Source organism: Lagierella sp. ICN-221743, from assembly GCF_037890055.1.
In the GTDB taxonomy this organism is placed as follows: domain Bacteria; phylum Bacillota; class Clostridia; order Tissierellales; family Peptoniphilaceae; genus Mediannikoviicoccus.
This window is the reverse complement of record NZ_JBBKBD010000004.1, coordinates 1-113934: the sequence shown is the minus strand read 5'-3', so window position 1 is coordinate 113934 and position 113934 is coordinate 1. Positions and strand designations below refer to the sequence as shown.

Annotated in this window: 128 protein-coding genes, 1 riboswitch and 3 other annotated features (1 of these 132 only partly in view); of the genes, 22 read left to right on the top strand and 106 right to left on the bottom strand. The window is 35.3% G+C overall.

What is annotated here, in order from left to right:
• From WKS98_RS03410 to WKS98_RS03230, 37 genes are all read right to left on the bottom strand, one after another.
• Nucleotides 1-244 carry the 5' portion of a hypothetical protein gene (locus tag WKS98_RS03410; protein WP_498916926.1) on the bottom strand. 92 nt of this gene lie to the left of the window's left edge, so 244 of the gene's 336 nt are visible here — the first part of the coding sequence; its start codon is at nt 242-244; its stop codon lies beyond the left edge, outside the window.
• The gene (locus WKS98_RS03405) at nt 241-477 is read right to left on the bottom strand and encodes a hypothetical protein (RefSeq protein ID WP_498916924.1); all 237 of its coding nucleotides are present in this window, start codon (nt 475-477) and stop codon (nt 241-243) included. Before WKS98_RS03405 ends, WKS98_RS03410 begins: the two co-directional genes overlap by 4 nt.
• Complete coding sequence (locus tag WKS98_RS03400) at nt 470-808, bottom strand: hypothetical protein (RefSeq protein ID WP_498916922.1); 339 nt, start codon at nt 806-808, stop codon at nt 470-472. The genes WKS98_RS03405 and WKS98_RS03400 overlap by 8 nt, the downstream gene beginning before the upstream one ends.
• Nucleotides 768-1184: a phage Gp19/Gp15/Gp42 family protein gene (locus tag WKS98_RS03395; RefSeq protein ID WP_498916921.1), complete on the bottom strand. Its 417-nt coding sequence runs from the start codon at nt 1182-1184 to the stop codon at nt 768-770. The genes WKS98_RS03400 and WKS98_RS03395 overlap by 41 nt, the downstream gene beginning before the upstream one ends.
• Before the next feature lies 1 nt (nt 1185).
• The gene (locus WKS98_RS03390) at nt 1186-1434 is read right to left on the bottom strand and encodes a hypothetical protein (RefSeq protein ID WP_498916919.1); all 249 of its coding nucleotides are present in this window, start codon (nt 1432-1434) and stop codon (nt 1186-1188) included.
• A 1-nt stretch (nt 1435) separates the two neighbouring features.
• Nucleotides 1436-2317 (bottom strand): phage major capsid family protein, encoded by an 882-nt coding sequence (locus tag WKS98_RS03385; RefSeq protein ID WP_498916917.1) that lies wholly within the window; start codon nt 2315-2317, stop codon nt 1436-1438.
• A gap of 10 nt (nt 2318-2327) precedes the next feature.
• Nucleotides 2328-2786, bottom strand: coding sequence for a capsid assembly scaffolding protein Gp46 family protein (locus WKS98_RS03380; protein WP_498916915.1), 459 nt, complete (start codon nt 2784-2786; stop codon nt 2328-2330).
• A gap of 80 nt (nt 2787-2866) precedes the next feature.
• Nucleotides 2867-4267 (bottom strand): terminase large subunit domain-containing protein, encoded by a 1401-nt coding sequence (locus WKS98_RS03375; protein WP_498916913.1) that lies wholly within the window; start codon nt 4265-4267, stop codon nt 2867-2869.
• Between the two features lie 49 nt (nt 4268-4316).
• Entirely contained in the window at nt 4317-4634 is a 318-nt protein-coding gene (locus WKS98_RS03370; protein WP_498916911.1) for a hypothetical protein, read from the bottom strand.
• 49 nt (nt 4635-4683) lie between these two features.
• Nucleotides 4684-4890, bottom strand: a complete 207-nt coding sequence (locus tag WKS98_RS03365) for a hypothetical protein (RefSeq protein WP_498916910.1) — start codon at nt 4888-4890, stop codon at nt 4684-4686.
• A complete protein-coding gene (locus tag WKS98_RS03360) occupies nt 4883-6022 on the bottom strand; it encodes a polymorphic toxin type 50 domain-containing protein (protein ID WP_498916908.1) in 1140 nt (379 codons plus the stop codon). The genes WKS98_RS03365 and WKS98_RS03360 overlap by 8 nt, the downstream gene beginning before the upstream one ends.
• 1 nt (nt 6023) lies before the next feature.
• Entirely contained in the window at nt 6024-6410 is a 387-nt protein-coding gene (locus WKS98_RS03355; protein WP_498916907.1) for a hypothetical protein, read from the bottom strand.
• On the bottom strand, nt 6403-7611 hold the full coding sequence (locus tag WKS98_RS03350) for a hypothetical protein (RefSeq protein WP_498916905.1): 1209 nt from the start codon (nt 7609-7611) through the stop codon (nt 6403-6405). Before WKS98_RS03350 ends, WKS98_RS03355 begins: the two co-directional genes overlap by 8 nt.
• Before the next feature lie 101 nt (nt 7612-7712).
• On the bottom strand, nt 7713-8063 hold the full coding sequence (locus WKS98_RS03345) for an HNH endonuclease (protein WP_498916904.1): 351 nt from the start codon (nt 8061-8063) through the stop codon (nt 7713-7715).
• A gap of 213 nt (nt 8064-8276) precedes the next feature.
• Complete coding sequence (locus WKS98_RS03340) at nt 8277-8675, bottom strand: sigma factor-like helix-turn-helix DNA-binding protein (protein WP_498916902.1); 399 nt, start codon at nt 8673-8675, stop codon at nt 8277-8279.
• Nucleotides 8675-8920, bottom strand: coding sequence for a hypothetical protein (locus WKS98_RS03335; protein WP_498916900.1), 246 nt, complete (start codon nt 8918-8920; stop codon nt 8675-8677). Before WKS98_RS03335 ends, WKS98_RS03340 begins: the two co-directional genes overlap by 1 nt.
• Nucleotides 8904-9047: a hypothetical protein gene (locus WKS98_RS03330; RefSeq protein WP_498916898.1), complete on the bottom strand. Its 144-nt coding sequence runs from the start codon at nt 9045-9047 to the stop codon at nt 8904-8906. The genes WKS98_RS03335 and WKS98_RS03330 overlap by 17 nt, the downstream gene beginning before the upstream one ends.
• Nucleotides 9044-9523 (bottom strand): MazG-like family protein, encoded by a 480-nt coding sequence (locus WKS98_RS03325; protein WP_498916897.1) that lies wholly within the window; start codon nt 9521-9523, stop codon nt 9044-9046. The genes WKS98_RS03330 and WKS98_RS03325 overlap by 4 nt, the downstream gene beginning before the upstream one ends.
• Nucleotides 9511-9681 (bottom strand): hypothetical protein, encoded by a 171-nt coding sequence (locus tag WKS98_RS03320; protein ID WP_498916895.1) that lies wholly within the window; start codon nt 9679-9681, stop codon nt 9511-9513. The genes WKS98_RS03325 and WKS98_RS03320 overlap by 13 nt, the downstream gene beginning before the upstream one ends.
• A gap of 3 nt (nt 9682-9684) precedes the next feature.
• Complete coding sequence (locus tag WKS98_RS03315; protein WP_498916893.1) at nt 9685-9882, bottom strand: hypothetical protein; 198 nt, start codon at nt 9880-9882, stop codon at nt 9685-9687.
• 2 nt (nt 9883-9884) lie between these two features.
• A complete protein-coding gene (locus WKS98_RS03310) occupies nt 9885-10082 on the bottom strand; it encodes a hypothetical protein (RefSeq protein ID WP_498916891.1) in 198 nt (65 codons plus the stop codon).
• Nucleotides 10083-10295 (bottom strand): crAss001_48 related protein, encoded by a 213-nt coding sequence (locus WKS98_RS03305; RefSeq protein WP_498916889.1) that lies wholly within the window; start codon nt 10293-10295, stop codon nt 10083-10085.
• A gap of 146 nt (nt 10296-10441) precedes the next feature.
• Nucleotides 10442-10597: a hypothetical protein gene (locus WKS98_RS03300; protein ID WP_498916887.1), complete on the bottom strand. Its 156-nt coding sequence runs from the start codon at nt 10595-10597 to the stop codon at nt 10442-10444.
• 2 nt (nt 10598-10599) lie between these two features.
• On the bottom strand, nt 10600-10824 hold the full coding sequence (locus WKS98_RS03295; protein WP_498916886.1) for a hypothetical protein: 225 nt from the start codon (nt 10822-10824) through the stop codon (nt 10600-10602).
• Between the two features lie 3 nt (nt 10825-10827).
• Nucleotides 10828-11256 carry a DUF3310 domain-containing protein gene (locus WKS98_RS03290; RefSeq protein WP_498916884.1) on the bottom strand — a complete coding sequence of 143 codons (429 nt, stop codon included), beginning with the start codon at nt 11254-11256 and terminating at the stop codon, nt 10828-10830.
• On the bottom strand, nt 11249-11773 hold the full coding sequence (locus WKS98_RS03285; protein ID WP_498916882.1) for a hypothetical protein: 525 nt from the start codon (nt 11771-11773) through the stop codon (nt 11249-11251). The genes WKS98_RS03290 and WKS98_RS03285 overlap by 8 nt, the downstream gene beginning before the upstream one ends.
• Nucleotides 11763-12074, bottom strand: coding sequence for a VRR-NUC domain-containing protein (locus tag WKS98_RS03280; RefSeq protein ID WP_498916880.1), 312 nt, complete (start codon nt 12072-12074; stop codon nt 11763-11765). The genes WKS98_RS03285 and WKS98_RS03280 overlap by 11 nt, the downstream gene beginning before the upstream one ends.
• A gap of 197 nt (nt 12075-12271) precedes the next feature.
• Nucleotides 12272-14500 (bottom strand): phage/plasmid primase, P4 family, encoded by a 2229-nt coding sequence (locus WKS98_RS03275; RefSeq protein WP_498916878.1) that lies wholly within the window; start codon nt 14498-14500, stop codon nt 12272-12274.
• Complete coding sequence (locus WKS98_RS03270) at nt 14500-14982, bottom strand: DUF669 domain-containing protein (protein WP_498916876.1); 483 nt, start codon at nt 14980-14982, stop codon at nt 14500-14502. Before WKS98_RS03270 ends, WKS98_RS03275 begins: the two co-directional genes overlap by 1 nt.
• An 11-nt stretch (nt 14983-14993) precedes the next feature.
• Nucleotides 14994-16358: a DEAD/DEAH box helicase gene (locus tag WKS98_RS03265; protein WP_498916874.1), complete on the bottom strand. Its 1365-nt coding sequence runs from the start codon at nt 16356-16358 to the stop codon at nt 14994-14996.
• The gene (locus WKS98_RS03260) at nt 16273-16968 is read right to left on the bottom strand and encodes an AAA family ATPase (protein ID WP_498916872.1); all 696 of its coding nucleotides are present in this window, start codon (nt 16966-16968) and stop codon (nt 16273-16275) included. The genes WKS98_RS03265 and WKS98_RS03260 overlap by 86 nt, the downstream gene beginning before the upstream one ends.
• Nucleotides 16968-17429: a siphovirus Gp157 family protein gene (locus WKS98_RS03255; RefSeq protein ID WP_498916871.1), complete on the bottom strand. Its 462-nt coding sequence runs from the start codon at nt 17427-17429 to the stop codon at nt 16968-16970. The genes WKS98_RS03260 and WKS98_RS03255 overlap by 1 nt, the downstream gene beginning before the upstream one ends.
• 10 nt (nt 17430-17439) lie before the next feature.
• A complete protein-coding gene (locus tag WKS98_RS03250) occupies nt 17440-17673 on the bottom strand; it encodes a hypothetical protein (RefSeq protein WP_498916869.1) in 234 nt (77 codons plus the stop codon).
• Complete coding sequence (locus WKS98_RS03245; RefSeq protein ID WP_498916868.1) at nt 17663-17902, bottom strand: hypothetical protein; 240 nt, start codon at nt 17900-17902, stop codon at nt 17663-17665. The genes WKS98_RS03250 and WKS98_RS03245 overlap by 11 nt, the downstream gene beginning before the upstream one ends.
• A complete protein-coding gene (locus tag WKS98_RS03240) occupies nt 17895-18059 on the bottom strand; it encodes a hypothetical protein (protein ID WP_498916866.1) in 165 nt (54 codons plus the stop codon). The genes WKS98_RS03245 and WKS98_RS03240 overlap by 8 nt, the downstream gene beginning before the upstream one ends.
• Nucleotides 18053-18346 carry a hypothetical protein gene (locus WKS98_RS03235; protein WP_498916865.1) on the bottom strand — a complete coding sequence of 98 codons (294 nt, stop codon included), beginning with the start codon at nt 18344-18346 and terminating at the stop codon, nt 18053-18055. The genes WKS98_RS03240 and WKS98_RS03235 overlap by 7 nt, the downstream gene beginning before the upstream one ends.
• Before the next feature lie 53 nt (nt 18347-18399).
• Nucleotides 18400-18600, bottom strand: coding sequence for a helix-turn-helix domain-containing protein (locus tag WKS98_RS03230; RefSeq protein WP_498916863.1), 201 nt, complete (start codon nt 18598-18600; stop codon nt 18400-18402).
• A gap of 156 nt (nt 18601-18756) precedes the next feature.
• Between WKS98_RS03230 and WKS98_RS03225 the strand changes: the two genes are divergently transcribed.
• The 3 genes from WKS98_RS03225 to WKS98_RS03215 all read left to right on the top strand — a co-directional run bounded on the left by WKS98_RS03225 (nt 18757) and on the right by WKS98_RS03215 (nt 21194).
• Complete coding sequence (locus tag WKS98_RS03225; protein WP_498916861.1) at nt 18757-19419, top strand: LexA family protein; 663 nt, start codon at nt 18757-18759, stop codon at nt 19417-19419.
• A gap of 49 nt (nt 19420-19468) precedes the next feature.
• Entirely contained in the window at nt 19469-20005 is a 537-nt protein-coding gene (locus tag WKS98_RS03220; RefSeq protein ID WP_498916860.1) for a DUF5067 domain-containing protein, read from the top strand.
• A gap of 148 nt (nt 20006-20153) precedes the next feature.
• Complete coding sequence (locus tag WKS98_RS03215) at nt 20154-21194, top strand: tyrosine-type recombinase/integrase (protein ID WP_498916858.1); 1041 nt, start codon at nt 20154-20156, stop codon at nt 21192-21194.
• A 155-nt stretch (nt 21195-21349) separates the two neighbouring features.
• Here the strand turns inward: WKS98_RS03215 and WKS98_RS03210 are convergent, their stop codons facing one another.
• On the bottom strand, nt 21350-21730 hold the full coding sequence (locus WKS98_RS03210; protein ID WP_498916856.1) for an ATP-binding protein: 381 nt from the start codon (nt 21728-21730) through the stop codon (nt 21350-21352).
• A gap of 176 nt (nt 21731-21906) precedes the next feature.
• Here WKS98_RS03210 and rd point away from each other — a divergent pair, with 176 nt between their 5' ends.
• On the top strand, nt 21907-22068 hold the full coding sequence (rd, locus tag WKS98_RS03205; protein WP_237036881.1) for a rubredoxin: 162 nt from the start codon (nt 21907-21909) through the stop codon (nt 22066-22068).
• Nucleotides 22069-23683: 1615 nt separating this feature from the next.
• Here rd and yihA read toward each other — a convergent pair.
• The 8 genes from yihA to gltX all read right to left on the bottom strand — a co-directional run bounded on the left by yihA (nt 23684) and on the right by gltX (nt 30174).
• A complete protein-coding gene (yihA, locus tag WKS98_RS03200) occupies nt 23684-24289 on the bottom strand; it encodes a ribosome biogenesis GTP-binding protein YihA/YsxC (protein ID WP_498916854.1) in 606 nt (201 codons plus the stop codon).
• Nucleotides 24290-24295: 6 nt separating this feature from the next.
• Entirely contained in the window at nt 24296-24799 is a 504-nt protein-coding gene (locus WKS98_RS03195; protein WP_498916852.1) for a ferritin, read from the bottom strand.
• Nucleotides 24800-24952: 153 nt separating this feature from the next.
• Complete coding sequence (locus WKS98_RS03190) at nt 24953-25219, bottom strand: PspC domain-containing protein (RefSeq protein WP_498916850.1); 267 nt, start codon at nt 25217-25219, stop codon at nt 24953-24955.
• A 1-nt stretch (nt 25220) separates the two neighbouring features.
• Complete coding sequence (locus tag WKS98_RS03185) at nt 25221-25730, bottom strand: dihydrofolate reductase (protein WP_498916848.1); 510 nt, start codon at nt 25728-25730, stop codon at nt 25221-25223.
• A 10-nt stretch (nt 25731-25740) separates the two neighbouring features.
• On the bottom strand, nt 25741-26571 hold the full coding sequence (gene thyA / locus WKS98_RS03180; RefSeq protein WP_498916846.1) for a thymidylate synthase: 831 nt from the start codon (nt 26569-26571) through the stop codon (nt 25741-25743).
• A 9-nt stretch (nt 26572-26580) separates the two neighbouring features.
• Nucleotides 26581-27981: a cysteine--tRNA ligase gene (cysS, locus tag WKS98_RS03175; protein ID WP_498916844.1), complete on the bottom strand. Its 1401-nt coding sequence runs from the start codon at nt 27979-27981 to the stop codon at nt 26581-26583.
• A gap of 32 nt (nt 27982-28013) precedes the next feature.
• Nucleotides 28014-28198 (bottom strand) — a binding site (T-box leader).
• The gene (locus tag WKS98_RS03170) at nt 28173-28694 is read right to left on the bottom strand and encodes a hypothetical protein (protein ID WP_498916843.1); all 522 of its coding nucleotides are present in this window, start codon (nt 28692-28694) and stop codon (nt 28173-28175) included. It overlaps the preceding feature by 26 nt.
• Before the next feature lies 1 nt (nt 28695).
• A complete protein-coding gene (gene gltX, locus WKS98_RS03165) occupies nt 28696-30174 on the bottom strand; it encodes a glutamate--tRNA ligase (RefSeq protein WP_498916841.1) in 1479 nt (492 codons plus the stop codon).
• Between the two features lie 180 nt (nt 30175-30354).
• Here gltX and WKS98_RS03160 point away from each other — a divergent pair, with 180 nt between their 5' ends.
• Nucleotides 30355-32376, top strand: coding sequence for a cell wall-binding repeat-containing protein (locus WKS98_RS03160; RefSeq protein WP_498916839.1), 2022 nt, complete (start codon nt 30355-30357; stop codon nt 32374-32376).
• 77 nt (nt 32377-32453) lie between these two features.
• Nucleotides 32454-32594 (top strand): hypothetical protein, encoded by a 141-nt coding sequence (locus tag WKS98_RS03155; protein WP_498916838.1) that lies wholly within the window; start codon nt 32454-32456, stop codon nt 32592-32594.
• Between the two features lie 31 nt (nt 32595-32625).
• On the opposite strand, the gene WKS98_RS03150 is transcribed toward WKS98_RS03155, so the two are convergent.
• The 24 genes from WKS98_RS03150 to WKS98_RS03035 form a co-directional block, all read right to left on the bottom strand.
• Entirely contained in the window at nt 32626-33936 is a 1311-nt protein-coding gene (locus tag WKS98_RS03150; protein ID WP_498916836.1) for an MFS transporter, read from the bottom strand.
• A 9-nt stretch (nt 33937-33945) separates the two neighbouring features.
• The gene (locus WKS98_RS03145) at nt 33946-34308 is read right to left on the bottom strand and encodes a hypothetical protein (protein ID WP_498916835.1); all 363 of its coding nucleotides are present in this window, start codon (nt 34306-34308) and stop codon (nt 33946-33948) included.
• Nucleotides 34298-35941: a rhodanese-like domain-containing protein gene (locus WKS98_RS03140; RefSeq protein WP_498916834.1), complete on the bottom strand. Its 1644-nt coding sequence runs from the start codon at nt 35939-35941 to the stop codon at nt 34298-34300. Before WKS98_RS03140 ends, WKS98_RS03145 begins: the two co-directional genes overlap by 11 nt.
• A gap of 190 nt (nt 35942-36131) precedes the next feature.
• Nucleotides 36132-37646: a bifunctional phosphoribosylaminoimidazolecarboxamide formyltransferase/IMP cyclohydrolase gene (gene purH, locus WKS98_RS03135; RefSeq protein WP_498916832.1), complete on the bottom strand. Its 1515-nt coding sequence runs from the start codon at nt 37644-37646 to the stop codon at nt 36132-36134.
• The gene (purN, locus tag WKS98_RS03130) at nt 37634-38248 is read right to left on the bottom strand and encodes a phosphoribosylglycinamide formyltransferase (RefSeq protein WP_498916831.1); all 615 of its coding nucleotides are present in this window, start codon (nt 38246-38248) and stop codon (nt 37634-37636) included. Before purN ends, purH begins: the two co-directional genes overlap by 13 nt.
• Complete coding sequence (purM, locus tag WKS98_RS03125; RefSeq protein WP_498916830.1) at nt 38238-39260, bottom strand: phosphoribosylformylglycinamidine cyclo-ligase; 1023 nt, start codon at nt 39258-39260, stop codon at nt 38238-38240. The genes purN and purM overlap by 11 nt, the downstream gene beginning before the upstream one ends.
• 8 nt (nt 39261-39268) lie before the next feature.
• Nucleotides 39269-40546: an amidophosphoribosyltransferase gene (locus tag WKS98_RS03120; RefSeq protein WP_498916828.1), complete on the bottom strand. Its 1278-nt coding sequence runs from the start codon at nt 40544-40546 to the stop codon at nt 39269-39271.
• A gap of 1 nt (nt 40547) precedes the next feature.
• Nucleotides 40548-41024 (bottom strand): 5-(carboxyamino)imidazole ribonucleotide mutase, encoded by a 477-nt coding sequence (gene purE / locus WKS98_RS03115; RefSeq protein WP_498916827.1) that lies wholly within the window; start codon nt 41022-41024, stop codon nt 40548-40550.
• A gap of 148 nt (nt 41025-41172) precedes the next feature.
• Nucleotides 41173-41859: a phosphoribosylaminoimidazolesuccinocarboxamide synthase gene (locus WKS98_RS03110; protein WP_498916825.1), complete on the bottom strand. Its 687-nt coding sequence runs from the start codon at nt 41857-41859 to the stop codon at nt 41173-41175.
• Nucleotides 41860-42168: 309 nt separating this feature from the next.
• Nucleotides 42169-43629 carry an IMP dehydrogenase gene (gene guaB / locus WKS98_RS03105; protein WP_498916824.1) on the bottom strand — a complete coding sequence of 487 codons (1461 nt, stop codon included), beginning with the start codon at nt 43627-43629 and terminating at the stop codon, nt 42169-42171.
• A gap of 75 nt (nt 43630-43704) precedes the next feature.
• Complete coding sequence (locus WKS98_RS03100) at nt 43705-44325, bottom strand: GntR family transcriptional regulator (RefSeq protein WP_498916822.1); 621 nt, start codon at nt 44323-44325, stop codon at nt 43705-43707.
• Nucleotides 44326-44393: 68 nt separating this feature from the next.
• On the bottom strand, nt 44394-45668 hold the full coding sequence (locus WKS98_RS03095; protein ID WP_498916820.1) for an L-cysteine desulfidase family protein: 1275 nt from the start codon (nt 45666-45668) through the stop codon (nt 44394-44396).
• 162 nt (nt 45669-45830) lie between these two features.
• Nucleotides 45831-47408, bottom strand: coding sequence for a cell wall-binding repeat-containing protein (locus WKS98_RS03090; RefSeq protein ID WP_498916818.1), 1578 nt, complete (start codon nt 47406-47408; stop codon nt 45831-45833).
• Nucleotides 47409-47535: 127 nt separating this feature from the next.
• Complete coding sequence (locus WKS98_RS03085) at nt 47536-48087, bottom strand: C39 family peptidase (protein ID WP_498916816.1); 552 nt, start codon at nt 48085-48087, stop codon at nt 47536-47538.
• Nucleotides 48088-48345, bottom strand: a complete 258-nt coding sequence (locus WKS98_RS03080) for a helix-turn-helix transcriptional regulator (RefSeq protein WP_498916814.1) — start codon at nt 48343-48345, stop codon at nt 48088-48090.
• A gap of 144 nt (nt 48346-48489) precedes the next feature.
• Entirely contained in the window at nt 48490-50232 is a 1743-nt protein-coding gene (locus WKS98_RS03075) for a proline--tRNA ligase (RefSeq protein ID WP_498916812.1), read from the bottom strand.
• A gap of 44 nt (nt 50233-50276) precedes the next feature.
• Nucleotides 50277-50469, bottom strand: a binding site (T-box leader).
• Nucleotides 50470-50501: 32 nt separating this feature from the next.
• Nucleotides 50502-51389 carry a zinc ribbon domain-containing protein gene (locus WKS98_RS03070; RefSeq protein WP_498916810.1) on the bottom strand — a complete coding sequence of 296 codons (888 nt, stop codon included), beginning with the start codon at nt 51387-51389 and terminating at the stop codon, nt 50502-50504.
• 99 nt (nt 51390-51488) lie between these two features.
• Entirely contained in the window at nt 51489-52505 is a 1017-nt protein-coding gene (locus tag WKS98_RS03065; RefSeq protein WP_498916808.1) for a sensor histidine kinase, read from the bottom strand.
• A gap of 1 nt (nt 52506) precedes the next feature.
• Nucleotides 52507-53193 (bottom strand): response regulator transcription factor, encoded by a 687-nt coding sequence (locus WKS98_RS03060; protein WP_498916806.1) that lies wholly within the window; start codon nt 53191-53193, stop codon nt 52507-52509.
• 2 nt (nt 53194-53195) lie between these two features.
• Nucleotides 53196-53873, bottom strand: coding sequence for a phosphate signaling complex protein PhoU (gene phoU / locus WKS98_RS03055; protein ID WP_498916805.1), 678 nt, complete (start codon nt 53871-53873; stop codon nt 53196-53198).
• An 8-nt stretch (nt 53874-53881) separates the two neighbouring features.
• A complete protein-coding gene (gene pstB / locus WKS98_RS03050; protein ID WP_498916803.1) occupies nt 53882-54637 on the bottom strand; it encodes a phosphate ABC transporter ATP-binding protein PstB in 756 nt (251 codons plus the stop codon).
• Entirely contained in the window at nt 54638-55465 is an 828-nt protein-coding gene (gene pstA, locus WKS98_RS03045; protein ID WP_498916801.1) for a phosphate ABC transporter permease PstA, read from the bottom strand.
• Nucleotides 55458-56342 carry a phosphate ABC transporter permease subunit PstC gene (gene pstC, locus WKS98_RS03040; RefSeq protein WP_498916799.1) on the bottom strand — a complete coding sequence of 295 codons (885 nt, stop codon included), beginning with the start codon at nt 56340-56342 and terminating at the stop codon, nt 55458-55460. The genes pstA and pstC overlap by 8 nt, the downstream gene beginning before the upstream one ends.
• 9 nt (nt 56343-56351) lie before the next feature.
• The gene (locus WKS98_RS03035; protein WP_498916797.1) at nt 56352-57272 is read right to left on the bottom strand and encodes a substrate-binding domain-containing protein; all 921 of its coding nucleotides are present in this window, start codon (nt 57270-57272) and stop codon (nt 56352-56354) included.
• Nucleotides 57273-57432: 160 nt separating this feature from the next.
• Between WKS98_RS03035 and WKS98_RS03030 the strand changes: the two genes are divergently transcribed.
• Genes WKS98_RS03030 through WKS98_RS03020 form a run of 3 tightly spaced genes read left to right on the top strand, consistent with a single transcriptional unit; the run spans nt 57433 to nt 59968 of the window.
• Nucleotides 57433-58086 (top strand): response regulator transcription factor, encoded by a 654-nt coding sequence (locus WKS98_RS03030; protein WP_498916795.1) that lies wholly within the window; start codon nt 57433-57435, stop codon nt 58084-58086.
• Entirely contained in the window at nt 58083-59393 is a 1311-nt protein-coding gene (locus tag WKS98_RS03025; protein ID WP_498916793.1) for a sensor histidine kinase, read from the top strand. Before WKS98_RS03030 ends, WKS98_RS03025 begins: the two co-directional genes overlap by 4 nt.
• Nucleotides 59394-59407: 14 nt before the next feature.
• Complete coding sequence (locus tag WKS98_RS03020) at nt 59408-59968, top strand: hypothetical protein (RefSeq protein WP_498916791.1); 561 nt, start codon at nt 59408-59410, stop codon at nt 59966-59968.
• A gap of 25 nt (nt 59969-59993) precedes the next feature.
• On the opposite strand, the gene WKS98_RS03015 is transcribed toward WKS98_RS03020, so the two are convergent.
• The 6 genes from WKS98_RS03015 to WKS98_RS02990 are packed head-to-tail and all read right to left on the bottom strand — an operon-like array spanning nt 59994 to nt 65493.
• Nucleotides 59994-61370 (bottom strand): ABC transporter permease, encoded by a 1377-nt coding sequence (locus tag WKS98_RS03015; protein WP_498916789.1) that lies wholly within the window; start codon nt 61368-61370, stop codon nt 59994-59996.
• 11 nt (nt 61371-61381) lie between these two features.
• Nucleotides 61382-62023 carry an ABC transporter ATP-binding protein gene (locus WKS98_RS03010; protein ID WP_237036919.1) on the bottom strand — a complete coding sequence of 214 codons (642 nt, stop codon included), beginning with the start codon at nt 62021-62023 and terminating at the stop codon, nt 61382-61384.
• 9 nt (nt 62024-62032) lie between these two features.
• Nucleotides 62033-63310 (bottom strand): ABC transporter permease, encoded by a 1278-nt coding sequence (locus tag WKS98_RS03005; RefSeq protein ID WP_498916787.1) that lies wholly within the window; start codon nt 63308-63310, stop codon nt 62033-62035.
• Between the two features lie 11 nt (nt 63311-63321).
• On the bottom strand, nt 63322-64197 hold the full coding sequence (locus WKS98_RS03000) for a 4Fe-4S binding protein (RefSeq protein WP_498916785.1): 876 nt from the start codon (nt 64195-64197) through the stop codon (nt 63322-63324).
• Entirely contained in the window at nt 64190-64342 is a 153-nt protein-coding gene (locus WKS98_RS02995) for a CD1871A family CXXC motif-containing protein (RefSeq protein WP_498916784.1), read from the bottom strand. Before WKS98_RS02995 ends, WKS98_RS03000 begins: the two co-directional genes overlap by 8 nt.
• A 2-nt stretch (nt 64343-64344) precedes the next feature.
• The gene (locus WKS98_RS02990; RefSeq protein ID WP_498916782.1) at nt 64345-65493 is read right to left on the bottom strand and encodes a TlpA disulfide reductase family protein; all 1149 of its coding nucleotides are present in this window, start codon (nt 65491-65493) and stop codon (nt 64345-64347) included.
• A gap of 160 nt (nt 65494-65653) precedes the next feature.
• Nucleotides 65654-65889: a binding site (T-box leader), on the top strand.
• 77 nt (nt 65890-65966) lie between these two features.
• On the opposite strand from WKS98_RS02990, the gene WKS98_RS02985 reads away from it, so the two are divergent.
• Nucleotides 65967-67115, top strand: a complete 1149-nt coding sequence (locus WKS98_RS02985) for a cobalamin-independent methionine synthase II family protein (RefSeq protein ID WP_498916780.1) — start codon at nt 65967-65969, stop codon at nt 67113-67115.
• A 59-nt stretch (nt 67116-67174) separates the two neighbouring features.
• Here WKS98_RS02985 and WKS98_RS02980 read toward each other — a convergent pair whose 3' ends face one another.
• The 5 genes from WKS98_RS02980 to WKS98_RS02960 all read right to left on the bottom strand — a co-directional run bounded on the left by WKS98_RS02980 (nt 67175) and on the right by WKS98_RS02960 (nt 73122).
• Nucleotides 67175-68005, bottom strand: a complete 831-nt coding sequence (locus tag WKS98_RS02980) for an SH3 domain-containing protein (protein ID WP_498916778.1) — start codon at nt 68003-68005, stop codon at nt 67175-67177.
• Nucleotides 68006-68065: 60 nt separating this feature from the next.
• Entirely contained in the window at nt 68066-68977 is a 912-nt protein-coding gene (locus WKS98_RS02975) for a 1-phosphofructokinase family hexose kinase (protein ID WP_498916777.1), read from the bottom strand.
• An 8-nt stretch (nt 68978-68985) separates the two neighbouring features.
• Complete coding sequence (locus WKS98_RS02970) at nt 68986-70113, bottom strand: zinc ribbon domain-containing protein (protein ID WP_498916775.1); 1128 nt, start codon at nt 70111-70113, stop codon at nt 68986-68988.
• Between the two features lie 69 nt (nt 70114-70182).
• A complete protein-coding gene (locus WKS98_RS02965; protein ID WP_498916774.1) occupies nt 70183-70749 on the bottom strand; it encodes a hypothetical protein in 567 nt (188 codons plus the stop codon).
• 12 nt (nt 70750-70761) lie between these two features.
• Entirely contained in the window at nt 70762-73122 is a 2361-nt protein-coding gene (locus WKS98_RS02960) for a glycogen/starch/alpha-glucan phosphorylase (protein WP_498916772.1), read from the bottom strand.
• A 123-nt stretch (nt 73123-73245) separates the two neighbouring features.
• Here WKS98_RS02960 and WKS98_RS02955 point away from each other — a divergent pair, with 123 nt between their 5' ends.
• From WKS98_RS02955 to WKS98_RS02945, 3 genes are read left to right on the top strand one after another with little or no spacing between them, the layout of a single operon-like run.
• Nucleotides 73246-74316 (top strand): D-alanine--D-alanine ligase family protein, encoded by a 1071-nt coding sequence (locus WKS98_RS02955; RefSeq protein ID WP_498916770.1) that lies wholly within the window; start codon nt 73246-73248, stop codon nt 74314-74316.
• On the top strand, nt 74316-75698 hold the full coding sequence (locus tag WKS98_RS02950) for a UDP-N-acetylmuramoyl-tripeptide--D-alanyl-D-alanine ligase (protein WP_498916768.1): 1383 nt from the start codon (nt 74316-74318) through the stop codon (nt 75696-75698). Before WKS98_RS02955 ends, WKS98_RS02950 begins: the two co-directional genes overlap by 1 nt.
• Nucleotides 75698-76135 (top strand): DUF188 domain-containing protein, encoded by a 438-nt coding sequence (locus WKS98_RS02945; RefSeq protein ID WP_498916766.1) that lies wholly within the window; start codon nt 75698-75700, stop codon nt 76133-76135. The genes WKS98_RS02950 and WKS98_RS02945 overlap by 1 nt, the downstream gene beginning before the upstream one ends.
• 16 nt (nt 76136-76151) lie before the next feature.
• Here WKS98_RS02945 and WKS98_RS02940 read toward each other — a convergent pair whose 3' ends face one another.
• Together WKS98_RS02940 and WKS98_RS02935 are read right to left on the bottom strand one after the other, a co-directional pair.
• Nucleotides 76152-78239, bottom strand: coding sequence for a heavy metal translocating P-type ATPase (locus tag WKS98_RS02940; protein ID WP_498916764.1), 2088 nt, complete (start codon nt 78237-78239; stop codon nt 76152-76154).
• 2 nt (nt 78240-78241) lie between these two features.
• A complete protein-coding gene (locus WKS98_RS02935) occupies nt 78242-78565 on the bottom strand; it encodes an ArsR/SmtB family transcription factor (RefSeq protein WP_498916762.1) in 324 nt (107 codons plus the stop codon).
• A gap of 127 nt (nt 78566-78692) precedes the next feature.
• Here WKS98_RS02935 and WKS98_RS02930 point away from each other — a divergent pair, with 127 nt between their 5' ends.
• A complete protein-coding gene (locus tag WKS98_RS02930) occupies nt 78693-80171 on the top strand; it encodes a cell wall-binding repeat-containing protein (RefSeq protein ID WP_498916760.1) in 1479 nt (492 codons plus the stop codon).
• Nucleotides 80172-80204: 33 nt separating this feature from the next.
• Here WKS98_RS02930 and WKS98_RS02925 read toward each other — a convergent pair whose 3' ends face one another.
• From WKS98_RS02925 to WKS98_RS02865, 13 genes are all read right to left on the bottom strand, one after another.
• Nucleotides 80205-80456, bottom strand: a complete 252-nt coding sequence (locus tag WKS98_RS02925; RefSeq protein ID WP_498916759.1) for a glycine zipper domain-containing protein — start codon at nt 80454-80456, stop codon at nt 80205-80207.
• Nucleotides 80457-80488: 32 nt separating this feature from the next.
• Nucleotides 80489-80926, bottom strand: a complete 438-nt coding sequence (locus tag WKS98_RS02920) for a C-GCAxxG-C-C family protein (protein WP_498916757.1) — start codon at nt 80924-80926, stop codon at nt 80489-80491.
• Nucleotides 80927-81111: 185 nt separating this feature from the next.
• Entirely contained in the window at nt 81112-81612 is a 501-nt protein-coding gene (gene tpx, locus WKS98_RS02915; protein ID WP_498916755.1) for a thiol peroxidase, read from the bottom strand.
• Between the two features lie 132 nt (nt 81613-81744).
• Entirely contained in the window at nt 81745-82266 is a 522-nt protein-coding gene (locus tag WKS98_RS02910) for a hypothetical protein (RefSeq protein ID WP_498916753.1), read from the bottom strand.
• A gap of 124 nt (nt 82267-82390) precedes the next feature.
• On the bottom strand, nt 82391-82669 hold the full coding sequence (locus WKS98_RS02905) for an HU family DNA-binding protein (RefSeq protein WP_237036953.1): 279 nt from the start codon (nt 82667-82669) through the stop codon (nt 82391-82393).
• A gap of 132 nt (nt 82670-82801) precedes the next feature.
• A complete protein-coding gene (locus WKS98_RS02900) occupies nt 82802-83998 on the bottom strand; it encodes a peptidylprolyl isomerase (RefSeq protein ID WP_498916751.1) in 1197 nt (398 codons plus the stop codon).
• Complete coding sequence (gene mfd, locus WKS98_RS02895) at nt 83998-87525, bottom strand: transcription-repair coupling factor (protein WP_498916749.1); 3528 nt, start codon at nt 87523-87525, stop codon at nt 83998-84000. The genes WKS98_RS02900 and mfd overlap by 1 nt, the downstream gene beginning before the upstream one ends.
• Before the next feature lie 15 nt (nt 87526-87540).
• Nucleotides 87541-88116 (bottom strand): aminoacyl-tRNA hydrolase, encoded by a 576-nt coding sequence (pth, locus tag WKS98_RS02890; RefSeq protein WP_498916747.1) that lies wholly within the window; start codon nt 88114-88116, stop codon nt 87541-87543.
• The gene (glmU, locus tag WKS98_RS02885; RefSeq protein WP_498916745.1) at nt 88117-89505 is read right to left on the bottom strand and encodes a bifunctional UDP-N-acetylglucosamine diphosphorylase/glucosamine-1-phosphate N-acetyltransferase GlmU; all 1389 of its coding nucleotides are present in this window, start codon (nt 89503-89505) and stop codon (nt 88117-88119) included. It abuts the gene before it with no gap.
• A gap of 142 nt (nt 89506-89647) precedes the next feature.
• Nucleotides 89648-90487 carry a class C sortase gene (locus WKS98_RS02880; protein WP_498916743.1) on the bottom strand — a complete coding sequence of 280 codons (840 nt, stop codon included), beginning with the start codon at nt 90485-90487 and terminating at the stop codon, nt 89648-89650.
• Nucleotides 90474-91337 (bottom strand): class C sortase, encoded by an 864-nt coding sequence (locus WKS98_RS02875; RefSeq protein WP_498916742.1) that lies wholly within the window; start codon nt 91335-91337, stop codon nt 90474-90476. Before WKS98_RS02875 ends, WKS98_RS02880 begins: the two co-directional genes overlap by 14 nt.
• Nucleotides 91337-92224, bottom strand: coding sequence for a class C sortase (locus WKS98_RS02870; protein WP_498916740.1), 888 nt, complete (start codon nt 92222-92224; stop codon nt 91337-91339). The genes WKS98_RS02875 and WKS98_RS02870 overlap by 1 nt, the downstream gene beginning before the upstream one ends.
• 54 nt (nt 92225-92278) lie before the next feature.
• Nucleotides 92279-93199 (bottom strand): MSCRAMM family protein, encoded by a 921-nt coding sequence (locus WKS98_RS02865; RefSeq protein ID WP_498916738.1) that lies wholly within the window; start codon nt 93197-93199, stop codon nt 92279-92281.
• A gap of 248 nt (nt 93200-93447) precedes the next feature.
• On the opposite strand from WKS98_RS02865, the gene murC reads away from it, so the two are divergent.
• Together murC and WKS98_RS02855 are read left to right on the top strand one after the other, a co-directional pair.
• A complete protein-coding gene (gene murC / locus WKS98_RS02860) occupies nt 93448-94836 on the top strand; it encodes a UDP-N-acetylmuramate--L-alanine ligase (protein WP_498916736.1) in 1389 nt (462 codons plus the stop codon).
• Between the two features lie 9 nt (nt 94837-94845).
• Entirely contained in the window at nt 94846-95874 is a 1029-nt protein-coding gene (locus tag WKS98_RS02855) for a threonine aldolase family protein (RefSeq protein WP_498916734.1), read from the top strand.
• 110 nt (nt 95875-95984) lie between these two features.
• Here WKS98_RS02855 and tnpA read toward each other — a convergent pair whose 3' ends face one another.
• Nucleotides 95985-96443 carry an IS200/IS605 family transposase gene (gene tnpA, locus WKS98_RS02850; RefSeq protein ID WP_498916732.1) on the bottom strand — a complete coding sequence of 153 codons (459 nt, stop codon included), beginning with the start codon at nt 96441-96443 and terminating at the stop codon, nt 95985-95987.
• A 163-nt stretch (nt 96444-96606) separates the two neighbouring features.
• Nucleotides 96607-97032 carry a deoxycytidylate deaminase gene (locus tag WKS98_RS02845; protein ID WP_498916730.1) on the bottom strand — a complete coding sequence of 142 codons (426 nt, stop codon included), beginning with the start codon at nt 97030-97032 and terminating at the stop codon, nt 96607-96609.
• A gap of 116 nt (nt 97033-97148) precedes the next feature.
• Here WKS98_RS02845 and WKS98_RS02840 point away from each other — a divergent pair, with 116 nt between their 5' ends.
• Nucleotides 97149-97580, top strand: coding sequence for a hypothetical protein (locus tag WKS98_RS02840; protein ID WP_498916728.1), 432 nt, complete (start codon nt 97149-97151; stop codon nt 97578-97580).
• A gap of 30 nt (nt 97581-97610) precedes the next feature.
• Here WKS98_RS02840 and WKS98_RS02835 read toward each other — a convergent pair whose 3' ends face one another.
• Genes WKS98_RS02835 through WKS98_RS02825 form a run of 3 tightly spaced genes read right to left on the bottom strand, consistent with a single transcriptional unit; the run spans nt 97611 to nt 100380 of the window.
• Nucleotides 97611-98369: a heparan-alpha-glucosaminide N-acetyltransferase gene (locus WKS98_RS02835; protein WP_498916727.1), complete on the bottom strand. Its 759-nt coding sequence runs from the start codon at nt 98367-98369 to the stop codon at nt 97611-97613.
• 8 nt (nt 98370-98377) lie between these two features.
• Nucleotides 98378-99913 (bottom strand): cardiolipin synthase, encoded by a 1536-nt coding sequence (cls, locus tag WKS98_RS02830; protein WP_498916725.1) that lies wholly within the window; start codon nt 99911-99913, stop codon nt 98378-98380.
• Nucleotides 99910-100380 (bottom strand): pyridoxamine 5'-phosphate oxidase family protein, encoded by a 471-nt coding sequence (locus WKS98_RS02825; protein WP_498916723.1) that lies wholly within the window; start codon nt 100378-100380, stop codon nt 99910-99912. Before WKS98_RS02825 ends, cls begins: the two co-directional genes overlap by 4 nt.
• Nucleotides 100381-100519: 139 nt before the next feature.
• Here WKS98_RS02825 and WKS98_RS02820 point away from each other — a divergent pair, with 139 nt between their 5' ends.
• Nucleotides 100520-100813, top strand: a complete 294-nt coding sequence (locus WKS98_RS02820; protein ID WP_498916722.1) for a hypothetical protein — start codon at nt 100520-100522, stop codon at nt 100811-100813.
• 151 nt (nt 100814-100964) lie between these two features.
• Here the strand turns inward: WKS98_RS02820 and WKS98_RS02815 are convergent, their stop codons facing one another.
• The 3 genes from WKS98_RS02815 to WKS98_RS02805 all read right to left on the bottom strand — a co-directional run bounded on the left by WKS98_RS02815 (nt 100965) and on the right by WKS98_RS02805 (nt 104339).
• Nucleotides 100965-101459 carry a hypothetical protein gene (locus WKS98_RS02815; protein ID WP_498916720.1) on the bottom strand — a complete coding sequence of 165 codons (495 nt, stop codon included), beginning with the start codon at nt 101457-101459 and terminating at the stop codon, nt 100965-100967.
• 94 nt (nt 101460-101553) lie between these two features.
• Nucleotides 101554-103125: an NAD(P)/FAD-dependent oxidoreductase gene (locus tag WKS98_RS02810; protein WP_498916718.1), complete on the bottom strand. Its 1572-nt coding sequence runs from the start codon at nt 103123-103125 to the stop codon at nt 101554-101556.
• The gene (locus WKS98_RS02805) at nt 103122-104339 is read right to left on the bottom strand and encodes a CapA family protein (protein ID WP_498916717.1); all 1218 of its coding nucleotides are present in this window, start codon (nt 104337-104339) and stop codon (nt 103122-103124) included. The genes WKS98_RS02810 and WKS98_RS02805 overlap by 4 nt, the downstream gene beginning before the upstream one ends.
• A gap of 96 nt (nt 104340-104435) precedes the next feature.
• On the opposite strand from WKS98_RS02805, the gene WKS98_RS02800 reads away from it, so the two are divergent.
• Nucleotides 104436-107864 carry a pyruvate carboxylase gene (locus tag WKS98_RS02800; protein ID WP_498916715.1) on the top strand — a complete coding sequence of 1143 codons (3429 nt, stop codon included), beginning with the start codon at nt 104436-104438 and terminating at the stop codon, nt 107862-107864.
• A 50-nt stretch (nt 107865-107914) separates the two neighbouring features.
• On the opposite strand, the gene brnQ is transcribed toward WKS98_RS02800, so the two are convergent.
• A complete protein-coding gene (gene brnQ, locus WKS98_RS02795) occupies nt 107915-109201 on the bottom strand; it encodes a branched-chain amino acid transport system II carrier protein (protein ID WP_498916713.1) in 1287 nt (428 codons plus the stop codon).
• Nucleotides 109202-109431: 230 nt separating this feature from the next.
• Between brnQ and WKS98_RS02790 the strand changes: the two genes are divergently transcribed.
• On the top strand, nt 109432-110667 hold the full coding sequence (locus WKS98_RS02790; protein ID WP_498916711.1) for a cell wall-binding repeat-containing protein: 1236 nt from the start codon (nt 109432-109434) through the stop codon (nt 110665-110667).
• 34 nt (nt 110668-110701) lie between these two features.
• Here WKS98_RS02790 and WKS98_RS02785 read toward each other — a convergent pair whose 3' ends face one another.
• Nucleotides 110702-110872, bottom strand: coding sequence for a hypothetical protein (locus WKS98_RS02785; RefSeq protein ID WP_498916709.1), 171 nt, complete (start codon nt 110870-110872; stop codon nt 110702-110704).
• 120 nt (nt 110873-110992) lie between these two features.
• Nucleotides 110993-111147, top strand: a riboswitch (M-box (ykoK) riboswitch).
• Between the two features lie 54 nt (nt 111148-111201).
• On the opposite strand from WKS98_RS02785, the gene mgtE reads away from it, so the two are divergent.
• Together mgtE and fumC are read left to right on the top strand one after the other, a co-directional pair.
• A complete protein-coding gene (gene mgtE, locus WKS98_RS02780; protein WP_498916707.1) occupies nt 111202-112557 on the top strand; it encodes a magnesium transporter in 1356 nt (451 codons plus the stop codon).
• Between the two features lie 12 nt (nt 112558-112569).
• Entirely contained in the window at nt 112570-113934 is a 1365-nt protein-coding gene (gene fumC, locus WKS98_RS02775) for a class II fumarate hydratase (RefSeq protein ID WP_498916705.1), read from the top strand.

Below are 113934 nucleotides of genomic sequence, written 5' to 3'. Positions count from 1 at the left end.
CCATTTCTGGTAGTTCTAACATTTTTAGCACTACCTCTTTTAATTCTTCATTTAATTTTGCTGCGCCGTATAAATTTAAAGCATAGGATTGAAAAGCAAAGGTTGAAGAATTAAGATAATTCTTCCTACTTGACCCCGTCTTTTCAAAGACTATAAATTTACTCGGCATTTTTTCTGGGACTTCTAAAAAGATTGGTACTTTTAGATTTTTTTCAAGGTATTTTTTGATTGTAATTTCTATCATCTTATCGCCTTTAAAAGTGTGTTATTTTTCTTATTGTCTTTTCTTGCTTTTCTGCTGGATGCCCACACCATAGCGTTAGACCTGTTCACTCCGTCATATTGGTCAACTTTGTATCCGTCACCAAGGCTTGAATATATTCTTTGAGCGTGGGAATTTATCACATTTTTAATTCCATCACTTTTTAGAAGTTCTTTTACTCCAGAAGAATTTAATTCAAATTTAAAGTTACTCATAGGCTTCCACCATCACTTTCTTATTCCAATCTAAAGGAATTAAATCTTCTATACCTTGAATTTCTTTACCGAAGACTTTCCATCTTTGATTAAAAAATCTTACCTCTTTATTTTCCCAGTTATGATTATCTCCTTTTGGTATTCCCAAAGTGTAGACAGCTTTTTTGCCAGTCAAATTTAATTGATTGGTCACGTCGTCCGTTGAGGTAGGAGCGACCAAGACGTTTTCAACTGGTATTTCTTTGTCTTCATAAATAGGTTGCCCAAAAGGATCTTTATCTATTTCTACTTTATCGATTAAAGTAACTGTTATTCCCTTGATTTTCGTCATAAAAATCAATCACTCCGTATCTTTGCCTTTTTAGTCCCAACTTTGCAAGCTCTGACCTTTTTATAAAAAGTCCACCGCCTGGTACAAGGAAAGTTCCCGACCATGAGTAGCCCAAGGCGGACTCTGAAGACTGTGTCATAGGTTCTTGATTTGTAGAAGTCATCAAAGTTCTTCCGACGATATCCACAACCACTGACTTAAAGACGTTTTTAAAGTCTTCATCTTCAAGCATTTTGTTTAAGTTTTTGCCTACATTATCAGCTTCAAGTTTTATAGAAGACTCAATAACTGGTATCAGTCCCTCTGCTTTGTCAACCTCTTCTTTTGTAAGTTGTCTAAAAAGTTGTATTACATCATCTACTGTTGTGTAAGTCATACTACTCACCCATCATCAACTTGATTAAATCTTCCTTTTTTGCTTTTTTGCTATATTCAATTCCAAGTGCGTCAAGTTCGTTGATAACTTCTTCTTTTGTTAAATCTGTTGAAGGTTCTTCAACTGTCTTTTTAACTTCTTCTATGACTTCTTTTTTAGGTTTTTGTTTTCCGTACTCAACCCAATCTCCGCCTGAAATTAAACAAGGACTATCAATGATAGCCCCTGTTTTTGTATTTATATACTTCATACTAAGCTTCCTTTACGATTGCAAAAGATTCTGGCATAAGGATTCCCCAGCCTAAGTATGCTTCACATCTTAAGTAAACTTGGTTATAGTTTTTAAGGTCTTTACCTGTTCCGTCTGGATCCCCGTATTGGATAACTTCAAGTGGAATTTGTTTTGCATATCCCCACTTAAAAGCACCAGCAAAGTCACCAACTATAGCTTTGTTTTTTCCACCATTTGCGATTGTTGGGTTTACGTCACATCTTAAACCATTAACTGAATCTGGGCTTGAACCCCAAGCAAATTCAGGGAATTGTTTAACACCATTAACTTTAAGTTTTGCAAGTGCAGTTGCAAAAGCAGGTGCCATTGCAAGTCCGTTAACTTCTCCTTCAGAACCTTGTACTAGTCCTACAGCTGCTTCAATGTTTGTGTCTGGGTCTGCTTCAGTATAAGCTACCGATTGAGTAACTTTTTTTTCAAAGCAGTTAGTACCAATAAGTTCTGAGGCTGCTTTTGAACGTGGATTAATTCCGTGAATTGCCATAAGGTCTAGACCTTTAGCAAGCTTTCTTGCAAAGCCTTCATTGAAAGCTTTTAGCATATTGATTTTAGCTTCATCTGATGCATACACGAATTCATCTGATATTCTTGCACCATACTCTACCTTCAAAGGTACAATTGTAACTGGTTCTAGTGTAACTCCACCGTGAGACTTCTTGCCATTTTCAGCTACAATGTCAATTTCAGAATCCATTGAAAATACAAATTGTTCTGTGCCATTAAATGGTATTGCTTCTTGCCCTGAAAGTACTGCAAGTGATGATTTTCCTTTTACTTTGTTAAATAAATCATTTACTAATTGTGCGTTAAATAAATTTCCTTTTGATAATACTTCTGCCATATTTTCACTCCTAATCTTCAAGGTTTAAACCTTGTAATAATTCTTTATATGCTCCACTTTGTCCTTTGTTAATTTCAGGGTTCTTAAGTGGTGGCACTACTTCTTCTTTTTCAAAATATCTTGAAAGACTTTTAGCATCTTCAAGCATTTCTTCTTCAGTTTCTCCCTGGATTCTTCCAGCTAGGTTGTAAGGAATTTTATTTTCAAGTGCAATTTTTCTTTTAAGTTCGGACTTTTCATATCCTTTAATTTGCCCTTTAAGTTTTTCAATTTCAGTATCCTTTTCTCCAAGCTTTTCAAGGTTTGCTTTTACTTCAGCATTTTCTGATTTAAGTTGTTGAATTTCGGTTTGAAAAGATTTCTCTTTTTCTTTAAATTCTTCTTCAACTTTGCTTCTCTCTCTTTTAAGTCTTTCTGATATTATCTTGTCTAATTCTTCTTGAGTTTCGATTACTTTAAATTCACTCATTTTTTTCCTCCCGTTTGCCCACGTCTGGTAATTTTTTATATTAAAAAAGTGGTTATTTCCATTTTGGAAACTACCACCAATTAATAACTAACTTTTTGTTTTATTTGTTCTTTTTGTTCTTTGCAAGCCCAGTGAGCAAGTAAAGCACTATCCATAAGGACTATATCCATATCTTCAAATTGACTTCGATATCCAAAACCACCGCTTGTGCCGATAGGTCTTTTATCGCAGTTTGTAACTACTTGACTAAGTGAGGGTTGGTCCATATGACACAAAGTTTTTGAAAAGACTGCTTCTTCCCACATTGAGTTTGCAATTATAATTTCTTTTACTGTTGGTAAAATTACATTGTTAAGTCCTTCATCTTTTAATTCTTTTGACAAGATATCTTGTCTTGAGGCTCCGTCAATAATGATTTTTTCAACATCAATATTTTTTAAAAATTTGATTATCCAGGCGTTGCCATTTCTGATATTTTGACAGTCTATCGACTCAATAAAAATCCTATTTGAAAGAGTTTTGACTGCGATTGATAAGGCTACGTTAGTTCCATCCTTGCCATATTTTATTCCAGCATATAATTTTCCTTTTAGTGTAGGCAGCTTCTTAACTTTTAAAGCTTCCCATTCAAATTCAGATATTGCCGACTTTTGATTGTATCTTAACCACAATCCCAACCTTTGAATATTAAAATCGGTCTCATCTGGACCAACTTCTTCTTCAATTGCTCTTTCTGTAAGCTTGTGACCCATTGATGGATTAGTAAGATACCATAAAGATTTGTCGTTTATATCTGACATATCGTCCACAGACCATTCAGCCCAGCCGTTGTGTTTTCTTCCACCTGAAAGAATTGACTCACGATATTTTGTAAAGACTGTCCCACCTGATACCAAAGTTGGTGGAGTTCCACACATTATCGTCATAGGATTGTCTGAGTCTGTGACTGTATATTTCAGTGCAGACTCTTGGTCATCTGTATACTCTTGAGCCTCGTCTATGATGAGCATATCAAAACCTTCACCAAGACCACCTGTGGCAGTCCTTGTTCTAAACTGGATTACTCCTCCGTGTTCGGTTAACTCAATTCTTTCTTGTCCCTTTGCTTTGATAGATGAAAAGTCTTCTCTATCCTCAAGTTCCATATCTTCAAGATACTTTTTTAATTTTTCAAAAGAAGAGTGAGAGGTTGAAATTCTATGTGCTGTGTGTAGGATATTTAGTCCATTAAAGAGTCCCCAAAGTTCAGCCATGTAGACTACTTCAGTTTTACCATTTCTTCTTGGAACTGCGTAACCAAACTTAGAGTGAGTCCAGAGGTCCTCGTCATTCATGGCAAATAAATCATTTACCATCTTCTCTTGCCAAGGATAGGGACTTCTTCCAGTTTTTTCATAAAGCTCTATAGCCTCATGACCTAGAGTTTTATCATAATCTAAAATTACCGACTTAGTGGGAGTTTGATTTCCATATTTTTTCATATTTCAAACTCCTTTGTAAAGCTTAATCGTGCTAATTTACGTGTGATTTTTACACAATTAACTCACGATTATCTTTAGTTAGCTGAATGCTATTATCTTTAAGCACGATGTATAATGCTTCTCCTAACCTTGAAACTATATCTTCGGAAAGTTCTAAATTATACATATCTGAAATTCCGTGTAATATTTCATGTATTAAAGTTGCTTTGTTTTGTTCTTCATCATTTAGCAATTCATTAAGATAAATTTCACGCTTATCATAGTCTATTTCACCATAACAATCATTTCCGTTATTTATTAAATTATGGTTCGGATTTGTTTTTATAATTTTATAATTTTTCCAACCTATTTTTATTTCATCTAACATTTTTCCTCCAATAAAAAAGCACCTCTAACATTTAATTGTTAGTGTGCTTTTATAAATAAACTATATCCTTTATACTCTTAATATCTAAAGCAATATTTTTTTTACCATTTATAACAAAAAAAGTATCATACTGTTCTTCAGGTTCATCAAAATCTTCTGCTAAAGATATTCCATTTCCTCTACATACAATGTTATCACCATTAGTAAATATTATTTTTATTTTATCTGCCCATTGAGCTTTTTCCCAATCAATCAAAATTATCACCTTTTATTGGAACTATATGTGTTCCCTTTCTTCCATAATGTATTCTACCCTTAGTTGTTGGATACTCTTTACCTTCATAAATATAATATCCAATAATCATTCTAAAATTTACATCTTCCTGTTTTCTTGGTTTTCCAGACTTTGTACTTTGAACAATTCCCCTACCATAAAACTCATTAATTAATCTTTGCGTTTCCTCGTAAGATATAGTAAGTATACTCTGTTTTCCATAACCTCTTTTTATTCTATTTTCTAAATGTTGATTAAACTGATTAGTTCCTAACAAATGTTTTTCATAATGTTCTTTATTGCTCGTTAAATCAATTTCACCAGAACGAACTTTCTTCACTATATTAATCGATGAAGAGTGTTCGACTAATGCGATTCTCCTCCTTGAATTAATTTTATCACTTTTATCAACATCGGTCCATTGTTTAGACCATACATCTTGCTTTCTTCCGTCACCTGGTAAGTAGTCAACGGTGCATCTGCAAAATCTATGTCGTCTCCACACATCTTTAGGTACATCTGGGTATTCATATACTCCAACTACTTCCTTACACCACTTACAACAATTACCAGCTTCTTTTCTAATTATTTTTGGTTTTAATCCAGCTTTATGTTGGAAGTCTGCATTTGTTTTTATAGTGTCGTCCACAATTGATTGAGTGAAATTCTTTACTGGTTCGTCTAATAGCCATTTTCCATCTTCAAAGTCATTATAATCACTTATTTTATTAATTATACCATCAACTCTATCTTGGTTAATTTCAGGTTTAATAGCTTTTATAGAGATATTAGATTGTCTGTTTAAGACCTCTTGAACATCCTTTGAAAAGTCGCTAACAAGTTCATAATTCTTTATCAAGTTAGGTTCAATCAATCTCTTTGCAATATTGTAGTACATTCTATTATCTGGCAAAATGTCTCCAGTGATTTCATCTTTAAATACTTCTGCTAAAATCTTACCAATTTCTATCGCAAATTCATTTGAGTCTTTGTGTGTTACTTTCTTGTTTTTTAAAGCAAGAATTTTCTTTTTTAAAATATCACTTTTTGAAGTTTTATTTTTAAATTCATTTTCAATCTTTTCTAAGATTTCAGGTACTATATCTTTTGTCATGTCATATAATCTCCCATCTGATATTGGCTCTTTGATACTTTCTTAAATACTCTTTATTTGCGTCAAACACTCTTTTTAAATTCTCCATATCACGTGGACGTGACCGTGTAAGAATATTTGTTTTAGCTTGGTTTAAATTGGGATTAATAAGCAAGTATCTTATGTTGTAACCTTCAAAGCTTTTTATTTCTTCAAGTTTTGGATAGCAGGTTATATGACAAACTTCATCATGATTTTTTAAAAGCCTTTTTGTCCACTCTACTTGATTTATTTTTGTTGAGTGTGGAGGCAGGTAATCTAAATCAGTAAAGATTTTAAAATTGTTTCTAGCAAAAGTAGTTTTCCCTGAACCTATAAGTCCACATAAGAAAATTACTGTTTTATTCATGATTAATACCTGTCAATTCTGAAAGACTGTCTTTATCGAAGTATTCAGGGATAGCTTGATTAATTTTAATTGCAGCGTCTCCTATGCCTGATAGAGTAGCTACGTCAGGTTCAAATACTGGATACCATTTAGGTTTAGTTAAATAGAATTGATTTCTTACATATGGCATCTCATCTTCTATGCATCTGGCAACATATCCTACATTTAAAAAGCCACTACCAAAGCACCTTTGTGCTTTTCTTGCAGCAATTCTTAAAGTTTCATGACTTGCTTTTATTGCTTCAGCAGATGATGGGTTGTCAGTTACAAAACCTAAATCATCAAGTGTAAGTCCAGTTTCTCCAGCAAAACCACTTGCCAAAGTTCTAAGTTGTTCAGTGAAAGGACTCATTGATGGTTGTGTGAATTGTCCTAGCTTCGGACTGTCTCCGTCACTGTCTTTTGTAAATTGCAAGAAACTTGATATTGTTGCTTTCCACTTTTCCATTGGTTCGGCTTCTTGTGAAAGCCCTACTATATACTTTTGAGGGAAAGAATAAAATTCTGCTGTGACGTCGGCTCTTTCAAGTGTCCTTTTTGCGTGTTGTTGAAAGTATATTGCATGTCTTGTAATTCTACTTCTACCAAAAGGTCTTACTGCGTCTGGCCTGTGGATAATTGGCACAAGCGCAGGGACATTTGCAGGGTTGTTAATTCTACTTACGATTTTGTCATCAGCATAGATTAAAGTTCTATCTGGTAAGAAGTAGGCTTCTAAGATTGGTTTGCCATTTTTATCTCGGTCAAGTACTGCATAGCCTTCTTTGAGTAAACCAGTGATTGGATCAATTTCTCCAGTTGCGTTAGAGCCTTCAATTATTTGTAATCTAGCCCTGTCATTTTCTTTTGAAATATAGACAAAACAGCAAGAACCTATAAGTGCAGAGAGGATTGCTGAGTCGAAGAAAACGTCAGGGTTGTTTAAGTTAAAGATTTCGTTTAGATGAAAGTTGTCATTTTGAAATTCTTTAAAGACAAGTCTATCAGCTAGTGAGTCTACAGCTTTTGAACACCAACCTAAGACTGCTCTATATCTTTGCCTTATTTGTGCAGGTATTGTAATTCCAATATCTTGGTCTTGATATTTTGAGTCATAAAGTCGGTACTTTATATCGACTCTTTTTTTATGATCTTCTAATTTTTTTCGCATATCATCAATCATATACATTGCTCCTTTTCGGTTATTTTTAGGGTTTAAGCGTGTTTCACGAGAAAATACGTACAGTGACGGCCCGAACAACGGCCAAGCCCTCTGAGGGGGAGTTATGCCCCCTTATAACTGAACCAGTCTCTCGATAGAGGTAGGTTTCGATTACTTATAGTTTGTGTTTTAAAAACTTGTGTCTCTTTTACCAGCTTGTCCGACTTCTGCCTATTACAACACATATGTGCAAGTTGTAAGTTACTTATATCACTTGGGTGTCCTCCCTTACTCACTGGCACAATGTGATCTATACAAGGACTCATTGGGTGCGGTGTTTTTAAACTCTTATCCACAGGTTGACCGCAGATACCACACACAGTTTGAGTCTTGAATATCTTCTTTCTGTTACTTTCATATACTTGTCTATGACCTCCAAGTCTGTCAGGTCTTTGAATTTTATTAATACTCATTGCTCCCACCCCTGCCTATATATCTTGAGTATATGTTCCCACATAATCCTTAGTTATGTATGGTCAAGTCCTTTAATTTCTTTGCTGCCAGTCTGACCAATCCTGAGCCGTCGCTTATTCGCCGCATGAAAGGAGGTGCATTTATGCACATGAAAAAAGAAAGTCACCTCTTAGGCAACTTCCTACACTACTATAATATCACATACTCAACTATCATTTACTATCATTTACTCTCATCTTTTTAAGAGCTTGACCATGAAGTTTATATACATGCTGCTCACTATAACAAAGCTCCCTACTAATATCTTTCCACTCAAGGCCTTCAAGGTATCTTAATTCAAGTACTGCCCTCTCTCTATTATCCAGCACCTTAAAATCTTCCTTAGCTTTTAAACTAAGTCCTATCAAGTAATTAATCTCTTTAATCAAAACTCTCTTCAACTCTATACTTTTGATTGCACTATCTTCTACACTAGAACCTTTCTTATGAGAAGTTTGAACCCTCTCTCCATACTCAAATGACTTCAAAGTATCAAGTCTTTCAAGTTGTCGTTCATAACTTCTAATCAAATTGTGACAACCAAATAGTTTATAGAGTTCTGCTTTCTTCATCAGGCATTCCTCCTCCACGTGCTAAGTACTTCATCAACATTGATGTAGACAACATTACCTATCCAGCCGTACTTTAAAAACTCCTCAGTACTTTTAATAATATACTCACACCTCTTCACTTCTTCTCTCTTCTTCCTACCACGTCTTTTGTATAAGTATCTATAAGCTTCTAAGTAGTCTTCCCTTGTCACATCAATCACAGCTTCAGCAAGTAGTAAATAATTCTTCTCATTTCCATTGCTCATACCAAACCTCCAGCCTAAATTTACTTTTTGCCACTTCTTGATAATCTTCTCTGTACTCTTCGACTTCTTCAAGTATCTCTCCAAGAAGAGATATTACAGTTTCTATCTTGTCTTCAGTGGTTATCATAGGTCAGACTCTTTTATAAATTGCCCGTCAATTGTCTTTCCTTTTCTGTCTTTGATTTCATCATAAGCACTTTGTACACAGTCAGTAAAATCTAAATTGTAAAACTTACACACCATCTTTAACTTTCTAATGGTCCCCAATATAACCCTACTGTCATAACTCATTCCTATAGTGCTCATAAGGCTTGTACTTATCAAAGATATCAGTCCGCTTTTTTCTCCCTCATATTCTATGTTCTTAGTCCTAGATAATATCTTTTGTAAATCGTGCTTTTCATCAATCATATTCCCAATAACAAGCGTTACAAAAACATCTCCAACACTGTCTTTTATAAGGTCAACATTATCCTTTGATATCCCAATAATTAACTCTGCCATTTCCTCTGCTGTTTTTATTGATTGGGCTTCTACAGTAGCTTTCTTGTCCAGTTCTCTGTCTATTGCCCATTGTTCGATTTTAGTTATTAATTCTTGCATTCTTCCACCTCAACTATTCCTCTATACTCGTATGTTGTTAAATATCTTGGGTTAGTATCTTTTTCTTTAATAAATTCTTCTGCTTCTTCTTTACTATCAAAATAAAATTTATTTTCAGGATATGCGTCAAAATATTTGATAACTAAATGTTTTTCCATTTTTTAGTCCTCCAACTCTTTTTCCATTTCTTTAAGTACTTCCGTTGAAAATTTTAAAGTTATTTCTTTGCCATAAACATCTTCATAGGTTTCGCTATTAACAGCTATAACTTTTTCATCTGTACACTTTGCAATTCTAACGATTGCTTTTTGTAAGTTGTGTAGTTGTTTAAGTTTTCTATCTACGTCTTTTAAATCCATCCTTATTCCTCCAGTTTATAATCAAAATCTACAATTCCACCTGCTTCTGTTCTACCGTCATTTGATAAGAAAAACTTGTTAATTTCATTTGATAAATAAGGTACAAGATTATCTTTGTTTAAATTTTTATTTGTTAAAATAGTTTCTCCGTCTCTGACTTCAACTTCACATTGGTATTTAAATTCAATTTTTAATCTCATTTAGTAAACTCCTTGACAAATTCTTCGTTCTAATTCTGTTGCATATTTCAGCATGTGACCTAATTGTGAGTTCAGTAATTCATCTACTTCATTTCCATTTTCTTTTTCAGTGTTGATATAAAAAGACAATTTGCCTATCTTCTCATATAAATCCGATAATTCTTTTAATCTATCTTGTAGTCTTTTGTATTTTTCTTTTTGTTCATTTGTCATTTTTAACCTCCTAGTTTTACCTTTAATGCTGATATCATAGCTATTGTAAACACTATTAACGCTATACTTATACTTACGCTAATTAATATTAGTATTCTAATTAACCAATCAAACCAATACACGGTTGTTATTCCTGCTTGTTTTCCTTAATCTCTCTCTATTTCAAAACTGCGACACTCCATAAACTCTTTAGCGTTTGCCACTAAAGCATCTATGCTATATGCGTATTCATAATGATTTATTGCGTCTATGACAACTTCTATTGCATCTTCTAATCTTAATACTGTTAATTTTTCTGCCATTTTTAATCCTCATCATCTTCAAAAAGCAAATATTTTTCCTTTTCTACCCCGTGCATATGTTGTAATCCAAATAAATATCCTTTTAAGCCTTCATCGTTTATGTCTTCAAAATGTACTCCAAGTACTTCTTCAATGATTTTTAATTCTTCTCCATCTCTGTTAACATATCCATCGCAATCAATGCAATTTTCAACTGCTTCAATAAACTGTTTATAAGTTATTTTCATTTTCTACTCCTCCAAAATCCAATCCAAGTAAACCTTACATTTCCTATAATCTTCCAATCCATTCTTCTTTTCCGCCCTTATCAAATATTTCAAACAATTTCCAATACAAAAACTCTTAAATCCGTCTTTGCCTAAAACTGCTTTTATTACGTCTATACTTTCTACGTTTAAGCCATCTAACTTATAGTGACTAGGTTGTTTAATATTGTCTTGACAGTGACAATCAGTACAGTTTTCACAACCTTTACATTCTTCATCTTCTAAATCCTCTATAATTTCATCTAAAATTCCCATTATAAAATTTGTAAAAGGGTCAATCGAACGTTTTTCGTATCCCATATTAAACCACTCCTTTACATATTTTCTGTCTAGTTCTAAACCTTTTTGTCTTCCTTTTTCGATTATAGTTTCCTCAAGTTTTTCCTTATTCATCTAACACCTCTATCTTGTCAAACATTTCTAAGTCTATATCATATTTTTCTACAATTGCACCTATTTCTTCATCTGTGAATTTAGTTTTATAATGCTCTGTTTCTTCTTTGTTTCCTAAACATATATCTATAAAAGTTTCTCTAACCGTTCTGAAATTAAAATAGGTCTTTTCTTCATAAAACTTATCCGCTATCCACCAATACTTTTCTTTTAACCTATATTGATATCTCTTTTCTTCTTCCCTCTCACCTTCAGGTGTTCTTGCAAACTCTACTAAAATATCAAAAAGTTCTTCTTTTAGTGGCCCAGGTAGTTTATAAAACGATATTCCAATCACGCTAAATCCATATCGTATTTCTAAGTCTATTGTTGCAATCTTATAATTATCACTTGAGCAACCCTCGCAAATTTTTATATACGATTGACCATTAGGATATTTATTCTTTTCAACAATAAAGTTTTTATCATATTTTTGTCCAAGTTTGTCGATTTTGTCTCTTAGTTCGTTAATTCTCATTAATTATCCTCCTTGCCTCTTCCACCGACCTTGCAATGCCCCAGTTAGCACCTGCATTTTTTAAAACTTCTCCCATTTTGAGTTGTTTTTTAGATGGCTTGCCCTTTTCGTTTTTAACTTCTATAAAAACTGCTTTCCCGTCACTTTTTCTTACTCCAAATAAATCAGGAAATCCAGCAGGAAGACCAGTTGTAATAAATCTTCCATCTTCCGTCTTAAATCCACCAACATTCGCCCTAAAAATTAAAGCTATATCTGCTACTCCAATTCTTATAGAATTTTGCACATCAATTTCTTTCATAGTCACCTCTAAAAAAATAAGTGTGTATAGTTGTGTATGGTTTTCGCCCTTTTCTATATACTTATATATATTTATATTTTTATCCTAAAAGTCTTAAAGAAGTATACAAACCATACACAACTATACACAGACCAGTAATATCAACGGTTTCATTTTTCCAAACTATACACAAACTATACACAAACCCTACACAATAGTTAATATGATTTATATATATTATATGGTTCGCTATCAAAATTTAATTTCAAACCTTTATATATATTTCCTTGTCTGCCTCTTTCTTTTCGATACTTCATTCCGATTTCCCTACCAAACTTGGTGTTACTCATTAAAAATTGTTCATTTTCAATGGCCCACCTCTTATAAGCTTGGTATAAATCTTTAGCTTTTACACTCTCTTCTGCACTTACAATGCAACACTCATCAATAAAAGCTGTAATTACATCCATTTCAGACTTATATTCTTCAGTAGCAACCTTTATTGACTGAGGCATACTTAGTCCCTCTCTCTGCCACTTGAGACATCCTTCAACTGCCCAGTTGAGTATCCCTCTTAGTTCTTTTTTTAATTTATACTTTAAGTCCTTATCAACCTTTTCATCAGGAATTTGTACAGTGAAAGGTATCATAATCATACGTCGCCATATACCGTCGTCTCTTCCTCTGATGATAGGTTTATGATTAGCAGCAATCCATATTTTAAATTCAGGATTAAAATCAAACTCGTTTTCGTATAAAAACCTTGCAGTTACCTTGTCGCCACCAGTAAGCTGTTTAATTAAACCTTCATCAAACCTCATACCTTCATTAGGTTCTGTGGTAGTTACAAATCTAGCACCTTTAAGCCTTGCAACATCACTATTTGCAGCACCTTGAAACCCAGTTTTTACCATAATAGTTTGAGGTTGAATATTCGTCGCATAGTCTCCCATAATTTCATTTATTAGATCTAAAAAAACTGACTTCCCATTTCTTCCATATCCGTGCAAAATAAACATGCATTGTTCTCTTGTGGATCCAGTCAAACTATAACCTACAGCCTTTTGAATATAATCAATTACTTCTTTGTCCCCTGCGAAGATTTCATGTAAGAAATTTTCCCAAAGCGGACAATCAATCTTATTAGTAAATTCTACATAACTTTGCTTACTGAATAACTTCTCCCTATCATGTGGATAAAGTTGTCCAGTTTTTAAATTTAAAAAACCGTTATTTACATTAAAAAGCCTTATATCCTTGTCAAAGTCTCCAGGCTTTACAGGAAGTAAATGCTCAGCTTCCTTTAACATATTATTCTTCCCTCTACTTTGCCTTGTAGACTTTAAATGCTTTTGAAAGGCTTTCTCCATCTCCTCACTTTCCAAGAGAGGAAATTCATTTTTCATTTCTTTTATAGTATTGTCAGCAAGTCTTTTAACATTTCCACTATCGTCAAGTTGCCACTTCTTGCCATTGTAAAGGTACCAATTTTTAGCCACATAAGAAAATCTCGCTATGTCTTTATTGAGATTAAAAAATCTTACTCCATTTCCAGTATCGTCAAAGGCTTCAATCTTTTTAGTGTCCTTTAAAAAAATCTTGTATTCTTCCCCAGGCACATAAAAGGTCTTACAATTCCTTATAGCCTTAGCTAACAAATTATTTCCGTAAGTGCTTCCTGCTGTCTTTCTATCCCACTTAGGACGAAATAAGGCGGACTTTCTAAATATCATGTCCATCCTGTTTATATCTCCGCCAGTCCAAAAAGCTAGCATATTAGCAAAAGCTAAATCCGCCTCACTTTGTGAAGTATAAAAGCCCTCCCACTTTCCAGCATAAAGCCTCTGAAAAGCTTCTCCCTGCTTAGAGCTAAAAATTTTATTAAAAAGTTCATCATCATTGATACTTGCTACATCCCTTACAGGCTCCTGAATTACATCTTGCAAGTGCTTAGAGTGTAGATATTTAATCTCTTCAGTCCTCTCTTCAACTTCCCCACTATCCGTCAAAGCATTACCAGTCATAATAAAATATCTTCCATTTTGGTACATTTCAACATTGCCTTTTCTTCTAGCACCTTCAGGAAGTTCACCCTTACAAATTATGTGAATTCCATTCCCCGATTGAGAAATTTCCGTGTAACTCTTTAGGCTTTCCACAAATTCAGTGATAATGTTGCTTTCTCCCTCTTTATAGCCTTCAATTTCCTTACTAACATTATCAATATCCACACCAAAATATGGAGGTTTAAAAAAATATCCGATACCATCACAATTGTGCACTTTGACACCAGTTTTAGCTGCTTCAAAACTTGACCAAGTATTTTCATCATTACTTTTAGCATTATTGCCAGTGCGGGCATTGATGGGAATTTTTCTCCCGTCAATTATCCGATAACAGCACCAGCAATTATTCTCTTTCAATTCCTTTGGTATCTTTTCATACATTAAAATGGCACATCCTCATTGTTTGAATTGTTATTATTAATCATAGTTGCGCCCTCTACCATAGTCCCAGGTGCGATTTGAGGGAAGTCACTTTCTTTAAATCCCTTATACACATTATTAGTGTACTGTCTTCCATTAAATTCATTAGTTTCTAAGGTTATCTTTGCCTTAAAAGGCTTATACATCAAAGCTTTTAAAACGTCGTCTTCTGACTTAAATTCAGTCCCATTCGCAAGTTTAACAGCCCTTGCAATTTGTGCCACAAAACCCATATTTAGTTCTCCAGTATCCTTTGAACACCATAGGTTGTACAACACCTTTCTTCCTTGATTACTTTGGTTTACATCTTTTCTTATAACTCCGTGTAGCAAAAAGAACCTTGTTCCACTATTCGCAACTCTTTGTTCGTAGTCCTCGAAGTACATTTCATAAACTCCACCCTCAACATAATTTTGCGCTAAATCATAATCAATTTTAAACATTCTCTTTCCTCCTAGATATATCCTAATATTTTCCCTTGGTAGTAAGCCCAACCAGGCTTATAACCTCTATTTTTAGCTAAATCATACAATTCACCCATAGACTTACAGTCTTCAGGCTCCCTATAGTCAACGACAAATTCAGTCTTGACTTCTTCCAACTCTACATCCTTGATTTCTTCTAACTCTTTTTCTTCAGTTTTTAACTCAGCTCCACACTGTAGACAAAGGCTACACTTAGACGGATTGGCACTGAAACACTCAGGACAAATTTTAATACTAACTTCGCCTTTTTCTCTGTCCCTCTTTGCCACCTTCTCCCCCTCCAAGCTCCACTCGTGAGGAGTATCAGGCAGGTTGTGTCTTTCAACATTTCCTACATGGTCAATAATCGTCGCAACCTTGCCTTTTTTGTATCTCATACACCTCATAGCCTGCTGTATATATAGACTTAGAGAGGCAGTAGGTCTTAGTAAAATCACACAGGAGCAGTCAGGCACGTTGAAACCCTCTCCAATCAAATCGACATTACATAAAATCTTTATCTTCCCACTCCTAAAATCTTCGATAATTTCTTCCCTTTTATCCTTAGGAGTATCTGCCGATATATGTTTGGCACTTATACCTGCCCCAGTAAAATACTTAGCAATCCTCATGCTATAACTTACACTGTGGCAGTAGCAAATAGCTTGCTGCCCTAGAGCTAACTTTTTATAGTGACCAATAACATCACCAAATATAGCGCCCTTGCTCATAGCCTCATCAATACTTGCCTTTGTATACTCTCCAGCTCTCTTTTTTAAAACGTGAGTATCTAAGGCCCTTGGTGCATAATACTTATAAGGTGCTAAAAAGTTGTTCTCTATCAGCCATTTCACAGAAGGTCCCTCGATTAAAATATCGTTAATATCTCCAAGCCCTTTTCCATCAAGCCTAATAGGTGTAGCAGTAAAACCAATCCTTGTTGCACTTGGAAAGGCTTCATATATATCCCTATAAGTCTTTGCCATGCTGTGATGGTTTTCATCCGTCACAATCATCTTGGGACACTTGATTTTATCAAGGCGATTAGTAGCAGTCTGAACCATGTAGACATCAAGCAAATCAGGATTGACTCCAAACTTTTCAAAGTCCTCTTCTATCTGCTCTTTAAGTTCTTTTCTATGAACAAGAAATAAAACCCTATTTCCCTTGTCCGTTGCCCCTTTTACCATGTGAGATATGATGTAACTTTTACCACTTCCACATGGAGACACAATGCATGGATGTTTATAACCATTTAATATAGCCGTCCTAGTCTTCTGCACTATTTCCTGTTGATACTCGTACAAGCTCACTTTGTAAACACCCTTTTCTATCATCAAGACGATTTTTTGCATACACATCCATACTTGGTTGTAGTACAAAACCCCTCTTAATCTCTTCGTCCTTTTCACTGATTATTAAACGACCAACAACATCACATAACCCTAAAAAATTATTTAATATCGTCCTTCTAATATCAGGAATAGCACGATTAAATATCTGCCCTGCTTCAGTTTCCCACTTGTCCGAAGTTTCCCAAGCAGTAAACAAAACATTACAATCAACACTTTTTATAGCTCTGAAACTGTCCATAATCACAAAGTCACTTCTTTGGTAGTCTGCCATACTTGGCACACGATTATTTTTCCCCTCTCTACCTTGCTGTGCTAATATGGATCTAAATAACTCAGTCACATTATCAATCACGATAAAATCATAATCTTTAAAATTATCCTTTATATACTTCACAGCCTCAATCCAACTTTCCCATATCTTATAAGAGTCAATCTCCAAGATATCTATATCATCTTCTCCCATAAGGACTACGGAAGACTTATCAATATCTACAACAAGCTTTTTGCCAGGTAAATATTTTATAGCTGTAGTCTTCCCAGTCCCAGGATTTCCATAAATTAAGTAAGTTGCCTTACTTTCCTTTAAATCACTAGCCTTAAAAATTTTCATTATCTAATCCTCAAACTTTCACTTTCTTGCAACATTACACCTTCAACATCAACTCCATCCTTTAAATCTTGATAGATTTTAGTTTTATCCACAGAAGTTTTGTGTATAAGATACTTTTCAGGAACCTTGCTTTCATCAAGCACCTTTACAGAACCCCTATTTTTTTGTATATTGAAAGAGAATAAATCAGTTTTAAACTTAGTTTTATTCACTCTCTTCATATTAAATTCAAGGTAAGATTTTAGGTCTGAAATTCTATTTTCAGTAGATTTGCGTATACTATTAAGCCTATCAATCTCTTCCTTGAATTTTAGAGAGTCACCCTCTAACTCCTTAATAACTTTTGCGATACCATCAGCCTTTACTTCAATTTCATCATCAATCACACCTAAGGCACTTTCAAAGTCACCCTCTAAGTCCATCAATCTTACATAACTTTCAGTTAACTCGTATAATTTCATTTTCTACCTCCTAATATTCTCCTAAAACGACCCACCTAATTAAAGTTTGTACAAAAATATAAACCACAATTGCACCTGCACCTAGACTTACCAAACTAGCCGCTATCCAAAAATTTAACTTCTTCCAAAACTTGATTTCAGCTCTGTTATATCTTTTCCATCTTCTGTAGCTGTAGACAAACTGTCTTATGTTGTATGCCAGCCTTGTATCTTTAAACTCTTTCTTTTCTTTCTTAATCTCCATTTAAAACCTCCTCATAATCTTTTGTAATAGCTTTAATTAGCCTTGCTTTTTTATCTGATTCTAACCACCTAAACCTTACTTCAAAACTAATGTTCCAAGCTTCTTCTTTGTGTATACATATATAGTCTTCAAATCTTCCTGCCGTCACGATTAAGTGATTGTAATCTGCTTCTAATAAGTAGAAATCAAGCTCCTTGCAGGCTTTTTCTAAATTATTAAACTTAATCATACTCAGCCAACTTTTCTATTAATTCTTTTTTAATTTTTGAAAGTCTATCCAGTTCTTTTTGATCTCTTTCATACATTTTCAATTTCTCTCTTAAAATTTGAATATCTTTTAAACAATAGAATAAATCTTCTTCCAAAATTTCTTTATTTGCTACCATATTTCCATCACTTCCTTTAACTTAAAAATCTTCTTGTTAAGGTTATAAACCTCTTCCTTTAACTCCTCGTTTTCTTTTTTTATTCTTTTATAATCCAGTAGCACCATTTCAGGTTCAGGATTTGTCCCTTCAATCTCTAAAATCTGTCTTAAAGAGTAGCAACACCTATTTATTGGTAGTCTTGTAATCACTCCCTCATCTTCAAGTTTATTGATGTAGTTTTGAGAGCAATTCCACCTTGTTGCTAACTCTTTTTTATTAATTATTGATACATCTGTAATTTCCATAAGTCCCCACCTATTTTCATTTACCTTGTAATTTTGTTCCTTTATAGGAACTTTTATCTCAAAAAAAATTCATTAGGATCTAATTTAAATTCTGAACATAACTTTCTAACTTGCGGAAGTGTAAAATCTTGACCGTTTCTATTGATTTTAGAGCTAAAATTTTGCTCAGTAATACCAAGTAACTTAGCCACGTCCTTGAAAGGTATGTTCTTTTCTACAAAATAAGCTTTTAATTTAAAATATGGTTGTTGCATAGTTTCACCCCCTTTTTTTTGTTCCTATCTTGGAACTAATATAAGTATAATTCATTTTTGTTCCTTTGTCAACAACTTTTTTTCATTTTTTGATAATTTTTTATTGCTATATAGGAACATATTTGATATAATAAAGAAGAAGACGGAGGTGATCACATGAAAAGTTTAGGAGAAAAATTAAGAGAAGTTAGATTAAATCATAATTTATCTATGGACGAATTAACAGAGAGACTTAATAAAAAATATAATCTTAGCATTTCAAAAAGCATGGTTTCAAGGTGGGAAAATGACAAAGCCGAACCTTTAAATACTTACTTGGCAGCATATGCAAAAGAATTTAATCAAGATATGAATTACTTACTAGGTTTAGATGAAAAGGTTGAGTTTTTAGGAAAAGCCGATATTATGCACAGTTATAAATATATACCTACACCAGTAGCAGCAGGTAAGCCTGAAAATATCGACGGACAAAATTATCAAGAAATATCTATACCGTCAAAATTACTTGGTAAGTATGCAGGAAATAGCGACATCATAATCATGAAAGTTTATGGTGATTCAATGAATAAAATTATCCCAAATGACTCCCTAGTGGCAATTTTACCTTATCAATCATCACTAGATATAAAAGACGGAGACATAGTCGTATTTAACGATAGCTCTCACGACTACAGCGTGAAAAGATATTATAAAGTTGATAATAAAATTATATTTAAACCTGAGTCAACCTCTCCTGCTTTTACAGATATAGTCTACGACTTAGAGAGTGAGACTGTAGATATCATAGGAAAGGTAATCATGTATACAGTAGTAATATAGAGTAGGGATTAAACCCCCTACTTTATAAATAAATTTTTAGGAGGAAGAAATGAAAAAAATAATTTTATTGGCAGCACTGATGTTAACACTAACATCATGTGGAGGAAACACGGAGCAATCAAAGCCAGAAGGCACACAAGCTCCAACTAAAGCAACCGAACAAACTGAACAAACTGAGGCTCCAAAAGAAGAAAGTAAAGAACTTGTACTTGGTCAACCTATAACTTTAGGTGACTTTGAAGTAACAGTAAAAGAGTATAGACTTTCAAAAGATTATGAGGGTAAGGATGTTTTAGTTATCACTTATGACTGGAAAAATAACTCAAAAGAAACTATGGCACCTTTCATGTCTATTAATTTCAAAGGATTCCAAGATGGAGTAGAAACTGACGATATGCTTTTTGTAGATGACGTTGACCTTGGAGTAGGACAAAAAGAAGTAAAACCAGGTGCAAGTATAGAAAATTGCTTTGCAACTGTAGGTATTACAGACTTATCAAAACCACTTGAGCTAGAACTTGATGAGCTAATAACTTTATCAAGTGATCCATATAAAACTACTATAGACTTATCTACACTAAATTAAATTAACACAAACAAAAAAATCCCCCGACCAAGAGAGATTTCTTTGAAAAATGTAAAAGTAACATTACAATCTATTAATATTATAACACAAATAACCCCACCCACATATCATTTACCTTATAACATACAAATCTGAAAGGAGACAAACTATGTTATTTGGTGAACCAATTTACAGAGAGAGAAACAACACGATACAGGCAATTTTGCCTTATCGACCAGAAGATAAAAAGACTTGGAGACAAAAATCAAAACAAGGTTTTACAAATATGAACCAAGCCAGGTCTTGGACAATCACAGCTATGAGAGAGTTAGAGTCCATGGACGACCCCTCAAATGAGTACTCAAATATTACGCTACAAGAAGGTATAGACATCTTTTATAAAGCAAGAAAAGATAAATTAGCTTATGGGACTATAAGGCAATATGAACAAGCTTTTAACTTGCTTGAAAATGTACTTGATAAAAAGGTAGTTTCTTTTAAGCCGATTGATTTTAACTTTATACTAAGTGATAAATATAAACCTGGTGCAAGATATAATTTCCAAAGGAACGTGCAGGCGTTATTTAACTTCTTTATAGAAGAACTTGAAATCATAAGTCTAAACCCTTTAAGGAAACAAAAAGTGACTTACAAAGTACAAAAACAAAAGGAAATAATGACGCTAGATGAATACTATAAAATCTTGTACCCCACACTTGAAAAGGACAAAGAATTTCAACTAATGACCGAGGTTAATATCAACACTGGCGTTCGTGCAGGTGAGCTCTTGGGACTTACTATAAGTGATATTAAACCTTATGAAATTTATGTGAACAAACAATTTAATTATAAAATCAAACAATTTGACGAACTAAAAAATAAGAAACCTCATACAGTGCCAATTACAAAACAGTTATATGACAAGATACAAAACCATATCAAATCAAATCCTTTAGATTATCGAGGTAGACTGTTTGTAATATCTTATGACTCATACCGCTCTAAAATAAAAAAACACACAAGCAAAATAGGTTATGAGGGTTTTACCCCTCATTGTTTCAGGCACTCTTTTGCCACTCACTTAATATCTAATGGAGTAGATTTTAAAACAGTTGCCGAACTACTAGGAGACACCGTAGAACTTGTAATGAAAACTTACTCACAAAGAGATGAACAAAGAATTGAAGCCATAAGAGAATTAATGGGATAAACAATCACGAACCATCATAAGCAATAAAATAATTTCTGCCGTTTTTCTGCCGTTTGCGTTTTTCAAGAACTGGAATGTTGGTATTTCAACACATTTAAAGAATTTTCAAATATTATACCATAAAGAAGGACAAAATAAATAGTTGTGGGCTATTTCTATATATGTAGCTCCACAACTACTTCATTTTTATTATAAATTATTTTGTCTGCTATATGTTCAACAATAAAAAGACCCCTGCCATTTGTCTTAGTAAAATCACTACAGCTACACTTGTGGACCTTTATGCCACTGCCCTGGTCCTTTACTTTTATTGTAACTTTTCCGTCGGATAACACAGCACATAGTGAAATGAGTTTATTAAAATTTTCCATATTGCCATGTCTTACTCCGTTTACCATGAGCTCTGTAACTATTAGTCTCAAATCGTAGAGCGTTTTTTCATCGTGTAAGTATGAACTTATATCTCCCATGAATCGCATCGTCATATCGTTGATGTTCTCCATGGTCCCCTTAGCCGTTTCATCAAATCTGTACATTTTTTGCCACCTATGTATTAATTACCCAAGTAGTTTATAAACTAACAAGCCCGTGAAATAAAATTTTATTTTTTGAGTGTCTGTGAAGAGTAAAAGAAACCGTAATTAAAAAACTTGTTTAAAAGAAATATTTAGGGTATAAATATAATGACAACAAAATTATAGGGGGTGTCTTTATGAAAAGATATGTATGTCAACCATGTGGCCATATTTACGATCCAGCAGAAGGAGACGTAGATAACGGAATTGAACCAGGTACAGCATTTGAAGATCTTCCAGAAGATTGGGTTTGCCCTATCTGTGGAGCGGGTAAAGATCAATTTGAACCTGAAGAATAAGAGGTAAAGAGAGGATAAGTCCTCTCTTTTTTAATTTCTGCTTTTTGAATTGTGTTTTGTAGGGTTTCACCCTACTACCTATTTATTTCTAGTATAGGTTTTTGTTTTATTTGCCTTACGGCATTGTTATGTAGGTCTATGACCTACGACCTTTTTATTTCTAATCCGCTTTCTCAACCTATTCCACCAAGGGGGAAAATAGGAACCGTTTCGTACGTTCCTTTCCCCCTTGGAAACCCCCTTTACCTCCCAACGACTTGGGGATATCCCCAAGACCCCTTGTGTAAAGCAGTCGGAAAGCTAAGGCTTTCCTTGCTGTGCCTTCGGCACTTTTTGGGAGTGTCGCAACTTGACATGTCATTCTGATTGAAAATTTTTGCTCTGAAAATTTGAAGTCGAAGAGTCTCGTGAACTTTCCTTAGAAATTTAACGCTAAAGTTTATTGTATTGTTATGTAAGGTCTCACCCTACGACCTTTTTATTTCTAATCCGCTTTTTCTTTTATTATACCAAGGGGGAAAAAGGAACCGTTTCGTACGTTCCTTCCCCCCTTGGAAACCCCCTTTACCTCCCAACGACTTGGGGATATCCCCAAGACCCCTTGTGTAAAGTGGTAGGAAAGCTAAGGCTTTCCTTGCTGTGCCTTCGGCACTTTTATTAGGAATATTATTACCGGTATTGTCATCCTGAACGAAAAATTTGCAAAGCAAATTTGTAGCTGAAGGATCTCAAATATTGTGATTAATTATTGGGAAAGAAGAATACAGTCAAATAAGATTATACAAAACATGATTTTAAAAAAAGAAGAAAATCCAACAAGATTTTCTACATCTTACATTGGGGTTTGGGGTATCCCCCAAGCGTTTTAAGGGTGTAAAAGATTCGGGTTTCAGGGTAAGGATATGAGGGGAAATCTTGGGTCTCATTCATCCTTACCCTGAGAATAGGAAAAATATATTTCATAAAATATGATTACTCAAAGTTTAAAAAACTTTGCTATGTATGCCGCAAGGCAAATTAAACGAATGACCAAACTAGAAATAAAAAAAGTTGTAGGTCACAGACCTACAAAACAAAATTAAATAAAACAACTATGTATAATAGAAATAAAATGGTGGTAGGGCGAAACCCTACAAAACAAAAAAATGTGGAAGTTATTATCATCTATATGTTAATAACTTCCACTACTTATGGTTACTCCAACATTTACTTTTAGGTTCTATCACAACTATCAAATCCTTTCTTTTTAAATTTTCACTTTGTTTTTCAAAATCCTCTGATTATCTGTAATAACATTAGGATTATATATTAAAAACCGAATACCAAGCCTTCTCTTAAAATACTTTCTATATAAAGCTCGACATCTCGAACTAAATACATTTTCGTATTTCTTTTTTTAATTTTAGTTGGGTAACCATTTAATGGTTATCGGTTTGTATTATATTAATACCCACAATTTTTATTTTAAACAAAAATCCACTATTTTTTTGCAAATTTTTTCTTATTTGTTACAATATTTTAATAATTTAACGCATTTAAGCAAATTTTGCATAAAAAGAAAGAACTCCCCGCAGGAGTCCTTTCTCAAAAAAGAAGAAAATCATGAAAAAGCCAGTTATTCTTCGAAACCACTACCATATTTCAAAATAGCTTCAAATTGCTCATGTACCAAGTCCAAATTTATTTTGTTATCTGAACTAAATGGTATTATTAAATCTCTGTCTTCTATTTGAAGTACTTTTGCAATATTTTTTATATATTGTCCATGTTTTGATTTTGCTATTTTGTCCGCCTTATTGGCAATTACAAATCCTGTAAAGCCAATTTCTTTTATCCAATTGTACATTTGCTTGTCCTGTGCTGTTGGATCGTGGCGAATGTCTACTAATAGTACTGTTTCGTAAAGATTTGTTCTATTGTGAAGGTAGGTTTCGATGATTTTTGCCCAATTATCTTTTTCTGATTTGGATACTGCTGCATATCCATATCCTGGTAGGTCTACAAGTCTAAATTCGTGATTTATATTATAGAAGTTTACTGTTCTGGTCTTGCCAGGTTTTGAACTGGTTCTTGCCAAGTTCTTTCTATTTATAAATGCATTTATGAAACTCGACTTGCCTACATTTGATCTACCTGCTAGGGCAATCTCTGGTAGATTATTTTCTGGATATTGTTCTAGTGTGGCTGCAATTTTTTCCAAATCAGCGGTTTTTATCTTCATTATTTATTATGCTTGTGGACTAAATTTTCTTTGAGCAAGTTGTGCGTCAAATTGGAATAGTCCAGCTGCTGAGTCATTTATTCTTTCTAGTGTAAGAATAAGGTCGTCAAATGTTGCTTCTTCTTCAACTTGTTCTTTTAGGAACCATTGTGCTTGAATTTCAGTTTGGTAATCTGCAAGCTCTTTTGCTTCTTTCATTATTTCCATGAAGTTTGCAGTAACTTGTTTTTCGTGGTCAAGTGCTTCTTTGAATACGTTTAATAATGATTTGTATTCTGCCTTTGGTTCTGCAATTTTTGTAAGTTTTATATCATATCCAATTTCTAGTAGATAATGTTCTAATTTGTTTGCATGGAACATTTCTTCTAGTGCTTGTTGATGGAAGAAGTTTGCAACTCCTGGCCAAGTTTCTTTTTCTGCCCATAGTGACATCGCTTTATAGATGTACGCTGATTCTATTTCAAAGTTGTATTGTTTGTTTAGTAAGTCTAATAATTTTTTGTTGCTCATAATATCCTCCTATAAAATTAATATGACAAGTCTTTCTTACCTCAGTGTTATATCTACCCGGCGAATTTTAATTTAAACATTTTTCTATTTTTTTATTTTAATTTTTAAATTCTATTTGTAATAAAAAAAGTTCAAGCAATGCTTGAACCAATTTTAGTCTATATCTATATAGTCATCATCTTCTTTTCTTTGTGAATAGCTATTGTCTTTTATGTTATTGTCTTCTGGATAGATATCTTCTTTCCATGGTAGAACTATAGCTGCAACTATATACATTACAAGTCCTGCAAAGTAACATAGTCCTAGTACTGCTGTAATTATTCTAACTATGGAAACGTCAATGTCAAAGTATTCTGATAGTCCTAGACATACTCCTGATACCATCTTTCCTTCTCTTACTTTGTATAATTTTTTCTTCATTTTACACCTCTATATCTTTTACATTATTATTTTTATACCAATTAAAGTTATATTGAACACCTTCCCAGTTGTAGTTTATGGTGCTTGTTTCTAACTCCCAGTTTTCGTTTTCGTCTAGGTTTGGAAAGTAGCAGTCCACGTCGGGAAAGTCTTCTTGTATCTTTGTAACTATGCACTCATGACAGTAGTCTAAAAACTGTTTATAGATAGAGTCTCCTCCAATAATCATAACTTTATCGGTATCGTGTTTTTTTATTTCTTTAAGTGCCTCTTCTAGGCTTCTTACGGTGATTACATTTTCTCTTCCGTCCATGCTTCTTGAAACTACGATGTTAGTTCTATTTTTAAGTGGTCTTCCTCCTGGTAGCGACTCCAATGTGTTTCTACCCATAACCACAACTTTGTTTGTCGTCTGGTCTACAAAGAATCTCATGTCGTCGGGGATTGAAATCAACATGTCGTTGTCTCTTCCTATTCCCCAGTTATTGTCTACAGCTACTATAGCTTTCATCTTTCACTCCTTAAATTGCCACGGGTATATTTTTAATTTGAGGCCCCGCTTTATAATCGATTAGTTTGAAGTCATCGGGAGTAAAGTCATAAAAGTCTTTTACATCTTTGTTGATTTCAAACTTTGGTGCTTCAAAGGTCTCTCTTTTTATAAGCTCTTCTATAATCGGTACATGTCTGTCGTATATATGTGCATCGGCAATTACATGGATGAGCTCACCTACTTCAAGGCCTGAAACTTGTGCAAACATGTGTACCAGAACTGAATACTGTACTACATTCCAGTTGTTTGCTGCTAAGATGTCCTGTGAACGTTGATTTAATATGGCATTTAATTTATTTCCTGTAACGTTGAAGGTAACTGAGTATGCGCATGGATAAAGCTGCATCTCGTGTAGATCTTCAAAGTTATATAGGTTTGTCATAATGCGCCTTGAATAGGGATTGTGCTTTAAGTCGTAAAGCACTCTGTCAACTTGATCAAACTCTCCCTCTTTATATTTATGTTTTATTCCAAGTTGGTAGCCATAAGCTTTCCCAATGGTGCCTTCTTCGTCTGTCCAACTGTTCCAAATTGAAGACTTAAGTTCGCTTACTCTATTGGATTTTTTTTGCCAAATCCAAAGTAGTTCGTCCACTGTAAGTTTCATTGGGGTTGGTCTAAGGGTTAGAATTGGAAACTCCTTAGACAGGTCATATCTATTTACAACTCCAAATGTTTTAATAGTATGAGCCGGTGTTCCATCTTCCCAGCGTGGTCTAACCTTTTGCCCTTCGGAAGAATATCCATTTTCTAATATGTCTTTACACATTTTTATAAAAATATCATCAGCTCTACTCATATAACTCTCCTACTTTATTTTTTCCCAAGTAACTCCTTGTCTTGTGTCTTTTAATTTTATACCCATTTCTAGTAATTTGTCTCTAATTTCGTCGGCCTTTGCGAAATTTTTTTCTTTTCTTGCATCGGCTCTTTCTTGAATCATCTTCTCAACGTATTCGTCTAAGTTGTCATCTTTTTCTTCTCTTTGTAATATACCAAGAACGTCTGAAAGTTTATTTAATGTGTTCAGTGTCTTTTCAACAATTTCTTTTGAAGAGTTTTCATCAAGATTTGTGTTCGCAAATTTTATTAAATCATAAACTGCAGTTATTGCGTCTGCTGTGTTAAGGTCGTCGTCCATGGCAACTTCAAAGTTTTTAACGATTTTGTCGACTTCACTTGAAAGTTTTTCGTCTAACTCTCCTGGCTTTGCATTTGCAAGAAGTTCTTCTAACTTTTTCTTTCCATTATAAAGTCTTTCTAGCCCATTTTTTGTTGCCTGCATAACCTCTTGACTAAAGTTAATTGGCTTTCTGTAGTGCACTGAAAGTAACCAAAATCTTACAACTTCAAGGTCGTACTCTTTTCTAATGTCGTTTAGTAGGAAGAAGTTGCCCTTGGACTTACTCATCTTTTCGTTGTCAACGGTAATCATGGAGTTGTGCATCCAATAGTTTGCAAAGTCCTTGTCGTGTAGTGACTCTGACTGTGCGATTTCATTTTCGTGGTGTGGGAACTGTAGGTCCTCTCCACCGGCGTGGATGTCGATGGTGTCTCCAAGGATGGACTGTGACATTACTGAACACTCTAAATGCCATCCTGGTCTTCCCATGCCCCATGGTGACTGCCATGCTGGTTCCGATTCTTCTTTTCTCTTCTTCCAAAGTGCAAAGTCCATGGCGTTTTTCTTTTCTGATGAGACTTCTATTCTCTTACCCGCTTGTAGCTCTTCAATGTTTTTTCTTGAAAGCTTTCCATAGTCCTTGGCTTTTGTAATGTCGAAGTACACGTCTCCGTCAACGTTATATGCGATGCCCTTGTCTTCAAGGCCCTTTACAAATTTAATCATCTCTCCAATGTACTCTGTTGCCTTTGGATGTATGGTGTCCTTTTCGTCAAAGTTAAGTTCGTTTGAGTTGTCAAGGTATGCGGCGATGTACTTCTTTGTTATTTCTGTGAAGTCTACATTTTCTTCCTTTGCCCTCTCAATTATCTTGTCGTCAATGTCTGTAAAGTTACTTACATACTTTACAGCATAGCCCTTATATTGAAAATATCTTCTTAATGTGTCGAACACCACCATTGGTCTTGCGTTTCCAACGTGAATGTAGTTATACACCGTAGGGCCACAAACGTAGATGCCCACCTTGCCTTCTTCTATTGGTACAAATTCTTCCTTTTGTCTTGTCAATGTGTTATATACTTTCATCTTTCCTCCTATAAAAAAAGTCTCCTGCAATTGCAAGAGACGAATTATCCGCGGTTCCACTCTATTTGATTAGAAATCTATTCCACTTAAAAGTTCTAACGGTTCAACCGGAATGTATTAAATTCTCATATCAGGCGCATACCTCTGAGTCGGATTGAAGCATTTCACCAAGCTACTTCTCTCTAAAAATCCTAATCAGTTTTTTCCTGATTTTCCTGACTATATTCAATTCTTAAGTTTTTAACATCCTTAGCTTTGCCTCGCATAACTTCAAGGATGATTCCCTTTTCTTTTACATCTACTTTCTTAGTCTTGTCAGACACAACTTCGAAGGAGTCGATTGGGTTTTCGTCGGTGTTTCTTCCGAAGACTAAAATCCAACCACTTTTGTCCGTACCGTAGTAGATACTGCTGACAACGTCATCTTTTTCTTCTTCATATTTTTTTCTATATCTTGACTTAAATAAAAAGTCTTTTTCAAAAACCATAACCTTTAAATCTTTTTTGTTTTTAAGGTCCTCTGCAACGAAGAATAAAATGTCTTCTACTTTTTCTGTCTTTAATTCCTTATAGGTAATACCATCAATAACTCCTGAAGTTATTTGGTCGTAGCTATAGGTTTCGTTGTACTTATTAAAAAGTACAAATGATGCAAAGAACAGAGCTGTTAGAAAAAAGATTATAAGAAATCCTGTAAGCACTTTGTTTTTCATATTATGCTCCTTGTTGGAATTGGTTCAGTCTCTTTTCCAGGCCTTCTTTACCAAGTATTTGAATTATATTTACCAGTTCTGGTCCATGAACATTACCTGTTAAAACTGCTCTCACCGGCATAAATAAATTCTTTCCTTTAACTCCAGTAGCCTTTTGAATTTTTTTCATAACGGTCTTTGCAAACTCTTCATCAACTTCGTCAATGTTTGAAAGTTCTTCTTTAAAGGCTTCTATAAGACTTGGAACCTGTTCTCCTGACGCCATTTCAACTGCGTCTTCTTCAACTATTTCTATTTTGTCTTTAAATAAAAATTCTGATTGTTCAACAATTTCTGAGAACTTGTGAATTGATTCTTGGAAGGTCTGTGCTATTAGTTCAAGTTTTTCTTCTGGAAAATCTTCGTTTATTAGGCCTGCCTCAACCATATATGGTTTTATATACTCTGCAAGCTTTGGTATCTCAAGGGCCTTTACATAATGTGCGTTAACCCAGTCAAGCTTTTCACTGTCAAATACTCCACCAGATTTTGAAACTCTATCGAAGCTAAACTGTTCAATAAGCTGTTCCATGGAAAGTATTTCTTCATTTGTTTCCGGTGACCATCCTACCAATGCAAGGTAGTTTATTAGTCCTTCTGGAAGGTAGCCTTTCTTTCTAAAGTCTTCCACTGAAGCGTCGTCGTTTCTCTTGGAAAGTTTTTTACCAGATTTGTTTAATACCGTTGGTAGATGCACATATTGTGGCGCTTCCCATCCAAAGGCTTCGTATAGGAACACGTGTTTTGGAGTTGATGGTAGCCATTCGTCTCCCCTTACAACATGGGTTATGCCCATTTCGTGGTCGTCTATAACCACAGCGAAGTGGTATGTTGGAAAACCATCTGACTTAATAAGAACTTGGTCGTCCATGTCGTCTGTGTTAATTGTAATTTTTCCCTTTATGGCGTCGTCAAAGGAGATGTCCTTGTTTGCAGGAAGTTTCATTCTTACAACATGTTCTTCGCCATTTGCAATTCTCTCTCTTGCTTCTTCAAGGGAAACTCCTCTACAAAAACCGTCGTACTTTGCAATTTTACCGTCGGCCTTTTGAGCTTCTCTTATGTGGTCAAGCCTTTCCTTTGTGCAGAAACAGTAGTAGGCCTTTCCCTCTTCAATTAACTTGTCAACATACTTATCATAGATGCCTTGCTTTACTCTTTCTGACTGGATATATGGCTTGCAGTCTCCCACATTAATAATGTTTCCATCTTCATCTAGGCTAACACCTTCGTCAATGTCAATGCCCGCCCATTTAAGTTCCTTTATAAGGTTTTCGATGGCTCCTTCCACATATCTTGTTCTATCTGTATCTTCAATTCTTAAAATAAATTTGCCCTTTTGTCCACGAGCGTATAAATAATTATATAGTGCAGTTCTAAGTCCACCAATATGAACATAACCTGTTGGACTTGGTGCGAAACGTAATCTAACTTCTTTCATTTTCTCCCCTTCTCTTTAATATCAAATAACATATATAACAATTTTATCTTTAAACACAAGTTTTTGCAATGGTGCAAGGGCAAAACCTTACATTATTAAATAGTTTAATGAAAATTTTTATGATAAAAGGTTTTCTTTTGTTGTATAATAATATCGAAAGTACTAAAGGAGGGAATGCAAATGAATAAAAAATTTTTAGCTGTACTTTTAGCAGGATCAATGTTAATTCCTGCAGGCAAATCAAATGCATCACAAGGTTTAAAGATAGAGAGAATCAGTGGTGCAAACAGATATGAAACTGCTACTAAGATTTCAGAAAAATATTATGAAAAATCTAAAGTAGTTGTAGTTGCAAGCGGGGAAGTATTTCCTGATGCCCTTGTTGGAAGTACATTGACCATTCAAGAAAAATGGCCACTACTTTTAACTGGCTCAAAAAAACTTAACGAAAACACTAAGAAGGAACTTGAAAGAATAAAACCTGAAAAGGTATATATTCTTGGTGGAGAATCAACAGTGTCAATGGACGTTGAAAGAGAAATTTCAAAGTCATACCCTGTTGAAAGAGTTTCAGGAGCAAATAGATATAAGACTTCTGAAAAGATTGGCGAACTAAGATACAAATTACTTGGCAAAGAAATCGCAAAGGAAAATATTGCAAACTATGTAGCAGACGGAGAAAAATATCCTGACGCACTTGCTGCAGGTCCTCTTGCAGGAAGAAATAAAGAAGGTAAATTTAGTAAGTTGAACCTTGCACCTTCAACTAAGGATATTGAAAACGCCGTTATAATCGGTGGAAAAAGTTCTGTAAAGGGTGAAGAAAGAAGAATCAGCGGTATAAATAGATACCTTACTTCACTTGAAGTTGCAAAGGAATACAAAAAAGAATTTGGCGAACTTAATAAAGTAATCATAGCAAGCGGCGAAGACTATCCAGATGCACTATCAGCATCATCAGCTGCGGCACAACTTAACGCACCTATCCTTCTTGTTACAAAGGACGGAGTTAACGAAAAAGTTCTTTCATTTATAAAAGAAAATGCTAAAGAAATTGTAGTTGTAGGTGGAAACAGTTCAGTTTCTGAAAACAATATTATAAATATGCTATATGGAAAGGACTCAGCCCTTTCATATGCCCTAAGCAAAATGCCAAAGGAACTACAAGACGCAAAGAATAGACCAGCTCTAACAGGTAACGAAAAGTTAGATATTATAAATCTATTCACTAACGGAAATAAAGTTTCTGAACTAACAAGAGTTATTACAAAAGAGCAAGCTCTTAAGGTACTTGGCCTTGAAGCCGGCGAATATGACGAAGCCGTTTTAAAAGCAGCTGCCGCATATAAATTAGGTTCAAATGTAGAAGCTGGAACTTTAAAAGATTTCATTAAGGGAACAGAATTAAAACCAATTATCGACAAAATGGTTAAGGGACTTGTAGCTAATAACGACGTTAAGGCTATGAAGTCTGGCGACATTTCAAACCCATATGTAGCATTTGAACTTGGCAAAGAGTACGACAAGGCAAAGGTGTTAACAAATAACGACGCATTTAGAGCCGGTGTTGAGCTTATTACAAAAAACGAAGCTACAGGCTTTAACATAATCTCAAAGGACTATGCAAACTCATTTGATAAGAGCAAGACTTTTGTTTACAGCCAAGACTCAATCGAAAATGTAAACCAACTTTTAGCCATCCTAAGAATGGAAGGTATTAAAGGTAAGGTTGCAATAGAACCAAAGTCTTCAGCATATGAATATAGAAAAGAATGGGGCGAACCAGCTCCTGCAACTGACAAGTATGAAGTTGTGAAGGTAAAAGACAACAAGATGATTGCAAACTCAATCGAATTTAATATCTATATTGAATTCGAAAACAAAACAGATATGCAAAAACTTGATAAACTTGTTATTGCAAATGGAATGAAGACAAAAGATATGCCTAAAGGCGAAAACAGAATCGCAGACTCATGGTGGGTTCCACTATATAGCACAACAGCAGAAATGGGCGAAGGATACGGAAACCTAATCGACAATAGAATCGAAAAAGATAATCTAATCCTTCACACATTTACCCTTGAAAAGGACAGCGAAAAAGTTATTAAGACTTTAAATGAAACTCTAAAGGGAAGCACTGCAACTGCAGTAAAGATTTGGGTAAACAATCCATTTATAGATTATATTAAAGGTGACAACTAGACCTTAGTCTATAGAAAAATTAATCGGCATAAGAGAAATCCTATGCCGATTTTTATTACTATAATATTGGAGGGGCTATGGAGAATATTGACAAGGTCGATGATATTGAAAGAAAGCTTGATGAAGCAGATAAATATGCCGAAAAAAATTCCACTCGATTGGAAATAGATGAAGTTACAATGGAGCTTAAGAAGGTTATAGCTAACAATAAACTTTAAAACAGACCGACAAATTTGCCGGTCTGTTTTTTTAGTGCATACACACTTTAATATCTTCTTTTGTCTTTTCTTCCATCTTTTGAGATTCTTTTTTTCTTAGATGTCTAATCCATATATATATTAAAATGCTTTCGATTCCTATAATGGCGGTTAACACATAAAATATATATTTATATCCTACGATTCCTGGATTCTTATCAATTATATTTCCTGCAGTTATTGAAACGAACATTTCTGGGATAGCTCCAACAGTGGAGATAAGCCCCGCTGCCGTTCCAGAATATTCTACAGGAATATCACTTTGACTAATCATAGTCCACGACATTGCATAGTTCATATTAAAAAACACTAATATTAACACATATAGTACAGCAACCATCCATATGAATTTCGGATTTATTGGAACAAGTATAAATATAATTTGTAATGCAAAGATAAAAATATATGCAGATAGCATTAACTTACCTGTTCCTATTCTATCAGCTAAGTATCCTCCAGATATATTACCTCCTATTGAACCAAATCTACGCAATAATCCCATAGTTGCTCCAAAGGCTACAGAAGCTCCAAGTATTTGCGTTGTATAAGGTATATAATAGTATACCGCTAAACAAAATATGTGGTTAAAGAAGGATACTAAACAAATTATCCATGTTGCAGGATTTTTTAATAACTTTGATATACCTTTAAAGCTAACACTTCCTGTTGCTAGCACCATCTTATCATCTTTTATGAAGTAATGAGCACAAACAGCCATAATTATATTTGTAATGGAATAGAATAAAATTACATATTTCATAGCTAGTAATTTATTGTCCATTCCTGATACCCCTATTCTAAATAGTATCAAGGCTATTAACGCTATTATGCTTGCAGCAATATTTCTTCCACCTTCAAAAAAACCATAGGCCTTTCCTTCGTTTGTATCATCAGAAACTACTCTAATAGCTTTTACACAAGCTGGCCAAAATGCAAAAGTAGTAGAAACTCCCCAAACTGCATATATTATAAGTAGCCCTTTGAACCCTAGAGGCAATAGATGTGCAAATCCACCAATTCCTGTAATTAATAAAGAAACTACTATAATTTTTTTTACATTTAAACCGTCTGCTATTACTCCCCCAAACAAATAGGATATAATTCCAAAAAATCCAATTATAGATCCAAATACACCCATTTGAGTGTTAGTTAAGTTATATGTCTTTAAATAAACATCATAATACTCAAACCTAAAGAATGGTAGTCCTGAAATAACAGCAACTCCAAACGCAAGCAGTATTATAAGTCCGAAGTTTTCCTTCAAATCTCCCTTTATACCTATTTTATCAAGAAAGTTACTCATAAAAACATCCTACTTTTCATTTATTGATTCTATCTGATAGGTTTGGCCTTTATCATATGTTTTTGAGAAGATAGTAAAATCATTGTAAAAAAATCTGCCTGCATAAACTCCTCTTTCACAGCCTTCACTACTCATCTCAAAATTAGACCAATCACCTAGTTTTTCTTTAACTTCATCTTGAGTTAAAGTTTCTCCTATCAGTTTTTGTGCATTCGCTTTTGCTTTTGCTTCCGATACCGTTTCTTCTGTGCTAGCAGTATTTTTATTAGCTTCATTTTCACTGTTAAGAGTAGAAGTTGTAATATAATAGAAAGATCCAGCTATCAAAATAGCAAAAACAATAAATACTACTAAAATTTTTTTATTTTTCATCTACTTTATCACCTAGTATATTTACATCATCTCTAACATCATTACCATTTTCATCTACTACTGTATCTAAGTATTTATCGTAATGAACTTTTTTCCCATTATGATCTATAAATTCATTTCCTAAATTAGACCATGGAATCCATCCATTACCCCATTGCTTAATTGTATTTATATCATTTGATTGACAGAAGTAGGATATATGAGCTGCTCCCCAACTATCACCACAGAAAAATGCAATAGTTTGAGATGGATCTAATCCATATTCAGTCATATGTGAAATAAGTTCTTCTTTTGTTCTTGGTGTATTATCTACATTATCAAAATATTGACCTTCTTTTTTATCCCCTTGAGGACACCAAATGGAACCATCAATTCTTCCTGCTAAGTCATGATATCCATATCCTGAATATTCTCCATCCCATTCATCCTTGCCTCTATTGTCGGCAACTTGACCAGGAGTTTTTCCTGCTAAGATAGATTTTATTGTATCTGTCCATAGTATTTCATCTGGATTAGCTATATTATCTGCTCCAAAACTTTCTACTGAGTTTGGAATTACTAAAGTTTCTTTAGCAGTGTCTAATTCATATCCATTATACTTCCATGCAGTCAATGCCCCTGACATTGCATACACTTTTACGCCTAAACTTCTTAACATATATCCTAATCTTGCTTGAGGTGATGTTCCTGTTCCTGAAACAATTACGATTGAATCTTTTGTTATCCCATATTGAGTACAAACTGAATCACGGAATTCTTCAAGAGAAATTAACCTCCATTCTTTTGCATAGTCAGATCTCTTTTCTGGTACGTAAACTCTTGGTCTTTCATATGAATCTGTATTTATATGCACAGATCCCGGTACATGTCCTACTGTAAAATATGTAGAAGCTCCAGCATTTCCCCAACCTACATCTACAAGTACTACTTTATCTATATTATCTCCAATAATTTCTTTAGCTTCAGCTGATAATTCACTAGACTTTCCTGTCTTAACATCAGAAATGTTTTTAACTATTTCAGTTGGTAAAAACATATTATGGTTTTCATAGGATACTAAATCTTTACCTTCATCTATAATTTCTTTTGCAGAAAATACTTTTACCTTAGATATACCTTCATCATTAAAATATTTCGCAACATGTGCAGCTTGTTCTCCAGAATAATCATATACGATAACATTTTTATCTTTGCTAATTCCTTGACTTTCTAAAGCTCTTTTTAAGTACGCTTCTCTAGGAGCTTCAGCTGAATATTCACAGTCTAACCATCTAGATGAGAAAAGTTTTGCATTTTTTAAATGTCCGCCATTCTTAGCCCCTTCTAAAGCCCATCCAGAATAATTTTCTTGAGGTCTAGCGTCTACTAATAATGTGTCTCCATCTGCCTTGTCCATTGCAGTTTTTACATCATCAATACTTGCCATTTCAAAATCACTCATTTTTGCATCATTTTTATAAGATTTTGAAACTTCCTTTTCTTCCTCTGTTGCTTGTGATTCTTGTGTAGTATTTGTTTCTTCCACTTTAGAACCAGTTTCTTCTGATTGATTATTTTCTTTAGATTTACATCCTGCAAAAATCGTCAATGTCATTGCAAATATTAACACTAAAGATAATACTTTTTTCTTCATTTAAATCTCCCTTCTGAAATAAATTTTTTTGAGTTTATGATATTTTTTTAACTCAAAATTATTATAACTCTAAATATTACTTACTTCAAGTTTTGTCATTAATCTAGAGTTATTTTAATTAATCTGCAATGTCTTTTATTCAGCAATATGTTTTCGTTAAAAATCGGCATAGAATCCTATGCCGATTTTTTTAATGTCTAAAATGTCTTGTGTGGGTAAATACAATTGCCATATCGTGTTCGTTAGCGTAATCTATTACATCTTGGTCCTTCACTGATCCTCCTGGTTGGATTATGGCAGTGATTCCCTTTTCATGTAGTAGTTCCATTGTATCTACAAAGAAAAATCCATCGGAAGCAAATACTGCGCCATTTACTTTTTCCCCTGCTCGGTCTAGTGCTTCTTCAACGGCCCATGCCCTCATGGTCTCTCCTTGGCCGATGCCTAGGGTCTGTCCGTCCTTTGCAACTACAACTCCGTTTGATGCGACGCTCTTTGCACACTTCCATGCAAATTCAAGTTGTTTTAATTCTTCTTCGCTAGGTCTTCTATTTGTAACAAAGTCAAGCTCGCCGGTGTATAGTATGTCGTCTGAGTCTTGAACTAAAATTCCATTTAAAACTTGTTTTATCTGTTTATCTTCAAGTTTTACTTCGTTCATGTTGGAGATTTCTATTAGTCTAATATTTTTCTTTGTTTCAAGAATTTCAATAGCTTCCTTTGAGAAAGATGGTGCTGCAATTACTTCCAAAAATATTTCTGACATCTTTTGGGCAGTTTCTTTATCCACTTCTCTATTTAGTACGATAATTCCACCGAAGATTGAAACTGAATCACATTCGTAGGCCTTGGTGTAGGCTTCATAAATATTTTCTCCAACTCCAATGCCACATGGGTTTGTATGTTTAACTGCAACGACACATGGTTCATCAAAAACCTTGTTGGCTTTGAAAGCACCGGTTAAGTCGTTTAGGTTATTATATGAAAGCTCTTTGCCATGAAGCTGTTTTAGTTCTAGCTTTCCAAATGGTGTTGAGTCTTCGTAGTAGGCAGCCTTTTGATGTGGGTTTTCTCCATATCTAAGCTCTTGAACTAATTCGTATGACTTGTTTAATTTTTCAGGAAACTCTTCTTCTGCCTTTGTGTTAAAGTAGTCGGCGATTAAACTGTCGTAGGTGGCAGTTAATTGAAAGGCCTCTTTTGCAAGTTTCATTCTGAAGTCTTGATCGTCTGTCTTTTCTTTTAATCTCTTTATAACTTCGTCATACTGACTCTTGTCTGTAACTATTAGACAGTGTTTATAGTTCTTTGCGCAGGCACGAATCATAGATGGACCACCGATGTCGATGTTTTCGATTGTGTCTTCATGGCTTGACCTATTTGCAACCACTTCTTTGAATGGATATAGGCTATTTACAACCATGTCGATGGACTCAATGCCCTGTTCTTTTAGTGTTTTAACATCTTCTTCGTTATCCCTTCTAAATAAAATTCCGCCGTGGATAAATGGATGTAATGTCTTTACTCTACCTCCAAGTATTTCGGGAAAGTTTGTAACGGAAGAAACTTCTTTAACAGCTACTCCCGCTTCCTTTAATTTTTTAAAGCTACCTCCAGTGGAGATAATCTCCCATCCTAAATCTTCCAGTCCTTTTGCAAATTCAACTATATTTTCCTTGTCATAAACAGAAATTAATGCTCGCATTTTTTCTCCTTTATATATACCATATGTCTTTTTACTTCCAGTCTGTCTTCACAAAAATATTTACAACTTTTTACAAGTAGTGGATGCTCTTGTTCAAGAATTCTTCTAGCCAAGGTCTTGTAGTCGTCACCTTGCTTTACTTCAACAACCTTTTGAAAAATTATTGGTCCTCCATCTGCAATCTCGTTTACAAAGTGGGTTGTGCATCCAGAAACTTTTACACCTCTTTCAATGGCCGCCCTATGTACATGTTCGCCATAGAACCCTTCGCCACAAAATGAAGGGATTAGTGAAGGGTGTATGTTTATAATCTTATTATTAAAATGGTTTATAAAGACTTCTGGAAGAATTTTTAAATATCCCGCAAGAACTATTAAGTCAATTTTTTCTTGTTCCAGGAGATTTTTTATTTTTTCAAAATCCCTTTCCACAACTGCTTTAATATTATTTTCTTTCGCCCTTTGTAACACATATGCCTTAGGGTTGTCGGATATGATTATCCTAACAACCCCGGCAATTTCATTTTGTTTACAAGCATCTATTATGGCTTGGGCGTTGGAGCCTGATCCCGATGCAAGTATGGCAATATTTTTAGTACTCAAGGCAAACTTCCCTATGGCCTTCTTCTACAGTGCCAAGTTCTATAAGTTCTTCATCGGTGTTTTCAAAGAAGGCTTTAACTTTTTCGCTGTCCTTAGCATCCACTGCAAACACAAATCCAATTCCCATGTTGAATGTGTTATACATCTCTTCTCTTTCAATGTTTCCCTTTTCTTCAATCAGTTTAAATATTTCAGGGATTTCAAAGTCCTTAAGATTTATTTTTGCCTTTGTGTCTTCAGGTAACATTCTTGGAACATTTTCGTAAAGTCCTCCACCTGTTATGTGGCACATGCCCTTAACTTCAACTTCGTCCATTAGGGAAAGCATGGTCTTAACGTAAATTCTCGTAGGAACTAGTAGTGCTTCTCCAATGGTTGTGTCACCAAATTTGTCGCTGTACTTTAGTCCTGCAGTCTCTACAACTTTTCTCACTAATGAAAATCCATTGGAGTGAACTCCTGATGACTTTAGTCCAAATAAGACATTGCCCGGTCTAATGCTGCTACCAGAAATAATTTTGTCCTTGTCTACAATACCAACTGCAAAGCCAGCAAGGTCATAGTCGTCTACTGCATATACTCCTGGCATCTCCGCAGTCTCGCCGCCAATTAATGCACAGCCTGCCTTATAACAACCTTCTGAAACGCCTTCAACGATTTGTGCCATCTTCTCTGGTACAACCTTACCTGTTCCAATGTAGTCAAGGAAGAATAATGGTTTTGCACCTTGGCATAATACGTCATTCACACACATGGCAACGCAGTCTTGGCCAATTGTGTTATTTATTCCAAGTTCCCTTGCAATAAGTACCTTTGTACCAACTCCGTCGGTTCCTGAAACTAGTACGGGATTTTTGTAATTAAATGAGCCGATATCAAATAATCCTGCAAATCCACCTAGATCTGTTAGTACGTTTTTATCATGGGTCTTCTTTACCATATCCTTAATAAGGTTAACCGTTTCGTAACCAGCTTCTTTATCTACGCCGGCTGCTTTGTAATCTATTGACATATTTCCTCCTATTTATTTTGTTCAAGGGGGTTATACCCGCCAAAATATTTTTCATAAAAGTTTCTATTTCCACAGGCTTCTCTAATGCCTTCAATTGACAAAAATCTTAATGAGTCACATCCTAACATCTCTTCCATCTCTTCAATGGTATTGTTGGCAGCAATAAGGTCTCTCTTGTCGGGAATGTCGATACTTAGGTTTTCATTTTCAATTACCGGTGGTGACGAAATTCTAATGTGAATTGACTTTGCTCCTGCCTTTTTAAGAATGTCCACAGTTCTCTTTATGGTTGTTCCCCTGACGATGGAGTCGTCAACCAAAATGACATTCTTTCCACGGATGTTTTGTTTAATTGCAGAAAGTTTTAGATGAACGGAAAAGTTTCTCATATCTGCGGAAGGATTTATAAAAGTTCTTCCGATGTATCTATTTCTTACGATTCCCTTTTGATATGGTATACCCGACTCTTTTGAATACCCAAGGGCTGCAATCATACCAGAGTCCGGTGCGCCAATTACTATGTCCGCGTCAACTGGATTTTCCTTTGCAAGGGTTGCTCCCATATTGTATCTTGCCTTATAAACTGAAAGCTCGTCGATGTATGAGTCCTCTCTTGCGATATAAACAAGTTCAAAAAGACATAGTGCATGGTCTTTTTCCTTGGCAAAGTGGGATGACTCACCGTATTGATCTACGATGTAGATTTCTCCCGGTCTTAGTGGGTGAACATTTTGTGCGTTGATGGTGTCAATGGCACAGGTTTCTGATGCCACAACAATAAAATCTTCGGTGCTTCCAATGGAAAGTGGTTTTATTCCATACACATCTCTAAAGGCAATCATCTTTTCATTGTCCATATATATAACTGAGTAGGCTCCCTCTAGGTTTGAAATGTATTTTGAAAGTCCCTTTTCTCTATTTTTTAATTTCATAACAAGCTCTCTCATCTCGAAGTCTTCGTTGATTATCTTGCCATCAATTATAATCATAGCTTCGCCGTCGATGTCGTAGATGAGTGGCATTGTCTTTGAATTTACATCGTCATCTTTAAAAGCATATTTGCAATGGGCAAGGCCCTTGTCTCCACTTATGCTTGATATATTTTCATCTGTAATGTTGTCGGAGATAAGTCCTTTGCCCTTTATCTCATTTATCTTTTTATCTTTGAAAAGACTTATTCCCATCTCCGCTTGGCCCCTATGTTGTAGGGCGTGTAATCCATAATATAAATGAGGAAATACATTTAGTTCCCCGTCTCTGCTGTATACTCCAATTAATCCTGACATATTAACCCTCGAATGTGTATTTGCTATCTAGTATTTTTTGTTCCATGTCTTCCCTGTAGTCTTGTAATTTCTTTGCAAGCTTTTCATCGGAAAGACTTAGTATTCTTGCAGCAAGTACCGCCGCATTTTGTCCACCATTTATTGCAACTGTCGCCACTGGAACTCCCTTTGGCATTTGAACAGTTGATAGAAGTGCGTCAAGGCCTTCAAGGGCTGTTGACTTTGCTGGAACTCCTATTACAGGTCTTGTGGTTGAACCTGCCATAACCCCTGCAAGGTGGGCAGCCATACCTGCAATACCAATGTACACGCCAGTTTCTTCCTTTGTTTCGTCCATATATCTAACTAGTTCTCCCAAGGCTCTATGAGCTGAGATAACTCTAACTTCATAATCTATTTCAAACTCTTTTAATGTTTTTACAACCTTATCTGCAATTTCCTTGTCAGATAGCGAACCCATTATTAAAGTAACTTTCATCTTTCCTCCTATTTTTCATATTTCAAATAAAAAAGCCCAAACAGGAAGGTCGAAACCTCCCCGTCCAGGCTTTTGTCCTTTCGGTGTCAGCCCGAAGGCCTTGTACCGCTCGGTCCTGTGCGTAGCCCGGATCCCTAGGTACTCTTTCTTATTTAATGTCTAAATATTTTGAAAGTTCAAGTGGTTCAATATATGTGTCGCCTTTGTAAGCTCTCATATTTCCACCGGAAACTTCATCTATCAATACAATTTCATCTGTACCATCAACCATACCATATTCAAATTTAATATCGTATAGGTCTAGTCCATGTTTCTTCAATTCATCTTTAATTATGTTTGAAATTTTTACATTTAGCGCTACGATTTCTTCATATTGTTCAGCTGTTAAAATGTTTAGCATAACAAGTGCATCTTTTGTGATTAGAGGATCTTCTCTTTCATCGTCTTTTAAAGTGATTTCAGTATAGGCGTCAAGTTTTTGTCCTTCTTTGGCGTACTTACCATATCTTCTGATAAAAGAACCAACCGCTACAAATCTAGTTATAACTTCAAGTCCATCACCAAATAGTTTTCCCTTTTTGATATCCATTGTTCTTTCATCTAGGTTTGCAGAGATGTAGTGAGTTTTAACTCCCTTTTCCTTTAAGATTTCAAAGAAGTATTTTGATACTTTTAAACTTTCAAGTCCAGCTCCCTCTTTAGAACCTGCAACCATGTTACCACCAGTGTCAAAAGATCCATCTGCTGTTCCTGTCATGGTGTCTTTGAATTTAAAGTAGCATCTTCCTTCTTCTTGTACAAAATCTTTTGTCTTTCCTTGTCTAATGTTTGCCATTTTTATCACCTTTCTCCTTGAAAATAAAACGAGCCCAGAAGGGTAGGTTAAGCGAAACCTACCCCTCTGGGCTTTTTTCCCTCAGGTGTGTACCCTATGTATGGGTATCGTACCGCTTGGTCCTGTGCAAATTGCCCGGATCCCTAGGTACACTTTCGCTCACAAAATTAAGAAATTTCATGAACTCGTTACGGATACATAGTATCAAGTTTAATTGTAGTCGTCAAGGATTTTTTTGCTTTTAACAATCCTTTTATAAGGCTTTAATTAGCTAAAAAGAAAACCCAAGGATTACCTTGGGCTTAATAATTATTTTAAAAAGATTGAGTAGTTTGGTGACTCTTTTGTTATTGAGATATCATGTGGATGGTTTTCGATTAATGAAGCTGAACTTATTTTTACGAAATGAGCTCTCTCTTTAACTGCTGGAATGTCCTTAGCTCCAATGTAACCCATACCTGCTCTTAGTCCACCAATCATTTGGTAAACTACATCTTCCACTTGGCCTTTGAATGGAACTCTACCTTCAACTCCCTCTGGAACAAATTTCTTTGTACCTGTTTGGAAGTATCTGTCTTCTGAACCAGATTTCATTGCACCGATGGAACCCATTCCTCTATACTCTTTGTATCTTCTTCCTTCGTAAAGCACTTCTTCACCAGGAGCTTCTGAAGTTCCTGCAAATAGTGAACCGGCCATGATAACGTCGGCACCTGCTGCAATTGCCTTTATAATATCTCCTGAGTACTTAATACCACCGTCTGCTATAATTGGCACGTCATATTCTACTGCAGCCTTAGCAGCTTCCATAATAGCTGTGATTTGTGGTACACCAATACCTGTTACAACTCTTGTTGTACAGATGGATCCAGGTCCTATACCAATCTTTACACAGTCTGCGCCAGCTTCGATTAGAGCCTTTGTTGCTTCGTATGTTGCAACATTACCTGCAATAACTTGAATTTCAGGATAAGCTTCTTTAATTTTCTTAACCGCTTTTAAAACTCCTGCAGAGTGACCATGGGCTGTGTCTATTGTAATAACGTCTACCTTTGCATTAACTAATGCACTTACTCTGTCCATCATGTCTGCTGTAATACCAACTGCTGCACCAACAAGTAGTCTTCCATTTGAATCCCTTGCAGAGTTTGGATACTGGATAGATTTTTCAATGTCTTTAATTGTAATAAGTCCTGTTAATTTAAACTCATCATTAACTATAGGAAGCTTTTCAATTCTTGCACCTTTCATCTTTTCAAGTGCATCATCCATTGAAATGTGTTCCTTACCAGTAATAAGTTTTTCTCTTGGAGTCATTACGTTTTTGATTTCTTGATCTAGGTCTTCTTCAAATCTAACGTCTCTGTTGGTTAAGATACCAGCAAGTGTCATATCTCCATCTACAATTGGAACTCCTGAGATTCTGTAGTTCGCCATTACATCAAGGGCCTCTTTAACGCTATTTGTAGGAGATAGATAAAATGGGTCTGTTATAATTCCATGTTCAGATCTCTTAACTCTATCAACTTGTTTAGCTTGCTCTTCGATGGTCATATTCTTATGAATAATACCAATACCACCTTGTCTTGCCATGGCAATTGCCATTCTAGACTCGGTTACAGTGTCCATACCCGCACTCATTAGTGGAATATTTAGTGTAATCTTCTTAGTCAAATTAGTTTTCAATTCTGTTTCGTGGGGAAGAACATGTGACTCTCTTGGTACTAGTAATACGTCATCAAATGTTAAGCCCTCTCCTACAAATTTCATAATGCGCCTCCTATAATCTTGTAATTTTTTAATAGTACTTTAACAACTTTTCTTTTCTTTGTCAACAACCTGCGGTTATCCCTTCATGAAATATTCAATATCTCTTCGAAGTTCTAAAACCGCCTTCTTCCTGTCCCTGTTTTTTAGATAACTTAGAAATTCACTGTGATGATGGCTATAGATGTCAAAGACTTCCCTCTTCCAACTGTTCCAATAATACTGAGAGAAAACTAGCATTTGTTTTTGAAATGCATTTTCCAATATCTCATAGAAGTATTCATCATGATAAAAAGAAGCGAGAGTCAAGTGAAAATCCATATTGGTGTTCCAATAGGAAACCGGATCCTCCCTGGAAGCTTTTTCTAAATGCTCCATATGTAAGCTTTCAAGTTTTAAAATATCATCGTCGGTAATTCTATCCCAGTACTCATTGAGGTATGTGGGCTCTAAAAATTCTCTGAATTTTAAAATTCCGTCCAAGTACTCTTTAGAATAGTTTACCATTACATAGCCAAGCCTGGGTATGCTTCTGAGCACACCTTCATTGCAAAGTTCAATAAGGGCATCTCTAACGGGAGCCTTACTTATATTGTACTTCAGCATCAAATTTTTTTCATTTAAAATATCATTCTGATTGTACTTTCCCGAAACAATATCTAGTTTTATGGAGTTATATACTTTTTCCCTTAATGTCATCTTTCTTTCCTTTGCTTTATAAAATAGGATTTGATAACTATTATATACCAAATCCTAAAAAAATTTAATTAATTTTGCTCAAGCATTATCTCAAGTATTTTGTCGTCAGTGTCCTTCATGCCTTCCCTGGCCATCTTGCCAATATTTTTCACAGTGGTGTCGCAACAGCTTCCAACAATTCCATCCATATGCTCAAACTGGATACCCCTCTTTGCCATTTCAAGGGCAAGTAGACCATTGTCCAGTGCCACTGCAATCTTTGATGCACATGAGGCCTTGGCACCGTCACATACAATTCCCCCAGAAGTTGCAAGGGCGTTAGTAAGAATGGATTCTATTTTTTCTTCCTCAAGGCCAATTAAATACCCTATGCCACATGCAGCGGCAGAACCAGCAGACACTGCACCACAAAATGCAGACAGCTTTCCAATGTAATACTTTTGATAGATGGCAATTAGATTTGAAACCATTAATGCACGGTAAAGTCTTTCCTTTGAAATATTTTCCTTTTCGCAAAACACTATTACAGGTACAGATGTAGTTATGCCTTGGTTGCCTGAACCAGAGTTTATAACCACAGGTAGGGAACATCCACCCATCCTGGCGTCGGATGCAGAGCAAGCCATAGCCTTTATCTCGTCTTCAATACTTCCCTTTGAAGTCTTTTTTATAATTTGACCAATCTTTGCGCCATAGTCTTCACTAAGTCCACGCTTTGCAATCTCCATATTGGATTTAATTTGAAGGTCCAGCCTTTCGATTAATTCTGGAATATCTTCTAGGTTAACATTGTCCGCAAAATCTATAATGCTACTTACAGATAAAAATGATCTGTCTTGACCTTCTTTAATGTTGTTATCATTGTCCTTTTCAAATATAACTTCATCATTAATCTTAATAAATGTAAAGTTGTCGTGGCTGTCTTCTATAACCACAGTTACTTTTTCATTTGTAGTTTCTGCATCTATTTTTATGTATAACATGTTTGGAACTTCTGCCACATGTGTCTTTATAATTTTGTTTTCAATTAGCTCCTTTGCTTTTTTAATATCTTCGTCGTTAATGTCTTCAAGCACTCTTAAACTCTTTGAAGAATTCCCTCCAATAATTCCCAGGGACACTGCAGTCAATATGCCCTTCATACCTTGAGAGTTTGGTACCAATACCGACCAAGCGTTTTTAATAATATTTTTTGAACAGTACACCTCTATGTCTTTAGGCTTTGCAGTTAAATAATCTCCTATCTTAGCGGCACAAAGAGCGATGGCAATAGGTTCGGTGCAACCAAGTGCCTGCTGTAATTCATCAAGCAAAACTTTTTCAAAATCCTTATAAGAAACCATACTTTCCTCCTGTTGGTATTATTACTAATCATATCAGCAAAGCGACGATATTTCAAGGGTTAAGTGAACTTGGTTGTGACTGATTAATTAAAATTAAATTTCGTTTTTAATCTTTTTAAAAAAATAAAAGGTAGCATATCCATTGATACACTACCTCTTGTTTTATTCAAAATAAATTTCACCAATTTCAATTGGCCCATTTTTTCTAAGTTCAATTATCTCATCATCTGTATATGAACTAAATATTTGAACTCCTATCATGGTGTAGCTTCCCTTTGCCTTTGGATAAACAGGTTCAACTCCCTTTCCACTTTCATTTATTTGAACGCCAAGATTCATTGTTTTAAATTCAGGATTTAACATATTTGCCCTATGGCCTGGTGAGTTAGACCACAGTTCAAAAAATGACTTTGCAACATTGGCTGGATTATTAAAATCTCTAGAGTTTGCTGCGGCATAAAGTTTTCCATTTCTATAATTCGTAATGAAGTAAATTATATTTTCTCCAGTGCCCAGTCCCTCTTCAAAGGCAGTGAAGAAGAAAGTTCCATTAGGTCTTACATGTGGAATTCCATTTACGGCAATATTTCCATACTCTGCCATTTCAGATGCACGCAACATTGTCTCTTTTCTATTTAATTCAGAAACAACTAGTGGTGAAACTCCATTGTCCGCCCTAAGTTTATTTACAAGTTTGATTAACTCCGCTTCAATCGCTTCTAAGGATACTTGTTCACCATTATTAAATTTAGATTTAAAATCCTTAGATATTGGTTTTGGAGCAGGAGCTTTCGGTTTATAAACATTTTTTAGTTCTTCAACAACACCATTTGAAACTGAAGATGTTCCACCAATAACAACAGCCTCTTCAACCTTATTATCCTTCATAAAGTTTCTTACTTCTTCTGGAAGTGTATTGCTTCTAACTAAAAGTATTGGTGCGTTTTCTGCTTTTGAAACGATTGATGATGATAATGCATCTGGGTAGTCTTCTCCTGATGCTATTACTACTTTTTTTACTCCGCCGTTTACTTCTGCAAATTGCTTTGCTATTTCTACGGATGTTACGTATCTATCTCTTCCTGAAAATCTTTTTTCTACTGTTCCGCTATATTTAACTGTGTTTGTTCCTCCAAAGATATAGCTTGGAGAGTTTGCTTTTTGTACTGGTATTAGTTCTAGTTTCATTGCTCTTGCAAGTGGGCCTGCTGATAGGGCATCTGGATAGTTAAATGCGTTGTAGATTGATTCTTTTTCTAGTGTCACATTTTCTTTTCTTAGTTCGTTTACTTTTATTGAAGTTTCTATTCTGTCTTTTCCTGCCACTCTTTGGCTATTTGGTAATGCACTTAGTTGTGTGTCTGATACTGATGATGTTCCTCCTAAGACAATTGTCTTTGCAGGGTTAATTCTATTTATTTCTGCTTTTACAATTGCCGGTGTTTCTTTTGCTGATGTTAAAAGTATTGGCGCGTCAATTTCTCCTGATAGTGGTGAGCCGGATAATGCATCTGCATAGTTTTCTCCTGATGCTACTATGACTTCACCTCCAAGGGTAGCGTATTCTTTTGAAATCTTTACTGATGTTTCGTATCTGTTCTTTCCTGCAAGTCTTTCTACTTTTACTGTTGGAACTTTTTTCGTCTCCTTTGCTTCTTCTGCAAAGCTTGTTCCAATTGTGGAACTTGCAATTACAACTGCCAGCGTCAGTGCTGTGGTTTGTTTAATTAGTTTTTTCATTTAGTCCTCCGTATAAAATGTTTTCCTATTATTTAAGTCTTTTCAAAGACATTTTCATCATTATATCATATATACTTAAGGAAATGGCTAAAATAAAACACCTATGAATTTCTCATAGGTGTTAGTTTTAGTTTGGATTAAATATCATTGTGGATCCAATTATTTTTTTGTCTAGCAGGACTTCTTCATAGCCCCTCCATCCATAGTGGCAAATGTATTTGTCACCTTTTTTTCCATAGATGGTTACTGCATGAAATATATATTTATTCTTTTCGCTCTCGTCTCTTATATATCCAAATGCAATTACTGGATAGCCCTTTAGTAGGCTCTTTTCAATGCCTCTTCTAAATAAATTGAAACTAGCTCTACCCTTTAGTCCATATTTTCTAAGGTATTTGTTGATAGCGTGGCTAATACTTCTTGCCCAACTCCTGTCAAATTTTGCAAAGCTTCTAAGTTCGTCTTGCAAGTTATATCCATTTAATAAAAGCTTGCCATTTTTTAAAAACTTTTCAGGAATATAGCCTCCTCGTCTATTCTCCCAGTAGTTTAATAGAATGCAGGCGGCGGTGTAGCCACAGGTGCCTGTAATATTTCTTGGGTATGGGCTATGCTTTATAATTTCTGATTGGGGTATGTAAAAGCCCTCTTGGGAGCTTGTTTTATCCAAATTCTTCATTTAGATTTTTTCTTTATGATCATGATGGTGTTCATCATCAGTACATGGACATTGATAGTTTCCTGTACCATCTAAATCAAAAACTTCATATAGACATTTGTCCAATGTCTGTGCAATTTGTATTGCAAGTTTTAAATTTGGAATTGTTTTTTCATTTTCAATTTTGTTTATACTAACTCTTGAAACTCCTACTCGTTTTCCTAAACGATGTTGGGACAGTCCCAAAGGCTTTCTAAATTCTTCGATTCTGTTTTTCATACATACCAACCTCTATTTTTTATGTTATCTTATAACTACCCAAATTTAGTGTGTTTACGCTTATTTAATTTAAATTTAATAGAAGAAGTTGCATAAATGCAAAAAAGTGCCAGAAGATTCTTCTGACACTTTCTAATGTTCTATTTATCTATAGAAGCTGTCTAGGCACTTAAGGGATTTTGAAATCTCCTTCATTACTTCTTCAACTGCTTCTTCGCTGGTAATGTCTTTGTTTTCCATTTCTCTTCTTGTGGAGTACTCAACTATATTTTCTGCCGCTCTCTTTCCAACTGTTATTCTAAGTGGAATTCCGATTAAGTCTCTGTCGTTAAACTTAACTCCCGCTCTTTCCTTTCTATCGTCAAGTATTACTTCAACGCCCTTTAGTCTAAGCTCTTCGTAAAGTTTTGTGCCCAGCTCCATTTGGGTTTCGTCATTAATGTTAAGCACAGAGATTATTGCATGGTATGGCGCAACTATAAGTGGCCAGATGATTCCATTTTCATCGTGATTTTGTTCAATGATTGCAGTTACCGTTCTTGTGATTCCGATTCCGTAGCTTCCCATGTAGAAGTATTGTTCTTTTCCATTTTCGTCTAGGAACTTTGCGTCAATTGCCTTTGAGTACTTTTGTCCCAATTGGAATATATTTCCAACTTCGATTCCCCTTGCAGACTTAAGTGGCATTTCAGTTTCAGGGTCAATATCTCCTTCTTGAATCATAAGAAGGTCTTTAACAACTTCTCCATCAAAGTCTCTCTTAAAGTTTGCATTCTTGTAGTGGTAGTCCTTTTCGTTTGCACCGATTACAAGATTTTTCATCTTTGTAACCCTTTCGTCAATAAGAATTCTAACGTCTTCTGGAATGTCTGAAGTTGGTCCAGTAAATCCTGCTACTGAGTTTAATCTATTTTCGATGTCTATGTCTTCCATCATTTCAATTTCGTGTTCAGGCACTTTTAAAAATCCTACAAGTTTTGCCATGTTAAGTTCTCTATCTCCAGGGATAATAACTACTACTGGCTCTCCTTGAACCATAAGGTCAACCGCCTTTGCACAGTGACTTGCAGGTACCCCTGTGAACTTGGATACGTCTTCAATGGTCTTACAATTTGGCGTAAATTCTTTTGTAAGTTCTTCCTCTTGTATATCTTCTTCGTTAATTTCATAGTACACAGGAGCCTTTTCATCTGTTGCTGCAAACTCTGAACCTTCGCTATAGAAGATTACACCTTCACCGGTTTCAGATAGGGCAATGAATTCGTGGGAGTGGTTCCCACCCATGGCACCACTGTCACCTGCTACAACCTTGTAATCAAGTTTTAGTCTGTCGAATATAACTTCATATGCCTTCCACATATTTTCATATGCTTTTTCTAAATTTTCTTCGTTGGTATCAAAGGTGTAAGCGTCCTTCATTATAAATTCTCTGGACCTGTTTATACCAAATCTAGGTCTCTTTTCATCTCTATACTTGTGTTGAATTTGATAGATGTTTAGTGGAAGCTGTTTATAGCTCTTTAGCTCGCCCTTAACAAGGTCTGTGAAGTACTCTTCTGCTGTAGGCCCAAGGCAGAACTCTCTGTCGTTTCTGTCTCTAAGTTTAAACATCTCAGGACCAAAGGTCTCCCATCTTCCTGACATATCCCAAATTTCCCTTGGTTGTAGTGCAGACATAAGTATCTCTTGGGCTCCGAAGTTATCCATTTCTTCCCTAACAATATTTTCAATCTTTCTTACAACTCTGTATCCCATTGGCAAGTAGGTGTAGATTCCTGATGCACTTCTTCTTATCATTCCACCTCTTAAAAGCAATTTATGACTTGCAATTTCTGCATCTGCCGGATCTTCTCTTAGAGTCGGCATATAAAATTTAGACATTTTCATTTTTGTTTCCTCCTAATGTTTATTTCAAATAAAAAAACCTTCCACCAGAAGGCGAAAGGTTACGCGGTACCACTTCTTTTAAATTAAATTAATAATCACTCATAAGCTATAAGGCACAACCCTGCAGTTTTCACTACAACCTCCAAGACAGGTTCCCCTAACTACACCAAAAGTTTTCACCAACCACTTTCTCTCTAAAGGCTTTATTAAAGTACTATTTCTCTTCATAGGTAAAATAATATTATCATAAGAATAACTTTTTGCCAATACTAAAGTGGCATCTCGTTAATCTTCTTTTTCCATTTTCTATTTGAAAGGCTTGCAACAATCATAAGGATAATCCATCCAATTAAGGTCCAACTTATTAAAATGGAAAGTATTAAAAGTAGAAACTTTGCTCTTCCTTTACATTTAAAGAATGGCACTAGTAAAAATATCAACGCCAAGAATAACATTACATAAAATAGTACCAGTGGTATGGCATGGAATATTCCAAATCTATCTCCTAAAAAGTTTTGTATGGTCTCTCCTGCAAAGTAGGAAAAGGCACCGGCAATGACTATGATGAAGATGTTGAATAAATAGTGAAAGGCAGTCCTTCTTCTATCTATCTTTCGAATTTCTTTTAATTCCTCTTTGGACACAAAGCCTTCAGGCACATATCCATTGGAAAAGTCATCTCTCACTTCGTAGTCTCTTACTCTTTCTTCCTTAACTCTCTTTTCTTTTTTAGGCTTTTCCCTTTTGCTCTCGGCAAAGTAAGGAGAACTACTTTGCTCCTCATGAAAGTTATTATATTTATCTTTTTTCATTTCTTGAAACAATTTATAATTTGTTCTTTCGAAGAGCCTTCTCTTCTTAGTATCCTCTAGGTCATCTTCCAAAGAACTCTTTACATCTTTAGTGTTTAAGCTGTCGGTAAAGTCCTTTTCAAACACGGGCCTCTTACTCTTGCTCTCTTCCTTTTGTCTCTCTTCTTCCCTTTTATAGTCTCCAAGAAATTCACTGAAATCATATTTCGATTTTTCTTTTTTATTTTCTACAACTTCAAAGTATTCGGAAGCTTCATCCTTTTTCTCTTCATCTATGGGCATTCCACAATTTGTACAAAATTTATAGCCCTCTTGTAATTCTTCGTTGCAAAATTTACATTTCATACAATCACCTTTTATATTTATGACTCAATTATATACTGAATTGCAAAATGTATAAAGATAAAAGATGAGAAATTAAAAAATAAATTTATTTGATAGAAATTACTCTGGTCTTTCTTTTGGAAATGTAAAAGTAAATTCAGATCCACCACCTTGGGCGTTTTTTACCTTTATGGTTCCATTGTGAGCAAGAGCAATATGTTTTACTATGGAAAGGCCAAGGCCCGTTCCTGAATTTTTCCCTCTAGACTTGTCGGCAACATAAAACCTTTCGAAGATTCTATTTTTATCTGAATCAGAAATGCCGATGCCATTGTCCTTTACTCTTATAACTGCATCTTCTAAATTGGAGTACACTGTTATTTTTAAATCTCCACCAACCTTGTTGTACTTTATTCCATTGGTTAGGAGATTACTGATTAAACTTTTTATCTTTTCTCTATCTGCATTGACAATGACAGGGTCCAAGTCCGTTCTGATCTTTATTTTTTTAACTCCCGCCATGTTCTCTATATCTTCAATGCACTCTTCCGCCAATGTCTTTAAGTCAAATTCCGTTATTTCCATGTTAACTTCTTCCTTGCCGTTGTACTTGGACAGGGCAATTAAATCAGTTATGAGTTCCAGTTGTTTTTTTGCATCTTCAATGATTACTCCCGCAAATTCCTTTGCCTTTTCGTCCTTAGCAATGCCCTCGTGTATCATCTCGGCGTGACCGATTATAGATGTGAGGGGCGTTTTTAGTTCGTGGGTTACATTAGCGGAGAACTCTGAGCGAAGTTTTTCCATGGTTTTGTATTGTGCCATGGAAAACATTGAGTTTCCCTTTTCATTTTCCAAAATATCTAAAAGTTTTCTTATATCATCATCGTAATTTACATCTAGATTGTCGTCGTTAAACACTTCAGAAATAATTATGGCAGAAATATTTTTAGGATTATACTTTGCCTTTTGATTTTTAAGTAAGAAGTAATTAATAATAGCACAGAGCAGCAAAATAAGACCTGATATTAAAACCAGATCTTTACTCGCCTTTAAAATGTAATCAAATAATATTTTAAACAGCAAAAACAGACCAAGGTATATTGGCCCAAGTTTTTTCAAAATGCTCTTATCCATTTTATTCTCCGTCTACGATTTTATAACCTACATTTCTAACCGTTACAATATAATCTTCCCTTTGAAGCTTTTGTCGTAAGGTTCTTATGTGAACGTCGATGGTTCTTGTCTCTCCCTCGTAGTCAAAGCCCCATATCTCCTCTGTGAGCTTTTGTCTTGAAAGGACTATGTTTTTATTTTCAATTAAATAATGTAGTAGTTCAAACTCCTTGTAGGTTAATTTTATCTTTTCTCCAGCAACCTTGACAACTCTTTTGGATAAATCCATTTCAATATCTCTAAATATTATTTTATCTTCTGTCTCTTCGGTTTGACTTTTGCCATAGCGTCTAAGAACTGCTTTTATTCTTGAAATTAGTTCCATAACACCAAAGGGCTTATTGACATAGTCGTCTGCTCCCATATCGAGACCTCTTACCTTGTCTATCTCTTCATCCTTGGCAGTGACCATTATGATTGGTATGTCTTTGTAGTTGTCGTCACTTCTAAGTGTCTTTAAAATTTCGTAGCCGTCCATACCTTCAAGCATTATATCAAGTAGTACTAGGTCGGGCTTTTCATTTTTAATGGCCTCCATGAATAGAGGACCATCGGGAAAGCCCTTCGCTTTAAATCCGGAGTTTTCTAAAGCGTATATTACCAAGTCTCTTATATTGTCTTCGTCTTCAACTAAATATATAGTTCTCATATCTATCCCAACTTATGTCCATGTGGCAAGTGTTCCACATGTTGTCCAGTTATTGAATATTCCACCCATTCAGAAATATTTTCAGCATGGTCTCCAATTCTCTCCAAGTATTTTGCAGTCATAAGTATGTCTACTGCATACTCGGCAGATGAAGATGTTTCAACGTCTTTTATTTCTTGAATAACTTCTTTTCTAACTTTGTTAAATAGTTCGTCCACCTTGTCGTCATGCTGTCTTATATTGTCCACTAGAGATAAATCTCCAGTAACGAAGCTCTTTAAGCTCTCCTTCAACATCTCAATGGAAAGGTCCGCCATGTTCATAATGTTGTCATACGTTTTATCTTTAGTAATTTCAGGAATTGTCATTACTATTTCTGCAATATCCACTGCATGGTCACCGATTCTCTCCATGTCTGTAACCATTTTTAGAGCAGATGAGATAAGTCTTAAGTCGCTTGCCACCGGTTGTTGTCTTAGTAAAAGCTTTAAGGCTCTTTCTTCAATTCTCTTTTCATATTCGTTTACATCATAATCATTTTCCATAATAAACTTAGCCTTTACCAAGTCTCTATGTCTAAATGACTTTATGGCATCTACGATTCTATCTGAAATGAGTTCGCCCATCTCTGTAAGTTCTTCATTTAGGGTGTTTAATTGTTCATCAAATTTACTTCTCATTTCTCCTCCTAGCTGAAACGTCCTGTAATATAATCTTCTGTTCTCTTGTCCTTTGGAACGCTAAACATGCTTTCCGTATCGGAAAACTCAACCAAGTCTCCCAGCAAAAAGAATCCCGTTCTGTCAGAAACCCTGGTAGCCTGTTGCATGTTGTGAGTAACTATGACGATGGTAAATTCTTTTTTCATATCGTCAAGCAGTTCTTCAATCTTTGATGTAGAAATTGGGTCTAATGCCGAAGTTGGTTCATCTAGTAAAATAACTTCTGGCTCCACCGCCATTGCCCTTGCAATACAGATTCTCTGTTGCTGTCCACCAGATAGTGCTAAGGCAGATTTATTTAACTTATCCTTTACTTCATCAAAAATTGCAGCTTGTCTTAGTGACCTTTCAACAATTTCGTCCAACTGCTTTTTATTTTTTATGCCATGGGTTCTAGGTCCATAGGCAATGTTGTCATAAATTGACATGGGAAATGGATTTGGCTTTTGAAAAACCATTCCGACTCTTTTTCTAAGTTCGTACACATCCATTTCTGTAAAAATCTCCTGGCCATCTAAGTATATGTTACCCTCTTTTTTAAAGGACGAAACTAGGTCATTCATTCTGTTTAAACTTTTTAGCAAAGTTGATTTACCACAGCCTGAAGGTCCTATGAAAGCCGTAACTTCATTTTCTTTTATTTCCATATTAACATTTTTTATGGCGTGAAAGTCACCATAATATGAATTAAAATTTTCTATTTTTATTTTCGTTTTGTTCATCTATTTATTCCTTCCAAGTTTATTCGCCATTAAAGTTGATAGCCCATTAATTAGTAATATTAAAACCAAAAGTATTACCCCTGTTGCATATGCTTGGTTTACTTTTAGCCCTTCCGATGAAAGTGCATACATGTGTAGGGCCAAAGTTCTACCACCAGAAGCGGGGCCAACAATCTTTTTCGGGACTTCTGCAACTGTTCCCGATGTAAATAATAGTGCAGCAGTTTCTCCAACGATTCTTCCTATACCAAGGATTACCCCTGCAAGGATTCCCGGCATGGCTGTAGGTAGTACAATTCTTACTATGGTTCTAACCTTTCCTGCCCCAAGTCCAAAGCTTGCGTCCCTAAGGGATTGTGGGATGGCAATAAGCGCCTCTTCCGTACTTCTCATTATTAGTGGAAGTATCATGATTGCAGCTGTCATTGCCCCAGCAAGTATTGATACGTTCCATTTTAAATATAAAACGAAGAAAAGCATTCCGAAAAGTCCATAGACTATTGAAGGGATTGCTGACAAAGTGTCCGCTGTTACTCTTACTATCTTAACGATTTTATTTTCTTTATCTGCATACTCCGCCAAGTAAATTGCAGTCATTATTCCAAGGGGTACTGCCACGATTAAAGACAGTAGCACCATAATTAAAGTATTTATTATGGCTGGAAACATGGACGCATTATTACTGGTATATTTAAGTGAAAATAACTGTGGCTCAAGATGCGGAACTCCCCTTATAAGTACAAAGGCCACAACGAATACCAAACTTAAAAGGGTTAGTATGGAAAAGAAATATACGAAAAATTTTAATATCTTTGATGATCTAGTCATGCTTTATCCCCCTGTTCTTACTAATTACAAACAATAGGTTGATTAGTAGTATGAATATGAATAGCACCGCACCCGTTGCTATGAGCGCCTCTCTATGAAGTTCTGCCGCATAACCCATTTCCATAACTATGTTCATTGTTAGTGTCCTAACTCCTCTAAATAGTCCCCTAGGCATTCTCGGTTGTCCACCGGCAACTAATATTACCGCCATGGTCTCTCCAATGGCTCTGCCCATTCCTAAAATAATTGCAGAAAGTATTCCTGACTTTGCCGCTGGAAGCACAACTGTAAAGATTGCCCTCTCCTTTGTTGCACCAAGGCCTATGGCTCCTTCGTAATAACTTTCGTCAACCGAGTTAATGGCAGCTTGTGAAAGGGATATAACTGTAGGAAGTATCATTATCCCCAAAATTATAATTGCAGCAAGCATGGTAAGGCCATTGCCACTTATAAACTTTGCTATTAGTGGCACCACCAATGTAAGTCCAAAAAAACCATAGATGATTGATGGAATACCTGCCATTAAATTAATTCCCGCAGTGAATGTTGAATGTAATTTCTTTGGGCAGTACTTTGCCATAAATACAGCTGTGAAAAGTCCTGTTGGAACTCCAATTAGTATTGCGCCCAGTGTCACATAGAAACTTGACACAATAAATGGAAGTATTCCAAAACTTGGAGGACTTGAAGTAGGGGACCATTTAGTCCCCAAGATAAAGTTTTTTATTCCAATCTCTTTTATAGTAGGTAGCCCTCTGGAAAAGATGAAGAAACAAATTACAATTACCGCTAGTATTGATGCACATGCGGATACCAGAGCCACATACTTAAAAGCATTTTCTTTTATATAAAACTTTTTTCTATTTTTATCTACCATATTATCACTCTATTTTACGTCTTCCCAGTTTTCAATTTCTCCAAGATAAACTGATTTTAAATTGTCCATTGAAATACTATCTAAGCTGTTGTCCTTGTTAACAATTACAGCAATACCATCCATTGCTATAACAACTTTATTTAAATCCTTTTCGCTGTCCTTAAGTTCTCTTGATGCCATACCGATTTGTGCGATACCATCTTTTACTGATTGAACGCCTGTAGTTGAGTCGGACATGTTTACTTGAATCTTAACATTTGGATTTACATTTTTATAAGCTTCAACTAATTTTTCCATTACTGGAGTTACTGACGAAGAACCTGCTATTGCAATTGAGCCTGATGCACTTTCATCTGGAGTGTAGTCCTTTGCTTCAGGGCTTTTTACATAGCCTTCTTCTTCAACAATCTTTTGTCCTTCTTCACTTAGAATGAAACCAATGAAGTCAGCTTCTGCTCCAGTAGGTTCTTCTTTTGTAACGATATTAAATGGTCTTGCTATCTTGTAGCTTCCATCTGCTACATTTTCAGCAGTTGCTTCAACGTCATCAACTTTTAGAGCCTTAACTGTGTCGTTTAGTGAACCAAGTGAGATATATCCGATTGCTGATTTTTCACCAGATACTGTTGTCATCACTGCTTCAGTATTATTTTGAATAACAGCTTCTACTGATGTTGCGTCATTTCCATCTTTATCTTCTACTTTAACTAGTTCTACGAAAGCTCCTCTTGTTCCTGAACCTTCTTCTCTTGATACAACGGAAATCATTCCTTCCATTCCACCAGTAGTTTTATTTGAAGCTTCTTCTGTTGCTGTTGTTTCGTTACCAGCACCTTCTGTTGATTCTGTATCAGAACCACCTTTACCACATGCAGTGAATAATAATGTTACTGCTAATAAAATTCCTAAAAATTTAAATCTCCCTTTCATTTTTTACCTCCAACTTTATTGTAAGTACAATATAACAAGGCTTTGTTAAATGGAAAGTAGAGATTTGTTAAATCCATGTTAAATAGATTTGTAAATGAATAGTTTTCTTCATCTAAGCAAATTTAGTATAATTAAAGCAACAAATCAATTGGAGGAGTTTATGAAAATTCTCATTGTAGAAGATGATCAAGTTATAAGAGAAGGGGTAAGTGAATATTTAAAAGAGTTTGGGTACTGGGTGGAAGAGGCTGCCGACGGCAAAGAGGCTTTAGAAAAATTTGACTCTAGCATAGACCTTGTTATCTTGGACATTCAGATACCATATATAAATGGACTGGATGTGCTAAAGGAGATTAGAAAGAAAAGTGAACTGCCAATTTTAATTCTAACTGCCTTTAGTGATGAAGAGTATAAAATTGATGCATTTACAAATTTGGCAGATGGATATATTGAAAAGCCCTTTTCGTTACCACTGCTAAAGGTTAGGGTGGACTCACTAATAAAAAAATATTCCGGCTCAGCGGAGAAGTTTGAATACGGCGACACTGAAGTAAACTTCACAAGCTACACTGCAAAGCTTCGTGGCAAGGAAGTGGATATGAATGCAAAGGAGCTTGAGATACTTAAGTACCTGTTAGACAACCAAGGGCAAGCCCTAACAAGATCACAGATAATAGATAATGTGTGGAAGGAAACTGACGAGATTCCCTTTGACAGAGTTATAGATGTGTATATTAAAGAGCTTAGAAAGAAGCTAGAGCTTGACTGCATTGTGACCATAAGAAATGTTGGATATAAATTGGAGAGAAAATGAAAAATTTAAAAATATTTCCTAAAATGTTTATACAGATTTTTTCCGTTCTTGCAGTAATAATTCTCTTAATCCATTCACTGGTGTTTTTTATCTTTCCAAAGACCTATTTGGAAACGAGAAAGGAAGAGATTACTGAAAAGGCAGACGAAATCTCTGCAAACTTAAACGGCAAGGACCTAGCTTCAGTAAAGCAGTCACTGGATTTTTATTCCAAGAGCAGCGACATAAAGGCCTTTGTGAATGACAATGTAAAGGACAATGAAGTTCCCATTGAAAATAATATTGGCATCGACCCAAGTAGTGACAACAATTCATTAATCATCGAGGAAAGAGAAATTACTTTAGAAGATTATAAAAAAGTATTTGTACAATTCCTTTCCACTGCAAACATGAAAAAGGATGCCAAAGAACTTAGTTTGAAGTTTTTACCCTTTTCCCTTTCAATTTCATTTCTATTTTCAATAGTTGTATCTTTGATATATGCAAAGGCCATAAAGAATAATATTCAAGAAATTAAAAATGTTACTGATAAAATGATGGAGCTTGATGAAGGTGCAAGGTTAAATGTGGACTCTAAAAATGAAGTGGGAGAACTAAAGGATCAGATTAATAATTTATATTTTACTCTCCTTGATTCCATTGACGACTTAGAAATTAAAAATAAAGAGATTTTAAAGCTAGAAAAATTGAAGTACGACTTCTTTAGAGGAGCTTCCCACGAACTTAAAACTCCACTGGCAAGTCTAAAGATAATACTTGAAAATATGAAATTCAATATTGGAAAGTATAAAGACAGAGACTACTACATCGATAACTGCATTGAAATTGTTGATGGACTAAACCAAAACATTTCACAAATACTTTCCATCTCTTCACTGGAACACTTAAAGGACGATGAAGAGACCTTAAGAATCAATGATTTTTTAAAAGATGTTTTAGAAAAGTATAAGGTCATGGCAAGCCAAAAAAATATTGCCATTAAAAACGGGATTGCAGATGAAGAAATTTATATTGGTAGATCAGCACTTAAAATTATTTTATCAAATCTTGTAAGCAATGCTGTAAAATACACTAAAGAAGGTGGCTTTATTAACATAGGCGTTGTTGACGATTGGTTTTATATTGAAAATAATTTTGAAAGTGACTTTGACATTGACAGAATTTTTAATGTGGAATTTAATTCTAGCAAAGAAAATAGCAACGGCCTTGGACTATATATAGTTAGAAATCTTTTACTAAATTATAATTTGAACTATGATGTATCTAAGGACAATAAAAAATTTATTTTTAAAATAGAATTGTCTTAATGAAAGGAGTTAATATGTATATTTTAGAATTGTACCAAGAAGGTATTTCAATTGAACTTGCAACATTTAACAGCGTTGAAGAGGGCAGAGAATTTATTTCAAAGCTTGAAGGCTATCGATGTGTTGAGGAAGATGGATTTTTATATGAATCAATAAATTTAGACACCATACCAAACTATTTGGAATTGGAATTTAATAATAATATTGTTCCAATTACAAAATTTATGTTTGTTGGCGAAGGGGATATAGATATCTATTGGAAGGAAATTCCAAACTTGTCAAAGCCTGGAAGTGGACTAGTGGACGGAGTTACAAGAGTGGATGCCTACGCCATTGAAAATAGCGACGTGAAAAGTTATATTGAAAACCGTGAGAAGGTTTTTGACGAAGCAAAGAGCTACTTAGAAGAAAAGGGTTTCGAAGTTTCAAGAAGCTACTTCGGTTCAGAAGACGGCGAAGCCATATTGTATAAAGAAAAAGATAATAATGACTGGCACTTTTTAACACATTTAGATCCAATGTTTTGTGATGTGGATAATGTTAGGGAATCAGTGGATGAACTTTTGGAAATGTAAAAGGTCGGTGCAATGCACCGACTTTTTAATTTGTATCTATTAGTAAATCTTTAGGATTTTTCTTTAAAATTTTTGTAGATGATATTACAAGTGAAATTAAAAGTACAAGGGACATAAATATAACTACATAACCCACAGCCTTTGGCATTATATTTACATCTAGGCTTGTAAGTGTCTTGTTAAATCCGTCAACTTCTGCACCTCCACCAAGCTGGCTAGATGAAGCTTGTTTTGCAACTTGCTTTGCGATGTCGCCTGTAACTTTTTGTAATATATTATTTCCGATCATCTTGCCTGTGTAATCTGCAAGGAAGTAGGAACCTATAAAGGCAGGTATGGAAATAAATAGTAATTCAATTACAAATTGTCCAAATATCTTTGCCTTGGAAATTCCTAGGGAAAGTAGTACTGCAATTTCTTTCTTTCTTGCGTTCATCCACAATAGTAGTAGCAACGAAACAACAATTCCAGCAAATATAAGTGAGCCTGCAAATAATTTATTTGCGATTCCATAGATGCCTGAGATTGATTGTTGTAGTAGTGGATAGTTTGATGAACTCTTTATTAGGTTATACTCTCTCCAGTTGATGTCGAGCTTACCAAGATTTTTTATAACCTTGTCTAGGTCCTTGTCTCCCTTTACGAAGAATGTGGCATCTTGGTACACTGCTGTGTCTTCTGTGTTGCCATAGACTTTTGCAGCTGTGTCAATGTCTGTTATTAAAGTGTTTTCGTATAATTCCTGTGCTGCAGTTACTCCACCTTCATTGTGTCCATCGAATAGCCCTTTGATTTCAACTTCTACTGTTTCGTCGGCACCCTTTTCGTTGTCCGCATCAAATAGATTGGATTTTATTTTTAGTTTGTCCCCAATTTTTAAATTGTTTTTTGCAGCCAAGTCCTTATGCATCAAAATTTTATTTTTGTCTTGTGGTTCTAAGTGATTACCTTCAACTAATTTATATGCTCCAGAAACGAATTTAGTTTCCTTTGATGAGTCATTAACTCCTGTAAGCATAACAGTTCTTCCGAAGTTCTTTGCTCTTTCTTCAGACATACCTGCACGGGTTTCATCTGTTTCTATAATATCGTGGTCCACTAGGTCTGCAACGCTGTTAATCCTCTTAACATAGCCGTCAATATCCTCTGACTCAGCTATCTTTTTTATATCTTCGCCTTTAACATTACCGCCACCCCTTGGTGTTCCCATGTTAACCTGTCTATTTATCTCCATGGAAAAACTATTTGTAATATTTCCAAAGGTCTCTTCTGAGGCTCTATCTGTAGCATCTTTTATGGATAAACTGATTAGACTCAGTGTTGACATGGCTAAGATAACCAAAAGGATTATTAATGATTTCAAACTCTTTCTTGTTACATATGCAAAAGCATTTCTAATCAATTCTATACCTCCTAGTTTCTTCTTATCTCTTTTAATTTTTTATTATCAAGTTCTAGCACAACATCCGCCGCCTTGGCAACTTCCTTGCTATGAGTTACAACTATTACACATTTGTTTCTCTCCTTAGCAAGTTTTTTTAGCACGTCGATTATTTCTCCCGCGGTGCCGTCGTCTAAGTTTCCAGTTGGTTCGTCGGCTAAGATTACTGGAGCCTCTGACACTAACGCCCTTGCAATAGCAACTCTCTGTTGTTGTCCACCGGAAAGTTTCATAACATTTCTCTTTACTTGACTCTTATCAAGGCCAAGCTCTAATAAGATGTCTTCAGATGCCTTGCTGTTTACAAGTCTTATATTTTCCAGTGGTGAAAGATAGTCAATTAGGTTATAGTTTTGAAAAACCAGTGAGATATTGTTCTTTCTGTGATTGCTATATCCCTTTTTTTCTATGTCTTCACCTTCAAATAAAATCTTTCCGCTCTTCGGTTTGTCGAGACCTGCTAGTAGTGAAAGCAGTGTGGACTTTCCCGTTCCCGACTTACCGATTATGGCATAGAATTGTCCAAGTTCAAACTTTTGATTTACCGAGGACAAAACTTTTTCCCTTGAATTTGCATAACTATATGTTACATTTTTTATTTCTAATACGTCCATTCCATTCTCCTAACTTATTTTTGATAATATTTCTTTTGGTTTCTTTATTAAAATCATTAAAGATGCAATTAAAACTGATAGTATGATAATGCTTAAGAGTATTCCATAGCTTTGTAAAAAAGTAATAAGGCTTTCTGTAAAGTTTCCACCCTTTAGCATGCTATCTGTAACAGCACCAGCACCTTCTGAATTTATAAAGCCACCGATTATTTGACTTAGCATGATGTTACCAAATAGCAGTGAAAAAACCGTTGCAGGTATTGAAATAAATAAAAGTTCCAGTATAAACTGTCCTACTATTTTTGCCTTGCTCACACCGATGGATAAAAGTATTCCTATTTCATAGATCCTCTCCCTTAACCAAAGTATTAGTATTAGAGAAAGTACCACAACTCCACCAATCATTATGGCATAGGTCATTATCTTTATTATATGTTTTATTCCTGTAACAGATTCAAGGGCTTCTTCAAAGGCGTTTGAGTCCTTTTCTAAATTATAATCTTCCCATGGTGCGTCAATTGCCTTTATTTTATCCATTGCAGATTTCATCTTGTCCGCAGTTTCTGAAAATAACGAAATTTTATTTACAATTTTACTGTCACCACTTTTCCCTATGGCCTTTTGAGCTCCCTCATAGTCAACAAAAATATTATTTTCGCTAAAGTCTGAAGACATTCCAGTGTACATTTCCTGTTTCTTTCCTGAAAATATTCCAACGATTTCAAATTGCTCTTCTTTATTTGCTTCGGTTTTCCCAATTTCAACAAATTCTAGACCTATTTTATCATGGAGTTTCAAATTATTCTTCTTTGCAAACTCTTCGTGAACGAGCACCTTGTTTACGTCACTCTTTTCGATGTGACGTCCCTCTTTAATGGTGAACACGCCACTGCTAAAAAGTACATTTCTCTTTGTGCTAGTAGCTCCCTCCACTGCCAAAATATTTTTAAATTCACTTGGTAGGTCTTCCCTTTGAACCTTTTGCTCCCCTTCCACAACCTTTGCTCCATTTGGTTTTGCAAGGCCAAAGTATTGGTACACCACTTCGTCAATTTCTTTTATTTTTCCAATGTCTTTAAACTGATTTGCTTCAAAATGTCCATTGTCCTTTCGTGTGAGTGCCAGTGAGGAGTTGGAAGTTTTGTAAAGGGACTCTTCCATCTTCCCACTGGACTTCAACACACTTAAACTAGAGTATAGACATGAAAGCACGATTGTTAAAATAATAAAGACGATAATTGTACGATTCTTTTTTCTCGTAACATATCTTAAAGCATTTTTAAACAATGTAAACTCCTTTAATTTTTGAATTTATAGTTGATAGCCTGTACTGGACATGCATTTTTACATCTTGCACATCGAATACATTCTAAGTGATTACAATTTTTCACTGGATCTACATTCATTTGGCAAACTCTTTTGCATTTACCGCAATTAATACATTTGTCTTTATCGACCTTATATCTAAATACCGATATGGGATTAAATACTGAGTAAATTGCTCCAAGGGGACAAATGTACTTGCAGAAGGGTCTGTAAATCATAATTGAAAGTAATATTGTTATGATTAAAATTGTAGCCTTCCAATAGTATAAAAATCCGATTGCACTCCTCATGGTCTTGTTAAGTAACACAAGGGGTATTCCACCTTCAAGCATTCCCACTGGACAGATTAGTTTGCAGAAAAATGGCGAACCCTGTCCTAAAACATCGACTAAAAACAAAGGTAATAATATTACAAAGACAAGTAAAATTACATATTTTAATTTTCTTAAGTGCTTGTCGTACTTAAATGTTTTTATCTTTTTGAAAAATGGAATTTTGTATAAAAGGTCTTGAACTAGTCCAAAGGGACATAGCCATCCACATACAAATCTTCCAACTAGTGCTCCTATAAAAAATAGAAATCCAACTATGTAGTAACTAAATTTAAAATTTGAATTTCCTAAAACTGCTTGTAGCGACCCTATGGGACAGGAGCCTTTGGCCCCAGGACATGAATAACAATTCATGCCTGGAACGCAAATCTTCTTTAAATTCCCACCGTAAATTTTTCCGGTTTTATATCCTTCGAAGTAGGAGTTGGTTATTAGAAACCAACATGACTGAAAAATATGTCTTATAGAGTCGTGTATTTTATATTTATTTTTCTTATTTCTATTTGTTTTATCCAATTCCAATACACTCCATACATATCCTTATTGCCTTTTCTAGTACAACCTTCGCTTCTCCAGTGCTGTAACCGTAGTAAATCATAAAAGCACCAATGGCTAAGATAGCAAAGCTTGTAACTCGGCTCTTTAAAAACTTTTCTTTCATAATTATTTATTTAAATTTTCTAATTCTTTTTCTACAATCTTCTTCCAAGCTTTTAAATCATGTGAACCTGAGTAGGTTTCTCCAACAATCTTTCCATTTTTGTCAATGAAGAAAGTTTCTGGTAGAGCTTGGATTCCATTTAATCTTCCATTGAAGTTAGACTTGTCTGGCATTAGGAATGGATAATTTGCCTTTGTCTTCTCTTGAATAGTCTTTGCCTTTGCAATGGCGTCTTTGTTTTCGCCACCGTCATCCATAGTGTCAGTTACAATTCCAACTACGTTAACGCCCTTGTCCTTCATTTCCTTTTGAAGTTCCACTAGGTCAGGGATTTCTTTTATACAAGCTGTACACCATGTTGCAAACACATTAACCATGGTAAGGTCGTATTTTTCGTAGTCCTTCTTTGAAAATTCCTTACCGTTAATGTCCTTTGTAACAACGCTACTTATGTCTTCAACAGAACCACCACTAAAAGGTACTGTTCCTTCTAAGTCAGTTTTTTCTTGTAGTACAAAGCCATTTTCTGGTCTTTCTTTTTTGTCTATGACTTCAATTTCTGTGTTTTCAAATTCCTTTGCAAATTCGCTTCCCTCTTTAACACTTAAGTAGTATTCGTATTTGCCATCTGATGATTCACCAATTTTTTTATGGCTGTCACATTTAGTTATTTTAGAAATTTCTTCTTCAGACATTCCCTTTTCAAACATTCCTATGGTAGCAACTCTTTCAAGTTCTTCTTGCCACTTTTCAAGTTCGTCACCCATTTTATTAACTTCAGCATTTTTTTGTTCTTCTGTCATCTTGCTAAAAGTTAACATTGCATATTTTAATTCTTTGTCTATTGGGCTTTGATCGTCGGACATGTTTAAGTTTTTATTTTTGATTTCAGTTTTAATATTTTCTGGAAGTTTAAACTTAAGTCCTAAAAATTCATAAACATATTCGTCCTTTGCTTCAATTCCATAGTCTGCCGGTTTAAAAGTTTCGTTTTGTCCCTTTGCATCTGTGGACATTCCCGCCTTGCCTGGGTCAATAGCTTGTCCCGCTGCACTTCCCTTTGTATTTCCTCTTCTTTGGCATCCCACTGCTGTAATGGTTAAAGTTACTGCAAGTAGAAGAGTTGCCTTTTTTAATAAATTCTTTTTCATTTTGTTCCTCCGCATTAAATCTCGTAAGTAAATTTTTGTAATTCATTTTTGATTACAAACATATCTTACAAGAGTTTTATGAAACGTTTATGAAATGACAAAAAATTTTTTAATTTTTTATTTGACAAAAACAAAAACGGTCTCTATAATGAATTTAGAAATAAAAACGTTGATGAGAAAAGTAGGTTTTTGAAAAGCTGCACAGAGAGACTACGTATGGTGAAAGTAGTTGAGTAATAGAAAACTGAAAATGGCCTCTAAGTTGGTTGTCCGAATATTTAAGACAATCCGTGTGCGCACGTTACAGCGATAGGGTATAATTTTGTACCTGAAGAGTTATTAATTGTGAGATTGATATAAAATTAAGGTGGTAACGCGAGTAACTTCGTCCTTTTTAAGGATGAAGTTTTTTTTATATAAATTTTGCCCTCAACCTTTTATTTCTAAAAATATTTTTTATAAAGGAGCTAATTATGAGCAAAAGATTTTTAACAGTAGGATCATTACTAAGAGGAGAAGAACTATTAAAGTTCAAGGAAGAAATTAAAAAGAGGGATGATATAACATATCCATTCTACGATGAAATTAAAGGTTATAAGGAAGAAGAAGACAGAGAAATTGCTAATGTAGTTGAAGAACAAAAGAAACATGGCCTTGTGGAAATAACAGATGGAGAGTTTTCAAAATCCCTATGGCATCTTGACTTTGTGTGGGGTCTTCATGGTGTTGAAAGGCATCTTGCAAAATCTGGATACCTTTTTAGGGACAAGGGCAACACTGGAGTTTATGAAACAAGAAAAGATATTGGAATAAAAATTACCGATAAGTTAAATGGAAAGAACCATCCATTTATAGACCACTTCAAAAGATTAAAAAGCCTTGCTGGAGATAGGGCTGTAAAACAATGTATCCCTTCACCATCCCATGTGTTTGGAGAGCAAGCACTATTTGGTAATTTAAATGGTGGATACTACGACGGAAAGGTAGAAGAATTTAAAGAAGATTTAAAACAGTCTTATAAGGACTTCTTGAAAGAGTTTAAGGAAGTCGGTGGAGAAATAGTTCAATTTGATGACTGCTTATGGGAAATTTTCTCCGATGACAATAACAATGCGCCAATTTCAGAAAATACTGAAAAACCAGGCGAAGACTTGGCCTATGAATTTATCAACCTAAATAACGACGTTATTGCATACGGTCATGAGCTTGGTCTAAAAGTTTACACCCACAACTGTAGAGGAAATTATGAATCAAGATCTGCAAGCGACGGAACTTATGAATCAATTGCACATCTATTCTTAGAAAAGCAAAACTACGACAGGTTTTATCTTGAATGGGACGACTATAGAGCAGGCTCAATTGATGCACTAGAAGTTTTTAAAGACAAAGACTGTGAAATAGTTCTAGGTCTATTATCAAGTAAAACAAATACCCTTGACGATGAAGAAAGAGCTTTGAAATTATTGGAAAAGGCAGCTTCAATAATAGACAAGGATAGACTATACCTTTCACATCAATGTGGCTTTGCTTCATGTGACGAAGGTAATGAACTTACTATTGAAGAACAATGGGCTAAGATTGACCAAGGACAAAAAATCGCAAAAGAATTTTGGGGAGAATAATCCATATCCACACCCCCCTTCATATAAAAAACCCTATGACCATGGTCATAGGGTTTCTTTTATTTTAAAAGTTTTCCAGAAATCCATGCTTCAACTTGCTTACCGTCCTTTGCCTTGGTAATAGTTCCGTAGCACCAGATTCTGCTTCCATCATTTTTTATTTTCTTTATTTTTATTGCATCTCCCTTAACTGCAAGGCCAACAACTTTTCCATTAAGGTCTGGCTCTGCTCTTAAGTTTGATCTTTGCGCCTTTATCTCCACTGTCTTTCCAACCCAGTTCTTTGGGCTTTCTGGAAGTTCATCGGTTTCAACTTTTGAAGAATTTGTATCGCTACTTTCTTCTCCGTCGTCATCTTCTCCAGGGGTTTGTGATTTTACTTTAGAAAGAAGTTCATTTGCTTTTTCAGAATCTCCAACTACTTTCAAATAGTCATTCAGTATTGAAGATGCAAAGTATACATTGTCATCTTCAATGGCCTTTTTCGCTTCCGAAATAATATTATCTTCCGCCTCTTTTAATTTTTTATTAGCCTTTTCATAATATCTTGAGTCCTGTCTATCTATTCTCGCAAGAATTTTTATGGCAGAAAAATAGTCAGCTTCTTCAAGTTTTGTTTCACCTTGATGATATACTTTTGACTCTTCCTTTAGCTTTGTTGTTTCTTCCCTCTTTTTTTGATAAGTCTTATCCCCTGTCTTTGTGTATAGTCTAGAGTATATGGAAGAAGCTGGACCAAAGTCTTCGTCATTTATATATTCCATAGCCTCTTCTTCAAGCTTTCTTATACCTGACTTGTTTACCGCATAGGACGAGATTATGGCAATGATAATTATAAATATGATTGCTGCAATTCCTATTGCAAATTTGTTGGATTTTTTTAAATTCATATAAACCACCTAATTTTTTTCTTATATTAATGATACTACAATTTTGCACCTTAGGTAAAGTTAACATCTTTTATGAACTACAATTTCTTTTGCTATTTTGTCTATGTCCTCTCTCCTTGCCAAGTCTTTGCTAAAGGCAGTTGCGGTGGCACAGGACATGGCAATTTTGAAAGACTCTTCCAAGTCCGCCGTTCTTATATATGTGGCAATAAAGCCTGCAATCATAGAGTCTCTTACGCCTTCAGTCTTTACTTCGTCACCCTTTACACCTTCACCTCTGTAGACGCAGTCTCCACTAAATAGATAGGCTCCGTCTTTGCCAAGGGAAATTATTGCATGCTTCGCTCCCATATGAAGAAGTTTTCTTCCATATTTAATAAGGCTTTCTTCATCTTCAATCTTTGTGTTAAACATCTCTTCCACATCAGAAATATTTGGCTTTATCATAAGAGGGCCACGTTTTATAAATTCCTTCAACTGACTTGGGTATGCGTCAACTATAAACTCCGCTTTATTAGCCTTGCATATTGAAATTATTCTATCTAGGATGTCCTTGTCCACATTTGGTGGAAGACTTCCCATTAATATTACGGTGTCTCCCTCTTGAATTCTTGAAATAAAATAAAGCAATTCCGTTTGTTCATTAAAAGAGATATTTGGTCCCTTTCCATTTATAACGATGTTTTTATTATAAAGTTTAATATTAATTCTAGTCTCGTCGTCAATTTCTATAAAGGAGGTTTGAATACCTTCCATGTTTAGCCACTCTTTTATAAAGTCTCCAATGTGTCCACCTAAGAAACCAGTGGCAACTGATGGCATACCCATTCGTCTCAGTACCCTTGCCACATTTATGGCTCTTCCGCCTGGCACACGAAGTTCCGATGTCATTCTGTTTTTAGAATTTTTCTCCAGTCCATCAACTTCGATTATAAAGTCCATGGATGGGTTTAAGCTGATTGTATAAATCATAAACTCACCTACAATTTAGATATCATCATGGTTACAATTGGTCTAAATATAATAATACTCAACAGTTCAACTCCAAGGACAACGGCAGTAGTAAATAAAAGATTTTTTAAATTCCTTTTGTTTTTCCACTTGTCCATTAAAATGCCTTGCAGTATTAAACTTTCTAAAACCATAAATATAATAAAGAAGGGAACTGACTCGCCTTTGATTCCATAACCAAGTATGATACCAACTCCTGGAACAAAGTCCACCAAGATGTAAAATAATAATCTCATTATGCTATTGACAACGGCAAAGGTAATGATTTTAGAATATTTCTTTTGGTCTTCTACCTCTTTAATCAAATTCCATCTATCAAAGGTCATAATTAAATATGGTTTCAATGTTATCATCCCCAGTGCAAATACAGACACCACTATGGTTATTAAAAATCTATTTACACTTAGGGTTTGGGTTGGACTTGATTTTCTTATTACATCCGTATTTGTTACTAAGATGAATAGTGTTGAAAGTATTATAAAGAAGTCTTTGTAAAAGCCTCCCGGTGTTTCTAGTAGTTTCATAAAGCTTCTTAATGGATTAAATACTGTCTTCATGGTCTTGAAATTTATTTCTGCAAAAGTCGCTTTTAAATCCACTGGAGAGTTGTCGTCAGGGCTACGCATATATCCCTTAGCCCTATTAAGGCTTTCTTCTTCCCAGGTCTTTTGACTGTCTTCCTCTTCTGTCTCTTCAGTCTCTTCGACAATTTCTTCAGAAACTTTTTCGTCTTCTTCTGAGTCGGAAACTTTTTCATCCACTTCATCAAATACTTTTTCGTTAATTGCTTCATCTAAAGGCTCTTCAGTTTCCACAATTTTTTCTTCAGATTTCGTTTTAACGTCTTCTTTATTTAAAATTTCAAAGCTTTCTACTTCTTCTTCATTTCTTTGAAAGTTTCCTGCGTTTCTTAAAATCTCTTCAAACCTTCTCGCCTTTTCTTCTTTAGTCTCTGGTTTTAATTCTTCTTTTAAATTTATTTCGTCTATTTCTTTATCTGAATATTTATCTTTGTAAAATTCGTTTATGTTAAGTCCACACATGGGACAGAATTTTGAATTTTCAGGAATTTTTTGGCCACATTCTGGGCAGTACATAAAATCACCTCGTTAATATTATAGCACTAGATTAAGCACTTTCATTATTCGTTGATTTATTGTAACCTTCTACCATGTTATGCCAAACTTTCCAGAGTGAGCATTTTGAACCATCTGTCCTAACACATCCATGGAGCTATCTAAAGACCAGTCAACTTCTTCATGCATAATCCTAACCACGGTATAACCTTGCTTGGTGGAAACTATATCCACCAAGCTGTCCTTCAATGCATTTGGAAGTGCATTTGTAGAATTATCTTGTACTTCATCACACTTTTTCATCCAAAACTTTCTTGGATAACCAAGTTTTAAATCCGTTGGATAATTTTCTAGTGAAATTTTTCTGTCTTCTGTGAACTTTCCATTTCCATCATAGACGAAAACCATCTTCTCCTCTTCACAAAATGCAGTGAGCATTATGTCGTCCCATAGCTCTTCCAGGTCCAACATACTGTACTTGTTGTCAAATGCAGCAAGAATATTTTTTATATCTTCATCATGCTCTATTTCCTTTTTTAAAAAATCCAATTTTTTATTGTATTCCACATTGCCGTTGAAGTAGATTCGAATGGTCTTCTTCCATGCCTCAATCTGTTCCTTCTCGTCATGCTTTCTATCAAAAATACTACTTGTCATTTCTACTCTCTTCTATATGTTCCAAATTTCTTGAGCATACTCTCTAATAGTTCTGTCGGAGGAGAATTTTCCTGCATTCGCAATGTTTTTCAAACTCTTTCTCGCCCACTCTCTCTTGTCCTTATATGCTTCGTTAATTCTCTCATGAGCCTTTCTATATTCGTGGAAGTCGTAAAGCACATAGTAGTTGTCCGCTTGCGGATCCTTTTCATTTACTAAGGCGTTATAAATTTCCAAGAACATATATGACCCATTGTCATTTATCTCGTCTGATAAAAGTGTGTCCACTGTTCTCTTTATAATTGGGTCACTTTCATAAAGCTCTCTTGGATTATAGTCCTCTGCAATGTCCCTAAGCTCTTCAACGGTTGCACCAAATTGGAAGTTGTTTTCAACTCCCGCCTCTTGGAATATTTCTATATTTGCACCGTCATAGGTTCCAAGGGTAAGTGCCCCATTAAGCATAAATTTCATATTGCCTGTTCCTGAAGCTTCTTTTCCCGCTGTTGATATTTGTTCAGACACATCACATGCTGGATATATTTTTTCTCCATAGGTTACTCTAAAGTTTTCCACAAATACAACTTTTATCTTTTCAGATACCACTGGATCGTTGTTCACAAGCTTTGCAACTTCGTTTATGAATTTTATTATTGACTTTGCTCTAAAATATCCCGGTGCCGCCTTTCCTCCAAAGATAAATGTTCTCTTTGGCATGTCAATGTCCGGATTTTCTTTTATTAAGTGATATAGATAAACTATGTGAAGGGCATTTAAAAGTTGTCTCTTGTACTCGTGAATTCTCTTAACTTGAATGTCGAATATGGAGTCAGGGTCAATGTCAATTCCTTCGTTTATCTTTATATACTTGGCAAGTTTCTTTTTATTATTTTGTTTTATATCCCAAAGTCTATCAAGCACTTTGTCGTCGTCAAGATATTTTTCAAGCTCTTTTAGTTTTGATAAGTCCTCTGTCCATGAGTCGTCACCAAATAACTCTGTAATGAAACTTGCAAGCTCAGGGTTAGAATATAATAACCATCTTCTTGGTGTAATTCCATTTGTCTTATTTAAAAACTTGTTTGGATATAGTTCATAGAAGTCTCTTAATGTTTCATGTTTTAAAATATCTGTGTGAAGTCTTGCAACGCCATTTACTTTAATTGATGTGTGGATTGCAAGGTTTGCCATTTTCACAACACCGTTACTGCATATTGCAAGGTACTCTATTTTTTTCTCATCATAATTTTTTGCTTGTAATTCAAGTCTAAATCTTCTATCGATTTCCTTTATAATTTCAAGGCATCTTGGATTTGTTGTATCAAGTATATCCTCTGACCACTTTTCCATGGCTTCCTCTAGAATGGTGTGGTTTGTAAATGCAAACACCTCTCCCGTAATCTTCCATGCGTCGTCCCAAGATAAAAAGTTTTCGTCCATTAACACCCTCATAAGTTCTGGTATTGCCATAACTGGATGGGTGTCGTTTAATTGTATAACATGATATTTTGAAAAGTCCTTGAACTTTATGTCCAGTGGGAAGTTCTTTTTGTATCTTGATACCATGTCTTGAATTGAAGCGGACACAAAAAAGTATTGTTGTTTTATTCTTAATATCTTTCCCGCTTTTTGTGAGTCATTTGGATATAGTACCCTTGTTATATCTTCCGCTCTATTTTTTGATGACATGGAGTCGTCATATTGGAAGTTGTTAAATTTCATAAAATTAAATCCATCAACCGCCTCCGCTTGCCATAGTCTAAGTGTGTTGACTCTGCCTGACCTATATCCTATTACAGGGCTGTCATATGGAACTGCATATACCATTTGATCTTTAAACTTAACTATTTTAGTGTCCGCTTGGCGTCTTATGGACCAATTGTCCCCAAGGGCTGTCCAGTCATCTCCCTCTTCCAATTGAAAGCCCTCTTTGAAGGATTGTTTAAAAAGTCCTTGAGAGTATCTAACACCATAGCCTTCCAGTGGTAAGTCTTCAGTTGCTGCAGACTCTATAAAGCATGCAGCAAGTCTTCCAAGGCCACCGTTACCAAGTGCGGGATCTTCTTCCACATCTTCTATGGCGCCAATGGATACATTTAAAACATCCAGTGCCTCTTTAACTTCTTCGTATATGCCATAGTTTAATATGTTGTTACCTAGTGATCTTCCTATTAAAAATTCTGCAGAAAAGTAGTAGGCCTTTCTCTTGTACTTATCTTCTTTAATTGTTTTAATCCAATCGTCATTAATATCCGACATAATCGCCAGAGATAGTCCGTCATATTTTTCCACTGTGCTAACTTCATTTATATCTTTTCCTGTTTTGTATTTTATAAGCTGCTTAGTTGTTTCCAGTATTTTATTGTTTTTCAATTTTGTCTCCTTAAAAATTTTCGGTAAATGTTTACCCTTACCTTCTATTATAATATACTTAAATTGAAAAGACAGCAAAATTATAGTATTATAAAGCTATTCAATGTGATAGGAGATAAAAATTTGAAAAATATATTTGTAATTTACGGTGGAATATCCGTAGAGCATGAAGTATCCATACTTTCTGCACAAAATGTAATTAATGGACTTGATAGAAAAAAATTTAAAGTGTTCCCTCTATACATAGATAAAAAGGGTCGCTTCGTTTCATATGGCGAATGTAAAGAAACTATAAAGGACTACAATGAACTTAAGCTTGAAGGAACTGGCACCGTTAGTTCTTCCATAGCAAAGTTTTTGCAAGAGGACTATAAAGCACAAGAGGACAATGTATTCTTTCCAATCGTTCATGGAACCTATGGTGAGAATGGAGAGCTACAAGGCTTTTTGGAAATAATTGACGAGCCATATGTAGGTAACTCAGTTGTTTCTTCTGCAATCTGCATGGACAAGGCCTTTTCAAACCAGCTCTATGAAGAAAACAAAATTCCTCAAGCGAAGTTTAGAGTCATGACCAATCTTTCCTATGAAGCTGACTTAAAAAACAAAAATGAAATCATAGATTATCTTGGTCTTCCAATATTTGTAAAGCCATGTAACTCTGGTTCTTCCATTGGCATTACAAAGGTTCATAACGAAGGCGAATTAGAAGATGCTGTTTTGGAAGCACTAAAGTTTGATAATAAAATTTTATTGGAGGAAGCTGTGGTAGGTGATGAGCTTCAAGTGTCCGTCATTGGAAACGAAAACCCAATAGCTTCCCTTCCAGGTGTTTCAAGAGTACAACAGGAATTTTACAATTATGAAAGCAAGTACTTTGATGACAGGACCATTCACATAGTTCCATTTGAACTGGAAGATGGAGAAACTGAAAAGGTACAGGAACTGGCAAAGAAAGTTTATAAACTGTGCAACTGTTCTGGCTTTGCAAGGGTGGATATCTTCTTACGTGACAGTGACAGGAAGATGCTGGTAAATGAAATTAACACTGCCCCTGGCATGACCAACCACTCCATGAGCACCATGCTTTGGAAGGTAACTGACGGAACAGAATTTCCACAGCTTTTAGAAAAATTAATTGATTACGGAATAGAAAGGTACAATAAGGACAAGAAACTTATAAGGTTAATATAATGATTGAAAGAAAACTTTTAGATATTGCAAGAATGTGTGATGGAGAGCTTTATAATATTTCACATGGTGATATAGTTATTAAAGGCGTTTCCACTGATAGTAGAACTGTTCAAAAGGGCAATCTCTACATCCCTATTGTTGGAGAAAAGTTCGATGGCCACGACTTTGCCTTCGACGCCCTTGACAAGGGAGCTGCTGCAATAATTTGGGAGAAGAAGAGATTTCTTCCAAGAAACGACCTTCCAGTAATCATCGTGGAAGACAGTTTCAAAGCTATGACAACTCTTGCAAGAAGTTATAGGCTATCTTTAAAATGCAAGGTGGTTGCACTTACGGGAAGCAATGGTAAAACCACTACAAGAGATATTATTACGGGACTTTTAAAACAAAAATACAAAGTTCAGTATACAAAGAAAAATTTTAATAACGAGTATGGTCTTCCAAAGACAATTTTTGAATTGGATCAAGACTTAGAAGTTGCGGTGTTAGAACTGGGAACCGAAAAGTTTGGTGACATCTCACTTCTTACTGACATCTGCAGACCGGACTACGCAATTATTACAAATATTGGCGACTCACATCTGCTACAACTAAAGACTAAGGAAAATATTGCAAGGGCAAAGTTAGAAATTCTTGAAGGTCTAGATGAAAATGGAATCTTTTTATATAACTACGACGATCCTATTTTAAGAAAGGTCGTAAAGGAGTTTAAACTTCCTGAACGTACCTTTACCTATGGTACGGACAAAGACTGTGATTTTGTTATAGAGCCGGGCATTGCCGACGCTTCTGGAACCACATTTACAATTGACAATCATATCTATACAATTCCACTACTTGGACAACATCAAATGTATAACGGTGGTATTGCAATTGTAATTGCAGAGTTCTTCAAGCTGGACTACCCTTCCATTGCAAAGGGACTTACTGATATCGAGCTTACGGGAATGAGAAACGAGCTTATTCATCAAAAGAATTTCGATATCTTAAACGACTCTTACAAGTCAAACCCTCAATCCCTTGAAGCTTGTTTAAGAACTGTTTATAGCTTAAAGGACTATGACAAAAAAATTGTTGTTCTAGGAGATATGTTGGAGCTTGGTGATAAAGAAGTTGAGTTCCATAAAGAAATTGCCGGAGAATTGGATCCACAACAGCTGGACTATGTTCTTACAATTGGAACATTAGCAGAAAATATTTCAAATGCAGCAAAGGAAAACTTCCCTGAAGGTACTTGTTTCCACTTCGACTCAAAGGAAGAATTGCTAGAAAAATTAAAAGAGATTATAACACCTAACACCTTAGTTATGGTTAAGGCTTCAAGGGCAATGAAACTTGAAGAGATAGTAAATGGCCTAATTGAATTTGAGGAAACTTTATAATGAAAATTTATGTTGATGGGGATAGCTGTCCAGTTATCCCCATTGTTAAAGATATTTGTAATGAAAAAAATTTAAATTACATGGTTATCTCCGACTACAATCACAATTTAAAAGTTCCTGAAAGTAATCTCTTTATCGTGGACTGCGAACAGGACGAGGCAGATTTTTTTATTGCAAATAGAATAGAAAGCGGAGATTTTTTAATCACAAATGATATGGGGCTTGCATCAATGGTGTTAGGAAAAAAGGTTACCGTACTAAATTTTAACGGCGACTCCATAAACCTAAATAACATTGATGTATTTTTATTTCAAAGACATGTGGCTTCAAGGGAAAGGAAAAATAATATTTACAACAGTAAATTTAAAAAGAGAAAAAAGGAAGATGACGAAAGTTTTAAAGCTTCCCTTTTAGAAAAGTTAAATGAAATAAAATAACGACCCGAATAGGTCGTTATTTTTTCTTTATAAACATAATTCTTAGTGAATTAAACACTGCTATTATTGACACTCCAACGTCGGCAAAGACAGCTGCCCACATATTGGCATGGCCCATTACTCCAAGTATCATTACAATAAATTTAACTCCAAGGGCAAATACGATATTTTCCATTGAAATAAGTTTTGTCTTTTTAGAAATTCTACGGAATAGGGAAAGTTTTTTTAGTTCATTTCCCATTAGGGTAACATCTCCAGACTCAATTGCCGCGTCACTTCCAAGTTCACCCATTACAATTCCCACATCTGAAATTCTTAAAACTGGTGCGTCGTTTACTCCATCACCTACAAAGGCAACTCTACCTTCTGCCTTTTCTTTGATTTCGTTAAAGGATTTAACCTTGTCCTGTGGTAATAGACCCGCTCTATAATCATCAAGATTTAATTCTTTTGCAACTTCACTTGCTGCAACTTCTCTATCTCCTGTTAGCATAATAAGATTTTTTATGCCATGTTCTTTAAGCTCTTTAATGGTTTCCTTAGCATCTTTCTTTAAGCTGTCTGCAATTTCAATATGGCCTAAAAACTTTCCATTCTTAGCCACATATATCAATGTGCCAGAGCTTTTCACTTCTTCAATTAAAATATTATTTTCTTTTAAAAGCTTGCTATTTCCTAAAAGAATTTCTTCTCCATCGAGTTCACCACTAAGGCCCTTTCCCGGAATATCCTTAATATTTTTTATATCTAAGTTAACTTCATCTTTGTAATAGTCTCTTATGGACTGGGCTATTGGGTGGTTTGAATGTTCCTCCATCTTTTTAACCATAGATAGTAGTTCTTCTTCTGTGCATGACTTTGCTGAAACATTTATAACTTTAAATGAACCCTCTGTTAATGTTCCAGTCTTGTCCATTATAATTGTATCAACCTTTGACATGGACTCCACATAGTTTGAGCCCTTAACTAAAATACCATGTTTGGAACTTACACCGATTGATGCAAAGTATGCCAGTGGAATTGATATTATCATGGCACATGGACATGAAATTACTAAAAAGGTCAGTGCTGTGTATATCCACTTTTTAAATTCTTGATTTAAAATAATTGGAGGTAAGATTGCAATTACAACCGCCGCTATAACTACAATCGGTGTGTAGTAGCGTGCAAACACCGTAATAAAGTTTTCTGTTTCAGACTTCTTGTTGGAAGCATTCTTTACTAAGTCCAGTATTTGACTTACTGTTGAGTCCTTATATTCTTTTTTTACCTGTGCCTCTATAACACCTTCATTGTTAATGGATCCAGAAATTATTTCATCTCCAATGGAAACATTTAAAGGCATAGACTCTCCTGTTATTGAAGATGTGTCAAGGGATGACTCCCCTTTTATCACCACTGAATCAACTGGAACTTTTTCTCCGGGAAGTATTCTTATAATGTCTCCAAGTTTTAAAACTTCAGGCTTTACAACTTCAGTTTTGCCATTTATAACTAAATTGGCAGATTCTGGTTTCATCTTAACCAAGTTTTTAATTGACTTGGTGGAACTGTCAACGGCCTTGTCTTGTAAATACTCTCCAAGGGTATACAGTAACATTACCATGACTCCCTCTTCCCTTTGCCCAATGGCAATGGCACCTAGGGTTGCAATGGTCATTAAAAAGTTTTCATCAAAAATCTGTCCCTTACTAATATTTATAAATGCAGTTTTTAATATTGGAAAGCCTACCACAAGATAAGCTATAAGTTCAAGGGCAATATTAAGAGTATTATTCTTGCTCTTTATTAAATACGCCACTGCCATAAGTAGCGCAGAAATTGCCATTGTAATTAATTTTCTCTTTGACCCTGGCTCTTCCTCTTCATCTTCATCTTCTTCTATTTCATCCACAACTCTAAATCCAGTTCCCGGTTCAATCCTATCAACTATTTCCTTACATTCTCTAAGAGTTTGTTCATAGTTTCCGTCTTCCGTTTCCAAATTCAAAGTGCTATCTATTACATTTACATTTGCAAATTTTACATTTGGAAGATTGTTTATCTCCCTTTCAATTTTCGCGCCACAGTTGGCACATTTTAATCCATCTAATTTAACTTCCATAATCACTCCATAATGTGGTCAAGACCACTAATAATAATTTCACTTATATGCTCGTCATCTAATGAATAGTAGATGACCTTTCCATCTCTTCTGTTTCTAACAAGCCTTGCCTTTTTTAAAAGTCTTAGTTGATGACTTATGGCAGATTGTCCCATATCAAGTACACTTGAAATATCCGAGACACATAGCTCTCCTTCCCCAAGGGTTAAAAGTATTTTTAACCTAGTGGAGTCTGAGAACATTTTATAAAAATCTGCTAAGTCATAAATGTCTTCTTCTATAGGCAATGACTCTTTTGCTTTTTCTATTTTATCTATATTCTCCACAAAACCTCCTATGAATATATGAACAACTGTTCATTTGTTATTATTATTTTACCAGCCAAATTTTTTTATGTCAATACCTTTGCAATACTTTATGCAATAGATTATTATATGTGTAAGGGAGGATGAAATGAAAAACAAATATTTTAGAAAATTAATCGCGATTTTACTTTGTGTGTCTTTTTTAATACCACTAAGTTCAAAATCCGTTGCAGCAGGATCTGCAACACCAATACTAGGTAAATCTACAACTACAGTTCATGAAATGAAACTGTGGGCAAAATCTAGAAACGCAAACCAATTGTTTATAGACCTGGCACCGCTGTACTATTCAGTTTCAGTTAAAAGGGGAGTTGACCCAGCAGTAACCTACACCCAATCCGCAAAGGAAACAAACTTTTTAAGATTTGGTGGCGTGTTAGATGCGTCCTACTTCAATCCATGTGGACTAAAAACCACAGCGGGCGGCGGAGATAAAGACGCATCAGCCCATACAAGATTTAAATCATGGGAAGAGGGAATCACTGCACAGGTGGATCACTTGGCACTTTATGCCGGAGCAAATGGTTATCCTAAGGCCGACACTCCAGACCCAAGACATTTTGCCACAATTTATGGCAAGGCTCCAATGGTGGAAGATTTAGGCGGAAGATGGGCTCCAAGTAAAAACTACGGTATTGAAGTAGTTGCACTTATGAATGAGCTATACACATTCCCATACTCTTCTGTAAAGAGAATTTCAGGAACATCAAGATTTGAAACTTCGGCGCTAATAAATAAAAATGCAAATGTAGATTCAGATATAGCAGTAATTTCAAATGGCCATTCATTCCCGGACAGTATTGCAGCATCAATTCTTGCAGGCAATTTAAATGCCCATCTATTTCTAAGCGACCCAGGAAGAGTTACAGGAGAAATTGCAAACACAATTAACACTGGAACTATTTCAACTGTATATCTTGTTGGTGGAAATAATCTACCAGCCTCATATGTAGATACTTTAAGTTCAAAGGGAATCGAAGTTAAATATTTAAAGGGAAAGAGCAGATACGACACCGCAGTTAAGGTTGCAGAAGAAGACAGTTCAAAGGAAATAGTGTTCTTAGCAAATGGAATTTCATTCCCAGATGCACTTTCAATTGCAGGAGTTGCAAAGATGAAAAATGCAAACTTACTATTTACCGACGGAAAAACTTTAAACGAAGATGTAATGAATATAATTAAAGATGCATCAGAAGTTTATTTAATTGGTGGAGAGAACTCAATCTCCAAAGAAATTGAAAATAAGGTAAAGAATGTGGTTTCATCAGTTTCAAGAATTTCAGGAAATACAAGATATGAAACCTCTGTGCAAATTGCAAATAACTACTATAGCAATCCTGAATTTGTACTACTAGCTTCCGGCGAAAACTTTGCCGACGCCCTTTCAGGAACAGCACTGGCAAATAAATTAAATGCACCAATTGTGCTAAGCCAAAAGACAAAAACACCAAACGAATTAATATCTTACTTGAGAAACAAAAAAATAAATACACTTTATATTCTTGGTGGAAATGGTTCCATTGGAAACACAGTGGAAAGACAAATAAAATCAGTTTTAGATGTATAAATAAAAATCTCCCATGTGGGAGATTTTTTGTTCCTATTTTTTTATATTCATTCCTACAACCATTCCAATTAACATTCCTATACTTGTGCCAATTGCAAGATTTTCTACACCAAAGGCCGATCCTATGGCTGTGCCAAGACACATTCCTATGGCCATGCCCACTGCCATGGCATTGTCATCTTCATTATTGCTTTTGCTTTTATCTTTATTTTTAACAAGCTGTATAACATAAACCACCAATATACATATTAAAATAAGTGGCAGTACAATTCTAAGTATTTCCATTTTGTCTTCTTAAATCCCTTCTAGTTAAAATTCTAATTCACTTTCTGTAGTTTTTCTATTATCTCAATGCTATTTATAACTAGCTTTGGACAAACTGCCTTGAAGTTAGGATTTTTCTTTGCAAATTCCATAACCTTCTCTTTATCACCAACATTTACCCCAAGAATGTCTTCACAGAGTCTTTCGCAAGATACTTTTTCAAATTCCAAGTCAAATTCTTTCATCTTTCTATTTAGAATTAATCTGTCATTGTTTTCTAAATCATTTCCATATATAAGTCCAAGGGCCATGTATGCTCCTGTTATAACTCCACAAATATCTCCCTTTCCCATTCCTCCACCAAATGCGGAAGAAATTTTAAGTGCCTTGTTTATATCAAGTCCATTTTTTTCGGCAAAATAAGAAAAAACTATTTGGGTACAGTTACATCCCTTTGAACTCATCTCTCTTTGAAATTCTAAAGCTGTCATTTATTCCCCCTATATTTAAAACTGCTTTTCTTTTTAATTATACATTTACACTCTAAATATCAAAATATTGATTTTTTAATTTTTCATGTTTATTATAAAAAAGACTACTCTTTAGAGAGTAATCTTTTTTATACATGATTAGTGGTAAAATTTTAATACCAATATATCTTCGTCTCTTTTTATACTTATGCTAACTTTTTAATTTCTTCGAAGGCCTTGTCAAAGTCAACAGCATCTCCAGATTCTTTAACATATTCTGTATAAGTTACTTTGCCGTCCTTGTCAACTACGATGATTCCCCTTGCAAGTAACATGTTTTCTTTCATTAAGAAACCATATTTTCTTCCAAAGTCATGGCCATTGTAATCAGAAACTGTAACGATGTTGTCAATTCCTGCAGCCGCACAGTATCTTTGTTGTGCAAAAGGTAGGTCAACAGAAATAGTTACAACCTTAACTCCATCACCAAGTTCGCCCACCTTTTCATTAAAAGTTCTTGTTTGAATGTTACAAACAGGTGTGTCCACTGATGGAATTACTGAATAAACTACAACCTTTCCTCTGTCTTCCTTTGAATCATATACAGATAGGTCATTGTTTATTGCTTTAAATTCTGGAGCCTTTTCTCCAACCTTTACTTGTTCTCCTTCAATTGTTACGGGTGTACCGCCAAATGTTACTTTCATTTTATTACCTCCATTTTAATTTCATTTCAACATTACTTATTATACCCTTGTAATAAATTATAAAACTTTTAGTTATTCATGTTTATAATTAAAAAAATAATCCAAGGGATTTCTCCTTGGACTTTTTTACCTTTATATAAATGCGACCTTGTTTTTAATGAACACATCCCAAATATAAACTGCTATTGCCATTAGTAGTTTAAAATCTTTTTCATGTTCAACTTGAATTTCCATTTTTTCATATGGCTTGAAGCCCTGCTTTAACGATTTTATTCTGCCAAGGCCTTCAACATAAAATTCTTTTGCTCCCTTTGGCAAAGACATATGCTCTTCTACATTTCTATAGTCGAAGTCAATTAGTATGTCTGAGCCTTCCAGTCTTGAGACTATATGTCCCGTTTCTTTTTCATCTTCAAAGAAGACATATTTCTTGTCTTCGCTGTAGAAATGTCTTTTAATTCTAAGAATTTCATTTTTTGCTTCATCATAAAACACAAACTCCGCTCCTCTTGAAACGGTTTCATTTACAAATGCATCAAAGTATGATCCCGGGTCGCCAACCTTTTCGCCAACAACAACTAGGCTATCGTCTTCTGATTTATAAACTTTGAATCTGTCATTTACATATTTATCAATTTTAATTTCGTATATCATCTCGAGCCTCCTGGACTTTATGTATTTATTTTAGCATATAAAGCTTAATTAAACTATTTCACCATGAGATATTTTAGTAAAATTTTGCAATCAAAAAGCAACTCATAGGAGTTGCCTTGTTGAATTACTTATTAACTGCTTCTTTTAATGACTTTCCAGCTTTGAATACTGGTGCATTTGATGCAGGTATCTTAATAACTTCTTCAGGATTTCTTGGGTTTCTTCCTTCTCTTGCCTTTCTTGCTCTTGATTCGAAAGTACCAAATCCTACTAATTGAACTTTTTCTCCATCTGCTAGAGTTTCAGTTACTGTTTCAATAAATGCATTTAATGCTCTTTCTGATTCAACTTTAGTTAGTTGACTCTTCTCAGCCATTTTGCTTAATAATTCTGCTTTATTCATTTATTTCCTCCTAATAGTCTCTTGAATTTACCATTCTTTCTGATTATATCTAAATAAAAGCAAAGTTTCAAGGTTTTAAGCTGTTTTTTTAATATTTTTTTAAATTTTATAAAAACCTCTTCTCTACTCAGGTTATTTGTTTTGTTCTGTAGCCTCTTCTTGTTCTACTTTTCTGTCTATTTCTTCTTTTGCACCTGTAGCATCTTCATTCTTTGCATCCTTAGGTCCTATTTTGCTAAAGTCAAAGCTTGCAATTGCTTTTGCAGCGTCTTCTACAACCTTGCCATCTTTGTCAAAGAATTCAACTTCCATCTTATCGGTCTCTTCTTGTTTGAACTTAGAAATTTCTTCTTCTAGTACCATGTCAACATACTTTGCCTTGATTTGGTTTTCATAGAAATCCTTATCAAGTTCGTCAAATGTAGTTGCCTTTGAAATCTCTTGGATTATATGGAAACCAAATTGTGTCTTAACAAGTTCTTGGCTAACTTCGCCTGGGTTCATCTTTGAAACTGCTTCTGTAAACTCTGGAACCATATCTGCTCCATTAAAGTTTCCTAACTCTTCTGCTTTTATTGCTGTTCCTGAAGCAGTCTTTTCTTCTTTGTCTTTGTAGTCTTTGAATGCTGCTTCAAATTTATCTTTGTCACTCTTTACTTCGTCAAGCTTCTTTTGAGCTTCTTGTTTTATTTCTTCAATCTTAGCTTCGTCTGTTATTGGTTGACCATTTTCATCCATTGTTGAGAATAGAATGTGGTTTGCATTGTAAACAGGAAGTAGAGTATCTTTATCTTTTTCAATCTTCTTTTTAATGTCTTCATCTTTTGGTTTGAACTTTTCTTTTAACTTTTCATCAAGCTTTGTTAGGTAGTTTTGCTTTTCAAAAGATTTGTATTGCTCTTTTCTAAACTCTTCTTCAGTTTGTCCAGCGTCTTTTAAATATTTTTTAAGGGCTTCTTCTCCACCTGCTTGTTCAATTAGGTTGTCAATTGAAGCATTTACTTCTTTGTCAGTAACCTTGATTCCCTCTTTTTTAGCAAGTTCAACTGTCTTTTCTTGCATAACTAGAGAATTTAAAATTTTTCCTCTGATTCCTGCAACAGCCTTTTTGCCTTCTTCTGTTTCTTCGTCAAAGTTTTGAGCTTGACCGAACATTGCCATTTGCTGTTTATAATAGTTAAAATACTCCTCTACTTGGTCAGCTGAAATATATTCATCTCCAACCTTTGCAATTACATTTGCCGGTTTCTTTCCTGCCTTACCACATCCCGTTAATAATAATGAGGTGGTAAGTACTCCCATTAATATCTTTTTTGTAAAATTCTTCATTAATTACCTTCCTTTTTCTTATTAATATTATCAAAATTTAAAATCAGAACTAAGAGCCTTATTACTGGTTTTAAATCTTTAGAGTTAACAAATATCTTTGGCTTTTCACCAAGGTCAAAGTTCATACTGTCTTCAAAGTTTTCGCTAATATATTTTAATTCATCCATGTTGAGTTCTTTTTTGTCGCTATACTCAAGACCGAAGGAACCTTCTTTTTCAAATACTCTTATGAAACCTGCCTTTGCACTGTAAGACTTAGTTAGGGCAATGTCCATAATGTTTTGAACAGGCTTTGGCAAGTCACCAAACCTATCTATAAGTTCTTCTATGAGCTCGTCATAGTCGCTTTCGTCAATTATGGATGCAATTTTTTTATACATCTCAATCTTTTCACTTGGGTCGGAGATGTATGAGGATGGAATATATGCGTCCATCTTAATATCCACTTCAACTTCGGACATTCTGACTTTGTTTTTGTTCTCTCCTCTAATTTCTCCTAGAGTCTCCTCTAATAGTTTAACATAAAGATCGTAACCTATGGCAGAAATATGTCCAGATTGTACTTCTCCTAGAATATTTCCCGCACCTCTAAGCTCTAAATCTCTCATGGCTATCTTATACCCAGATCCAAACTCAGTAAAATCTTTAATGGCCATAAGTCTTTTTTCTGCCACTTGAGATATGCTCTTATTCTTTTCATATGTGAAATATGCAAATGAAGTTCTGTCGGACCTTCCAATTCTACCCTTAAGTTGGTATAGCTGTGATAACCCCATCCTATCGGCGTTATATACTATCATGGTGTTTACATTTGGTATGTCCATGCCCGTTTCAATGATGGTAGTGCAAAGTAGGATGTCGTACTTTCCATCTTCAAATTCAAGCATAACATTTTCTAATTCCCTCTCTGACATCTGCCCATGGGCAATAGCAATTCTTGCATCGGGAACTAGCTCTTGTAGTTTATATGACATCTCTTCAATGTCTTGAACTTTGTTGTATACAAAGTACACCTGGCCCGCTCGGTCCATTTCTTTTAGAACGGCGTCCCTAATAACTCCTTCATTATACTCTATAACATAAGTGTTAATTGGAAATCTCTCTTCCGGTGGTTCGTCTAAAGTGGACATGTCCCTTATTCCTACAAGACCCATCTGTAATGTTCTTGGTATTGGTGTTGCAGAAAGAGTCAACACATCCACATTTTCCTTTAAGCTCTTTAATTTTTCTTTGTCCTTTACTCCAAACCTCTGTTCCTCGTCTACAATTAAAAGCCCAAGGTCTTTGTACACCATATCCTTTGAAAGTAGTCGGTGGGTTCCTATTATTATATCCACAAGGCCTCTTTCAACGTCCTTTATAATCTTTTTTTGTTGCGCCGCCGTTCTAAACCTTGAAAGCATTTCAACTTCCACAGGGTAGTCGCTAATCCTCTGCATAAATGTGTTGTAGTGCTGTTGTGCAAGGATTGTGGTTGGTACCAATATGGCAACTTGCTTTTCGTTCATAACAGCTTTAAAAGCTGCCCTAATGGCAACTTCCGTCTTCCCATATCCAACGTCACCACATAAAAGTCTATCCATTGGCCTTTTGGATTCCATATCCTTTTTTATTTCTGCAATTGAGCGAAGTTGACTTGGAGTCTCTTCATAGATAAAGTCCTCTTCAAACTCCCTTTGCCAATTGCCATCCTTATCAAAGGCAAAGCCCTCTAGCTTAGACCTCTTTGCATAAAGTTCCACAAGTTCTTCCGCGATGGTCTCAACGGATTTTTTAGCCTTAAGTTTTGCCTTATGCCACTCAACCCCGCCAAGCTTATTAAGCCTAGGTCCCTTATCGGATCCTGTTCCAACGTACTTTTGTACCAAGTTCATCTGGTCTGTTGGTATATATAATTTGTCATTACCTCTATAGGTAATAACTAAGTAGTCTTTCTTAGTGTCCTGTACATTAATCTGTTCAATGCCCTGATATTGACCAATACCATGGTTTTCATGTACCACGAAGTCTCCCACTTCCAGGTCAGAGTAGTTTATTATTTCAGAAGAAGTCCTCTTCTTTGCAGTCTTCTTAGAACCTCTCTTTTCTTTTCCGTAGATTTCCCTAGTGGTTAGACAAGTGAACTTAAGTCTCTTATACTCAAAGCCCCTTGGCATGTTTGATGAAGATATATATATCATTCCCGTCAAGAGATTTGAATCAAAGTCTTCCACAATTGTGGCGTTTAACTTTTTATCCTGACATAAGTTTAATATTGATAAAGCCCTGTCCTGGGAGCCTGCAAAAATCACAAACTTTTCTCCCCTAGTGGTGTGACTGTGGAGATGTTCTTGTAACACATCCATGTTTCTATTGAAGCTCATGGCTTCAGAGGACTCTATAAGAATTTCCACATTGGGACTTAAAAGCCTTGTCTTTTTCGCCAGTGGAGTTACGTTTAAAACGGTGTTGTCCATAATGGACTTTATAATCTCTTTAAACTCTATAAAAATATCTTCGTGGGTAATAAACACCTCGCCCTTTTCCATTCTATAGGCAATGTCCTCTTTAAACATCTGATTGATTTCACTATTTCTGTCATACACTCTAGATATGTCATCTACAATAATTACAGAGTCCTTTGGAAGATAGTCAATTATATTATTATAGTCCACCTTCTTCAAATAGGGCACAACTAAATCCGGATTTGAAATCTCATATCCGTTCTCTATATACTCTAAAATGTCGCCATACTTTTCAATCAGCTTGTCCTTGTCCACTCCATACATGGTTGAACGCTCTGCAATGTCTAGGTCTCTGCAAAGTCCCTTTATAATCTTTTGTCTAATCTTTGAATCAAGAATTAATTCGCTTGCAGGCACCACCTTGATTTTATCTATTTTTTCAACTGATCTCTGGTCTGAAATGTTGAAGGTACGCATGGAATCTATTTCATCATCAAAGAGCTCTATCCTAACAGGATATTCTTCCTGTATCGGATAGATGTCCACAATTCCGCCTCTAATGGCAAATTGGCCACGGCCTTCAATTATGCTCACTCTCTCGTAGTTTAACTCTATTAATTTTTCCGAAAGCTCATCTAAATCCAAGGTCTTTTCAACCGCAATTTCCAAGGTCATGTCCTTGTAGCGATTTTTCTTTGTGAGTTTTCTTTGAATTGCCCTGGAACTTGCAACGGTTATAAAGGGTTTCCCCTCCATAAGTCTATTTAATACTTTAAGTCTTTGATCTTCATTCTTCTTTTCCAGTGATGAAAAGTTGTAGAAGTTCAGTTCAATTTCTGGAAAGTGTTCAACTATACTTGAGTCCACTACTTCCAGGTCGTCCACAAGTTTTTTCGCCGCCATCTCATCTTCGGTGACGATTAGAATGTTCTTGCCCTCGTTTTTATATATGGAGTAAACTAAGTGATATAAATTCTCCTTAACAATACCATGAAGATATATAGAATTTTTTTTAAGTTTTAAGCTTTCTGAAAGTTTTTGGTATTCTGTTAAATTTTTTAGTGTATCTGTAAAAAAATTCATCTCTTCATCCAATCATTATTCACTGTGATTAATGCCATTGTAAAGGTTCATGGCATCGTTCAGTCTGTCATCTATTAATAGTTCCACAGCCTTTGCTGCGTCTTCTATTTCTAAGTCTAAGACCTTTTGTTCCTCTTCGGTAAAATTACTTAACACAAAGTCAGCCAGGTCCATTTGGGGAATTTTTTTCCCTACGGATATTTTAACTCTTGGAAAGTCCTGCGAATTTAAATGGTATATTATGGATTTCATTCCATTGTGACTTCCCGCTGAACCCTTTTGTTTTATTCTAATACTACCCCAAGGTATATCGATGTCATCGGTGATGACTATAATGTCCTGCGGAGAAATGTCATAGTAATTTGCACAGTCCAACACGGCCATTCCCGAATTATTCATAAATGTAAGAGGCTTCATAAGTATTACCTTTTCTCTTCCTATGCGTCCTTCGCCAATGCCCGCCCTAAACTTTTCTCTGTTTATGTCGATACTATTTCTCTTTGACAGTTCATCAATTGTCATAAAACCGACATTATGTCTATTCTTTAAATATTTTTGTCCTGGATTTCCCAGTCCTACTACTAATTTCAATTACTTCTTTTGATTCCTTTCCTCTCTTCTCTTAACCCATCCAGGGATATTTGCCTGTTGGCCCCTTTCAATGGATAAATCGCCACTAGAAACATCTTTTGTTATTGTTGATCCCGCAGCGATAAAGCCCTTTTCTCCAATGTGAACTGGAGCAACTATATTTGCATTTGAGCCTATAAATGCTTGGTCTTCTATCTTTGAACGATGTTTATTAATTCCGTCGTAGTTTACAAATATTGCACCACAGCCTATGTTAATATGTTCTCCTAGGTCTGCGTCGCCCACATATGCTAAGTGGCCCGCCTTTGTAAAGTTACCTACAGTGGCATTTTTAACTTCCACAAAGTTTCCAATGTGAACATGCTTTCCAAGATTTGAATTTGGTCTTAGATGTGCGAAAGGACCAATGTCTGTGCCTTCTCCCACATGGCTTTTTTCTATAACGGAAGATTTTATAATTACATTATCTTCAATGATACTGTCGCAAATTGTACTATCTCCGGTTATTACACAGTCTTCTCCTATGGTAGTTTCTCCCATTATCTTTGCACCGGAGTGAATAATAGTGTCTCTACCAATCTTCACTCCATCTTCTATGAAAATATTTGAAGGGTTTTCAAGTACAACTCCTTCTAACATGTACTTTTCATTTATTCTCTTTCTTAAAACTTCTTCCGCCTCTGAAAGTTGAAGCTTTGAGTTTATTCCATGAACTTCCTCTTCATCAGGGATTTGGAAAGTTAAAATCTTTTCTCCCTCTTCTCTAATGATTTGGAAGATATCTGTTAGGTAAAGCTCCCCTTGGTCGTTGTCGCTATCAAGTTTTGAAATAGAATTCTTTAAAGAAGCTCCATTAATAATCATAATTCCAGAATTGTACTCTCTTATTTTTAGTTGTTCCTCTGTACAGTCCCTATGTTCAACTATCTTTAAGAAGTATCCTTCATCGTCTTTTATTATTCTGCCAAGACCCTCTGTGTCATCTGTAACAGCTGTTAATACAGTTGCCACTGAACTTTTTTCATTATGGTAGTCCATAAAGTTTTTCAAAGTCTCTCCCCTTATAAGTGGAGCGTCCCCTGTAAGGATTAAAACAGAATCATCATCTTTAACTTCATCTAATGCAAGGCTTACTGCATAGCCTGTTCCATATGGAAACTCCGGACCAATCTTTTGTTCTTTAATTACAAGGTCTGAGTCTTTGAAGAGCTCTTCTAAATCATTTTTGTTTTTTCCTGCAATAAGTACTTTCTTTTTAACATCACACTCATCACATGCGTCCATTACATATTTTATCATCGGTTTGTTTATAAGTTTATGAAGTACCTTTGAATGTTTTGATTTCATTCTAGTGCCTTCACCTGCTGCCAATATTATTGAAATATTCAAAATATTACCTCCATAATTCAATTCATATTAATAATATATTTATTTGGCTGAATTGTCTACCTGAAACCCTATGTTTAATACAATTCTTACTCATTCTACCCTCTTTTGCTTTAAATAAAATTAAAAAGGCAGGTTGCCCTGCCTATCTTTTTATAAGATATTTGATTAATTTGAATAAGAACCTAAAAAACATCAATAGTAGAACCGCCGTTACGCCGTATATAATATACTTTGTGTTTTTAACAGAGCTATCAACTTCAACATTTTTTACAACCACTTTGTTTTCGCTGTCTGTTTCTGCATCTTTTTCAGGCGCCCTTACGCAGTTTACAAGAAGTCTCTTTGGACTTGGTGGCCTCTTTGGTTCACATGTTAATAGCGTTAGCATATCCACATTGTAAACCGGCTTTAGCTTCTCCCATTCATATGGAAAGATTATTTCACTATTGTCCACCACATAGTCAAGCACCTTGTCTCCTCTATACACATACACATGGTCGCCCTTTTCTAGTCGGTCAAGGTGAAAGAACATCAGATCCTTGTAGTACCCACGGTGTCCTGCAATAACGGAGCGTCCTTTTTCTCCCACTGGAAGATGTGTTCCATCTATATGCGCCGCTCCCTTTGCAAGATGTCTTACAGAAGCGTCTAAATATATGGGCATCTTTATGTCCAGTTTTGGTATTTCTAAAAACGCAAACTCCTTATCAGGATTGTTTTTATAAATTGAGTACTGTCTCTCATAGTCCTCGTCTGAAAATGGATCCACAAAATTAATCTCTTCGTTATCGATATTCTTATTATACTTTTCTATATTTTTTTCTACTTTATCATCTTCTTTAGCTGAAGTTTGAATATATTTCTTTAACTCCTGGGACTTTGTAATCTCTGTATAACTCATGTTTAAAAAGTTCGATAGAGGAAGTCCTATACCTAAAAGGATTAAAATATATCCAAATATTTTTCTTTTACTTATCTTCATCTTTACTTATTTCACCTATTTTTTTATTAAGAAGCTTCACTTCTTTCCTTAAGAATATAAATATTGCAAGAAGGACTATTGTTATTGGCACAGAGAACATCAAGAAGTCTTTGTATCTCATAAATGAAGTTACATCTGAGCCCGGGCCAAGTATTTGTGGGTTATAAGGTATTCTATGACCTCTAACAAGTAGCCTGTGTGAATTTATCATGTATGGCGTGCAAGTTAAAAGCGTTGCATAGTCCTTGCCTTCCACAACTAGAACATCTTCAAAGTCCGAAGGTTCCACAACTTTTATCTGATCAACTTCATATGCTAAAACACCTTCGATGTTATGAATATAAAATTGATCCTTCTTCTTTAGCTTGTTTAGGTCTGTAAATAGTTTTGCAGTGGGAAGTCCTCTATGGGCAGTTATGACGGTGTGAGTACTTGCACCACCAACTGGAAGTGAAGTTCCCTCTAAGTGACCTGCCCCCTTTTGAAGAACGGACTCAGAAGTTCCTGCATAAATTGGAATGTCCTGTTTTATTGCAGGTATTTCAATATGTCCAATCTTTTCTTCTATTTCAAGCATTCTTGCATATTCTTTTATCCCCTCTTTTTCCTTTTCAGTGTAGGGGTCTGCAAGCTTTGATGGATCTAGAGTTTGATTATATGCCCTTGCAAGTTCAATCCTTCTTATTACTTCTTCACTTGGCAGTTCCTTTGCCAACTTGTCGAAACTTGCAATCTCTTTTCCACTTTCAACTCTATAGTACATTCTAGATATGATTGGATAGAGCATAATTGCAAAGCCTAATAAGAAGACTATGATAAAGGGAAGCTTTTTAGTTTTCTTTTTCTTCATCACTGGCTACCCCCATGTTTAGACTTTATATCTTTTAAAGTTAGCATAAGTTTTTTTCTCTTGTTAAAGTACTTAACATCCAAGTATATTAAAAGTATTATAAGCGCAAGGTCTACAAAGAATCCATATTTGTATAGAAGACCAATTCTACCAGTCCTTTGCATTTCTGCAGCATCAGCTGGATTATATTCAATTCTATGTCCCCTTACAAGAAGTCTGTGAGTGTTTATCATTATAGGCGTACAAGTTAGAAGGGTCGCATAGTCTTCTCCCTTAACTATTAACAAATCTTCAAACTGACTTGGCTCAACTATTTTTATTTGGTCTACCTCATAGGCAAGAGTCTGTTCCAAGTTATGTATGAAGAATTTATCTCCTATTTTCAATTGTGATAAATCTGTGAATAGCCTTGCTGTAGGAAGACCTGAGTGAGCTGTTATAACTGTGTGAGTGTCAAGACCTCCTATGGGAAGTGATGTTCCTTCCAAGTGGCCTGCTCCCTTTTGAAGAACCTCTTCTGCAGTACCTGCATAAATTGGTATGTCTATATCTATGATAGGAACTTGAACGTGACCAATCTTTTCATGTAGTTCCAGCATCTTGGCATAATTTTTTACCCCTTCTTCCTGTTTCTTTTTCTCATAGGGGTCTTCAGTAATAACATTATTTAATTTGTCATTGTATCCCTTTGCCAGTTCAATTCTCTTTTTAACTTCATCGTCGCCGAGTTTTTTCTTTTCCTCATCGAAGTTTCTAACTTGTTGATCTGCTTGAACCCTGTAATAAAGTCTAGAAACCTGTGGATATAACAAAATTAAAAATCCCACTATAAAAATAAGGATAAAGGGAAGCTGACTTCTCTTTTTCTTTTTAGTTTTATTCTTCATTTTTCTCCAATTCAGTCCAATAATTAGGAAAAGAGTGCTAGATGCACTCCCTAATTATTCCTTAATCAATTTTTTACCGATGTAGAATAGCAAAGCTCCTGCAATCACCATAACTATAAGAGTTATATCTCCTGTCTTCGGAACTTTAATCTTTTTCTTTTTTTCTTTCTTCTCGGTTTCCTTCGGTGTTGTTTCCTTAGGCGTAGTTTCTTCCTTGTTGTTCTTTATAACAATTTCAAACTTATCCGATTCTCCGGAGATTTCAAACTTTATAGTTTCAGATAGCACTTTGTAACCTTCTGGAGGTATTATCTCTTTTAGATAATAAGTACCATAAGGTAAACCTTCCACCACAAACTTACCTTTACTGTCAGATTTTATAATGTATGGCTTGCCATTCACTAAATAATCTTTGTAGTAATCGCCCTTTTTAACATTGACTTTGAACACCGCATTTTTCAAAGGGTTTTTTCCATCGCCGTCAACCTTTAAGAAATGATATTCTCCTGTGGGCTCTGTAGGCTTTGTGGGTTCTGTAGGTTCTGTGGGCTTTTTAACCTCAACTTTTGTTTCGATTATATCTTCATCCATTGGAATAAGTATAAAAAAGGGAGCTGTTTTATATTCTTTGTCACCTACTTCTCTTACATAGTAGGTTCCCTTTTCAAGATTTTTTACAACTATCTTACCATTAATGTCAGACTTTTCAGTTAACAAAGGTTCCCCAAATTTTTCATTTAACTGATCATCAGTATGTTTTTCATATTTTTTTAACTCTTCAGTTAAATCACCTGTTAGCTTTTCATTAGAAATCTTCCAAAGCTTAAGTTGTCTACCTTGAAGGTCTCTATCAGTTTGGCCTTTTCTAAGATGAATTTCGATTTGGCTTGAAGCCTGTACAAAAGATGCGGATGAAATTATAAGTAAGAATGATGCCATTAGAATGAACAAGAACCTTTTACTTACATTTCTCATTTCTATCTCCTAAAATATTTCCGTTGACAATTGCTATAATTAATTTCTATTTAACTAATATTTTAATTCATCCCATGTATAAGTGTCAATGAATATTTGAAATTATCCAGTTTTTTTACAAATTTCTCCTATTTTATAAAATATTTCTCGTTAATTGTTACAAAATTTCAACAATTCACTTTTTAAAGCCTCTTTCCTTTAATATCAACGTCTTATTATGATATAATACTCTTGTTTAGGGGGAAAATATGTTTAATTTTGATTATAAAGATAAAAATATAAAAAAAGTTCACTTTATTGGCATCGGTGGTATTTCCATGAGCGGTATTGCTCAGCTTTTAAATTTCCATGGCTATGAAGTTTCAGGTTCAGATAGAGATGACTCTGAAGCTTTAGACAATTTAAGAAGTCTAGGTGTAAAGGTTCATGTTGGTCAAAGAAGAGAAAATATTGAAGACCCTGACCTTATTATCTACACAGACGCCATACTTGACGACAACGAAGAGCTTATTCGCGCAAGAGAACTTACTTGCCCTGTAGTATCAAGGGGAGTTTTTCTTGGTGCACTTATGAAAAACTATAAGTACTCCATGGGTATTTCAGGCTCCCATGGCAAGTCCACTACCACAAGTATGATTTCAAAAATACTTGTTGAGGCAGATGTGGATCCGTCCATACTACTTGGTGGAAAGCTAGATGAAATTCAAGGCAATATGCACAATGGCAAGAGCGAATACTTTTTAACTGAAGCCTGCGAGTTCAAGGGAAATATTTTATACTACTATCCATCCCTTGCAGTTATTTTAAATATTGATGAAGACCATTTAGATTATTACAAAGACATAAATCACATTGTCAGCACCTTTATAGGCTACATGAAAAATCTTTCAGAGGACTCTAAGGCAGTCATTAATATTGATGACGGAAACTGCCTTCCACTATTGGAGCATATAAAGGGCGAAATTATTACTTTTGGAATTGAAAATGAAAAGGCAACATATAATATTACAGACGTAAACTTTGACGAAGTTGGCCATCCTTCATTTAACATTACAAGTGACAGAAATGGCTTTGGATGTCATCATTTCAACTTAGGCATTATTGGAAGATATAACATTTACAATGCAGCAGCAGCAATTATTACAGCCTTTGAAACTGGCATAGACATGGAGCATATTAAAAATTCAATCTCAAACTACCACAACCTTCACAGAAGAATGGAAGTTATAGGAGAGTATAACGGCGCCATGATTATGACAGACTACGGCCATCACCCTACGGAGATAAATGCAACCATGTCTGCACTGGGAGAGCATAAGAAGGGTCGCCTAATCTGTGCTTTCCAACCTCACACTTACAGCAGGACAAAGCATCTATTAAATGAATTTGCAAATTCTTTTAATGACTGCGACGAGGTTATAGTAACTGAAATTTTTGCAGCGAGAGAAAAGTTTGATCCATCTATTCACTCCATAGACTTAGTGGAAAAGCTTAGACAAAACGGAGTCGATGCCATCTATATAAAAACTTTTGAAGAGGCTTGCAAATATATTCGTGAACATGTAAGAGAAGAAGACACTGTTATCACTACGGGATGTGGTAATCCAGATGTGCTTGCAAAAATGATAGTAAAGTAGAGGTTAATTATGATTTATTTGAATTGCGATTATTCAGGTGGTGTTCATCCGAACATTCTTAAGAGACTTATGGAAACAAATGAAGAAACTTCTGGAGTTTATGGCTTTGACCATTACTCTGAAGAAGCGAGAAATAAGATTAAAGAACTTTGTAACAACGAAGACATGGATATCTTTTTTATTTCCGGTGGTACTCAAACTAATGTGGTTGCCATATCTGCAACTATAAAGCACTATCAAGCTGTTATATCATGTGACACCGGACATATTAACACCCATGAATGTGGTGCCGTTGAAAACACAGGACATAAAATCGTAACCCTTCCCAACAGAAACGGAAAACTTTGGGCAAAGGACATTGCAAAACTAATTGACGCTCACCATGTTCAAGGTATGGCAAGAATTCATGATGTCCAACCGAGAATGGTATATCTATCTAACTCAACCGAGTTTGGAACAATCTACACAAGAAAAGAGATTGAAGAAATTTACCAAGTTTGTCAACAACATGGTCTTTACTTATACATTGACGGTGCAAGACTGGGATATGCCCTTACTGCTGAAAACAACGACATAGATTTAGAATTTTTAGCAAGTCACTGTGACCTGTTCTACATTGGTGGAACTAAGATTGGCGCAATGTTTGGAGAGGCACTAGTAGTTATTAACCCTGAAATAAGAAAGGACTTCCAATACAATTTGAAACTTAGAGGAGCTCTTCTTGCTAAGGGAAGAATGTTAGGAATTCAATTCTTAGAACTATTTACAGACAATCTTTACTTTGACATTGCAAGAAACGCAAATAAACTTTCAACAAAGCTTAGAAAGGCACTAGTTGAAAAGGGATATGAACTAACTGTAAACTCTCCTACAAATCTTACATTTGTAGTTATGAGTGACGAAAAATTAATGAGACTTTCTCAAGACTTCGCATTCGAAGTTATAAGCCGTCATGATGAGTACTCAAAGGTTGTAAGAATAGCAACTGGTTGGGACACAAAGGAAGAAGACATTGACGCATTGATTGAAAGATTATAATAAACATCCCCCGGCATAGCCGGGGGTTTTTCACATGCGGCCCAAAGGGCCTGTATTACAAGCCACGCCTCAAAGGCATTGGTCGATCTGCCACTTGCAAACTTTACTTGCTACCCTTTAAAAGGGTCAACTACATCAAATGTTAACTGCTCGCTTAATTGGTCTGTCTTAAGTTGATTTCTTATATATTCTTCTATTTTCTTTGCATTCTTTCCTGCTGTATCTACATAATATCCTCTACACCAAAATTGTCTTCCCCTATATTTGTACTTTAAATTTCCCCACCTTTCATATATCATTATGCTACTTTTACCTTTCAAAAAACCCATGAAGCTTGATACTGATATTTTTGGTGGTATCTCCAATAACATATGAATGTGATCGGGACAAACTTCCGCTTCTATGATATTTACTTCTTTCCAACTACATAATTCTCTTAATATTGCTCCTATTTCTAGTCTTTTTGATCCATAAAATTCTTTTCTTCTATATTTTGGTGCAAATACTACATGATATTTACAATTCCATTTAGTATGTGATAAACTATGAGTGTCATTTAACGATGTCATTCAATACCTCCTTGATTTTTTATTTTGCAGTTGGCAGACCGCAATTTTATTATATCACCGAGGTATTTTTGTTTAGTTATCATCGCTAAAGCTATACTGAACCCCCAGTCTAACTGGGGGTTTTCTTATACAATAAAAGACACTCAGAAATTCTGAGTGTTTTTTATATCTTCAATTGTTCAACCTTAATATTATTTCTCTCGAGCAGTTCCATTGCGTACTCGTCTATCCTATAGCCTGCTTCATAATATATTTCAGAGATGCCCGCTTGAATTAAAGCCTTGGTACAGTTTAAACACGGGAAGTGGGTAACATAGCACCTACATCCTCCTACTTTAATTCCTTCCTTTGCGCAGTATAATAATGCATTCATCTCCGCATGGATGGTTGCAATACAGTGGCCGTCCCTCATGGTGTGTCCAACTTCATCGCAGTGTGGGTTTCCTGCAACTGAACCATTATATCCAGTTGAAACTATTCTATTATCTTTATTCACCAACACACATCCCACATAGGCCCTGTCACAGGTGCCTCTAGTAGCTACCATCTTAGCTAAATTCATAAAATATTCATTCCAAGAAACTCTCATAATCCACCCCTTTTTTATATTGTATCATTTAATTGCAAAAGTAAAAGATTGTTATAGATAATAATAAAATTTCCTTACATTTTAAAAATCTGTTATAATTTTTTTATGGAGGAATTATGAAGAAATTATTTATGATTATTCTTCTTGCAATAGTCTTTGTTTCCTGTAGAGGGAAGGATAGTTTAAGTGAGTTAAAGGAAATAAAGATTGATCTTTCAAAAAATCCAAAACTTGAAAGCTTAATCAACGATATAAATAAAAACGATAACCACTCCGCCCTTATTTTAAATAAGGATAGTTTTCTTTTCGTTTATAATAACCCCAATTCAAAGGTCAAGGATTATAAACTTAAAATTAATAAAGGGGAGCTATACATAGACTTGGAAGATGCAGTTGCACATGACGAACCTCTACGCTTTTATGAAGTTGCAGGAGGATCTCACACAGAAGAATACTTAAAAAAATATTCCTTTCCTAAAAAGATTCACATCTTAAAAAACGGAAAGGATTTAGAAGTTGTCTACTTTGAAAATGTAGAAATAAAGTAGTATGTCAGGGGAACCTAACATACTACTTTTTTAAATTTCAATTCCACCATTAAAATAATAAGAAAGTGCCACATATATTATTGGCTGATGAATTATATAGAAGAAAAGTCTGTTTCGTCCAATAAATGTAATTGGGTCGTAGGATTTTTTCTTTTTTTGTGGTTTAAAGCTCATGTATATCTTACCTAAAAAGTAACCACCAATTAGTAAAAATATCCATGGCAGTATTGGATAATAATCTGCAGAACTAAAATTTTCTCCTGGAAAGCCTAGAAAGAAAAGGTATTTTAGTTCATATAGCCTTTGTGGTAGGTGAACCGCTCCTGTAGGCCAGTTCAAGTATCCATTTGTTACAGGCCAAAATACATAGAAGCCAAACATGGATAGTACAAATCCCAAGTAGCCATTGATGTATTTTAGGATAAGTTCTAAAAAAACCATTATCAAAGTGCCAAAGGCAAAGAAGTGAATTATGCCAAACACTATAAATTCATCGGGCATAAGTAGATAGGTCAGTACTGAAATTGCTACTGCCACCACGGAAAGCTTTGCAATTTTAAATATATATCTGCTTGAAAAGTGTAGTGTCATTCCAGATATAGTCATAAACAAAAACACTGCCACAAGTCTGCCATAATCCATCCACTGAGAGGGAAAGAAATTTATATCACGATTAAATATAAATTTCAAATCGTATGCAAAGTGGAAAAACATTATAAATAGCATGGCAAGTCCTGCAACAAAATCTATTCCATTGTATCTTCCTTTTTTCTCTATTTTTTTATCCATAACTTCTCCTATAGTAGTGGTGCAAATACTTTTAATATGGACCCTGCTATCTTAACAACAAAAAATCTGCTGTTCATCTCTTGAAGCGTCTTTCTTTGAGACACTTCCATTGTTTTTATAAAATCGTCTCTTATGTCTTTTACAATCGGTGAGTCGAAGAACCAAACTCCATTTTCAAAGTGAAGATATAGTGAACGGAAATCTACGTTTATGGTACTTACAATTGCCACGTCGTCATCGGATACAATATTTTTTGCATGTATAAATCCCGGTTTGTATTCATATATCTTAACTCCCGCCTCAAGTAGTGGTTCGTAGTAGGATCTTGTTACCATAAATACCATCTTCTTGTCTGCAATATATGGTGTGATAATTCTAACGTCTATTCCCCCCTTCGCTGCATTGGTCAAAGCTGTCAACATTTCTGAGGACAGAATTAGATATGGAGTGGTTATGTACACATATTTTTTTGCTCTGTAAATTATATTTAGATATGTGTTTTCTCCCACTGTCTCCTTGTCCCTAGGTTCATCTGCAAATGGTTGAACAAAACCCTTATCCGGTACAAAGCCTTCCTCTTTGATAAAGTCCCTTGGAATATAGTCGTTGAAGTCTAAAAATTCGTCGCTTAGTGAGTTCCACATGGATAGAAAAAAAACAGTTAAGGACCACACTGCCTGTCCTTCAATTCTTACACCAGAGTCCTTCCAATGACCAAATCGTACAATCTTATTTATATATTCATCCGCAAGGTTTAGTCCTCCAGTGTATCCAATTTTGCCATCAATAACTGCAATCTTTCTATGGTTTCTGTTATTATGTTGCGGTAGTACTATATATTTTATTGGGTTGAAGGCTTGGTATTTAATTCCTGAAGCCCTTAATCTATTTCCAAAGTCTCTGCCCATTTTGTTCATGCAGCCAAAGTCGTCATAGATTAGCCTTACGTCTACGCCTTCTTCAATCTTTTTTTCCAAAAGTGATACTAAGGTATCCCACACATAGCCCTTGTCAATTATAAAGTACTCTAAAAATATAAATGACTTTGCGTTCTTTATGTCTTCAATTAAATCTTCAAAGTAAAGTTCTCCCAGTGGATAGTACTTTGACTTTGTGTTTCTATAAACTGGACAGCTTGCATAGCGTTCCAAGTACCTGCTTTGCAAGTAGGCGTCGGGGTCATTTATCTCTTCCAATGTATTTTCTTCATTTGACATTAAAAAGTGAAATGAAGATGTTGTTGATGCCATTCCCTTTGTTACGCGCTCAGCAAATTTATTTTTTGCGAAGAATAGATATAGGAAAGACCCAAACAACGGCAAGGTAAGTATGGGTATTATCCATGTTATCTTGTAGTCTGGGTTGGTGTCTTTATTGATTAAAACCACCGTTAATATAACGGAAAGTACAAATGATACAACGTAAAACCATATAAAATTCTCTTTAAGAATTATGAACATCTCAATGATGAGTACAAGTTGTATCAAGAATATTATCACCATTGGGAAAGCTCTTGAAGTAACTATTTTAAGTAATTTTTTCATCTCTTTGCCTTACCTCTAACTTCTACCACATCTATTTTAAAAACTGAAGTTCTGTCTATTGCATTTCTATTGTATTCAAAGCCGTCACCTAAATGGAAGCTGTTACAAAGAACTTCTAACGCCCTTTCCTTTTCATCATACTCTTTTATTTCGTGAACGACTCCACTTCCTATAACGCTGGAGTAGTTCATGGTGCAGTAGCCCCTTTCCATGTCCGTTACAAGTTCAAGGTCTGTGTCTACTTCAAAAGAAACAAATGCATTTTCTTTTATATAATTATACTTTGTCCCTGTGGTGGCACCGTGAAAATAGAGTATTATCTTTTCATCTTTATATTCCACTCCCGTGTTCACAGGAAGTATGTATGGCGATTTTTCTCCATTAAAAGCAAGAATCGTTCTATCGGATCTCTTAAGAATATCCACTATTTCATTTATGTCTTTTACTTCTCTATCCTTTTTTCTCATAAGACTCCTCCTACAATCACTTTACTTAACTATAACACAGGGATTAAAAGAATAATAGAATATTTTTATTTTTTTACAAAAAGTCTTGCATTTTTTTTATTTCATTATATAATCACTAAGTACGGTAAAGGAGAGAGAAATGAAAAAAATATTTAGCATAAGATTATTACTTGGATGTAAAGTAGATTCAAGGGAAGTTTTTGAAGAAGCTTTGCTGCTGGTTAAATTAAATAATATTGACGATATACAGGAAATAATAACTGAATATATGAATGATTTAGAAGAAGAGAACGATAACAAAATCTTCGAATTAATTTCTCTTCTAGACTATTATGAAGTAACCGACGAAATAGAATTTTCTGTTCCATATCTTCAAATTTATTCAAGATTTATCGGCGAGGAAGAGCTTGAACTCTATCCAGAATTCAATTAAAGCTAATCAAGCACTCAGTTTTAAAATTTAAGTTTGTTATACTTACAAAGTTTAATTCTATACAGAATATTATTTCAATTAAGGGGCTGAGTGCTCGATTTTTAAAGCTAATTAAAACGGTGTGACAGATATTTTCGTCACACCGTATTTTTTATTTTGAACCAGTTTCTGTTGTTTCTTCGCCACCCTTTTCAGAGTCTGACTTGTTGTCAGAGGCCTTTGCCTTATCCCCTGTAACATTTGGTGGGTTTTTAATAGGATTTACAAATGGTGACATAGTCACTTCACCGGTAAGAACATTTACTTCTTTTTCTTCAATCTTACCAATATGTCTAATGGCAACTTCGTCATTTTCCTTGAATAGATCTACTGATGCCGCTGAGCCATCTTTGTTTATAGGTTGGAAGTTTTCATCAGTTGTGTACTCGTAGGTCTTTCCTCTAAACTTTTCAGGGCTTTCATCAAGTGCCTTTAGTACAAATTTAGTTTGTTCTCCAACTTTTTCCATTGATTCAATTTTCGCAAAGAAAACTGATGTCATCTTTTGTCTTTCTGCTGCCTCTTTTTGTCTTTTAGCATTATCAAAGGCTCCAAATATTGAAACACCTATGATTACTGCAAAAATAATCGCAAAAAATTTCTTCATCTTTTCCTCCATAATAGCTTTATTAAATTCAAATAGCTTTGAATTTTAAATATAATTTATTTTACAAACTTCTCCTTTAATCAGGCTTAAATTCTTATTCTTCTAAATAAGCTTTAGCTCCCTTTATTCCATCAACGGCAGAGCTCATTATGCCTCCTGCATAACCTGCACCTTCGCCAAGTGGATAAAGCCCTTTGGTGTTTATGGAAATAAAACTCTCCTTGTCCCTTACAATTCTAATTGGAGATGAAGTTCTGGTTTCAACTCCAGTTAATATTAATACTGCATCCTCCAAAGAAAAACCTTCTAACTTTCTATTGAGGTTTATTATTGCTTCCTTTATTGCCTCGTTGATTTCATCTGAGTAGATTACATTTAAATCTTTAAACACTGTCCCCGGTTTATATGTGGGGAAGACTCTTTTAAACTCTGTTGAAGTTTTGTTTTCTATATAATCCTCCACCAGTTGCACAGGAGCATAATAATTTTCTCCCATATTAAATGCTATCGCTTCAATTCTCTCTTGAAACTCCATTCCTGAAAGAATTCCTTCCCCATAGTCCTCTTCATTTATGTTTGTAATTATGGCAGAATTTGCATTTTCTAAATTTCTGCTGTGATAGCTCATTCCATTTACACATAACCTATGTTCTTCGGAACAGGCTGATATAACCCTACCTCCTGGGCACATGCAGAATGTATATACACCTCTACCCTTCTTCGTCCTATAGGTAAGTTGATATTCCGCCTGTGGTAAAATTGGGTTCTCGAACTGGTCCCCATATTGTGCCTTGTTAATTAGGGTTTGTGGATGTTCAATTCTAAATCCCACTGCAAATGGTTTTGATTCCATGGACACGCTCTTTTCATGTAACATTCTAAAGGTGTCCCTTGAGGAGTGTCCCAGTGCTAAAAATACACTGTCCGTTTCAAACTCTACCTTATCTGTAACAACGCCTTTAACTTTTCCATCTTCAATTATTATATCCGTCATCTTCGTGTTAAAGTGAACCTCGCCACCAAGAGAAATTATTTCACCTCTAATGGACTTTATAACTTCTTTTAAAATATCCGTACCAATGTGGGGCTTTTGTAATATTTTTATTTCTTCTGGAGCTCCGTGTTTCACAAACACATCTAATACTTCTCTAATAAGAGGGTCCTGTGACCTGCAGGTTAATTTGCCATCGGAAAAAGTTCCTGCACCCCCTTCTCCAAATTGAACATTGGACCTTGTATTAAGTGCATTGCCATCCCAAAAGTTCTCCACCGACTGGGTTCTTTCGTCAATTGATTCTCCCATTTCAATTACTATGGGATTAAAACCATATCTCGCCAATGTTAGTGATGCAAATATTCCACAGGGACCAAAGCCTACAACCACAGGTCTTTGTCCCTTATTTCTATTTACATCTACTTTAAATTCTTCCTTTACATACTCCCTAACTTCTCCTTGATTAAACTTAGAAAGTTTCTTTTTAGATAGGTCTATGTGCACAATAACGGAGTACACAAATTGTATTTTATTTCTTCTTGCATCAATGGACCGTCTATAGATTTCGTATTCAAATCCGTCGTACTTTATTTTTAATTTGTTCTTTATCTTATCCCTCAAATTATCTAAGGGTTCATCAATACCAAGCTTTAAGTTGTTTACAAATATCATAGTTCTCCTTTAAGTCCTGTGTTATATCCCATGGACTCTAAAATTTCCACAGATCTCTTTCCAATTCCTAAGACTCTCTTTCTAACATCAGCTGACACTGCAGATTCTAGTTTACCTCCTGGTAAATAGTCCTTGATGGATGTTACTTTTCCTTGAATTACCCCACTGGATCTATCCATCCACACCCATGTTGGATATAGGTCCATACCTTCAAGGGTTGTCACCTCTTCGTCCAGGTCCTTCTTTATCTTTAGGTTTGCAATAAGACCTGCTTCCACTTCATTTAATCCATTGTACTCAAGTCTTTGTCCCGAAATTGAATTGCCCATGGAGTAAAATATATATTTTTTCACTCCATTTACATTAACTTCTTCTATGGGTTGTAGCACATGTGGGTGGCTTCCTATTACAATATCCGCACCCCATTCCAGTAGATTATGTCCATTGGTCTTTTGAAAATCCGTAGGACTGAATACATATTCCTCTCCCCAATGTGGGAACACAATTAAGAAGTCCACTTGCTTTTTTAATTCCTTAACGTCTTTTTCCATGGTGACTGGGTCCATAGGATTAATCATAACCCTTTGCTCTTCTGTAAGAATTGGATCCAGACCATTAAATCTTTGGGTGTATGCTAAAATTCCTATTTTTATATCATTCTTTTCAACGATTAAGTAAGGTCTATCTCCAATTTTAAAAGTACCTGTGTGGTATATTCCATTGGCGTCCATGGCGTCAATGGTATCTATTATTCCATCTACCTTTGAGTCCAGGCAGTGATTGTTTGCAGTGGTTAATATGTCAAAGCCCGCCTCTTTTAAATCCTTAATTGCTTTAGGTGGTGTATTAAACATTGGATAGTCCGAAAGATTTCTCTTTGGTGTGGAAGTGGTTTCGTAATTTCCCGCCATTAAGTCAAAACTATTTATTAAATCTCCCACTTCTTTGTAGAAAAATGAAGTGTCGTAGTTTCCTTCACTGTCAACATTTCTTTGAAAGGTCCATGGATGATACATTATATCTCCCGTCACTCCAAGGGATAGCTCTGTAGTTCCCTTCTTCGCCACTGTTTCTTCAACTTTTTCTTCCCTGGACTCTGTAGAGATGTTACTTACTTTTATATCACTTGAAGTCTTCTCTCCATCTTTAGGCACACAAGAGCTAAGACCTAAAAGTATTAAAAAGCAGAATAAAAACCTAGTTACTTTTTTCATTTTCTTCCTCCATATAATATGTTCCCCTATATCTTATCAAATTATTGAGTATTATGTGATATAATCATGAAAAAGAATTAAGAGGAAGAGATATTTGTGAAAATAAGAAAAATTTTAGTTGCTAATAGAGGCGAAATTGCCGTAAGAATCTTTAGGGCCTGTAGCGAACTTGGAATAAAGTCCGTTGCAATCTATTCAGAACAAGATAATACCGCTCTTTTTAGAACCAAGGCCGACGAGTCCTATGAAATAGGAATTGGTAAAAATCCTGTGGAAGCCTATTTGGACATGAACGAAATCATAAGCCTTGCAAAGAGAAAGGGCGTTGATGCAATCCATCCTGGATATGGATTTTTATCAGAGAATAAAGAATTTGCAAAGAGATGCGAAGACAATGGAATCATCTTTATTGGGCCAAGTTATGAAGTGCTTGACACCCTTGGAGATAAAATAAAATCAAAAATTGCTGCAAAGAAGGCAAATGTACCAACCATCCCTGGAGTGGACAAGCCTATTAGAACAAAAAATGACGCTTTGGAATTTGCAAAGGAAGCGGGATACCCTGTTATGATAAAGGCTGCTGCCGGTGGTGGTGGTCGTGGTATGCGAATCGTTAATAATGAAGAAGAACTTATTCCTGCATTTAAGTCTGCACAGTCGGAGGCGAAGAAGGCCTTTGGTGTTGACGATATGTTTATTGAAAAGTATTTGAGCAAGCCAAAGCATATTGAAGTGCAAATACTTGGAGACAAACAGGGAAATATTGTTCATCTGTACGAAAGAGACTGTTCAATTCAAAGACGTCATCAAAAGTTAATTGAATACACTCCTGCTTTTGCCCTTGATGAGAGCTTAAGAGAAAAAATATGTGCTGACGCCGTTAAAATTGCAAAGTCAGTAAACTATTATAATGCTGGTACTGTAGAGTTTCTTGTGGATGAAAAGGGAAACCACTATTTTATAGAGGTAAACCCAAGGGTTCAAGTTGAACATACCGTAACGGAGCTTGTTACTGGCGTTGACATTGTGCAGGCACAAATATTAATTGCCCAAGGCCAAAGTTTAACACATGAACTTATTGACATACATTCACAAGAAGATGTGTCCCTAAGGGGCTACGCCGTTCAATGTCGTATAACCACTGAAGACCCGACAAATAACTTTGCCCCAGACACTGGAGTAATTGACGTGTACCGTTCAGGGTCTGGATTCGGAGTTCGTCTTGACGTTGGTAACGCCTATGTAGGGTCAGTTATTACACCATACTATGACAGTTTGCTGGTTAAGGTTACTACCACTTCAAGAACATTTAAAGACACTGTTAACAAAGCAAAGAGAGCACTAGGCGAGCTAAAGGTCAGTGGAGTTAAAACCAATATTGCATTTTTATTAAACGTTTTAAACTCAGAGGACTTTGTGTCAGGAGAAACTAATACAGGCTTTATAGAGCAAAACCCTCAGCTATTTGATGTAGCTCCAAGAAACGACAAGGAGTTAAAGGTATTAAATTACATTGGCGACATTGTAGTTAATAATAAAAATAGAATCAACAAGAGTTTTGATACCGTTAAAGACTATTCATATTTAGAAGGAGAAGAATTAACCCCTGGAACAAAACAGATTTTTGATAAGGAAGGCGCAGATGGTCTTGTAACTTGGATTAAAAATCAAAAAGATACACTGCTTACAGATACCACTTTTAGAGACGCCCACCAGTCACTACTTGCAACGAGAGTTAGAACCGTGGACATGGAAAAGATTGCTCCCGCAGTTGCAAAGTATATGAATGATTTATTTTCCCTTGAAATGTGGGGAGGGGCAACCTTTGACGTTTCGTATAGGTTCTTAAAGGAAGACCCTTGGGAAAGGCTTAGAATCCTTAGAGAAAAAATTCCAAACATACTGTTCCAAATGCTGGTTCGTGGAAACAACACCGTTGGATATAAAAACTATCCAGACAATGTGGTTAAGAAATTTATTTCGAAATCGGCACAGGAAGGAATCGATGTGTTTAGAGTGTTTGACTCACTAAACTGGATTCCTGGCATGAGATATGCAATGGACTGTGTGTTAGAAGAAGGCAAAATCCTTGAAGCAACCATGTGCTATACGGGGGATATTCTCGATGAAAAGAGGGACAAGTACAGTCTTTCATACTATGTTAACCTGGCTAAGGAACTGGAAAGGTGTGGCGCCCATATAATCGGCGTAAAGGATATGTCAGGACTTTTAAAACCATATGCGGGAGAAAAACTTATAAGGGCTTTGAAAGATGAAGTGTCTATACCAATTCACCTTCATACCCACGACACCACAGGCAATGGCGTTGCAACAGTTCTTAGTGCAACGGAAGCAGGAGTTGACATTGTTGACACTGCATTTAACTCCATGAGTGGCCTAACAAGTCAACCTGCTCTAAACTCAGTTGTGGCGGCGCTTGAAAACACCGAAAGAAAGACCAATATCAATTTGGATTATGCAGAAGATATATCTAAGTACTGGGAAGTGGTTAGACCAATTTATCAAAACTTTGAATCGGATTTAAAATCCGGATCAACTGAAATATATAAATACGAAATCCCTGGAGGGCAATACTCAAACTTAAAACCACAGGTGGAATCCTTTGGCCTTGGTCATCGCTTCAAAGAAGTTAAGGATATGTATAGAGAAGTAAATCAAATGGTGGGAGATATTGTAAAGGTAACTCCATCATCAAAGATGGTTGGAGACTTTGCCATATTTATGGTTCAAAATAATCTAACCCCTGAAAATATCTACGAAAAGGGAAAAAGTTTAGACTTCCCAGACTCTGTAGTATCATTCTTTAAGGGAATGATGGGGCAACCACTGGGAGGCTTCCCTGAAAAGCTACAAAAATTAGTTTTAAAAGGCGACGAACCTATTACTGTAAGACCAGGAGAACTTTTAGAACCGGAAGACTTTGAAAAAGATAAAAAATATCTTGAAGATAAATTTAATTTTGAACCTTCAGAAGAAGATTTAATTGCATATGCCCTATACCCAAAGGTTTTTGAAGACTATATTGAAAGTAAAAAAGATTTTGGTGAACTTTCAAAAATGGAATCTAAAGTATTCTTCCATGGAATAAACTTGGGACAAACTAGGGAAGTCAAACTTGCAGAAGGAAAGAATTTAATTATAAAACTTGTGGACATCTCCGATGCAGACGAAGAGGGCAATGTTTCACTGGCCTTTGAAGTAAATGGAAACAGAAGGGTTATAAAGGTATTCGACAAGCATGCTGAAAAGGAATTTAAAGGCAGCTTCATACAAAAGGCAAACCCTGAAAATAAAAAAGAAATTGGAGCAAGCATTCCAGGAACCATAGTTAAAGTTCTTGTTCAAGAGGGGCAAGATGTAAAAGAGGGACAACCTCTTATGGTCATTGAAGCCATGAAGATGGAAACAGATATCCTTGCACCAATGAGCGGAAAGATAGAGACAATTACAATTGAAGAAAAAGAAATGGTTGAATCGGGACAACTATTAATAAGATTTGAATAATAAAAAGAGAGTGTGTCAGAATTATTAATTCTAACATACTCTCTCATTTTTTATTTCTTGTCTCTTATTCTAGCAGTGGTGCCAAATATAATTGCCGCGATTGCAGCGGGTAAAATCCATTCAAAACCAACGGAGCCAAATGGTAATAGCTTTATAGTTTCAACTGGCTTTTCTAAAATATGGAAATGGCTATATAGAGTCTCCATTAAACTTATAATAAAGGTTACAAGAACAGCTCCCTTATAGGTCATGTCATATTTAATATACTGGTCAATCATACCCATTAAAATAAGCACTATAATAATTGGATATACGGTTGAAAGTATTGGAACTGCCGCTTTAATAAGTCCTTCAACACCTGCCAGAGAAATTAATCCTGAAGCAATTACAGTAAGTAGTACAACCTTTTTGTATCCTAATTTTTCATTTGTAATTTCAGAAAAGAAGTCTCCTGAAGTTGCACTTAGTCCAACGGATGTTGTTAAACATGCAAGGGACACCGCAATACCTATTGCAACCTTACCCTTAGGTCCTAATACATTATTCACTGTGCCAAGTAGTATATCAACCCTTGTATTTTCCATGGTGTATAACTTTGAAGCGGTTGATCCAACATAAATAAGACCACCATATATACTTGCAAGAAGTAAAAACGCAACAAAGCCCACCTTCTTAACTACTTTATATCTTTCAGTGTCGTTTTCATATCCTCTTCTTAAAAGATCCGATACAACTATACCCGACATAAGCGCCGCACCAAGTGCATCCATTGTTTGATATCCTTCAGCAAAACCCTTTAAGAAAACCCCATCCGTCTCCGGAGGATCCATAGCTCCAATAGGACTTATAATACATTTGATTATTATTATAAAAAGTATAATCACAAGCCCTGGCGTTAAGTATTTTCCAATTTTATCAATTACCCCAGATTCATTAAATACAAAGATAGCAGTTAATGTAAAGAATATAATTGCAGTTATCCAATGGGGTACACTTGGAAAAACTTTAGAAACAAATACCTCGTGGGTTGTTGCTGCGGTTCTTGGAATTGCAAACAGTGGCCCTATGGTAAGTATGGTAACTGTACCAAGAATTTTAGAAAAAGTAGGTCCAACTCTCTTACCAAGGTCATCCGCTCTTCCACCAAGCTTTGCAGTTATAATTACACCAAGTATAGGTAGCACTGGGTCTGTCAATAAAAATCCAAACATTGCCTTCTTGTATCCACTTCCCGATAGCACACCTAGATATGGAGGGAAGATTAAATTCCCTGCGCCAAAGAATATTGCAAAAAGCGCAAACCCCACGATTATTATATCTTTAAATTTTTTGTTCATAATATCCCTCCTTTAATTTTTAGTTTTGTTTGCGTTTGTAAAATAATACTTAGTCTAATTCTAATTCTTAAATATTATACAGTCAAATTTATTTTTTATCATCAAGGTGATTTGGACGATATTTTTATTAATGACGGCAAAAATCACAATTATTTGGATGATTTATTAGCCACCATAAAAAAATATTTGTTTTCATGGTATAATCTAGTAAAACAAAGATGGAGGATAATATGAAAAAGAAAATTTTTAGTGTATTATTAGGAACTTCATTAGTTCTAAGTAGTTTTAGTATTTCTGAAGCAGCTACTCAACCTGAAGTAAAAAGATTATCTGGTACCAACAGATACTCTACTTCCGTTGCTGTATCAAAGGCTTACTACGAAAGTAGCAAAGAAGTTGTTGTGGCTTCTGGAGAAGGCTTTGCCGATGCACTAGTTGGTGGTACTCTATCAGCTCAACTTAATGCTCCTTTGCTTTTAACTTCTTCAAAGGCACTTCCAGAAGATGTTAAAAACGAAATAAGTAGACTTGGCGCCGAAAAGATTTATCTTTTAGGTGGTGCAGAAACTGTAAAACCTGAAGTTGAAGCTAAATTATCTGAAATAGCTTCTGTAAAAAGGCTTTCTGGTAAGAATAGATTTGAAACCGCTAAGGAAATAGGTCGTGAACGTCTTGCTCTTGCAGGAACTGAAGAACACCACATCGCTGCAGTAGATGGTTTCGAGTTCCCAGATGCATTAGCATCCGCTCCTTTTATTGGAAGATTCGGCTCTGAAAATGCAAAATTGACTTTATTACTTCCTTTCTCAAACGATATAAAACCTGATTATATTGTAGGTGGAGGAAAATCTGTTAAGTATGATGGAGAAATCTTAAAGAGATTTAAAGGAAATGACAGAGTTGATACTTCTATTGAAATAGCAAAAAACTATGAAGAATTTTTGGGAGTTAAACCTAAAACTTTAATTGTTGTAAATGGCGATGATTATCCTGATGCCCTTTCTGCAGTGTCCGCTTCTAAGGCTTTAGATGCACCTATAGTTCTTAATAGAGGTAAGGCTGTTTCTAAAAACCTAGTTAGCTATATTGAAAATAATGAAATAGAAAAAGTTATCGTTATTGGTGGCGAAGGTTCTGTTCCTAATTCAGTTTACCAAGAACTTGTTACTGGTAAACCTTTTGTAGAACCTACAGAACCCGCTAAACCAGTTGAACCAACTGAAAAGCCTAAGGATAATATAATCGTAACTAATCCTTCTGGCGTTCCAATGGACTTAGATAAGTTATGGGTTGACTCAAATGGAAAAGGATTAATAAAGGGAAATATAACTAAAAGAGGAAAGATATATCACGTTCCAGGACAAGCTTCTTATAACCGTACAGGAATAAACCCTCGAAGGGGAGAAAGATGGTTTAAAACTGAGAGAGAAGCACAAAAAGCTGGTTGGAGAAGAGCAGAAAAATAAATAAAAAAGGGAGTTCATGTGACTCCCTTTTAATTTATCTATTAAAGTTTTGAGTAATATCTTGAGTGTCTCTTAATATTTCCATTCTCGCTTTAGCTTTTTCAAGCTCTTCTCTGCCTTTTTTTATATTTTCTTCGTCTTCTTTTGTGGGAAGTGTTTTTTCTTCATGTTCATTTTTTACTTTGTTCAAATCTCTCTTGTCCATAACATCCTCCTATCTTTTATTATCTATAACATACCCATTTTGAAAACTTGCTCTCATATGCCTCGCCAGTTTAACCTCTCCTTTGTTGACAATTACATTTCTATAAGATACCATAAAAAATAGATGGTCCGATAGGTAAGGCTAACTTAGGGATATGGATTACTGCCGCAAAGTGATGGAGACATTATGCGCCGGTTAACAGGCTATATCGTACGAAGGTGTAGTTTATGTAATTTCAACGCCCTATGAAGCTAAAGCTCACACGGTTTCTAATTACCCACAATGATCATTTCATCTGTGGGATTTTTCATTTATAAGGAGGTTGAATTATGGAAAAAACCTTAGAAATTCTTGAATTAAGACTTAGGGAATCTTTAGAGGAAAAAAATCTTAAAGAGGCTAAAACCATTTTAAATTCTCTTAATATTTACGATATTGCTGAATTTTTTAATGACCTTTCTCAAACTGATTTAACTATTTGCTTTAATCTCTTATCCAAGGATACAGCTGCACTAGTGTTTGCCGAAATGGATATTGAACAGCAAAAACTTCTTATTGAAGGTTTTTCTGATGAAGATTTAAAAGAGATAATCAACGGTTTAAGAACCGATGACAAGGTGGATATTATAGAGGAACTACCTTCAAATCTTGTTAAGAAAGTCTTAAAGTTTACAAGCCCTGACCACAGAAAGGTAATTAACACCATGTTAAATTACCCTAAAGATTCTGCTGGGTCAATAATGACTATAGAGTATGCGGCGACAAAGGCTGGTCACACTGTTTCAGAAGTTATTCAACAACTTAAAAAGACAGGTGCCAATAAGGAAACTATCGATATTATTTACATCATTGACGATACAAGACACTTAATTGGTGAAGTGTCACTGGCAGACTTGGTGCTTTCTGATTCAGATTCACCTATATCTTCTGTTATGAACCACGATGTTATCTCTGTTAACACCATCGAGGACAGAGAAGATGTAGCAAGGCTATTTACGAAGTACGACTTCACCAACATGCCGGTGGTGGACAACGAAAACAGACTTGTTGGTATTATTACAGTTGACGACGTACTAGATATTATAGAAGAAGAAATGACAGAAGATATGGACATCATGTCTGCGATAACTCCAACTGTTAAGCCTTATAAGCAGCTTTCAGTTTTTGAGATTTGGAAAAACAGATTTCCATGGCTACTTATTCTACTTATCTCTTCAACTTTCACTTCATTAATTCTTATGAATTATGAAAAGACCTTGGAAAGATATGTGGTTCTTGCAGCGTTTTTACCTATGATTACAGATACTGGTGGTAACGCTGGAAGTCAGTCAGCTTCAACAATAATACGTTCTCTATCATTAAAGGAAATCGAGCTTAAAGACTTGGCATATGTTATTTGGAAAGAAGCTAGAGTTGCAGTTCTTGCAGGGCTTACCCTTGCATTTTTCAACTTCTTAAAGCTTATGTACTTTGATAAGGTTGGCTTCCAAGTTTCACTTGTAGTTTCCCTTACAGTTTCAGTAACAGTTTTATTAGCTAAGGTTACTGGCTCCATACTTCCAGTTGTAGCTGAAAGTCTTGGCGCTGACCCTGCCGTAATGGCAAGTCCACTAATAACAACAATAGTCGATGCACTTGCTATTCTTGTATACTTAAGAATAGCCATGATGATTTTACCATTTTAAAAGGAGTTAAAATTGAAAACTAGAATTGAGCATGATAGTATTGGTGAATTAGAAGTTCCCGTAGAGCACTACTGGGGAGCGCAAACACAAAGATCTTTTCAAAACTTTAAAATTGGAACAGAGAAAATGCCTGTAGAGATTATCCACTCTCTTGCAGTTGTTAAACGCTCCTGTGCAAAGGTGAACTGTTGCCTTGGAATACTTTCTGAAGAAAAGAGAGATTTAATCGTAAAGGTATGTGATGAAATACTTGAAGGTGGTCTTAAGGATGAGTTTCCCCTTGCCCTGTGGCAAACAGGAAGCGGAACTCAAAGCAACATGAATGTAAATGAAGTTGTAGCCCACAGAGGAAACGAAATTTACGGAAGTGACCTGCTTCATCCAAATGACGACGTGAACAAGTCACAGTCTTCAAATGACACCTTCCCTACCGCAATGCATATTGCAGCCTATAGAGAGGTTCACACAAAACTTTTACCTCAGATAAAGAAAACTCTCGACGTGCTCTATGGTCTTTCAATTGACTACGCAAATATAATAAAGGTAGGAAGAACCCATCTTCAAGATGCAACTCCCATTTCCCTAGGACAAGAGATATCCGCATGGTCAAATATGCTTGAAAAGTGCTATGACTACATTGAAGAGTCTTCAAAGCATCTACTTGCTCTTGCAATTGGTGGAACAGCTGTGGGAACTGGGCTAAACGCCCCAGAAGGGTATGACGAGAAGGTATGTAGTGAAATTAGTTCATTTACAGGTTTCGAATTTGTGCCTGCGGAAAATAAATTTCACTCCCTTTCATCAAAGGACGAGCTGGTAAATTGCCACGCTGCACTTAATACCCTTGCAACAAATATTTTAAAGATTGCAAATGATGTAAGATTTTTAGCATCGGGACCAAGATGTGGAATTGGTGAGCTATTAATACCTGCCAATGAACCAGGGTCTTCAATAATGCCGGGCAAGGTCAACCCAACGCAAGCTGAGGCAATTACAATGGTTGTGGCTCAAGTTATGGGCAACAACACCACGGTTTCATTTGCCGGATCCCAAGGAAACTTCCAGTTAAATGTTTATATGCCAGTAATAATTTATGATTTCCTACAGTCCACAAGGCTTTTAACCGACGGCCTTAAGTCTTTTACAGACAATTGTCTAAGGGGAATTAAACCAAACGAAGAAAAAATAAAAGAATATTTAGATAACTCACTAATGCTTGTAACTGCACTTAATCCATATATTGGATATGAAAATGGTGCAAAGATTGCAAAGTATGCCCATGAAAAAAATATTTCTTTAAGAGAAGCTGCCCTTGAATTAAAAATTCTTACGGAAGAAGAATTTGATAAACTTATGAAACCTGAAGAGATGGTCTAA

Excerpts from the sequence above, each read along its gene's own strand:
- WKS98_RS03405 (WP_498916924.1), bottom strand. The coding sequence starts at position 477 with ATGAGTAACTTTAAATTTGAATTAAATTCTTCTGGAGTAAAAGAACTT.
- WKS98_RS03400 (WP_498916922.1), bottom strand. The coding sequence starts at position 808 with ATGACGAAAATCAAGGGAATAACAGTTACTTTAATCGATAAAGTAGAA.
- WKS98_RS03395 (WP_498916921.1), bottom strand. The coding sequence starts at position 1,184 with ATGACTTACACAACAGTAGATGATGTAATACAACTTTTTAGACAACTT.
- WKS98_RS03390 (WP_498916919.1), bottom strand. The coding sequence starts at position 1,434 with ATGAAGTATATAAATACAAAAACAGGGGCTATCATTGATAGTCCTTGT.
- WKS98_RS03385 (WP_498916917.1), bottom strand. The coding sequence starts at position 2,317 with ATGGCAGAAGTATTATCAAAAGGAAATTTATTTAACGCACAATTAGTA.
- WKS98_RS03380 (WP_498916915.1), bottom strand. The coding sequence starts at position 2,786 with ATGAGTGAATTTAAAGTAATCGAAACTCAAGAAGAATTAGACAAGATA.
- WKS98_RS03375 (WP_498916913.1), bottom strand. The coding sequence starts at position 4,267 with ATGAAAAAATATGGAAATCAAACTCCCACTAAGTCGGTAATTTTAGAT.
- WKS98_RS03370 (WP_498916911.1), bottom strand. The coding sequence starts at position 4,634 with ATGTTAGATGAAATAAAAATAGGTTGGAAAAATTATAAAATTATAAAA.
- WKS98_RS03360 (WP_498916908.1), bottom strand. The coding sequence starts at position 6,022 with ATGACAAAAGATATAGTACCTGAAATCTTAGAAAAGATTGAAAATGAA.
- WKS98_RS03355 (WP_498916907.1), bottom strand. The coding sequence starts at position 6,410 with ATGAATAAAACAGTAATTTTCTTATGTGGACTTATAGGTTCAGGGAAA.
- WKS98_RS03350 (WP_498916905.1), bottom strand. The coding sequence starts at position 7,611 with ATGATTGATGATATGCGAAAAAAATTAGAAGATCATAAAAAAAGAGTC.
- WKS98_RS03345 (WP_498916904.1), bottom strand. The coding sequence starts at position 8,063 with ATGAGTATTAATAAAATTCAAAGACCTGACAGACTTGGAGGTCATAGA.
- WKS98_RS03340 (WP_498916902.1), bottom strand. The coding sequence starts at position 8,675 with ATGAAGAAAGCAGAACTCTATAAACTATTTGGTTGTCACAATTTGATT.
- WKS98_RS03335 (WP_498916900.1), bottom strand. The coding sequence starts at position 8,920 with ATGAGCAATGGAAATGAGAAGAATTATTTACTACTTGCTGAAGCTGTG.
- WKS98_RS03330 (WP_498916898.1), bottom strand. The coding sequence starts at position 9,047 with ATGATAACCACTGAAGACAAGATAGAAACTGTAATATCTCTTCTTGGA.
- WKS98_RS03325 (WP_498916897.1), bottom strand. The coding sequence starts at position 9,523 with ATGCAAGAATTAATAACTAAAATCGAACAATGGGCAATAGACAGAGAA.
- WKS98_RS03320 (WP_498916895.1), bottom strand. The coding sequence starts at position 9,681 with ATGGAAAAACATTTAGTTATCAAATATTTTGACGCATATCCTGAAAAT.
- WKS98_RS03315 (WP_498916893.1), bottom strand. The coding sequence starts at position 9,882 with ATGGATTTAAAAGACGTAGATAGAAAACTTAAACAACTACACAACTTA.
- WKS98_RS03310 (WP_498916891.1), bottom strand. The coding sequence starts at position 10,082 with ATGAGATTAAAAATTGAATTTAAATACCAATGTGAAGTTGAAGTCAGA.
- WKS98_RS03305 (WP_498916889.1), bottom strand. The coding sequence starts at position 10,295 with ATGACAAATGAACAAAAAGAAAAATACAAAAGACTACAAGATAGATTA.
- WKS98_RS03300 (WP_498916887.1), bottom strand. The coding sequence starts at position 10,597 with ATGGCAGAAAAATTAACAGTATTAAGATTAGAAGATGCAATAGAAGTT.
- WKS98_RS03295 (WP_498916886.1), bottom strand. The coding sequence starts at position 10,824 with ATGAAAATAACTTATAAACAGTTTATTGAAGCAGTTGAAAATTGCATT.
- WKS98_RS03290 (WP_498916884.1), bottom strand. The coding sequence starts at position 11,256 with ATGAATAAGGAAAAACTTGAGGAAACTATAATCGAAAAAGGAAGACAA.
- WKS98_RS03285 (WP_498916882.1), bottom strand. The coding sequence starts at position 11,773 with ATGAGAATTAACGAACTAAGAGACAAAATCGACAAACTTGGACAAAAA.
- WKS98_RS03280 (WP_498916880.1), bottom strand. The coding sequence starts at position 12,074 with ATGAAAGAAATTGATGTGCAAAATTCTATAAGAATTGGAGTAGCAGAT.
- WKS98_RS03275 (WP_498916878.1), bottom strand. The coding sequence starts at position 14,500 with ATGTATGAAAAGATACCAAAGGAATTGAAAGAGAATAATTGCTGGTGC.
- WKS98_RS03270 (WP_498916876.1), bottom strand. The coding sequence starts at position 14,982 with ATGTTTAAAATTGATTATGATTTAGCGCAAAATTATGTTGAGGGTGGA.
- WKS98_RS03265 (WP_498916874.1), bottom strand. The coding sequence starts at position 16,358 with ATGCAAAAAATCGTCTTGATGATAGAAAAGGGTGTTTACAAAGTGAGC.
- WKS98_RS03260 (WP_498916872.1), bottom strand. The coding sequence starts at position 16,968 with ATGAAAATTTTTAAGGCTAGTGATTTAAAGGAAAGTAAGGCAACTTAC.
- WKS98_RS03255 (WP_498916871.1), bottom strand. The coding sequence starts at position 17,429 with ATGAAATTATACGAGTTAACTGAAAGTTATGTAAGATTGATGGACTTA.
- WKS98_RS03250 (WP_498916869.1), bottom strand. The coding sequence starts at position 17,673 with ATGGAGATTAAGAAAGAAAAGAAAGAGTTTAAAGATACAAGGCTGGCA.
- WKS98_RS03245 (WP_498916868.1), bottom strand. The coding sequence starts at position 17,902 with ATGATTAAGTTTAATAATTTAGAAAAAGCCTGCAAGGAGCTTGATTTC.
- WKS98_RS03240 (WP_498916866.1), bottom strand. The coding sequence starts at position 18,059 with ATGGTAGCAAATAAAGAAATTTTGGAAGAAGATTTATTCTATTGTTTA.
- WKS98_RS03235 (WP_498916865.1), bottom strand. The coding sequence starts at position 18,346 with ATGGAAATTACAGATGTATCAATAATTAATAAAAAAGAGTTAGCAACA.
- WKS98_RS03230 (WP_498916863.1), bottom strand. The coding sequence starts at position 18,600 with ATGCAACAACCATATTTTAAATTAAAAGCTTATTTTGTAGAAAAGAAC.
- WKS98_RS03225 (WP_498916861.1), top strand. The coding sequence starts at position 18,757 with ATGAAAAGTTTAGGAGAAAAATTAAGAGAAGTTAGATTAAATCATAAT.
- WKS98_RS03220 (WP_498916860.1), top strand. The coding sequence starts at position 19,469 with ATGAAAAAAATAATTTTATTGGCAGCACTGATGTTAACACTAACATCA.
- WKS98_RS03215 (WP_498916858.1), top strand. The coding sequence starts at position 20,154 with ATGTTATTTGGTGAACCAATTTACAGAGAGAGAAACAACACGATACAG.
- WKS98_RS03210 (WP_498916856.1), bottom strand. The coding sequence starts at position 21,730 with ATGTACAGATTTGATGAAACGGCTAAGGGGACCATGGAGAACATCAAC.
- rd (WP_237036881.1), top strand. The coding sequence starts at position 21,907 with ATGAAAAGATATGTATGTCAACCATGTGGCCATATTTACGATCCAGCA.
- yihA (WP_498916854.1), bottom strand. The coding sequence starts at position 24,289 with ATGAAGATAAAAACCGCTGATTTGGAAAAAATTGCAGCCACACTAGAA.
- WKS98_RS03195 (WP_498916852.1), bottom strand. The coding sequence starts at position 24,799 with ATGAGCAACAAAAAATTATTAGACTTACTAAACAAACAATACAACTTT.
- WKS98_RS03190 (WP_498916850.1), bottom strand. The coding sequence starts at position 25,219 with ATGAAGAAAAAATTATACAAAGTAAGAGAAGGAAAGATGGTATCAGGA.
- WKS98_RS03185 (WP_498916848.1), bottom strand. The coding sequence starts at position 25,730 with ATGAAAGCTATAGTAGCTGTAGACAATAACTGGGGAATAGGAAGAGAC.
- thyA (WP_498916846.1), bottom strand. The coding sequence starts at position 26,571 with ATGAGTAGAGCTGATGATATTTTTATAAAAATGTGTAAAGACATATTA.
- cysS (WP_498916844.1), bottom strand. The coding sequence starts at position 27,981 with ATGAAAGTATATAACACATTGACAAGACAAAAGGAAGAATTTGTACCA.
- WKS98_RS03170 (WP_498916843.1), bottom strand. The coding sequence starts at position 28,694 with ATGAAAAACAAAGTGCTTACAGGATTTCTTATAATCTTTTTTCTAACA.
- gltX (WP_498916841.1), bottom strand. The coding sequence starts at position 30,174 with ATGAAAGAAGTTAGATTACGTTTCGCACCAAGTCCAACAGGTTATGTT.
- WKS98_RS03160 (WP_498916839.1), top strand. The coding sequence starts at position 30,355 with ATGAATAAAAAATTTTTAGCTGTACTTTTAGCAGGATCAATGTTAATT.
- WKS98_RS03155 (WP_498916838.1), top strand. The coding sequence starts at position 32,454 with ATGGAGAATATTGACAAGGTCGATGATATTGAAAGAAAGCTTGATGAA.
- WKS98_RS03150 (WP_498916836.1), bottom strand. The coding sequence starts at position 33,936 with ATGAGTAACTTTCTTGATAAAATAGGTATAAAGGGAGATTTGAAGGAA.
- WKS98_RS03145 (WP_498916835.1), bottom strand. The coding sequence starts at position 34,308 with ATGAAAAATAAAAAAATTTTAGTAGTATTTATTGTTTTTGCTATTTTG.
- WKS98_RS03140 (WP_498916834.1), bottom strand. The coding sequence starts at position 35,941 with ATGAAGAAAAAAGTATTATCTTTAGTGTTAATATTTGCAATGACATTG.
- purH (WP_498916832.1), bottom strand. The coding sequence starts at position 37,646 with ATGCGAGCATTAATTTCTGTTTATGACAAGGAAAATATAGTTGAATTT.
- purM (WP_498916830.1), bottom strand. The coding sequence starts at position 39,260 with ATGTCAATAGATTACAAAGCAGCCGGCGTAGATAAAGAAGCTGGTTAC.
- WKS98_RS03120 (WP_498916828.1), bottom strand. The coding sequence starts at position 40,546 with ATGTCAGGATTAATTGGAGTATACAGCAGAGACGGGGAACTAAATGTA.
- purE (WP_498916827.1), bottom strand. The coding sequence starts at position 41,024 with ATGAAAGTTACTTTAATAATGGGTTCGCTATCTGACAAGGAAATTGCA.
- WKS98_RS03110 (WP_498916825.1), bottom strand. The coding sequence starts at position 41,859 with ATGGCAAACATTAGACAAGGAAAGACAAAAGATTTTGTACAAGAAGAA.
- guaB (WP_498916824.1), bottom strand. The coding sequence starts at position 43,629 with ATGAAATTTGTAGGAGAGGGCTTAACATTTGATGACGTATTACTAGTA.
- WKS98_RS03100 (WP_498916822.1), bottom strand. The coding sequence starts at position 44,325 with ATGACATTAAGGGAAAAAGTATATAACTCCATAAAACTAGATATTGTT.
- WKS98_RS03095 (WP_498916820.1), bottom strand. The coding sequence starts at position 45,668 with ATGGTTTCTTATAAGGATTTTGAAAAAGTTTTGCTTGATGAATTACAG.
- WKS98_RS03090 (WP_498916818.1), bottom strand. The coding sequence starts at position 47,408 with ATGAAAAAACTAATTAAACAAACCACAGCACTGACGCTGGCAGTTGTA.
- WKS98_RS03085 (WP_498916816.1), bottom strand. The coding sequence starts at position 48,087 with ATGAAGAATTTGGATAAAACAAGCTCCCAAGAGGGCTTTTACATACCC.
- WKS98_RS03080 (WP_498916814.1), bottom strand. The coding sequence starts at position 48,345 with ATGAAAAACAGAATCGAAGAATTTAGAAAGCCTTTGGGACTGTCCCAA.
- WKS98_RS03075 (WP_498916812.1), bottom strand. The coding sequence starts at position 50,232 with ATGAAAATGTCTAAATTTTATATGCCGACTCTAAGAGAAGATCCGGCA.
- WKS98_RS03070 (WP_498916810.1), bottom strand. The coding sequence starts at position 51,389 with ATGAAATGTAAATTTTGCAACGAAGAATTACAAGAGGGCTATAAATTT.
- WKS98_RS03065 (WP_498916808.1), bottom strand. The coding sequence starts at position 52,505 with ATGGATAAGAGCATTTTGAAAAAACTTGGGCCAATATACCTTGGTCTG.
- WKS98_RS03060 (WP_498916806.1), bottom strand. The coding sequence starts at position 53,193 with ATGAGAACTATATATTTAGTTGAAGACGAAGACAATATAAGAGACTTG.
- phoU (WP_498916805.1), bottom strand. The coding sequence starts at position 53,873 with ATGAGAAGTAAATTTGATGAACAATTAAACACCCTAAATGAAGAACTT.
- pstB (WP_498916803.1), bottom strand. The coding sequence starts at position 54,637 with ATGAACAAAACGAAAATAAAAATAGAAAATTTTAATTCATATTATGGT.
- pstA (WP_498916801.1), bottom strand. The coding sequence starts at position 55,465 with ATGACTAGATCATCAAAGATATTAAAATTTTTCGTATATTTCTTTTCC.
- pstC (WP_498916799.1), bottom strand. The coding sequence starts at position 56,342 with ATGGTAGATAAAAATAGAAAAAAGTTTTATATAAAAGAAAATGCTTTT.
- WKS98_RS03035 (WP_498916797.1), bottom strand. The coding sequence starts at position 57,272 with ATGAAAGGGAGATTTAAATTTTTAGGAATTTTATTAGCAGTAACATTA.
- WKS98_RS03030 (WP_498916795.1), top strand. The coding sequence starts at position 57,433 with ATGAAAATTCTCATTGTAGAAGATGATCAAGTTATAAGAGAAGGGGTA.
- WKS98_RS03025 (WP_498916793.1), top strand. The coding sequence starts at position 58,083 with ATGAAAAATTTAAAAATATTTCCTAAAATGTTTATACAGATTTTTTCC.
- WKS98_RS03020 (WP_498916791.1), top strand. The coding sequence starts at position 59,408 with ATGTATATTTTAGAATTGTACCAAGAAGGTATTTCAATTGAACTTGCA.
- WKS98_RS03010 (WP_237036919.1), bottom strand. The coding sequence starts at position 62,023 with ATGGACGTATTAGAAATAAAAAATGTAACATATAGTTATGCAAATTCA.
- WKS98_RS02995 (WP_498916784.1), bottom strand. The coding sequence starts at position 64,342 with ATGAAAGAAAAGTTTTTAAAGAGCCGAGTTACAAGCTTTGCTATCTTA.
- WKS98_RS02990 (WP_498916782.1), bottom strand. The coding sequence starts at position 65,493 with ATGAAAAAGAATTTATTAAAAAAGGCAACTCTTCTACTTGCAGTAACT.
- WKS98_RS02985 (WP_498916780.1), top strand. The coding sequence starts at position 65,967 with ATGAGCAAAAGATTTTTAACAGTAGGATCATTACTAAGAGGAGAAGAA.
- WKS98_RS02980 (WP_498916778.1), bottom strand. The coding sequence starts at position 68,005 with ATGAATTTAAAAAAATCCAACAAATTTGCAATAGGAATTGCAGCAATC.
- WKS98_RS02975 (WP_498916777.1), bottom strand. The coding sequence starts at position 68,977 with ATGATTTATACAATCAGCTTAAACCCATCCATGGACTTTATAATCGAA.
- WKS98_RS02970 (WP_498916775.1), bottom strand. The coding sequence starts at position 70,113 with ATGTACTGCCCAGAATGTGGCCAAAAAATTCCTGAAAATTCAAAATTC.
- WKS98_RS02965 (WP_498916774.1), bottom strand. The coding sequence starts at position 70,749 with ATGACAAGTAGTATTTTTGATAGAAAGCATGACGAGAAGGAACAGATT.
- WKS98_RS02950 (WP_498916768.1), top strand. The coding sequence starts at position 74,316 with ATGATTGAAAGAAAACTTTTAGATATTGCAAGAATGTGTGATGGAGAG.
- WKS98_RS02945 (WP_498916766.1), top strand. The coding sequence starts at position 75,698 with ATGAAAATTTATGTTGATGGGGATAGCTGTCCAGTTATCCCCATTGTT.
- WKS98_RS02940 (WP_498916764.1), bottom strand. The coding sequence starts at position 78,239 with ATGGAAGTTAAATTAGATGGATTAAAATGTGCCAACTGTGGCGCGAAA.
- WKS98_RS02930 (WP_498916760.1), top strand. The coding sequence starts at position 78,693 with ATGAAAAACAAATATTTTAGAAAATTAATCGCGATTTTACTTTGTGTG.
- WKS98_RS02925 (WP_498916759.1), bottom strand. The coding sequence starts at position 80,456 with ATGGAAATACTTAGAATTGTACTGCCACTTATTTTAATATGTATATTG.
- WKS98_RS02920 (WP_498916757.1), bottom strand. The coding sequence starts at position 80,926 with ATGACAGCTTTAGAATTTCAAAGAGAGATGAGTTCAAAGGGATGTAAC.
- tpx (WP_498916755.1), bottom strand. The coding sequence starts at position 81,612 with ATGAAAGTAACATTTGGCGGTACACCCGTAACAATTGAAGGAGAACAA.
- WKS98_RS02910 (WP_498916753.1), bottom strand. The coding sequence starts at position 82,266 with ATGATATACGAAATTAAAATTGATAAATATGTAAATGACAGATTCAAA.
- WKS98_RS02905 (WP_237036953.1), bottom strand. The coding sequence starts at position 82,669 with ATGAATAAAGCAGAATTATTAAGCAAAATGGCTGAGAAGAGTCAACTA.
- WKS98_RS02900 (WP_498916751.1), bottom strand. The coding sequence starts at position 83,998 with ATGAAGAATTTTACAAAAAAGATATTAATGGGAGTACTTACCACCTCA.
- mfd (WP_498916749.1), bottom strand. The coding sequence starts at position 87,525 with ATGAATTTTTTTACAGATACACTAAAAAATTTAACAGAATACCAAAAA.
- WKS98_RS02880 (WP_498916743.1), bottom strand. The coding sequence starts at position 90,487 with ATGAAGATAAGTAAAAGAAAAATATTTGGATATATTTTAATCCTTTTA.
- WKS98_RS02875 (WP_498916742.1), bottom strand. The coding sequence starts at position 91,337 with ATGAAGAAAAAGAAAACTAAAAAGCTTCCCTTTATCATAGTCTTCTTA.
- WKS98_RS02870 (WP_498916740.1), bottom strand. The coding sequence starts at position 92,224 with ATGAAGAATAAAACTAAAAAGAAAAAGAGAAGTCAGCTTCCCTTTATC.
- WKS98_RS02865 (WP_498916738.1), bottom strand. The coding sequence starts at position 93,199 with ATGAGAAATGTAAGTAAAAGGTTCTTGTTCATTCTAATGGCATCATTC.
- murC (WP_498916736.1), top strand. The coding sequence starts at position 93,448 with ATGTTTAATTTTGATTATAAAGATAAAAATATAAAAAAAGTTCACTTT.
- WKS98_RS02855 (WP_498916734.1), top strand. The coding sequence starts at position 94,846 with ATGATTTATTTGAATTGCGATTATTCAGGTGGTGTTCATCCGAACATT.
- tnpA (WP_498916732.1), bottom strand. The coding sequence starts at position 96,443 with ATGACATCGTTAAATGACACTCATAGTTTATCACATACTAAATGGAAT.
- WKS98_RS02845 (WP_498916730.1), bottom strand. The coding sequence starts at position 97,032 with ATGAGAGTTTCTTGGAATGAATATTTTATGAATTTAGCTAAGATGGTA.
- WKS98_RS02840 (WP_498916728.1), top strand. The coding sequence starts at position 97,149 with ATGAAGAAATTATTTATGATTATTCTTCTTGCAATAGTCTTTGTTTCC.
- WKS98_RS02835 (WP_498916727.1), bottom strand. The coding sequence starts at position 98,369 with ATGGATAAAAAAATAGAGAAAAAAGGAAGATACAATGGAATAGATTTT.
- cls (WP_498916725.1), bottom strand. The coding sequence starts at position 99,913 with ATGAAAAAATTACTTAAAATAGTTACTTCAAGAGCTTTCCCAATGGTG.
- WKS98_RS02825 (WP_498916723.1), bottom strand. The coding sequence starts at position 100,380 with ATGAGAAAAAAGGATAGAGAAGTAAAAGACATAAATGAAATAGTGGAT.
- WKS98_RS02820 (WP_498916722.1), top strand. The coding sequence starts at position 100,520 with ATGAAAAAAATATTTAGCATAAGATTATTACTTGGATGTAAAGTAGAT.
- WKS98_RS02815 (WP_498916720.1), bottom strand. The coding sequence starts at position 101,459 with ATGAAGAAATTTTTTGCGATTATTTTTGCAGTAATCATAGGTGTTTCA.
- WKS98_RS02810 (WP_498916718.1), bottom strand. The coding sequence starts at position 103,125 with ATGATATTTGTAAACAACTTAAAGCTTGGTATTGATGAACCCTTAGAT.
- WKS98_RS02805 (WP_498916717.1), bottom strand. The coding sequence starts at position 104,339 with ATGAAAAAAGTAACTAGGTTTTTATTCTGCTTTTTAATACTTTTAGGT.
- brnQ (WP_498916713.1), bottom strand. The coding sequence starts at position 109,201 with ATGAACAAAAAATTTAAAGATATAATAATCGTGGGGTTTGCGCTTTTT.
- WKS98_RS02790 (WP_498916711.1), top strand. The coding sequence starts at position 109,432 with ATGAAAAAGAAAATTTTTAGTGTATTATTAGGAACTTCATTAGTTCTA.
- WKS98_RS02785 (WP_498916709.1), bottom strand. The coding sequence starts at position 110,872 with ATGGACAAGAGAGATTTGAACAAAGTAAAAAATGAACATGAAGAAAAA.
- mgtE (WP_498916707.1), top strand. The coding sequence starts at position 111,202 with ATGGAAAAAACCTTAGAAATTCTTGAATTAAGACTTAGGGAATCTTTA.